General features: G+C 72.4%; 93 protein-coding genes and 5 pseudogenes (2 of these 98 running past the window's edge). 51 read left to right on the top strand and 47 right to left on the bottom strand.

Annotated elements, in window-relative coordinates; genetic code table 11:
* The 5 genes from BLV72_RS52080 to BLV72_RS27025 all read right to left on the bottom strand — a co-directional run.
* Positions 1-137, bottom strand: the 5' end (the start) of a protein-coding gene (locus BLV72_RS52080) for a glycoside hydrolase family 6 protein (RefSeq protein WP_425288400.1). 1,516 nt of this gene lie to the left of the window's left edge; 137 of the gene's 1,653 nt are visible here — the first part of the coding sequence; its start codon is at positions 135-137; its stop codon lies off the left edge, out of view.
* 175 nt (positions 138-312) lie between these two features.
* A complete protein-coding gene (locus tag BLV72_RS27040; protein WP_093465447.1) occupies positions 313-1,464 on the bottom strand; it encodes an XdhC family protein in 1,152 nt (383 codons plus the stop codon).
* 81 nt (positions 1,465-1,545) lie between these two features.
* Positions 1,546-3,942, bottom strand: coding sequence for a xanthine dehydrogenase subunit D (pucD, locus tag BLV72_RS27035; RefSeq protein ID WP_093465445.1), 2,397 nt, complete (start codon positions 3,940-3,942; stop codon positions 1,546-1,548).
* Between the two features lie 2 nt (positions 3,943-3,944).
* Positions 3,945-4,586, bottom strand: a complete 642-nt coding sequence (locus BLV72_RS27030; protein ID WP_093465443.1) for a (2Fe-2S)-binding protein — start codon at positions 4,584-4,586, stop codon at positions 3,945-3,947.
* Positions 4,577-5,467 (bottom strand): FAD binding domain-containing protein, encoded by an 891-nt coding sequence (locus tag BLV72_RS27025; protein WP_093465442.1) that lies wholly within the window; start codon positions 5,465-5,467, stop codon positions 4,577-4,579. The genes BLV72_RS27030 and BLV72_RS27025 overlap by 10 nt, the downstream gene beginning before the upstream one ends.
* Before the next feature lie 234 nt (positions 5,468-5,701).
* On the opposite strand from BLV72_RS27025, the gene BLV72_RS27020 reads away from it, so the two are divergent.
* Both BLV72_RS27020 and BLV72_RS27015 read left to right on the top strand, forming a co-directional pair.
* Complete coding sequence (locus tag BLV72_RS27020; RefSeq protein WP_093465440.1) at positions 5,702-7,462, top strand: PucR family transcriptional regulator ligand-binding domain-containing protein; 1,761 nt, start codon at positions 5,702-5,704, stop codon at positions 7,460-7,462.
* Positions 7,463-7,605: 143 nt separating this feature from the next.
* A complete protein-coding gene (locus BLV72_RS27015) occupies positions 7,606-8,487 on the top strand; it encodes a hypothetical protein (protein WP_093465439.1) in 882 nt (293 codons plus the stop codon).
* Positions 8,488-8,590: 103 nt separating this feature from the next.
* Here BLV72_RS27015 and BLV72_RS27010 read toward each other — a convergent pair whose 3' ends face one another.
* Complete coding sequence (locus BLV72_RS27010) at positions 8,591-9,253, bottom strand: GntR family transcriptional regulator (protein ID WP_244321441.1); 663 nt, start codon at positions 9,251-9,253, stop codon at positions 8,591-8,593.
* Between the two features lie 372 nt (positions 9,254-9,625).
* On the opposite strand from BLV72_RS27010, the gene BLV72_RS27005 reads away from it, so the two are divergent.
* On the top strand, positions 9,626-10,786 hold the full coding sequence (locus tag BLV72_RS27005) for a DUF2637 domain-containing protein (RefSeq protein ID WP_093465436.1): 1,161 nt from the start codon (positions 9,626-9,628) through the stop codon (positions 10,784-10,786).
* Positions 10,787-10,911: 125 nt separating this feature from the next.
* On the opposite strand, the gene BLV72_RS27000 is transcribed toward BLV72_RS27005, so the two are convergent.
* Positions 10,912-11,328, bottom strand: a complete 417-nt coding sequence (locus BLV72_RS27000) for an ATP-binding protein (protein ID WP_093465434.1) — start codon at positions 11,326-11,328, stop codon at positions 10,912-10,914.
* 250 nt (positions 11,329-11,578) lie between these two features.
* Between BLV72_RS27000 and BLV72_RS26995 the strand changes: the two genes are divergently transcribed.
* The gene (locus BLV72_RS26995) at positions 11,579-14,737 is read left to right on the top strand and encodes an alpha-mannosidase (protein ID WP_093465433.1); all 3,159 of its coding nucleotides are present in this window, start codon (positions 11,579-11,581) and stop codon (positions 14,735-14,737) included.
* Between the two features lie 81 nt (positions 14,738-14,818).
* On the opposite strand, the gene BLV72_RS26990 is transcribed toward BLV72_RS26995, so the two are convergent.
* The 3 genes from BLV72_RS26990 to BLV72_RS26980 form a co-directional block, all read right to left on the bottom strand.
* The gene (locus tag BLV72_RS26990; protein WP_093465431.1) at positions 14,819-16,561 is read right to left on the bottom strand and encodes a pyruvate dehydrogenase; all 1,743 of its coding nucleotides are present in this window, start codon (positions 16,559-16,561) and stop codon (positions 14,819-14,821) included.
* A 90-nt stretch (positions 16,562-16,651) separates the two neighbouring features.
* Positions 16,652-17,926, bottom strand: coding sequence for a protein phosphatase 2C domain-containing protein (locus BLV72_RS26985; RefSeq protein ID WP_425288399.1), 1,275 nt, complete (start codon positions 17,924-17,926; stop codon positions 16,652-16,654).
* A 692-nt stretch (positions 17,927-18,618) separates the two neighbouring features.
* The gene (locus tag BLV72_RS26980) at positions 18,619-20,070 is read right to left on the bottom strand and encodes a dihydrolipoyl dehydrogenase family protein (RefSeq protein ID WP_093465429.1); all 1,452 of its coding nucleotides are present in this window, start codon (positions 20,068-20,070) and stop codon (positions 18,619-18,621) included.
* A gap of 175 nt (positions 20,071-20,245) precedes the next feature.
* On the opposite strand from BLV72_RS26980, the gene BLV72_RS26975 reads away from it, so the two are divergent.
* The gene (locus tag BLV72_RS26975; RefSeq protein ID WP_093465428.1) at positions 20,246-20,644 is read left to right on the top strand and encodes a PPOX class F420-dependent oxidoreductase; all 399 of its coding nucleotides are present in this window, start codon (positions 20,246-20,248) and stop codon (positions 20,642-20,644) included.
* Between the two features lie 12 nt (positions 20,645-20,656).
* On the opposite strand, the gene rsgA is transcribed toward BLV72_RS26975, so the two are convergent.
* From rsgA to BLV72_RS26955, 4 genes are all read right to left on the bottom strand, one after another.
* The gene (gene rsgA, locus BLV72_RS26970; protein WP_093465427.1) at positions 20,657-21,766 is read right to left on the bottom strand and encodes a ribosome small subunit-dependent GTPase A; all 1,110 of its coding nucleotides are present in this window, start codon (positions 21,764-21,766) and stop codon (positions 20,657-20,659) included.
* Positions 21,767-22,028: 262 nt separating this feature from the next.
* A complete protein-coding gene (locus BLV72_RS26965) occupies positions 22,029-23,441 on the bottom strand; it encodes a YihY/virulence factor BrkB family protein (RefSeq protein WP_244320982.1) in 1,413 nt (470 codons plus the stop codon).
* Positions 23,442-23,648: 207 nt separating this feature from the next.
* Complete coding sequence (locus BLV72_RS26960; protein WP_244320980.1) at positions 23,649-24,203, bottom strand: hypothetical protein; 555 nt, start codon at positions 24,201-24,203, stop codon at positions 23,649-23,651.
* A gap of 194 nt (positions 24,204-24,397) precedes the next feature.
* Complete coding sequence (locus BLV72_RS26955) at positions 24,398-25,579, bottom strand: helix-turn-helix domain-containing protein (protein WP_244320978.1); 1,182 nt, start codon at positions 25,577-25,579, stop codon at positions 24,398-24,400.
* A 73-nt stretch (positions 25,580-25,652) separates the two neighbouring features.
* On the opposite strand from BLV72_RS26955, the gene BLV72_RS26950 reads away from it, so the two are divergent.
* From BLV72_RS26950 to BLV72_RS26900, 12 genes and pseudogenes are all read left to right on the top strand, one after another.
* A complete protein-coding gene (locus BLV72_RS26950; protein WP_093465424.1) occupies positions 25,653-26,186 on the top strand; it encodes a GNAT family N-acetyltransferase in 534 nt (177 codons plus the stop codon).
* Positions 26,187-26,278: 92 nt separating this feature from the next.
* A complete protein-coding gene (locus BLV72_RS51555; RefSeq protein ID WP_309471194.1) occupies positions 26,279-26,362 on the top strand; it encodes a putative leader peptide in 84 nt (27 codons plus the stop codon).
* 226 nt (positions 26,363-26,588) lie between these two features.
* Positions 26,589-28,283, top strand: coding sequence for a nitrite/sulfite reductase (locus BLV72_RS26945; protein WP_093465422.1), 1,695 nt, complete (start codon positions 26,589-26,591; stop codon positions 28,281-28,283).
* A complete protein-coding gene (locus tag BLV72_RS26940; protein WP_014055605.1) occupies positions 28,280-28,465 on the top strand; it encodes a hypothetical protein in 186 nt (61 codons plus the stop codon). The genes BLV72_RS26945 and BLV72_RS26940 overlap by 4 nt, the downstream gene beginning before the upstream one ends.
* Complete coding sequence (locus tag BLV72_RS26935) at positions 28,462-29,160, top strand: phosphoadenylyl-sulfate reductase (RefSeq protein WP_093465421.1); 699 nt, start codon at positions 28,462-28,464, stop codon at positions 29,158-29,160. Before BLV72_RS26940 ends, BLV72_RS26935 begins: the two co-directional genes overlap by 4 nt.
* Positions 29,142-29,732 carry an adenylyl-sulfate kinase gene (gene cysC / locus BLV72_RS26930; protein ID WP_208522971.1) on the top strand — a complete coding sequence of 197 codons (591 nt, stop codon included), beginning with the start codon at positions 29,142-29,144 and terminating at the stop codon, positions 29,730-29,732. The genes BLV72_RS26935 and cysC overlap by 19 nt, the downstream gene beginning before the upstream one ends.
* A 130-nt stretch (positions 29,733-29,862) precedes the next feature.
* On the top strand, positions 29,863-30,801 hold the full coding sequence (cysD, locus tag BLV72_RS26925; RefSeq protein ID WP_093465419.1) for a sulfate adenylyltransferase subunit CysD: 939 nt from the start codon (positions 29,863-29,865) through the stop codon (positions 30,799-30,801).
* Positions 30,802-30,803: 2 nt separating this feature from the next.
* Entirely contained in the window at positions 30,804-32,171 is a 1,368-nt protein-coding gene (locus BLV72_RS26920; RefSeq protein ID WP_093465418.1) for a sulfate adenylyltransferase subunit 1, read from the top strand.
* A 297-nt stretch (positions 32,172-32,468) separates the two neighbouring features.
* Positions 32,469-33,530: an ABC transporter substrate-binding protein gene (locus tag BLV72_RS26915; RefSeq protein ID WP_244321440.1), complete on the top strand. Its 1,062-nt coding sequence runs from the start codon at positions 32,469-32,471 to the stop codon at positions 33,528-33,530.
* Between the two features lie 67 nt (positions 33,531-33,597).
* A pseudogene (locus BLV72_RS26910) lies at positions 33,598-34,421 on the top strand (ABC transporter ATP-binding protein).
* Positions 34,408-35,388: an ABC transporter permease gene (locus BLV72_RS26905; protein ID WP_244320977.1), complete on the top strand. Its 981-nt coding sequence runs from the start codon at positions 34,408-34,410 to the stop codon at positions 35,386-35,388. The pseudogene BLV72_RS26910 and the gene BLV72_RS26905 overlap by 14 nt, the downstream one beginning before the upstream one ends.
* A 116-nt stretch (positions 35,389-35,504) precedes the next feature.
* Positions 35,505-36,257, top strand: coding sequence for a sirohydrochlorin chelatase (locus tag BLV72_RS26900; protein WP_093465416.1), 753 nt, complete (start codon positions 35,505-35,507; stop codon positions 36,255-36,257).
* Here BLV72_RS26900 and BLV72_RS26895 read toward each other — a convergent pair.
* From BLV72_RS26895 to BLV72_RS26885, 3 genes are all read right to left on the bottom strand, one after another.
* A complete protein-coding gene (locus BLV72_RS26895; RefSeq protein WP_093465414.1) occupies positions 36,254-36,499 on the bottom strand; it encodes a hypothetical protein in 246 nt (81 codons plus the stop codon). The two genes, BLV72_RS26900 and BLV72_RS26895, sit on opposite strands and share 4 nt — an antisense overlap.
* A gap of 122 nt (positions 36,500-36,621) precedes the next feature.
* The gene (locus tag BLV72_RS26890; protein WP_143059811.1) at positions 36,622-37,011 is read right to left on the bottom strand and encodes an HNH endonuclease family protein; all 390 of its coding nucleotides are present in this window, start codon (positions 37,009-37,011) and stop codon (positions 36,622-36,624) included.
* Between the two features lie 35 nt (positions 37,012-37,046).
* Positions 37,047-38,405 (bottom strand): AAA family ATPase, encoded by a 1,359-nt coding sequence (locus BLV72_RS26885; protein WP_093465411.1) that lies wholly within the window; start codon positions 38,403-38,405, stop codon positions 37,047-37,049.
* Positions 38,406-38,990: 585 nt separating this feature from the next.
* On the opposite strand from BLV72_RS26885, the gene BLV72_RS26875 reads away from it, so the two are divergent.
* From BLV72_RS26875 to BLV72_RS26860, 4 genes are all read left to right on the top strand, one after another.
* Positions 38,991-39,842 carry a helix-turn-helix domain-containing protein gene (locus BLV72_RS26875; protein ID WP_093465410.1) on the top strand — a complete coding sequence of 284 codons (852 nt, stop codon included), beginning with the start codon at positions 38,991-38,993 and terminating at the stop codon, positions 39,840-39,842.
* Between the two features lie 23 nt (positions 39,843-39,865).
* Positions 39,866-40,057 (top strand): DUF397 domain-containing protein, encoded by a 192-nt coding sequence (locus tag BLV72_RS26870; protein WP_342030673.1) that lies wholly within the window; start codon positions 39,866-39,868, stop codon positions 40,055-40,057.
* A 112-nt stretch (positions 40,058-40,169) separates the two neighbouring features.
* Complete coding sequence (locus BLV72_RS26865; RefSeq protein WP_093465408.1) at positions 40,170-41,723, top strand: phosphodiester glycosidase family protein; 1,554 nt, start codon at positions 40,170-40,172, stop codon at positions 41,721-41,723.
* A 159-nt stretch (positions 41,724-41,882) separates the two neighbouring features.
* A complete protein-coding gene (locus tag BLV72_RS26860; protein ID WP_244321439.1) occupies positions 41,883-42,470 on the top strand; it encodes a Uma2 family endonuclease in 588 nt (195 codons plus the stop codon).
* Positions 42,471-42,609: 139 nt separating this feature from the next.
* Here BLV72_RS26860 and BLV72_RS26855 read toward each other — a convergent pair whose 3' ends face one another.
* Positions 42,610-43,830, bottom strand: a complete 1,221-nt coding sequence (locus tag BLV72_RS26855; RefSeq protein WP_093465405.1) for a S8 family peptidase — start codon at positions 43,828-43,830, stop codon at positions 42,610-42,612.
* 384 nt (positions 43,831-44,214) lie between these two features.
* On the opposite strand from BLV72_RS26855, the gene BLV72_RS26850 reads away from it, so the two are divergent.
* On the top strand, positions 44,215-46,494 hold the full coding sequence (locus tag BLV72_RS26850) for an MMPL family transporter (RefSeq protein WP_093465404.1): 2,280 nt from the start codon (positions 44,215-44,217) through the stop codon (positions 46,492-46,494).
* A gap of 604 nt (positions 46,495-47,098) precedes the next feature.
* Positions 47,099-47,992, top strand: a complete 894-nt coding sequence (gene erm / locus BLV72_RS26840) for an ErmE/ErmH/ErmO/ErmR family 23S rRNA (adenine(2058)-N(6))-methyltransferase (protein ID WP_093465401.1) — start codon at positions 47,099-47,101, stop codon at positions 47,990-47,992.
* On the opposite strand, the gene BLV72_RS26835 is transcribed toward erm, so the two are convergent.
* From BLV72_RS26835 to BLV72_RS26820, 4 genes and pseudogenes are all read right to left on the bottom strand, one after another.
* Positions 47,896-48,906, bottom strand: coding sequence for a CDP-alcohol phosphatidyltransferase family protein (locus tag BLV72_RS26835; RefSeq protein ID WP_093465399.1), 1,011 nt, complete (start codon positions 48,904-48,906; stop codon positions 47,896-47,898). The two genes, erm and BLV72_RS26835, sit on opposite strands and share 97 nt — an antisense overlap.
* 283 nt (positions 48,907-49,189) lie before the next feature.
* A pseudogene (locus BLV72_RS26830) lies at positions 49,190-50,493 on the bottom strand (ABC transporter substrate-binding protein).
* A complete protein-coding gene (locus BLV72_RS26825) occupies positions 50,493-51,344 on the bottom strand; it encodes a carbohydrate ABC transporter permease (RefSeq protein WP_093465398.1) in 852 nt (283 codons plus the stop codon). The pseudogene BLV72_RS26830 and the gene BLV72_RS26825 overlap by 1 nt, the downstream one beginning before the upstream one ends.
* Complete coding sequence (locus BLV72_RS26820; RefSeq protein ID WP_093465396.1) at positions 51,341-52,285, bottom strand: carbohydrate ABC transporter permease; 945 nt, start codon at positions 52,283-52,285, stop codon at positions 51,341-51,343. The genes BLV72_RS26825 and BLV72_RS26820 overlap by 4 nt, the downstream gene beginning before the upstream one ends.
* 154 nt (positions 52,286-52,439) lie before the next feature.
* Here BLV72_RS26820 and BLV72_RS26815 point away from each other — a divergent pair, with 154 nt between their 5' ends.
* Positions 52,440-53,354 carry a phosphotransferase enzyme family protein gene (locus BLV72_RS26815; protein ID WP_093465395.1) on the top strand — a complete coding sequence of 305 codons (915 nt, stop codon included), beginning with the start codon at positions 52,440-52,442 and terminating at the stop codon, positions 53,352-53,354.
* Between the two features lie 543 nt (positions 53,355-53,897).
* Here BLV72_RS26815 and BLV72_RS26810 read toward each other — a convergent pair.
* Together BLV72_RS26810 and BLV72_RS26805 are read right to left on the bottom strand one after the other, a co-directional pair.
* The gene (locus tag BLV72_RS26810; protein ID WP_244320976.1) at positions 53,898-54,500 is read right to left on the bottom strand and encodes a TIGR03086 family metal-binding protein; all 603 of its coding nucleotides are present in this window, start codon (positions 54,498-54,500) and stop codon (positions 53,898-53,900) included.
* Positions 54,501-54,636: 136 nt separating this feature from the next.
* Positions 54,637-55,359, bottom strand: a complete 723-nt coding sequence (locus BLV72_RS26805; protein WP_093465393.1) for a 3'-5' exonuclease — start codon at positions 55,357-55,359, stop codon at positions 54,637-54,639.
* Between the two features lie 198 nt (positions 55,360-55,557).
* Here BLV72_RS26805 and BLV72_RS26800 point away from each other — a divergent pair, with 198 nt between their 5' ends.
* On the top strand, positions 55,558-56,265 hold the full coding sequence (locus BLV72_RS26800; RefSeq protein WP_093465392.1) for a FadR/GntR family transcriptional regulator: 708 nt from the start codon (positions 55,558-55,560) through the stop codon (positions 56,263-56,265).
* Positions 56,262-57,088 (top strand): annotated as a pseudogene (locus BLV72_RS26795) (ABC transporter ATP-binding protein). Before BLV72_RS26800 ends, BLV72_RS26795 begins: the two are co-directional and overlap by 4 nt.
* 6 nt (positions 57,089-57,094) lie before the next feature.
* Here BLV72_RS26795 and BLV72_RS26790 read toward each other — a convergent pair.
* The 3 genes from BLV72_RS26790 to BLV72_RS26780 form a co-directional block, all read right to left on the bottom strand.
* A complete protein-coding gene (locus BLV72_RS26790) occupies positions 57,095-58,342 on the bottom strand; it encodes an SAV2148 family HEPN domain-containing protein (RefSeq protein ID WP_093465390.1) in 1,248 nt (415 codons plus the stop codon).
* A gap of 89 nt (positions 58,343-58,431) precedes the next feature.
* Positions 58,432-59,763: a copper amine oxidase gene (locus BLV72_RS26785; protein ID WP_093465389.1), complete on the bottom strand. Its 1,332-nt coding sequence runs from the start codon at positions 59,761-59,763 to the stop codon at positions 58,432-58,434.
* Between the two features lie 65 nt (positions 59,764-59,828).
* Complete coding sequence (locus BLV72_RS26780; protein WP_208905737.1) at positions 59,829-60,623, bottom strand: Tat pathway signal sequence domain protein; 795 nt, start codon at positions 60,621-60,623, stop codon at positions 59,829-59,831.
* Positions 60,624-60,864: 241 nt separating this feature from the next.
* Here BLV72_RS26780 and glgX point away from each other — a divergent pair, with 241 nt between their 5' ends.
* Positions 60,865-63,009, top strand: coding sequence for a glycogen debranching protein GlgX (glgX, locus tag BLV72_RS26775; RefSeq protein ID WP_093465387.1), 2,145 nt, complete (start codon positions 60,865-60,867; stop codon positions 63,007-63,009).
* A 14-nt stretch (positions 63,010-63,023) separates the two neighbouring features.
* On the opposite strand, the gene BLV72_RS26770 is transcribed toward glgX, so the two are convergent.
* The 3 genes from BLV72_RS26770 to BLV72_RS26760 are packed head-to-tail and all read right to left on the bottom strand — an operon-like array spanning position 63,024 to position 65,313.
* The gene (locus BLV72_RS26770) at positions 63,024-63,974 is read right to left on the bottom strand and encodes a phosphatase PAP2 family protein (protein ID WP_093465386.1); all 951 of its coding nucleotides are present in this window, start codon (positions 63,972-63,974) and stop codon (positions 63,024-63,026) included.
* 41 nt (positions 63,975-64,015) lie between these two features.
* Complete coding sequence (locus BLV72_RS26765; RefSeq protein WP_093465384.1) at positions 64,016-64,975, bottom strand: hypothetical protein; 960 nt, start codon at positions 64,973-64,975, stop codon at positions 64,016-64,018.
* Positions 64,972-65,313 carry a PadR family transcriptional regulator gene (locus BLV72_RS26760; protein ID WP_020867824.1) on the bottom strand — a complete coding sequence of 114 codons (342 nt, stop codon included), beginning with the start codon at positions 65,311-65,313 and terminating at the stop codon, positions 64,972-64,974. Before BLV72_RS26760 ends, BLV72_RS26765 begins: the two co-directional genes overlap by 4 nt.
* 201 nt (positions 65,314-65,514) lie before the next feature.
* Here BLV72_RS26760 and treY point away from each other — a divergent pair, with 201 nt between their 5' ends.
* The 4 genes from treY to treZ all read left to right on the top strand — a co-directional run bounded on the left by treY (position 65,515) and on the right by treZ (position 72,332).
* Positions 65,515-67,971, top strand: coding sequence for a malto-oligosyltrehalose synthase (treY, locus tag BLV72_RS26755; protein WP_093465383.1), 2,457 nt, complete (start codon positions 65,515-65,517; stop codon positions 67,969-67,971).
* A 190-nt stretch (positions 67,972-68,161) separates the two neighbouring features.
* Complete coding sequence (locus BLV72_RS26750) at positions 68,162-69,271, top strand: lytic polysaccharide monooxygenase (RefSeq protein ID WP_093465381.1); 1,110 nt, start codon at positions 68,162-68,164, stop codon at positions 69,269-69,271.
* Between the two features lie 312 nt (positions 69,272-69,583).
* The gene (locus BLV72_RS26745) at positions 69,584-70,492 is read left to right on the top strand and encodes a GNAT family N-acetyltransferase (protein ID WP_093465380.1); all 909 of its coding nucleotides are present in this window, start codon (positions 69,584-69,586) and stop codon (positions 70,490-70,492) included.
* 79 nt (positions 70,493-70,571) lie between these two features.
* Entirely contained in the window at positions 70,572-72,332 is a 1,761-nt protein-coding gene (treZ, locus tag BLV72_RS26740; RefSeq protein ID WP_093465378.1) for a malto-oligosyltrehalose trehalohydrolase, read from the top strand.
* Between the two features lie 29 nt (positions 72,333-72,361).
* On the opposite strand, the gene msrB is transcribed toward treZ, so the two are convergent.
* From msrB to BLV72_RS26720, 4 genes are all read right to left on the bottom strand, one after another.
* Positions 72,362-72,769, bottom strand: coding sequence for a peptide-methionine (R)-S-oxide reductase MsrB (msrB, locus tag BLV72_RS26735; RefSeq protein ID WP_059141743.1), 408 nt, complete (start codon positions 72,767-72,769; stop codon positions 72,362-72,364).
* A gap of 14 nt (positions 72,770-72,783) precedes the next feature.
* Entirely contained in the window at positions 72,784-74,205 is a 1,422-nt protein-coding gene (murC, locus tag BLV72_RS26730; RefSeq protein ID WP_093465377.1) for a UDP-N-acetylmuramate--L-alanine ligase, read from the bottom strand.
* A 98-nt stretch (positions 74,206-74,303) separates the two neighbouring features.
* On the bottom strand, positions 74,304-74,780 hold the full coding sequence (locus BLV72_RS26725) for an indole-3-glycerol phosphate synthase (RefSeq protein WP_093465375.1): 477 nt from the start codon (positions 74,778-74,780) through the stop codon (positions 74,304-74,306).
* A gap of 75 nt (positions 74,781-74,855) precedes the next feature.
* The gene (locus BLV72_RS26720; protein ID WP_093465373.1) at positions 74,856-75,710 is read right to left on the bottom strand and encodes a pyrimidine reductase family protein; all 855 of its coding nucleotides are present in this window, start codon (positions 75,708-75,710) and stop codon (positions 74,856-74,858) included.
* A gap of 67 nt (positions 75,711-75,777) precedes the next feature.
* On the opposite strand from BLV72_RS26720, the gene zapE reads away from it, so the two are divergent.
* Positions 75,778-76,896, top strand: coding sequence for a cell division protein ZapE (zapE, locus tag BLV72_RS26715; RefSeq protein ID WP_425288398.1), 1,119 nt, complete (start codon positions 75,778-75,780; stop codon positions 76,894-76,896).
* A 212-nt stretch (positions 76,897-77,108) separates the two neighbouring features.
* A complete protein-coding gene (locus BLV72_RS26710; RefSeq protein WP_167746408.1) occupies positions 77,109-78,512 on the top strand; it encodes a PhoX family protein in 1,404 nt (467 codons plus the stop codon).
* 331 nt (positions 78,513-78,843) lie between these two features.
* Here BLV72_RS26710 and BLV72_RS26705 read toward each other — a convergent pair whose 3' ends face one another.
* Genes BLV72_RS26705 through BLV72_RS26695 form a run of 3 tightly spaced genes read right to left on the bottom strand, consistent with a single transcriptional unit; the run spans position 78,844 to position 80,826 of the window.
* Positions 78,844-79,068: a hypothetical protein gene (locus BLV72_RS26705; RefSeq protein WP_143059810.1), complete on the bottom strand. Its 225-nt coding sequence runs from the start codon at positions 79,066-79,068 to the stop codon at positions 78,844-78,846.
* Between the two features lie 46 nt (positions 79,069-79,114).
* A complete protein-coding gene (locus BLV72_RS26700) occupies positions 79,115-79,783 on the bottom strand; it encodes an ABC transporter (protein ID WP_093465369.1) in 669 nt (222 codons plus the stop codon).
* Entirely contained in the window at positions 79,780-80,826 is a 1,047-nt protein-coding gene (locus BLV72_RS26695) for an ABC transporter ATP-binding protein (RefSeq protein WP_093470559.1), read from the bottom strand. The genes BLV72_RS26700 and BLV72_RS26695 overlap by 4 nt, the downstream gene beginning before the upstream one ends.
* A 190-nt stretch (positions 80,827-81,016) precedes the next feature.
* On the opposite strand from BLV72_RS26695, the gene BLV72_RS26690 reads away from it, so the two are divergent.
* The gene (locus BLV72_RS26690) at positions 81,017-81,730 is read left to right on the top strand and encodes a peptidyl-tRNA hydrolase (RefSeq protein WP_093470558.1); all 714 of its coding nucleotides are present in this window, start codon (positions 81,017-81,019) and stop codon (positions 81,728-81,730) included.
* A gap of 102 nt (positions 81,731-81,832) precedes the next feature.
* Positions 81,833-82,357 carry a MepB family protein gene (locus BLV72_RS26685; RefSeq protein ID WP_093465367.1) on the top strand — a complete coding sequence of 175 codons (525 nt, stop codon included), beginning with the start codon at positions 81,833-81,835 and terminating at the stop codon, positions 82,355-82,357.
* Between the two features lie 150 nt (positions 82,358-82,507).
* On the opposite strand, the gene BLV72_RS26680 is transcribed toward BLV72_RS26685, so the two are convergent.
* Complete coding sequence (locus BLV72_RS26680) at positions 82,508-83,419, bottom strand: class I SAM-dependent methyltransferase (RefSeq protein WP_093465366.1); 912 nt, start codon at positions 83,417-83,419, stop codon at positions 82,508-82,510.
* A gap of 259 nt (positions 83,420-83,678) precedes the next feature.
* Here BLV72_RS26680 and BLV72_RS26675 point away from each other — a divergent pair, with 259 nt between their 5' ends.
* A complete protein-coding gene (locus BLV72_RS26675; protein WP_093465364.1) occupies positions 83,679-84,731 on the top strand; it encodes an NAD-dependent epimerase/dehydratase family protein in 1,053 nt (350 codons plus the stop codon).
* A gap of 220 nt (positions 84,732-84,951) precedes the next feature.
* Here BLV72_RS26675 and BLV72_RS26670 read toward each other — a convergent pair whose 3' ends face one another.
* Both BLV72_RS26670 and BLV72_RS26665 read right to left on the bottom strand, forming a co-directional pair.
* Positions 84,952-86,064: a sensor histidine kinase gene (locus tag BLV72_RS26670; protein WP_093465363.1), complete on the bottom strand. Its 1,113-nt coding sequence runs from the start codon at positions 86,062-86,064 to the stop codon at positions 84,952-84,954.
* Entirely contained in the window at positions 86,057-86,890 is an 834-nt protein-coding gene (locus tag BLV72_RS26665; RefSeq protein WP_093465361.1) for a response regulator transcription factor, read from the bottom strand. Before BLV72_RS26665 ends, BLV72_RS26670 begins: the two co-directional genes overlap by 8 nt.
* A 116-nt stretch (positions 86,891-87,006) precedes the next feature.
* Here BLV72_RS26665 and BLV72_RS26660 point away from each other — a divergent pair.
* From BLV72_RS26660 to BLV72_RS26645, 4 genes and pseudogenes are all read left to right on the top strand, one after another.
* Positions 87,007-87,728: pseudogene (locus tag BLV72_RS26660) on the top strand (glycosyltransferase family 2 protein).
* A 104-nt stretch (positions 87,729-87,832) separates the two neighbouring features.
* Complete coding sequence (locus BLV72_RS26655) at positions 87,833-88,504, top strand: TIGR04282 family arsenosugar biosynthesis glycosyltransferase (protein ID WP_425288532.1); 672 nt, start codon at positions 87,833-87,835, stop codon at positions 88,502-88,504.
* A complete protein-coding gene (locus tag BLV72_RS26650; RefSeq protein ID WP_208905735.1) occupies positions 88,501-89,289 on the top strand; it encodes a methyltransferase domain-containing protein in 789 nt (262 codons plus the stop codon). Before BLV72_RS26655 ends, BLV72_RS26650 begins: the two co-directional genes overlap by 4 nt.
* Positions 89,290-89,544: 255 nt before the next feature.
* The gene (locus BLV72_RS26645; protein WP_093470555.1) at positions 89,545-91,179 is read left to right on the top strand and encodes a glycosyltransferase 87 family protein; all 1,635 of its coding nucleotides are present in this window, start codon (positions 89,545-89,547) and stop codon (positions 91,177-91,179) included.
* A 483-nt stretch (positions 91,180-91,662) separates the two neighbouring features.
* Here the strand turns inward: BLV72_RS26645 and BLV72_RS26635 are convergent, their stop codons facing one another.
* Positions 91,663-92,955, bottom strand: coding sequence for a molybdopterin-dependent oxidoreductase (locus BLV72_RS26635; RefSeq protein WP_093465359.1), 1,293 nt, complete (start codon positions 92,953-92,955; stop codon positions 91,663-91,665).
* A 153-nt stretch (positions 92,956-93,108) separates the two neighbouring features.
* On the opposite strand from BLV72_RS26635, the gene BLV72_RS26630 reads away from it, so the two are divergent.
* Positions 93,109-94,506, top strand: a complete 1,398-nt coding sequence (locus tag BLV72_RS26630; RefSeq protein WP_093465358.1) for a hypothetical protein — start codon at positions 93,109-93,111, stop codon at positions 94,504-94,506.
* Positions 94,507-94,588: 82 nt separating this feature from the next.
* A complete protein-coding gene (locus BLV72_RS26625; RefSeq protein WP_093465356.1) occupies positions 94,589-95,905 on the top strand; it encodes a polysaccharide deacetylase family protein in 1,317 nt (438 codons plus the stop codon).
* Positions 95,906-95,943: 38 nt separating this feature from the next.
* Here BLV72_RS26625 and BLV72_RS26620 read toward each other — a convergent pair whose 3' ends face one another.
* Complete coding sequence (locus BLV72_RS26620) at positions 95,944-97,923, bottom strand: transglycosylase domain-containing protein (RefSeq protein ID WP_093465355.1); 1,980 nt, start codon at positions 97,921-97,923, stop codon at positions 95,944-95,946.
* Between the two features lie 425 nt (positions 97,924-98,348).
* On the opposite strand from BLV72_RS26620, the pseudogene BLV72_RS52475 reads away from it, so the two are divergent.
* The 5 genes and pseudogenes from BLV72_RS52475 to BLV72_RS26600 all read left to right on the top strand — a co-directional run.
* Positions 98,349-99,097 (top strand): annotated as a pseudogene (locus BLV72_RS52475) (MbnB/TglH/ChrH family RiPP precursor modification enzyme); the annotation flags it as partial.
* Positions 99,098-99,154: 57 nt separating this feature from the next.
* Entirely contained in the window at positions 99,155-99,655 is a 501-nt protein-coding gene (locus BLV72_RS52470) for an SCO6045 C-terminal-like domain-containing protein (protein WP_483153942.1), read from the top strand.
* An 8-nt stretch (positions 99,656-99,663) separates the two neighbouring features.
* The gene (locus tag BLV72_RS26610; RefSeq protein ID WP_244320974.1) at positions 99,664-100,626 is read left to right on the top strand and encodes a TIGR04222 domain-containing membrane protein; all 963 of its coding nucleotides are present in this window, start codon (positions 99,664-99,666) and stop codon (positions 100,624-100,626) included.
* 635 nt (positions 100,627-101,261) lie between these two features.
* Entirely contained in the window at positions 101,262-102,068 is an 807-nt protein-coding gene (locus BLV72_RS26605) for a TIGR04222 domain-containing membrane protein (RefSeq protein WP_093465352.1), read from the top strand.
* Positions 102,069-102,153: 85 nt separating this feature from the next.
* A complete protein-coding gene (locus tag BLV72_RS26600) occupies positions 102,154-104,007 on the top strand; it encodes an alpha/beta hydrolase (RefSeq protein ID WP_093465350.1) in 1,854 nt (617 codons plus the stop codon).
* A gap of 66 nt (positions 104,008-104,073) precedes the next feature.
* Here the strand turns inward: BLV72_RS26600 and hemQ are convergent, their stop codons facing one another.
* The 3 genes from hemQ to BLV72_RS26585 are packed head-to-tail and all read right to left on the bottom strand — an operon-like array spanning position 104,074 to position 108,039.
* Positions 104,074-104,790, bottom strand: a complete 717-nt coding sequence (hemQ, locus tag BLV72_RS26595; protein ID WP_093465349.1) for a hydrogen peroxide-dependent heme synthase — start codon at positions 104,788-104,790, stop codon at positions 104,074-104,076.
* Between the two features lie 4 nt (positions 104,791-104,794).
* Positions 104,795-106,285, bottom strand: coding sequence for a protoporphyrinogen oxidase (hemG, locus tag BLV72_RS26590; RefSeq protein WP_093465347.1), 1,491 nt, complete (start codon positions 106,283-106,285; stop codon positions 104,795-104,797).
* Positions 106,282-108,039 carry an IclR family transcriptional regulator domain-containing protein gene (locus BLV72_RS26585; RefSeq protein WP_167746407.1) on the bottom strand — a complete coding sequence of 586 codons (1,758 nt, stop codon included), beginning with the start codon at positions 108,037-108,039 and terminating at the stop codon, positions 106,282-106,284. Before BLV72_RS26585 ends, hemG begins: the two co-directional genes overlap by 4 nt.
* Positions 108,040-108,119: 80 nt before the next feature.
* Between BLV72_RS26585 and BLV72_RS26580 the strand changes: the two genes are divergently transcribed.
* The 4 genes from BLV72_RS26580 (at position 108,120) to BLV72_RS26565 (ending at position 113,138) form a co-directional block, all read left to right on the top strand.
* Positions 108,120-109,301 (top strand): 4-hydroxybenzoate 3-monooxygenase, encoded by a 1,182-nt coding sequence (locus BLV72_RS26580; protein ID WP_093465344.1) that lies wholly within the window; start codon positions 108,120-108,122, stop codon positions 109,299-109,301.
* 23 nt (positions 109,302-109,324) lie between these two features.
* Positions 109,325-110,137, top strand: coding sequence for an IclR family transcriptional regulator (locus tag BLV72_RS26575; protein WP_093465343.1), 813 nt, complete (start codon positions 109,325-109,327; stop codon positions 110,135-110,137).
* Between the two features lie 108 nt (positions 110,138-110,245).
* The gene (locus BLV72_RS26570; RefSeq protein ID WP_093465341.1) at positions 110,246-111,697 is read left to right on the top strand and encodes an MFS transporter; all 1,452 of its coding nucleotides are present in this window, start codon (positions 110,246-110,248) and stop codon (positions 111,695-111,697) included.
* A gap of 43 nt (positions 111,698-111,740) precedes the next feature.
* Positions 111,741-113,138, top strand: a complete 1,398-nt coding sequence (locus BLV72_RS26565; RefSeq protein ID WP_093465340.1) for an FAD-dependent oxidoreductase — start codon at positions 111,741-111,743, stop codon at positions 113,136-113,138.
* 239 nt (positions 113,139-113,377) lie between these two features.
* Here the strand turns inward: BLV72_RS26565 and BLV72_RS26560 are convergent, their stop codons facing one another.
* Both BLV72_RS26560 and hemE read right to left on the bottom strand, forming a co-directional pair.
* Positions 113,378-114,916, bottom strand: coding sequence for a hypothetical protein (locus tag BLV72_RS26560; RefSeq protein ID WP_244320972.1), 1,539 nt, complete (start codon positions 114,914-114,916; stop codon positions 113,378-113,380).
* 43 nt (positions 114,917-114,959) lie between these two features.
* Positions 114,960-115,343 carry the end of a uroporphyrinogen decarboxylase gene (hemE, locus tag BLV72_RS26555; RefSeq protein ID WP_093465338.1) on the bottom strand. The gene runs 723 nt beyond the window's last position, so the window shows 384 of its 1,107 coding nt (coding positions 724-1,107); its start codon lies beyond the right edge, outside the window; it ends in the stop codon at positions 114,960-114,962.

Below are 115,343 nucleotides of genomic sequence, written 5' to 3'. Positions count from 1 at the left end.
TAGAGGCGGGCGATGCGGGAGGAATCGTCGTCGTCCTCCCGCGCGGCCGCGCTCACCACGGGGCTGATCAGCAGGGGCAGGGTGGCCGCGGCCACGACGGCCGTCGACACGGTGAGAATCTTGCGTCTCTTACGCACGTGCGCACTCCAGGGGGCGGCAGGACCAAGGTCGATTTCTGACTCTCACTCAGAAACCGGCGCCCGGCAAGAGAAGCCTCCGCCAGGTGGCGGAGGGTTTTTCCCGCTCAGGAGTGGCCTTATGTCAGACGATCCTTCTGTGATCTGATCCGATGTCAGGTGAAGTCAGCCGGCGTCAGGCGACCGAGCCGATCCGGTCCGAGGTCGCCCCGGTGTCGTGGTGGATCGGGGTCCGGGCACCCGTCAGCGGCGTTCCGCTGCCGCCCCGACGGTTGGCGACGATCTCGCCGGCGATGGACAGCGCGGTCTCCTCGGGCGTACGGGCGCCGAGGTCGAGGCCGATCGGGGAGCGCAGCAGGGCCAGCTCCGGCTCGCCCACACCGGCCTCGCGCAGCCGCCGCAGCCGGTCCCGGTGGGTGCGTGCGGAGCCCATCGCGCCGACGTACGCCACGGGCAGCCGCAGCGCCCGCTCCAGCAGCGGCACATCGAACTTCGCGTCGTGGGTGAGCACGCACAGCACCGTGCGGGCGTCCACCTCGGTCTTCTCCAGATAGCGGTGCGGCCAGTCGACGACCACCTCGTCGGCGTCCGGGAAGCGCAGCGCGGTCGCGAAGACCGGACGGGCGTCGCAGACCGTGACGTGGTAGTTCAGGAACTTCCCTATCCGCACGAGCGCGCTCGCGAAGTCCACCGCCCCGAAGACGATCATGCGCGGCGGCGGCACGCTGGCCTCGGCGAGCAGCGTGACGGGCTGCCCGCAGCGGCTTCCCTCGGCGCCGATGACCACGGTCGCGGTGCGCCCGGCGTCCAGCAGGGCGCGGGCCTCCGCGGCCGCCGTACGGTCCAGCTCGGGGTGGCCGCCCAGGGTGCCGTCCCAGCCGCCGTCCGGGCGGACGAGCAGGGCGCCGCCCAGCAGCTCGGGCGGGCCGTCCACGATCCGGGCCAGCGCCGTCGTCCGGCCGTCGGCGGCGGCGGACGCGGCGGCTGCGAGGACGGGACGCACCCGGCGGTCGGCCGCCGGGGCCGGGGTGACCAGGACATCGATGACTCCGCCGCAGGTCAGGCCGACCGCGAAGGCGTCCTCGTCGGAGTAGCCGAAGGTCTCCCGTACGGTCTCGCCGGTGCTCAGCGCCTCCTGGCACAGCTCGTACACCGCGCCCTCGACACAGCCGCCGGACACGCTGCCGATCGCGGTGCCCTCGGCGTCCACGGCGAGGGCGGCCCCGGGTTGCCGGGGCGCGCTGCCGCCCACGGAGACCACGGTGGCGACGGCGAAGTCCCGGCCCTCCTCGCACCAGCGGTGCAGCTCGGCGGCGATGTCCAGCATGGTGATCAGCTCCTTGGGCGGCGCATCGATACGCGGCGCATCGGTATCCGGAACAACGCACTCGGCTCCCGATATCTGCCCTCAGGTGCCCGTCAGGTGCTCCGGGCGCACGGGCACGCGCTTCAGGGGCAGGCCCGTGGCCGCGCGGATGGCGGCGACGACGGCCGGGGTCGAGGAGAGCGTGGGCGCCTCGCCGACGCCGCGCAGCCCGTACGGGGCGTGGTCGTCGGCCAGCTCCAGCACGTCCACCGGCATGGCGGGGGTGTCCAGGATGGTGGGGATCAGATAGTCCGTGAAGGACGGGTTGCGCACCCGCGCCCCGTCCGCCGAGACGACGATCTCCTCCATCACGGCGAGCCCGAGCCCCTGCGTCGAACCGCCCTGGATCTGCCCGACCACCGACAGTGGGTTGATCGCCTTGCCCACGTCCTGCGCGGCCGCCAGCTCGACCACCTTGACCAGCCCCAGCTCGGTGTCGACCTCGACGACCGCGCGATGGGCGCAGAAGGAGTACTGCACATGGCCGAAGCCCTGGCCGGTACGGAGATCGAACGGCTCGGTGGGCCGGTGCCGGAACTCCCGCTCCAGATCGATCGCCTCATCGCCCAGGATCCCGGCGAGGTCGCCGATCACCTCGCCACCGTCGGTGACCACCTTGCCGTCCGCCAGCCGCAGCCGGGCGGGCTCCGCCCAGGCGGGGTGGGAGGCGCCGAACCGCTCACGGCCGCGCCGCAGCACCTCCTCGCGGACCGCCTCGCAGGTGTGCTTGACGGCGCCGCCCGTCATATACGTCTGGCGGGAGGCGGAGGTGGAGCCGGCCGAGCCGACCCGGGTGTCGGCGGGGTGGATGGTGACCCGGTCGACGCCCAGCTCGGTGCGGGCGATCTGGGCGTGCACGGTGACCCCGCCCTGGCCGACCTCGGCCATCGCGGTGTGCACCAGGGCGACCGGCTCGCCACCGATCACTTCCAGCCGGATCCGGGCGGTGGAGTAGTCGTCGAAGCCCTCGGAGAAGCCGACGTTCTTGATGCCGACCGCATAGCCCACCCCGCGCACCACGGCCTCGCCGTGGGTGGTGTTGGACAGCCCGCCCGGCAGGGCCCGTACGTCCACGGGGCCGCCCGCCGCCTCCCAGGCACGCTCGGGCGGCATCGGCAGCGCCTTGACCCGGCGCAGCAGCTCGGCGACCGGGGCCGGGGAGTCGACGAGCTGCCCTGTGGGCATGGTGGCGCCCTGGGACATGGCGTTGCGCTGCCGGAACTCCACCGGGTCCAAGCCGAGTTCGGCCGCCACCGCGTCCATCTGCGCCTCGTAGGCGAAGCACGCCTGGACGGCGCCGAAGCCGCGCATCGCACCGCAGGGCGGGTTGTTGGAGTAGAGCGCGATGGCCTCGACGTCGACGTTCTCGACGACGTAGGGGCCGATCGACAGGGAGGCGGCGTTGCCCACGACCGCCGGGGAGGAGGAGGCGTACGCCCCGCCGTCCAGGACGATGCGGCACTGGACGTAGAGCAGCGTGCCGTCGCGGCTCGCGCCGTGTTCGTAGGTGAGCTTGGCGGGGTGGCGGTGGACATGGCCGAAGAAGGATTCGTATCGGTTGTAGACGATCTTGACGGGCTTTCCGGTGCGCAGCGCCAGCAGACAGGCGTGCGCCTGCATGGACAGGTCCTCGCGCGCGCCGAACGCCCCGCCCACCCCCGACAGCGTCAGCCGCACCTTGTCGGCGGGCAGCCCGAGAACCGGGGCGAGCTGATCGCGGTCGACATGCAGCCACTGGGTGGCGATGTAGAGGTCCACGCCGCCGTCCTCGGCGGGCACCGCGAGCCCCGACTCCGGGCCGAGGAACGCCTGGTCCTGCATGCCCACCTCGTAGTCCCGGCGGACCACCACATCGGCGCGGGCCCGGGCGGCGGCGACATCGCCGCGCAGGACGGGCTGGCGGTGCACGATGTTCGGGTGCGGGGCGTGGCCGGCGTGGTGGTCCCGGCGGCCGGGGTGGAGCAGCGGCGCGCCCGGCGCGGTGGCCGTGGCCTCGTCGACGACCAGCGGCAGCTCCTCGTACTCCACCGCGATCCGGGCGGCGGCGCGGCGGGCGGTCTCGGGGTGGTCGGCCGCGACGATCGCGACGGGCTCGCCGTGATAGCGGACCCGGTCCTTCGCGAGCACGGGCTGGTCGCGGATCTCCAGGCCGTAGTGGGTCTCGGCGGGCAGGTCGTCATGGGTCATGACGGCGTACACCCCGGGCAGGGCGAGCGCCGCGGCGGTGTCGATGGACCGGATCGCGGCGTGGGCGTGCGGGCTGCGGAGGGTGAAGCCCCACAGCATGTCCTCGTGCCACAGATCCGAGGAGTACGCGAACTCGCCGGTCACCTTGAGGGTGCCGTCGGGGCGCAGGGTGGACTCGCCGATCGTCCCCCTGGTGGCGCCGGTGGCCTGGGTGAGGGCGGCGGGGGCGCTGGCGGTGCGGTCGGCTGCCATGGTCAGACCGCCTTCCCGGTGCGGGCGGCCGCGAGCCGGACCCCGTCGAGGATCTTTTCGTAGCCGGTGCAGCGGCAGAGGTTGCCGGAGAGCGCCTCGCGGATATCGGCGTCGGAGGGGTCGGGGGTGCGCTCCAGCAGCTCATCGGCGGCCACGAGCAGTCCGGGGGTGCAGAAGCCGCACTGGACGGCGCCGGCGTCGATGAACGCCTGCTGGACGGGGGCCAGCGGGGCAACCTGCCCGGGGCGGGATGGCTCGGGCTCTCCGGGGTGGCCCGTCCCAGGTTCCCCGGAGTGGATGACCTCGTGCTCCGCGGGGCGGACCTCGGGCTCCCCGGTGCGGCCTGCCCCGGGCTCCCCGGGGCGGACGGCCCCCGTCGTATGGGTGGAGCGCTGCCGGGCGTGGTCCGCGAGTCCCTCGACGGTGACCACCTCGCGGCCCTCGGCCTGCCCCGCCGCCACCAGACAGGCGCATACCGGCACCCCTTCGAGGCGGACCGTGCAGGAACCGCATTCGCCCTGCTCACACGCGTTCTTCGAACCGGGAAGCCCCATCCGCTCGCGCAGCACGTACAGCAGGGACTCGCCCTCCCAGACGTCATCGGCCTCGTACGGCCGTCCGTTGACCGTGATGTTCACGCGCACTGTGCGGTCCTCCCGTCTCCCTCGCGATACGCCTCCCAGGTCCAGCCGAGCGTGCGGCGCGCCATGACCCGCACCGCGTGGCGGCGGTAGGCGGCGCTGCCGCGTACGTCGTCGATCGGGCGGCACGCTCCGGCGCACAGCTCGGCGAACCGCCGGGCGGTCGACGGGTCGAGGGGCGCGCCGCTGTCCCAGAAGCCGCCCTCCTCGAGCGCCGCGCCCAGGAACTCCTCGGCCTCATGGGCCCGTACGGGCGTGGGCGCGGCCGATCCGATGCCGGTGCGCACGGTGCGGGTGCGCGGATGGAGCGCGACGGCGAAGGCGCAGACCGCGATCACCATGGCGTTCCGCGTGCCGACCTTGGAGAACTGCTGCGGACCGTCCGCCTTCTGGATGTGCACCGCCCGGATCAGCTCATCGGGTTCCAGGGCATGGCGCTTGACCCCGGTGAAGAACTCCTCGACGGGGATGCGCCGGGTGCCGCGCACCGACGCCGCCTCCACCTCGGCCCCGGCCGCCAGCAGTGCGGGATGCGCGTCCCCGGCGGGCGAGGCGGCGCCGAGGTTGCCGCCGACGGTGCCGCGGTTGCGGATCTGCGGTGAGCCGACGGTGTGCGCGGCGAGCGCCAGCCCCGGCAGCTCGGTCCGCAGCTCCTCGATGATCCGGGTGTACGGGACGCCCGCGCCCAGCCGGATCGTACGGTCGGTGGCCTCCCACTCGGCCAGTTCGGCGACGCGGGTCAGATCGAGCAGATACTCGGGCCGCCGGTGATCGAAGTTGATCTCGACCATCACATCGGTGCCGCCCGCGATGGGCACGGCGGTGGGGTGCTCGGCCTTCGCGGCGAGCGCCTCCTCCCAGCCGGCGGGGCGCAGGAAGTCCATGGGTCTCTCTTCTCGAATCGTCGGCGTCGCCGTCGGCAGGTGGGAGCCCCCTCCCAGAACTCTGCACGCGACTCAACGCCAGTAGACCGAGGTGTGGGCCACCTGGTGCAGTCACCGAAGACATGAAGCAATTGGCTGGCCAGGCGGCGGGTCTTGTAGATTCGAACGAACGGCGGGGGCCGGAAACCTCGCGGTATTCGACCGGCGACACGGAACAAGATCGGCTGGCATCCCATGCGGCTGCGCGCACTGCTGGAGAACGACACCCTGGGCCTGCGCCTGCTCGGTGGCGAGGGCGAGCTGGACCGTACCGTGCGCGGCGTGATGACCACCGATCTGCGCGACCCCAGCCGCTATCTCTCGGGCGGTGAACTCGTGCTGACCGGCCTCGCCTGGCGGCGTGAGCCGGAGGACTCCGAGCGGTTCGTGCGCATCCTCGCGGCGGCCGGGGTGGCGGGGCTGGCGGCGGGCGAGGCGGAGCTGGGCGCCGTGCCCGAGGATCTGATGCTGGCCTGCGGACGGCATCGGCTGCCGCTGTTCTCCGTGGTCGAGGACGTCGCGTTCGCCACCATCACCGAGCATGTGGTGCGCCAGGTCTCCGGTGAGCGGGCCGGGGATCTGGCGGCGGTCGTCGACCGGCACCGCCGGCTGATGACGTCCGGGCCCGCGGGCGGCGGCCCCGAGGTGGCCCTGGACCTGCTCCGCTCGGACCTGGACCTGACCGCGTGGGTGCTCTCCCCCACCGGCCGCCGGATCGCCGGGCCCACCGCCGCCGGAGCGGCCGCGGAGCCGCCCGCGGCGGTCCGCGCCCAGCTGGCGGGCGAGCATCTGGCCGCCCGGCGGAACGGTCGGCGCGGCCCGCACCGGATGACCGCCGCGGACGGCATGACCTACTCCCTCTTCCCCATCCGCAGTGGCGACACGGACGACGAGGAGCGCGAGACCGTGCTGTCCGACTGGCTGCTGGTGGTCGGCGCGGACGCCGACGAATGGCCGGAGGAACGGCTGGATCTGCTCTATGGGGTCACCCAGCTGATCGCGGTCGAGCGCGACCGGCGGAACGCGTCGCGCACCGTGCGGCGCAGGCTCGCCCAGGAGGTGCTGGAACTGGTCCAGACGGGCGCGCCGCCCGCCGAGATCGCGGCCCGGCTGCGGGTGGCCGCACCGGTGCTGCTGCCGGGGCTCGGCACGGCGCCGCACTGGCAGGTGGTGGTGGCCAAGGTGGAGTGGGGCGTCAACGCGGCGGCGGAGCACGGCGTGGAGGGCGGGGTGCGGGACGGCGCCGCGCGAGAGGGCTTTACGCGGGACGGCGGAGCCGTCCTCGGCGCCCGGGTCGCGCAGTCGCTGCTGGAGGAGATCCTGGTCGACCCGGCCGCGCCCGGGCCGGAGCTCTCGGACCGGATCGCCGTGGCCCACACCGGCGACGAGGCGGTGGCGCTCGTCCCCCTCCCGGCGCTCATCGACGGCCCACGGGAGGGCGGCATGGACGACGCCGCGGAGGGGCTGCAGGCCGACGCGCTCCTCGCCGCCGTCCAGGAGCCGCTCTCCCGCGGTCTGGACGGCGACGGCCGGCTGACCCTCGGCGTCAGCGCCGCCGTCCACTCCGCCGACGGGCTGCGCGGCGCCCTGGAGGAGGCCCGGCACGCCCGGCGCGTCGCCGCCGCACGCCCCGGGCGGGTCTGTGCGGCCGGGCATCAGGAGCTGGCCTCGCACGTACTGCTGCTCCCCTTCGTCCCGGACGATGTGCGGCGCGCCTTCACCGCCCGGCTGCTGGACCCGCTGCGCGAGTACGACCGGCGCCACCGGGCCGAGCTGATCCCGACCCTGGAGGCGTTCCTGGACTGCGACGGCTCCTGGACGCGCTGCGCCTCCCGGCTGCATCTGCACGTCAACACGCTGCGCTACCGGATCGGCCGGATCGAGCAGCTGACCGGGCGCGAGCTGTCGCGCCTGGAGGACAAGCTGGACTTCTTCCTCGCGCTGCGCATGAGCTGACACCCGCGCTGCGCATGAGCTGACGCCCGGCGGGGCGTGGCCGAGGCCCGGGGACACGCCCGGGCGCGTGACAACGCGCCATCACTCTTGCCAGGGGTTTGTGAATTGATTCACACCAACCTCTTGGCCGGGCGCGCGCATTCATGCTGAGATTCGCCCACAGCTTCCGGCTCGATGGCGCGCTTGGGGAGGGCAATGTGGCGGACACCGCCATGTCACCACCTGGATCGTCCGATCCTCATTCCGAGGTACAGGCGGGGCGCGGGCTCGACCCGCTTGTGGACGACCCACTCGACACGGCGGTATGGCGGCTGCGTTCGCGCGGCTGCTGGAAGGACGCCGCCGAACTGCTCACCCCGCATGCGGTGGACGACGCCGGCGCCGCGCTCAAGCGCAGCGCCGTCCTGATCGAACGGTGCATGTACACCTCCGCGGGCTGGGACGCGGCCGATGACGCCCTGCGGGCCGCGGAGGCGCTCGCGCTCACCGACACCGAGCGGGGCGCGACCGCGTGCGAACGCGGCTATCTGGCGTACGCGTCCACGCTGGTCGGGGTGCGGGACCGGGCCGACGAGGCGCGGACCGCGCTCGGCCGCGCCGCCGCGCTGCTCTCACCGGGCTCCCCGATCCGGCCGTTGCTGGACTTCCGGCGCGGGCTGATCTCCCAGCACCTCGCCCACAATCCGACCGGCGCCCTGGCCGCCTTCCAGCGCGCCCACGCGGGCGCGGCGGCCCACGGCGACACTCTGCTGCGCTCGTTCACCTGGCGCCATCTGGCCGCCATGGCGGAGGCGGACGGCGATCTGGCCGAAGCGCGCCACGGCTTCGCCGAGTCGCTGCGGATCCGTGAGGAGCTGGGCTATCTGGTCGGCATCGCCCCGGCCCTGGCAGCCCTGGCCGATGTCGAACCCGACCCCGACGAGGCCACCCGCCTGCGCACCGAGGCGGCCCGCCTGGTCCGCCTCCTGGGCGGCGTCCCCGTCTGGCTCGCGGAACAGCTGACCCCCGCGGACACCGCCGACTGACACCCGCAACGCCCGCCCCGGGGCATACGCCCTGGGGCGGGCGGCCCGGCGGAGGCAGGGGCGGGTCCGGGCCGGGGTGTGGGGGCCCGCGCCCCCACAGCCCTCAGACCGTCGGAACGAAGTGGGCGCGGGTGAGGGATTCGACCGTGTCGAGGTCGCGGGCGGCCAGTGCGTCGAGGAGGGCCATGTGCTCCTCCGCGTCGGCGACGAGGTCGGCGGTGCGAGTCACCCGGCCGCAGGCCAGGGGCCACTGGGCGCGGCGGTGCAGGTCGTCGGCGACGATCACGAGCTGCTGATTTCCGGCCAGTCCGAGCACGGTCTGGTGGAAGGTGCGGTCCGACTCCAGGTAGGCGGCCCGGTCGCCCCTCATGGCGGCCGCCGCCGTGGCCTCGGCGAAGGGCCGCAGCCCGGCCCAGCGCTCGGGCGCGATCGCCTCCGCCAGGCTGAGCATCACCGGGACCTCCAGCAGCGCCCGCACCTCGGCGAGCTCGGCCAGATCGCGCTCGCTGCGGCGGGAGACCCGAAAGCCCCGGTTGGGCACCACCTCGACGGCGCCCTCGCCCGCGAGCTGCTGCATGGCCTCCCGTACGGGGGTGGGAGAGACGCCGAAGCGCTCGGCGAGGACCGGGGCGGAGTACACCTCGCCCGGGATCAGCTCACCGCCGGCCAGCGCCTCCCGCAGGGCGTCCAGGATCTGGCCGCGCACCGAGTGGCGGCGCGGAGACCTCCGTGCCGCGGGCACGCCACAGGAGGGCGGCGGCTCCATTGCCACCCGTGCTTCGGACTGCTCCACTCCGGTCCTCCTGACATCCCATCGAACGATATGCGGAGGCCGCGCCCGGGCAAAGCCCGTAAACATCATTTAAGGTGGCAGTAACGTTACGCCTCGTACACGGACAGTACGCCCTCGACAAGCCGATCGATCGGATTACCCGCGATCGGGTTCCGTGAATAGAATCAAGCCGCTTGCACAGCGCAGGTGTTCGGATCGCATCGCGCCTATTCGCGTGCCCCCCCGCCTACTTGGCGGCCTCTTGTCCCAAAACCGCTCGAGGCCCGGCAGGATTCCGCCAGGATGTCGCGCGCGGTAGGCCGCACTGCGGCCGGAACTTCATGGAAGCCAATCAAGGGGCACCGGATGAGACTGACCGACATATCGCTGGTTCTGCCAGTCGTCGTGGCGCTCGCCGGCGTCGTGGGGGCGGCGGTTGTCCTCGCGCGCGGCCGACGGAAGAAGGACGAGAGCGTCATCACCGACTCCTGGGAGCGCAGCGAAGAGCGTCGGCGCCGTAAGGAGGCCATCTACGGGATGGCCGCCTACATTCTGCTGTTCTGCTGCGCCGGGGTGGCCGCGGCGCTCTCCTTCCAGGGCCTGGTGGGCTTCGGCCGGGAGAACCTGGCGCTGACCAACGGCTGGGAGTACCTGGTGCCGTTCGGTCTCGACGGCGCGGCGATGTTCTGCTCGGTACTGGCGGTGCGGGAGGCCAGCCACGGTGACGCGGCGCTCGGCTCGCGCATGCTGGTGTGGCTGTTCGCGGGTGCGGCGGCCTGGTTCAACTGGGTGCACGCGCCGCGCGGCATGGGCCACGCGGGCGCCCCGCAGTTCTTCGCGGGCATGTCGCTCTCGGCGGCGGTCCTCTTCGACCGGGCCCTGAAGCAGACCCGCCGGGCGGCGCTGCGCGAGCAGGGCCTGGTGCCCCGGCCGCTGCCGCAGATCCGCGTCGTGCGCTGGATGCGCGCTCCGCGCGAGACCTTCGCCGCCTGGTCGCTGATGCTGCTCGAGGGCGTGCGGACGCTGGACGAGGCGGTCGAGGAGGTCCGCGAGGACCGGCGCGAGAAGGAGAACAACCGCACCCGCCGGCGCGACCAGGAGAAGCTGGACCGGGCCCGGATCCGGGCGATCAACCGGCAGCACCGGATGTGGGGCCGTCGTGGCGGCCGTCAGGTGGAGGTCACCGCCGCCACCGCGCAGCCCGCACAGCTCAGTTCGGAGCCTGCCATAGGCGACAAGGTGCTGGAGACCGCCGGGGCCCCGGACCAGGGTCAGCTCTCCGCCGCCTCCGCCCGGCCCGCCCTGCGGTCCGCGGGTGGCGCCGAGGCCGGACTCGGCGACCTGGACCGCGACCGGAACAGGGACCGCGACCGGGATTTCAGCTTCGGCTTCGGTGAGAAGGACAAGGACTCCGAGGCCGACCGTCCCCACACCATCGACCTCACGGCCGAGGACGACACGCTCACGATCCCGCGGCTGGACTCCCTCGAGGAGAAGCTGGCGCAGATCGAGCGCGCCTTCGGCTGAGCGGGCGGCCGGGGCGGGGACGCGGGTCCCCGCCCGCCGCTCGGCGGCTCCGTAACCCCACGCGCAACGCGCCACACGTCGCACGTCCCCAACGCGTCGCACGCCCAACGCGCCGCGGAGCGCGGCTACGGAACGCCTTCCGCTTCGAGTTCGAACCACAAGACCTTGCCCACTCCGTGCGTCCGCACGCCCCAGGCGTCCGCGAGCGTATGCACCAGCAGCAGTCCGCGCCCGGATGTGCTGTCCTCCGCGGGCCGGTCGCGCAGCGTCGGGTGCCGGGACACGAAATCCCGCACCTCCACCCGTAATCGTCCGGTGACGCGCGCGCCCGGTCCGTCCCCCAGCGAGGCCGTGATCTGTGCGCCACGGCCGGTGTGCACCAGTGCGTTGGTCACCAGCTCGCTGGTGAGCAGCTCGGCGAGATCGGCCCGGCCGGGCCCGCCCCAGTGCCGCAGCATCTCCCGCAGCTCCGCGCGGACCTGCGCCACCACCGCGAGATCGTCGTGCGCCAATCGTTTGGTCAGGACCGGGCCACGCTCCACCGGAACAGCCTCCGCGGCCTCCGCGGCCTTCGGTCTCGCATCCGGCCGACCGTGCCCGGGCATCCGGCCCGGCCGTACAGGCTGACGCTTCATCCTCCCCCGCCCCGGCCGCCCCGAGGCGGCGGCCAGCGTCGAATGTCGTCGAACGCGCTCACGGAAATGCATGCCCGGGTGTTGCCATCCACACACCGAGGGAAATGCTGGGAGTGATCCGCTGAGTGATCCACCGAGCTCGAGCCGAGGAGCCGTGATGCACGACGACCGACCATTGGTGGAGGGCCGCCTGGACCGCGCGCTGCGCCAGTTCATCAGGCCCGCCCAGTACACGGCCCGGGTGCCGCTGACCCTCTCCGCGTGGCGCACCCCCGGTGAGCCGGTGCCGGTCGCGGAGGCGCTGAGCGGCACCTACGAGCCGTTCACCACCGGCACGGACTGGGGCAGTCCGTGGTCGACCTGGTGGTTCCGGCTGGAGGGCAGCGTGCCCCCGGAGTGGGCGGGGCGGCGGGTGGAGGCCGTGATCGACCCGGGCTTCACCGACGACGCCCCGGGGTTCCAGGCCGAGGGGCTGGTGTACGACGCGGAGGGCGTGCCGATCAAGGGCATCCATCCGCGCAACCGCCACATCCCGGTCGCGGCCCCCGCGGCCGGCGGCGAGCCCGTACGGCTGCTGCTGGAGGCGGCGGCCAACCCGTCCGTGCTGCGCGACGGCTTCATCCCGACCCGGCTCGGCGATGTGCTGACCGCCGGGGACGAGCCGCTGTACCGCTTCGCCTCGGCGGAGCTGGCCGTCCTCGACGAGACCGTCTGGCATCTGATCCTGGACATCGAGGTGCTGTCGGAGCTGATGCGCGAGCTGCCGGCGGACCGGCCGCGCCGCCATGAGATCCTGCGCGCCCTGGAGAACGCGCTGGACGCGCTCGATCTGCACGATGTCCCCGGCACCGCGGCCGCCGCCCGCGCCGAGCTGACCGACGCGCTCGGCCGTCCCGCGCACTCCAGCGCGCACCGGGTTTCGGCGGCCGGGCACGCCCATATCGACTCGGCGTGGCTGTGGCCACTGCGCGAGACGGTGCGCAAGGCGTCCCGCACCTTCGCCAATGTCACCGCGCTCGCGGGCGAGTATCCGGAGCTGGTCTTCGCCTGCTCGCAGGCGCAGCAGTACGCCTGGGTCAAGGAACACCAGCCGCATATCTGGGAGCGGATCAAGAAGGCGGTGGCGGACGGCACCTGGGCGCCGGTGGGCTCGATGTGGGTCGAGTCGGACGCCAATATGCCCGGCGGCGAGGCGCTGGCCCGGCAGATCGTGCACGGCAAGCGGTTCTTCCTGGAGGAGCTGGGGGTGGACACCGAGGAGATCTGGCTGCCGGACTCCTTCGGCTACACGGCCGCCTTCCCGCAGCTCGCCAAGCTGGCGGGGGTGAAGTGGTTCCTCACCCAGAAGCTGTCGTGGAACCAGATCAACAAGATGCCGCACCACACCTTCTGGTGGGAGGGCATCGACGGCACCCGGGTCTTCACCCACTTCCCGCCGGTGGACACCTACAACGCCCAGTTCAGCGCCTCCGAACTCGCCCACGCCGAGCGGAACTTCGCCGACAAGGGGCTGGCGACCCGCTCGCTGGTGCCCTTCGGCTACGGCGACGGCGGTGGCGGCCCGACCCGCGAGATGATGGAGAAGGCGCGGCGGCTCGCCTCCCTGGAGGGCTCGCCGACCGTCGAGATCCAGCCACCTTCGGCGTTCTTCACGGAGGCCGAGCGGGAGTACGGGGCCAAGGCGCCGGTGTGGTCGGGCGAGCTGTATCTGGAGCTGCACCGGGCCACGTACACCACCCAGGCCAAGACCAAGCAGGGCAACCGGCGCAGTGAGCATCTGCTGCGGGAGGCCGAGCTGTGGGCCACGGCCGCCGCGCTGCACGCGCCCGGCTACGCCTATCCGTACGACGACCTGGACCGGATCTGGAAGACGGTGCTGCTGCATCAGTTCCACGACATCCTGCCCGGCTCGTCGATCGCCTGGGTGCACCGCGAGGCGCGGGACAGCTATGAGCGGGCGCGCGCCGAGCTGGAAGGGATCGTCGCGGCGGCGGTGGCGGCGCTGGGCGGCGACGCGCCCGCCGTGCTCAACGCCTCGCCGTACGAGCGCGAGGAGATCGCCGTCCTGGACGCGCGGACGGCGGCCGCCCTGCCGTCCGGGGCCCCGGTCCAGCCGCTGGGCGACGGCCGTACGGCGGTCGCGGTGCGGGTCGCCGGACTGGGCGCGGCGCCCTTGGGCGCAGCCCCGCAGGCGCCAGCCGCCGCCAGCGGCGCGCCCCATGGGGCACCGCCGGTGACCGCGCTGAGCGACGGTCAGTCCATCGTCCTCGACAACGACCGGCTGCGGGTGACCATCGACGCCGAGGGGCTGCTCACCTCGGTGCTGGATCTGGACGCGAGCCGTGAGGTGCTGGCCCCCGGCGCCCGCGGCAACCTCCTCCAGCTCCACCCCGACCACCCCAACCACTGGGACGCCTGGGACATCGACCGGCACTACCGCCGCAGCCACACCGATCTGACCGACGCCGAGTCCGTCGAGCTGATCGAGTCCGGTCCGCTGCGGGCCACGGTCCGGGTCATACGGTCCTTCGGCGCCTCGCGCATCACCCAGGAGCTGACGCTGGCCGCGGGCGACCGGCGCCTGGACATCGCCACGGAGGTGGACTGGCAGGAGTCGGAGAAGGTCCTCAAGGCGGCGTTCCCGCTGGACATCCACGCCCAGGTGTCCACCGCGGAGATCCAGTTCGGCCATGTGGACCGTGCCACCCACACCAACACCAGTTGGGACGCGGCCCGGTTCGAGATCTGCGCGCACCGCTGGCTGCGGGTCGCCGAGCCCGGCTACGGGGCGGCGGTGCTCAACGACTCGACGTACGGCCACGATGTGACCCGTACGGCGCACGACACGGACGAGGGCGAGGTGCTGGGCACCACCGTGCGGCTCACCCTGCTGCGCGCCCCGCACAGCCCCGACCCGGAGACCGACCTGGGCGTCCACCGCTTCCGCTACGCCCTGCTGCCGGGCGCGGGTGTCGCCGAGGCGGTGGCCGAGGGGCTCGCCCTCAACCTGCCGCTGCGCGCCCTGCCCGCCGGACCGGCCGAACGGGCGCCGCTGGTGTCGGTGGACAACCCCGCGATCACGGTCGAGTCGGTCAAGCTCGCCGAGGACCGCAGCGGCGACGTGGTGGTGCGGCTGTACGAGTCCCACGGCGGCCGGGCGGCGGGCACGCTGGTCACCGGCTTCCCGGTGCTCGGGGCGGAGGTGACGGACCTGCTGGAGCGTCCGCTGCACGAGGCGGCCACGGGCCCGGGCGGGCTGACCCTGGCCCTGCGCCCGCACCAGATCCTCACGCTGCGACTGCGGCCGGTGCGGTGAGGGGCTGACGCCGGGGCCGCGGGCCGGGCGGCGGTCAGTGAGCAACTGACCGCCCGCCCGGCCCACGGACTGCGGTTTCGATCAGGGGCGCGGCACGTTGCGGAGGTTCGAGCGGGCCATCTGGACCATCCTGCCGACGCCCCCTTCCAGCACCATCTTGCTGGCCGAGAGCGCGAAGCCGGTCACCATCTCCGCCTTGATCTTGGGCGGGATGGACAGCGCGTTGGGGTCCGTGACGATGTCCAGAAGCGCGGGCCCCTTGTGGCGCAGTGCGGCGCGCAGCGCTGACCGCAGCTGCTTGGGCTTCTCCACCCGCTCGCCGTACGCCCCGGCGGCGCGGGCGATCTGGGCGAAGTCGGGGTTGTGGTAGCCGGTGCCGTGTGCGGGCAGGCCCGAGACCAGCATCTCCAACTCGACCATGCCCAGCGCCGAGTTGTTGAAGAGGATCACCTTCACCGGCAGGTCGTACTGGACGAGGGTGAGGAAGTCGCCCATCAGCATGGTGAATCCGCCGTCGCCGGACATCGAGACCACCTGGCGGCGGCGGTCCAGGAACTGGGCGCCGATCGCCTGCGGCAGCGCGTTGGCCATCGAGCCATGGGTGAACGAGCCGATCACCCGGCGGCGGCCGTTGGGGGACAGATAGCGCGCGGCCCACACATTGCACATCCCGGTGTCCACGGTGAAGATCGCATCGTCGGCGGCCTCCTCGTCCAGCACCGAGGCCACGTACTCCGGGTGGATCGGGATGTGCTTGTCGACCCTGCGGGTGTACGCCTTGACCACGCCCTCCAGCGCGTCGGCGTGCTTCTTCAGCATCCGGTCGAGGAAGCGGCGGTCGGTCTTCGGGCGCACCTTCGGCGTCAGACAGCCCAGCGTCTCGCGGACGTCGCCCCAGACGGCCAGGTCCAGCTTGGAGCGGCGGCCCAGATGCTCGGCGCGGACGTCCACCTGCACGGTCCGCACATCGTCGGGCAGGAAGGCGCCGTACGGGAAGTCGGTGCCCAGCAGGATCAGCAGATCGCATTCGTGGGTGGCCTCGTACGCCGCGCCGTAGCCGAGCAGACCGCTCATGCCGACGTCGTACGGGTTGTCGTACTGGATCCACTCCTTGCCGCGCAGGGCGTGCCCCACCGGCGCCTTCACCAGTTCGGCGAAGGCCATCACCTCATCGTGCGCCCCGGCGCAGCCCCGGCCGCAGAAGAGCGTCACCCGCTGCGCCTCGTTGACCATACGGGCGAGCCGGTCGATCTCCGCGTCGCCCGGGCGCACCGTCGGCCGGGAGGTCACCAGGGCGTGCTCCTCGGCGCGCTCGGGCGCCGGGCGGGCGGCGATGTCGCCGGGGAGGGCGACCACGCTGACCCCGCTGCGGCCGATCGCGTGCTGAACGGCCGTCTGCAGCACACGCGGCATCTGCTGGGGGTTGGAGATCATCTCGCAGTAGTCGCTGCACTCCTGGAACAGCCTCTCGGGATGGGTCTCCTGGAAATAGCTGGTGCCGATCTCGCTGCTGGGGATGTGCGAGGCGAGGGCGATGACCGGGGCCATGGAGCGGTGGGCGTCGTAGAGCCCGTTGAGCAGATGGACATGCCCGGGGCCGCAGGAGCCCGCGCAGGCGGCGAGGGACCCGGTGAGCTGCGCCTCGGCACCGGCGGCGAAGGCGGCGGTCTCCTCGTGCCGCACCTGGATCCAGTCGATCGCGGCGTTGCGGCGGATCGCGTCCACCACGGGGTTGAGGCTGTCGCCGACCACTCCGTACATCCGCCGCACGCCGGCGCGCACCAGGATGTCCACGTACTGCTCCGCCACGGTCTGCTTGGCCATCGCGCGCCCTCATCCCTTTCGTCCCGGGTCGGCGGGATCGGTGACGCTCGTCCGGGTCACCTTTCGTCCATCAACCCATGGACGGCGCGCTTACGCCTCCCAGACGGCGGCCGCCGTACGGTCGTCGGCGTATCCCTTCACCCCGGTCTGGGCGTCGGCGAGGAACGCGGCGAGGCCCGGCGCCTCCGCGGTGTCCCAGCGTTCGGCCAAGCGATCGGCGAGGGCGGCCTCGCCGCGCAGGGGTTCGGCGAGGCCCGCGCTGCACAGCAGAAGCGTGTCGCCCGGTCGGGCGACGGAGGCGCGAAAACGGAAGGGGCCGTGGGCGGGGGCGGGATCGGAGCCGGGCGCCGCGGATGAGGGGTCGGCCTGCGCATACGGCGGTTGAGGCGGTTGAGGTGGTCGAGATGGGTGCCGGGCGGGTGGGCGGCCGCCGCCGTAGCCGAGGACGGGGCCGCCCACGGTGTCCCGCTCGCCCCCGGCCGGTTCCAGGTCCTGCCAGACGCCGTCCCGCAGCCGGAACAGCCCGCCGTCGCCGACGCCGAAGAACACCCGGGTACGGCAGGCCGGGTGCGCCGGGAGCAGCAGACAGCGCACCGACGCGGTGTGGTCGGCGGGAGCGAGGCCGCGTACGGTCGCGCCGGCGCGCAGCCGCCCGTAGGCACGGTCGGTGAGCCGGTGCAGCCCGGAGCTGAGCGCGCCGCGGTTGGCGGTGTGGATGTCCTCCGTCAGGCGGGCCTGATTGCGGCCGACCGCCGCGGCGATCCACTCGCACAGCTCGCGTGCCACCCGGTGCGCCCCCGGGGCCGCGGGCTGCCCGCTCGCCACGGCCACCAGGACGAGGGCGCTGTCCCCGATCCCGAACCGCACCGCGAGCAGCGCGTCGCGCCGCGGCTCGCCTCGATAGCGGGCCGAGCCGCCGCGCAGCGAGGCCGCCCGGAGCGTCAGCGTGCCGTAGCGGGCGCCCTCCAGCACGGTGTCGGGGACCAGGTCCCGGAGTTCCTCGGGGTCGACGACGGGAAGCGTGGTCGGCTCGGCCTCGTACGTGGGCGGCTCGTCGCCGACGTACGACGCCGCGGAGGCCCGCCAGGGCCGGGAGGGGTCGGCGTGCGGGGTGGTGGGCCGGGGCGGAGCGGGCGGCCGGGCGTCACGTGGAGGCGGCGAGGGCGGCGGGACGGAAGCCCCCGCACGCCCGGGCGCGCTCCCCGGACCGGAGCGTCCGGGCGCGTCTCCTGAACCGGTGCGGTCGGCTGCGCCTCCCGGGCCGGAGCGCCCGGGTGCCTTCCCCGGGCCCGCGCGTCCGGGTCCGTCCCCTGAACCCGCGTCACCCTGTGAGGCACCGGCTTCCGCGCGGCCCTGGGAGGGCAATGCGGCGCCGGGGCCCTCGTCGCCCCGCGCGGACCCCGAGCCCGCGCCGCCCCAAGCGGCACCCGAGCCCGTACGTCCCGCCCCACCGGAACCCGCGTTGCCACCCTGCGTTGCGGCGCCGGAACCCGCGCCGCCCTGGGAGGGCGGGGTTGCACCGGAACCCGCATCGCCCCCGCGCGCGGGACCAGGCCCCGCCCCTCCCCGGAAAGGCGATGCGGCACCGGGCCCCTCGTCGGCGGGAGATCGCCACCCCTGCGGGCCACCTCCCGGGTCGGCGTCAGGGCCCGGGGCGGCGTCGCCCGGTTCCCCCGTCCGCGGGCCCCAGGGGGCGCCCGCGGCCGGTCTCTGGGCACCGGCGTCCCCGGCGCCGGCGAGCGTGCGGGAGGCCGAATCGAACCGGTCGTCCACGGAGTCCGAGGCCGCAGCGGGCCCCGCGTCGGCACGCCGTGGGTCGTACAACTCGCCCCACCAGTCGTCCTCATGACGGCGTCGGTCGCCCTGCTGGCTCATCCCCACATTGTCCACAGGGAGGCTCCACGGGAACACCACGCGATGACCGGCACGAGGCCCGCCCAAGACCCGCTCAAGCCCCCGGGACCCGCCCCTGAGGCGGCCGGGCGGAGCCCGAAAAGGGGCGGGAGGCGGGGCGAGGCGCTCAGCCCCGGCCCCACGCCCCCACGCCCCACACCCGCTCAGCCCCGGTACGCCTCCAGGAGCCGCAGCCAGACCTCGCTGATCGTGGGGAACGACGGCACCGCATGCCACAGCCGCTCGATGGGGACCTCGCCCGCCACGGCGATCGTCGCCGAGTGGAGCAGTTCGCTGACCCCGGGCCCCACGAAGGTGACGCCGATCGGATGACCCCGGTCCAGGTCGACGACCATACGGGCCTGGCCGCGGTAGCCGTCCGCGTACAGCACCGCGCCCTCGACCTGGCCCATGTCGATGTCGACGACGCGGATGCTGCGGCCCTCGGCCTCGGCCTGCTCCGCGGTCAGCCCGACCGCGGCGACCTCCGGGTCGGTGAAGACGACCTGCGGTACGGCCGCCTCGTCCGCGGTGGTCGCGTATGCGCCCCAGCGGTCCGTGTCCAGCCGCGCGACACCCCGCGCGCGTGCCCCGATGGCCGCGCCCGCGATCCGCGCCTGGTATTTGCCCTGGTGGGTGAGGAGCGCCCGGTGGTTGACGTCGCCCACCCCGTACAGCCAGCCGCCCGGCACGTCCCGCACCCGGCAGGTCTCGTCGACCGTCAGCCAGCCACCCGATTCGAGGCCCACCGTCTCCAGGCCCAGGTCATCGGTGTGCGGGGTGCGCCCGGTGGCGAAAAGCACCTCGTCCGCCTCGAGCCGTTCCCCGCTCTCCAGGGTCACCGTGACCGGTCCGTCCGCCCCGCCCGGCCGGGCGAGACTCTTCACCGACGTACCGGTGCGGACCTCGGCCCCGGCCTCCCTCAGCGTCTCGGTCACCAGCTCGCCCGCGAACGGTTCGATCCGCTCCAGCAGCCCGGAGCCGCGCACCAGCATGGTGACGCGCGAGCCGAGGCCGTTCCAGGCCGTGGCCATCTCGCAGGCCACCACCCCGCCGCCCACGATGATCAGCCGCTCCGGCACCGAGGAGGAGCTGGTGGCCTCCCGGCTGGTCCAGGGGTGGACGTCGGCGATCCCGGGCAGGTCGGGCAGCGAGGCCCGGGTTCCGGTGCAGACGGCCACGGCGTGCCGGGCGGTGAGGATCCGCTCGTCGCCGCCGGATCCGTCCGGCGACGTCACCGCGACCCGCTGCGGCCCGACCAGCCGGCCGTGGCCGCGCACCAAGTCGATGCCGGCCGACTCCAGCCAGGGGAGCGCACCGTCGTCCTTCCAGTCGCCGACCTGCTTGTCGCGGTGGGCGAAGACATCGGTCGCCGACAGCGCTCCGCCGACCGATTGCCGCAGCCCCGGCACCTGCCGTGCCTCGGCCCGGGCGAGCACCGGGCGCAGCAGCGCCTTACTGGGGACGCAGGCCCAGTACGAACACTCACCGCCGACCAGCTCACGCTCCACGATCGCCGTGGAGAGCCCGGCCGCGCGGGTCCGGTCGGCCACGTTCTCGCCGACCGGGCCCGCGCCCAGCACGATGACGTCGTACTCGTCCCTGGCCTGGTTCATCGCAACTCGCTCTCTCGTTCCGTATCACCGTCTCAGGGTCATCGTGGCGTCGAGTTCCCGTGCGCAGCCACCCGAATCGGTGTTTCGGTCGAGCGCTCTTCGCGCAGGTGGTGCCGGTCCGGCCTCTCCTGCGCACCGGTCGCGGGTGCGCGCCAGTGCGCGCGAGAGTGATCACATGACTGTTTTCACGGAACCCGAGACCGGCTACCTCAGATCGCAGCGGATCGGCCGGCTGGCCACCGTGGACGCGGACGGCCAGCCGCAGGCGAACCCGGTGGCGTTCTTCCTCAACGAGGACGGCACGCTCGACATCGGCGGCTTGGCCATGGGCAGGACGAAGAAGTGGCGCAACACCGGGACGCATCCGAAGGTGGCGCTGGTCGTCGACAGCCTGGTGAGCGAGCGGCCGTGGATGGTGTGCGGGGTGGAGATCCGCGGGGAGGCGGAGCGGCGCATCGGACCGCATGACCTCGGCGCCCATTTGAGCGACGAGGTCATCCGGATCCATCCGCGCTGGGTGTACAGCTGGGGCCTGGAGGACGTGCCCGGTGCCACGAGCCGGGTCGTGAGCTGACCCCACGGACCGCTACGGCTTGCGCATCGGTCCGCGCTTGCGCTCCATCATGTGGCGGCCGAGCGCCTGCCGCTGCTTCCAGTCGCGCCGCATCTCGGCTCGCAGCCGCGCGTCCGTACGGGCCGCGAGCCGCTCGTTCTCCCGCAGCAGCTTGCGGTAGCTCTCCAGCCGCCGCTCCGGCAGCGAGCCGTCGTCGATCGCGGCGAGCACCGCGCACCCCGGCTCGACCTGGTGGGCGCAGTCGGGGAAGCGGCACCGCGCGGCGAGCTCCTCGATCTCGGCGAACGCCTGGGCGACACCGCCCTCGGCGTCCCACATCCCCACCCCGCGCAGCCCCGGGGTGTCGATCAGCACCCCGCCCGAGGGCAGCGGCAGCAGATCGCGGGTGGTCGTGGTGTGCCGCCCCTTGCCGTCGCTGTCGCGGATCGCGCGGACGTCCTGGACGGCCGCGCCCACCAGCGCGTTCGCCAGCGTGGACTTGCCCGCGCCGGACTGGCCGAGCAGCACCGAGGTGCCGGGGGCGAGCAGGGCGCCGAGCTCCTCCAGCCCCTCCCCCGTCGCGGAGCTGACCGGCAGCACCCGCACACCGGGAGCCGCCATCTCGGTGTCGGACACCAGGTGGCCCAGGGTGTCGGGATCGGGCACCAGATCGGCCTTGGTGAGGACGAGCAGCGGCTGGGCGCCGCTCTCCCAGGCCAGCGCGGTGAACCGCTCCACCCGGCCCAGGTCGAGCTCGGCGGCGAGGGAGATGGCGATGACGGCGTAGTCGGCGTTGGCCGCCAGCACCTGGCCGTCCGAGCGCTTCGACGAGGTGGACCGTACGAGGGCGGTACGGCGCGGCAGCAGCGTGCGGACGTAAGCCGGATCGCCCTCGGCGTCCACGGCGGCCCAGTCGCCGGTGCACACGATCCGCATCGGATCGCGCGGCGTCACCAGCTCGGTGTCCGCCCGTACGGTGCCCAGGGGCGTGACGAGATCACACAGGCCACGGTCGACGCGGAGCACCCGCCCGGGCATCAGGTCCTGCGCGGCGTACGGGGCGAACGTGTCCGCCCAGCCGTCGTCCCAGCCATAGGCGGTGAGGACGTGCGAAGACGCGGAACCAGAGGAAGTGTTGAACACGGAGGAAACCCTTCGAAGGGCGGCCTCCGAAGAGGTGTCAGCCGGAGGCCGCAGGGGTGGAAACGAGGAACTCCTGAACGCGAGCAGCGCTCGCCACCGTGACCGTCATCAATGTCCTCACCTCCTGCTTTCCTCAACTCGTAGCACCACGGGCCAACACGGAACGGGAGAACCGTAGCCCAGCCCCGCGCGAGGGCGCCATCCATTTTCCGGCGGCCATTTTCCGGCGGGGTGGGCGCGTCCTTCCGGCGGGGTGGGCGCGTCAGCGCACCGGGTGGTCGTCGTCCGCCGCGGTGTCGTCCATGGCCGCCGTGTCCTTGGCGCCGGTGTCCTTGGGAGCGGTGCTGTCCGGGGCGCCGCCCGCGCCGTCCGCCGCGGACCGTACGTCCGGACGCCTCGGCCCCTGCCGGGGCGGTCGGGGCTCCCCGGACGCCTTCCCGGAAGACTGACTCGCGGGCTTCGCGGGCGACGCCTCCGAGGACTTCCCGGCGGGCTTCTCCGACGGCTTCCCGGCGGGCTTCTCCGACGGCTTCCCGGCGGCCTTCTCCGACGGCTTCCCGGCGGCCTTCTCCGCCGCCTCGCGCTTGGTGTGCAGCCGGGAGCGTATGTCCGCGTGCGGCAGGAACTGGGCCCAGCGCTCGGGGAACTCCGACGGCGGGGTGATCTCCGCCGCGCCGTCGTCCGCCGTGCGCTGGTCCTTCGCCCGCAGCCGGGCCGCCTCCTCCCGGGCACGGGCGGCGCGCTCGGCACGCCCGGCGGCCGTGGCCACCGAGGGCCAGACCCGGTCGATCGCGGCGTTGACCGCCGCGCCGACCAGCACCGCGAAGGCGGACACCCCGATCCACAGCAGCACCGCGACGGGCGCGGCCAGCGAGCCGTAGATCGTCGGGCCCTCGACCGTATGGACCAGGTAGATCCGCAGCAGAAAGCTGCCCAGCACCCACATCGCGAGGGCCACCAGCGCCCCGGGGATGTCCTCCCGCCACGGCGAGCGCACCGGCACGGACACGTGGTAGAGCGTGGTGAGGAAGGCGATGGACAGCACCATCACCACGGGCCAGTACAGGACCCGTACGGGCTCCCCGCTGGACGGCAGCAGGTCCACCACCGCCTCAGGACCGATCACCAGCAGCGGCAGCGCCACCGCCCCGACCAGGAGCGCCACCAGATAGAGCAGGAACGACAGCAGCCGGGTCCTGACGATCCCGCGCCGCCCCTCCAGCCCGTACATAATGGTGATGGTGTCCACGAACACGTTCACCGCGCGGGAGCCGGACCACAGGGCGATGGCGAAGCCCAGCGAGATCACATCCGGGCGGCCGCCCTTGATGACATCGTCCAGCAGCGGCCGGGCGATCTCCTTGACACCCCGGTCTGACAGCACGGTCGCGGAGGCGTCGAGGATGTTGTGCCGGATGGTGGCCACCGTGTCGGTGCTGGTCCACGCGTCGAAATAGCCGAGCAGCCCGATCAGACCGAGCAGCAGCGGCGGCAGCGACAGCAGGGTGAAGAAGGCCGCTTCGGCGGCGAGCCCGGTGACCCGGTACTCCATGCAGGAATCGACGGTGTCCTTCAGCAGCAGCCAGGCCATCCTGCGCTTGGACACATTGCGATACAGGGCGCGGGCCTTGCGGAGCCGGCCGGACGGCTTCGGTGTTTCTTCTGCTGGCTGCACCTTCTCACCGTATCGGGCCTGTTCACCACCGCTCATCCGGTGACCAGGCCGAACCGCCCCCAAAGGCGTCGGCGGAGGGGATGCCGCGCCGACTCGGCACCACCCTCCGCCCGCCGGGCCCACTGTCCGTGCCGGATACAGCCATGCGCAAAGGTTGCGCCGCGTTGCAGCCGTCCGGACGGCCGGTGGGAGCGTGGCGGCCGCGGGTCAGCAGCCTCCGCAGTTGTAGTAGGTCACGTCCCAGTGGTTGCTCTCGCGCGCGTAGACGTTGCCCGAGCCGGACTTGTACTGCTGGGCGCCGTCACCGGGGCGCGGGCCGATGTTGGTGAAGGTGCCGGTGATGTAGTTGCTGAGGCAGCTGGTGGGGCTGAAGTCCAGCTTGTAGCCGTTCCAGTGGCTGTACGTACCGGAGGCGTGCCCGGTCTCCGTGCCGCCGGTGATGGTCAGCGCGCAGCCGGTGGCCCCCTTCAGGGTGATGGCACCCTGCACGGTGGTCAGGTTGATCTGCTCGAACGAGGTGCAGGTCGGGTTGTTGCGGTCCGAGCAGCCCCCGCTGGAGGTCCAGGAGATCCCGGCGCCGCGCAGCCGGTTCGCCGCGTCGGAGTGGCTGAGCTTGGTCACCGCGGCGGCGGAGGGGGCGTCGGCGGCCACGGGGGCGCTGGGGGCGGCCACCGCGCTCTGGGCGGTGAGAACGCCGGTGGTGGCGAGGACCGCGCCGCCGAGCAGGGCGCCGAGTCTGATCCGGGTGCTGGTCACAGCCATGGTCGTCTTCGTCTCCTTCATCTGCGGATCCGTGGGCCGTCTGGGACGGCGGCAGCACGATCCCAGCCCTCCGGGTCGGGCGGGCGGCCCACCGGGGAAATCGGGACAGCGGGATCGAAAACCGTCCTCGACCTGCGGAGACGGCGGGCGCTGGGATGGCCGATGGGATGCCCGGGCGGTGCGCCCGGCGGCGATCAGCTCCCCTTGGTCTCCTTGGCGCCCTGGTCGCCCTTCGATCCGGCGCGATAGGCGCGGTCGCAGGCTTTCCAGGCGCTGAAGTCATGGGTGAGCGCCCACAGCCGGTGGGCCGCCCGGATGTTCCAGTCCGGGTCCAGCGCCTGCTCCCGGGTGCCGCCCAGTTTGCGCAGCGTGCCGTCGTAGAGCTGGAAGACACCCCAGTTCCGGGTGGCGTTGGCGTTGGGCAGGGTGTAGAGGGGATCGAGGTACGAGGCGCAGTCCGCGATGCCGACCGCGCGCTCGGGGTCCTCGGTGAAGACCTCGCGGATGCGCCGGGTGACCCGCTCCGGCGTCCAGGTGTCGAGCGGCTTCCCCTCGTTCTCGTAGAGCGCCCGCTTCGTCCGCTCGTCCACCGATCCGTTCGCCGTCAGCCCACTGCGCAGCTGGAACACCACGACGCGCATCTGGGTGGCCGGTCCGAAGGCCCCGTCTATGTCGAGCTCGCCGCCCGCGCGGGCGAGCAGCGACTGGAGCTCATGCACACACGCGTCCGACTGCCCCATGCTCACCACGACGGGACAGCGGGAGGACAGCAGCAGCCGGCCGTCGGAGGCCCCGGCCGAGCCGTCCGGGGACGTCAGCGCCTTCCCCACTAACAGCGCGACCGCCACTCCGGCGGAGACCACGGCCAGGGCGAGCACGGCGATCAGTGGTCGACGGCGCCACGGCGGCGGGGCGGACGCGGGTTCCGGGGCCGGGTCCGAGGCAGAGGGCAGGGGCCCCGGTTCCGCTTCCGCTTCCGCTTCCGCTTCCGGCTCACGCTCCCCCGCCTCCGTCTCGCCATCCGGCCCGGCCTCCGTCTCGTCCGGTGAGACGGGCGGGACGGCAGACGTGGCGGGCCCCGTGCGAGCAGCGGATACGGCGGCCGGGGCGCGGGAGACGTCCCGCTTGCGCTCGGCGTCGGCCAGGACCCAGCGCCGGTGCAGCTCCAGCAGCTCCTCGGTGCCGGCCCCGCACACCTTGCCGAAGCGCGCGATCACCTCGTAGTCGCCGGGCACGCTCGTCCCCGAGCAGTAGCGGTGCAGCGCCGAGCCGCTCACCCCGCTGCGGGTCGCCAGCGCCGCGTAGCTGCGGTTCGTCCTGCTCTTGAGCTCGCGCAGCAGCTCGGCGAACTCCTCCACATCCCCGGTTCCGGACACCCCGTCCCGCCCTCCCCCGCTTGAGCGATACCCGTCAAGGCGAGTCAACGGCGTCCATGGTTATCTGTCCACCATGAGCATCACCGTGACCACCTGGCACCTGGAGCAGACCGCTCCCGCGGATCTCAGCCCGGCGGAGGAGCCGCCCGCCACGGCGGGGGTGCGGATCGCCCGGGCCGAGGTGCCGAGCCCCGAGTTCAGCCACTTCCTCTTCACCTCGGTGGGCTCGGACGTGTCGTGGACCGACCGGCTGGTGTGGTCGCGCGAGGCGTGGGAGGAGCACCTGCACCGGCCCGGTGTGGAGACGTGGGTGGCGTACGAGCGCGGGACCCCGGCCGGCTACATCGAGCTGGAGGGCCAGGACGAGGGCGTGGTGGAGATCGTGTACTTCGGTCTGCTGCCCGCCTTCCGGGGCCGCCGTATCGGCGGGCACCTGCTGACCTGGGGGACCTCCCGCGCCTGGGACATGGCCGAGCGCTGGCCGGATCGCGTGCCGACCAAGCGGGTGTGGCTGCACACCTGCAGCAAGGACGGACCGTACGCCCTGGACAACTACCGCCGCCGGGGCTTCCGTGTCTTCGACGTCAAGACCGCGGACGAGGAGTGACCAACACCACAGCGTCTTGCGATGCGAGACATATTCGTCCGCATAGTGGATAAAGGTGGACTCGCCAGAGACCACCATGCGACGCTTCCATCATGTCTCGAGCTGGAATTGCCTTGGTGAGTCGACGCCACGTCGACCTCGGCCGCATGTCCAGCGCCATCTGTCCGGCGGGCTGACCCGCACCTCGACAGGGCTCTGAAGCCCCGGGCAGCACCACAGCATCCCCCGCACCCCTCGCCGCCCCCGACGACGTGGGCGAGCGCGCACGCCTCGACACCTCCCCGCCGCATCTCGCACCGGCCACCGCCGTACTCCCTGCCCGCCTGCGCACACGCAGGTCAGACGGTGCGCGCCGACGTACCACCCGCCGCACCAGAGTCGCTCAGAAGGACACACACCGCCATGGCTGCCACCCCGGAACGCGCAAGCGCTACGCCCCGCCGCAAGGCCGGACGCCACCGCGGCGAAGGCCAGTGGGCCGCGGGGCACTTCACCCCCCTCAACGGCAATGAGCAGACCAAGAAGGACGACGACGGTCTCAATGTGCGGACACGCATTGAGACGATCTACGCCCATCGGGGATTCGACTCCATCGACGGCGCGGATCTGCGCGGCCGGATGCGCTGGTGGGGTCTGTACACCCAGCGCAAGCCCGGGATCGACGGCGGCAAGACCGCGATCCTGGAGCCGGAGGAGCTGGACGACGAGCACTTCATGATGCGCGTCCGGATCGACGGCGGCCGGCTGACCAGCGAGCAACTCCGGGTCGTCGGCGAGATCTCGGAGGAGTTCGCGCGCGGCACCGCGGACATCACCGACCGGCAGAACGTCCAGTACCACTGGATCCGGATCGAGGACGTGCCCGAGATCTGGAAGCGCCTGGAGGCCGTCGGGCTGTCCACCACCGAGGCGTGCGGCGACACCCCGCGCGTGATCGTCGGCTCCCCGGTCGCCGGGATCGCCGAGGACGAGATCATCGACGGCACCTCCGCCATCGACGAGATCCACCGGCGCTACATCGGCAGCAAGGAGTTCTCCAACCTGCCGCGCAAGTTCAAGACGGCGATCTCCGGGTCCCCGGTGCTCGATGTGGTGCACGAGATCAACGACGTCGCGTTCGTCGGGGTGCGCCACCCCGAGCACGGCCCCGGTTTCGACCTGTGGGTCGGCGGCGGTCTCTCCACCAACCCCAAGATCGGCATCCGGCTCGGCGCCTGGGTGCCGCTGGAGGACGTCCCCGAGGTCTGGGCCGGGGTCACCTCGATCTTCCGTGACTACGGCTACCGCCGGCTGCGCACCCGCGCCCGGCTGAAGTTCCTGGTCGCCGACTGGGGCCCGGAGAAGTTCCGCCAGGTCCTGGAGGACGAGTACCTCAAGCGCCCGCTGTCCGACGGCCCGGCGCCCGAGGAGCCCGTCCAGCGGTGGCGGGACCACATCGGCGTCCACCGCCAGCAGGACGGCCGCTACTACGTGGGCTTCGCGCCGCGCGTCGGCCGGGTGGACGGGGCGACCCTCACCAAGATCGCCGACCTGGCCGAGGCGCATGGCTCCGGGCGGCTGACCACCACCGTCGAGCAGAAGATGATCGTGCTCGATGTGACCGAGGACCAGGTGGAGTCGCTGGTCGCCGGGCTGGAGGCGCTGGACCTCCAGGTCAAGCCGTCCCCGTTCCGCCGCGGCACGATGGCCTGCACCGGGATCGAGTTCTGCAAGCTGGCGATCGTCGAGACCAAGCAGCGCGGCTCCTCGCTCATCGACGAGCTGGAGCGCCGGCTGCCCGAGTTCGACGAGCCGATCACCATCAACCTCAACGGCTGCCCGAACGCCTGTGCCCGTATCCAGGTCGCGGACATCGGTCTCAAGGGCCAGCTCGTCATGGACGACAACGGCGAGCAGGTCGAGGGCTACCAGGTGCACCTGGGCGGCGCCCTGGGCCTGGAGCCGGGCTTCGGCCGCAAGGTGCGCGGGCTGAAGGTCACCGCCGCCGCGCTCCCCGACTATGTGGAGCGGCTGCTGCACCGCTTCCAGGAGGAGCGCGAGGACGGCGAGCGCTTCGCCACCTGGGCGGCACGGGCCAGTGAGGAGTCTCTCAAATGAGTGAGCGTGCCGCGCCGTTCTACTGCCCGTACTGCGGGGACGAGGACCTGCGTCCCTCCGAGGAGGGGCACGGCGCGTGGGAATGCGCGTCCTGCAATCGAGCGTTCCGCCTGTCGTTCCTCGGGCTGTTGGCCAAGGGCCTGCGGCGCGACCCGATCGATGAAGGGGACACGGCGATATGACCCGGCTTGCGCACACCGACCTCGAGGGGCTCGCCGAGAAGGCGGGCCAGGACCTCGAGGACGCCCCCGCGCTGGAGATCCTGCGCTGGGCGGCGGACACCTTCGGATCGCGTTTCTGCGTCACCTCCTCGATGGAGGACGCGGTGGTGGCGCATCTCGCCTCCCGCGCCTTCCCCGGTGTCGATGTGGTCTTCCTCGACACCGGCTACCACTTCCCCGAGACCATCGGCACCCGTGACGCGGTGGCCGCGGTGATGGATGTCAACGTCATCACCCTGACGCCCCGTCAGACGGTCGCCGAGCAGGACGCCGAGTACGGTGCCCGGCTGCATGACCGCGACCCCGACCTGTGCTGCGCCCTGCGCAAGGTCCAGCCCCTTGAGGAGGGGTTGCGGGAGTATGACGCCTGGGCCACGGGATTGCGTCGGGACGAATCGCCAACACGCGCCCACACCCCGGTCGTTGGCTGGGACGCGCGTCGCCGTAAGGTGAAGATCTCCCCGATCGCCCGCTGGACCCAAGCGGATGTCGACGCCTACATCGCCGAGCACGGTGTGCTGACCAACCCCCTGCTGATGGACGGCTATCCGTCGGTAGGCTGCGCGCCCTGCACCCGCCGGGTTCTGGAGGGCGAGGACATTCGGTCCGGCCGCTGGGCGGGGAGCAATAAAACCGAATGCGGGCTGCACGGCTGATGGCTGTCGACCAGGAGAACGAGATGAGCGCCCCCACGACCACCGGTGCCACGGTGTGGCTGACCGGTCTGCCGAGCGCGGGAAAGACCACGATCGCCTATGCGCTGGCCGAGCGGCTGCGCGGCGAGGGCCGCCGGGTGGAGGTGCTCGACGGTGACGAGATCCGCGAGTTCCTCTCCTCGGGGCTCGGTTTCTCCCGCGAGGACCGGCACACCAACGTCCAGCGCATCGGCTTCGTCGCCGAGCTGCTCGCCTCCCATGGCGTCACGGTGCTGGTGCCGGTCATCGCGCCGTACGTGGACAGCCGCGAGGCGGTGCGCAAGCGCCACCAGCGCGAGGGCACCCCGTATCTGGAGGTGCATGTCGCCACGTCCGTCGAGGTGTGCTCGGAGCGGGATGTGAAGGGGCTGTACGCGAAGCAGGCCGCGGGGGAGATTTCGGGGCTGACCGGTGTGGACGACCCCTACGAGGCCCCTGCCGACCCGGATCTGCGCATCGAAACCCACAGGAACAGCGTGCAGGAGTCGGCGGCCGAGGTGCGGTTGCTGTTGAGTGAACGGGGACTGCTGTGAGCCACGCACGCGCGGCCATCGCATCGCGGGCCACGACGCTCCCCGCACCCGGGGGCCGGGCCCACGGCGAGGAATCCGCCGATATGACGGGAAGCTACTACCGCAGCCGAGCGAACGAAAGGGGCGCGGCATGACGACCGTGACGGCGATCAACGCGGAAGAGGGCGCGGGCCTGTACGCGCTCGCGCACTTGGACGCGTTGGAGTCCGAGGCGGTGCACATCTTCCGTGAGGTGGCAGGCGAGTTCGAGCGGCCGGTGATCCTGTTCTCCGGTGGCAAGGACTCCATCGTCATGCTCCATCTCGCGCTCAAGGCCTTCGCCCCGGCGGCGGTCCCGTTCTCGCTGCTCCACGTGGACACCGGGCACAACTTCCCCGAGGTCATCGACTACCGGGACAACACGGTCGCCCGGCACGGCCTGCGGCTGCATGTGGCCTCGGTCCAGGAGTTCATCGACGACGGCCGGCTGCGCGAGCGCCCGGACGGCACCCGCAATCCGCTGCAGACCGTCCCGCTGCTGGACGCCATCGACAAGAACCGCTTCGACGCGGTCTTCGGCGGTGGCCGCCGGGACGAGGAGAAGGCCCGCGCCAAGGAGCGGGTGTTCTCCCTCCGGGACGAGTTCGGCGGCTGGGACCCGCGGCGGCAGCGCCCGGAGCTGTGGCAGCTCTACAACGGCCGCCACTCCCCCGGTGAGCATGTCCGGGTCTTCCCGCTCTCCAACTGGACCGAGCTGGACGTGTGGCAGTACATCGCCCGCGAGAAGATCGACCTGCCGCAGATCTACTACGCACATGAGCGCGAGGTCTTCCGGCGCGGTGGCATGTGGCTGGCGCCCGGTGAGTGGGGCGGTCCGAAGGACGACGAGACCGTGGAGCGGCGCATGGTGCGCTACCGCACCGTGGGCGACATGTCCTGCACCGGTGCCGTCGAGTCGGACGCGGTGACCATTGAGCAGGTCATCGATGAGATAGCCGCCTCCCGGCTGACCGAGCGGGGTGCGACCCGCGCCGACGACAAGCTGTCGGAGGCCGCGATGGAGGACCGCAAGCGCGAGGGGTACTTCTAACGATGACGAGCAATCTGACCTCCGAGGAGCAGGCCGCGGCGGCCGCCGTGGAGCGGTCCGCGGCCACCTCGCAACTGCGGTTCGCCACCGCGGGCTCGGTGGACGACGGCAAGTCCACCCTGGTCGGGCGGCTGCTGCACGACTCCAAGTCGGTGCTGGCCGATCAGCTGGAGGCCGTGGAGCACGCCTCGCGCAGCCGTGGCCAGGAGGCGCCGGACCTGGCGCTGCTGACGGACGGGCTGCGGGCGGAGCGGGAGCAGGGCATCACCATTGATGTCGCCTACCGCTACTTCGCCACTCCCAAGCGGCGGTTCATCCTCGCCGACACCCCCGGCCATGTGCAGTACACCCGCAACATGGTCACCGGCGCCTCCACCGCCGAGCTCGCGGTCGTCCTGGTGGACGCGCGCAACGGCGTGGTGGAGCAGACCCGGCGGCATGCCGCGGTCGCCGCCCTGCTGCGGGTCCCGCATGTGGTCCTCGCCGTCAACAAGATGGACCTGGTGGACTACGCGGAGCCGGTCTTCGCGGCCATCGCCGAGGAGTTCACCACCTACGCGGCCTCGCTGGGCGTCCCGGAGATCACCGCCATCCCGATCTCGGCGCTCGCCGGGGACAATGTGGTGACCCCGTCGGCGAACATGGACTGGTACGGCGGCCCGACCGTGCTGGAGCACCTGGAGACCGTGCCGGTGGGCACCGACCCCTCCCAGGACCCGGCGCGTTTCCCGGTGCAGTTCGTGATCCGTCCGCAGACCACCGAGCACCCCGACTACCGCGGCTACGCGGGCCAGATCGCCTCCGGTGTGCTGCGCGTCGGCGACGCCGTCACCGTGCTGCCGTCCGGCCGGACGAGCACCGTCACCGGGATCGACGCGCTGGGCGCGATGGTGGACGTGGCCTGGGCGCCGCAGTCGGTGACCGTCACGCTCGCCGACGACCTGGACATCTCGCGCGGGGATCTGATCGCGCCGAGCGACCACGCCCCGGAGACCACCCAGGACGTCGAGGCCACCGTCTGCCATCTGCACGACCGTCCGCTACGCGTGGGCGACCGGGTGCTGCTCAAACACACCACCCGCACCATGAAGGCGATCATCAAGGACATTCCGTCGCGGCTGACGCTGGCCGATCTGTCGCACCACCCGGCGCCGGGTGAGCTGGCCGCCAATGACATCGGCCGGGTCGTGCTCCGTACGTCCGAGCCGCTGGCGCTGGACGCGTACGAGGACTCGCGGCGCACCGGTTCCTTCCTGCTGATCGACCCGGCCGACGGCACCACGCTCACCGCCGGGATGGCGGGCGACTCCTTCGCGGCGTCGGCCGACGGTGCCGAGGCCGCGCGGGACGACGAGGGATGGGACTTCTGACGATGGCCGGTGAGGTGTTCTCGACGTTCGCCAAGGAGGGCGGCCGCGTGGGCAGCGGGGCGCTCGGCAGCGGTCAGGGCGGGGTCGGACGATGTGCGCGCTGACGCCGCAGTCCGCCTCTGTCCAGCACCGCCGCCGAAAACCGTCTGATCTGCCGGGCGTCCTCTGACGCCGCCCCGGCCCGTCGAGAGGAACACCTCCGTGTCGTCTGCCGAGCCCCTGCTCCCCCCGCGACCAGCGGGGCGCCCCCGCCGCCACACCCGCGTCCTGGCGGCGGCGGCCGTCCTTCCCCTGCTGATGGGCGCGCTGGGCGCCTGCGGCTACGGCTCGCAGAAGAAGGCCGACGACGAGGGGGCCTCGGCCCTTCCCGCGGCCGGCGGTGAGAAGATCGACGGTCTGGACAAGGTGAAGGTCGGCTACTTCGCCAACCTCACCCACGCCACCGCGCTGGTGGGCCTGCGCAAGGGCGGCCAGATCCAGCGGGAGCTGCACGGCACGAAGGTGTCGCCGTTCGTCTTCAACGCCGGCCCGTCCGAGATCGAGGCGCTCAACGCGGGCTCCATCGACATCGGCTGGATCGGCCCGTCGCCGGCCATCAACGGCTATGTGAAATCGCACGGCTCCAACCTCAGGATCATCTCCGGGTCGGTGTCCGGCGGCGTCAAGCTGGTGGTCAACCCGAAGAAGATCAAGACGCTCGACGACGTCAAGGGCAAGAAGATCGCCACCCCGCAACTGGGCAATACCCAGGACGTGGCTTTCCTCAACTGGGCCGCGAGCAAGGGCTGGAAGGTCGACGCCCAGAGCGGCAAGGGCGATGTGTCGGTGGTCCGCAGCGACAACAAGGTCACCCCCGACGCGTACAAGTCCGGTGCCATCGACGGCGCGTGGGTGCCCGAGCCGACCGCGTCCAAGCTGGTCGCCGACGGCGGCAAGGTGCTGCTGGACGAGTCCTCGCTGTGGCCGGACAAGAAGTTCGTGATCACGAATGTGATCGTCCGGCAGGAGTTCCTGGAGGAGCACCCGAAGGTCGTCGAGGCCGTGCTGCGCGGCTCGGTGAAGACCAACGCCTTCATCAAGGCCAACCCCGAGCAGGCGAAGAACGCGGCCAACGCGGCGCTCAAGGAAGAGACCGGCAAGCCGCTGCCCGCCGAGGTGATCGACCCGGCGTGGAAGTCCATCCAGGCCATCGACGACCCCCTGGCCTCGACGCTGAACACCGAGGCGGACCACGCGGTCCAGGCGGGTCTTCTGGAGAAGCCCGACCTCGAGGGCATCTACGACCTGGCCCCGCTGAACAAGGTCCTCAAGGCCGAGGGCAAGCCGACCGTCTCCGACGCGGGTCTCGGCGTCAAGTAGCCGCCCGTCCGTCCCCGTACGCACGGTACGCACGTACGCATGCACCCATCCATCAGGAGGTGACCGGATGTCCCCGGCGCTGACCACCGAGAAGGAAGACCGGGCGGACGCCGCGGCGGCGGGCTCACCCGGCCCCGCCGACACCGCCGGATCCGTATCGATCGCCCACGTCCACAAGTCCTTCGGCCGTCCCGGAGCGGCCCAGCCCGTACTCGAGGACATCAACCTCCAGGTGCGGCCCGGCGAGTTCGTCTGCATTCTGGGCGCTTCCGGCTGCGGTAAGTCGACCCTGCTCAATCTGATCGCCGACCTGGACAAGCCGTCCGCGGGGGGCATCGAGGTCCCCGGCGGCCGGCCGGCCCTGATGTTCCAGGAGCACGCCCTGTTCCCGTGGCTGACCGCGGGAAGAACATCGAGCTGGCGCTGCGGCTGCGCGGGGTGCCGCGCGCCGAGCGCAGGCCGCAGGCCGAGCGGCTGCTGGAGCTGGTGCGGCTCGGCGGCGCCTACGGCAAGCGGGTGCACGAGCTCTCCGGCGGTATGCGGCAGCGCGTGGCGCTGGCCCGCGCGCTGGCGCAGGACTCCAGCGTGCTGCTGATGGACGAGCCGTTCGCCGCGCTCGACGCCATCACCCGCGATGTGCTGCACGAGGAGCTGACCCGGATCTGGAGCGAGACCGGCGTCTCGGTGCTGTTCGTGACCCACAACGTCCGCGAGGCCGTCCGGCTGGCCGAGCGCGTGGTGCTGCTGTCCTCCCGGCCGGGGCGGGTCGTCCGCGAGTGGACGGTGGACATTCCGCAGCCGCGCCGCATCGAGGACTCGGCCGTCGCCGACCTGTCCGTTGAGATCACCGAAGAACTGCGTGGGGAGATCCGCCGCCATGGCCAGCAGTAAGACCACCCGCGGCACCGCGGTCGACGAGGCCGACGGCGGCAGCGGCGGCGGGCAGTCCATAGAGAAGTCCGTGGAGAAGTCCACGGCGAAGACGAATGCGGGCAACGCCCAGGACCTGGCGGGCCTGGAGGCCGGTCTGGACGCCCTGGACACGGTGCAGATCAAGCGCGTCTCACCGGTCGAGGTGCTGGTCCAGAAGGTGCTGCCGCCCATCGTGGCCGTGGCCGTCGTCCTGGCCCTGTGGAAGGTGCTCGTCGTCGCGAAGGTCACCGACGACTACAAGCTGCCCGACCCGGGACTGGTCTGGGACGCGCTGCGCCAGCTCTGGCTGCAGGGCGAGCTCTTCGACATCGTCTGGACCAGCGTCTCGCGCGGTCTGTTCGGCTTCCTCATCGCGCTGGTGATCGCGACCCCGCTGGGGCTGATCGTCGCCCGGGTGAAGTTCATCCGTGCCGCTCTCGGCCCGATCCTGTCCGGGCTGCAGTCGCTGCCCTCGGTCGCCTGGGTGCCGCCCGCGGTGATCTGGCTGGGCCTGAACGACCAGATGATGTACACCGTCATCCTGCTGGGCGCGGTCCCCTCCATCGCCAACGGGCTGGTGGCCGGCATCGACCAGGTGCCTCCGCTCTTCCTGCGGGCCGGACGCACCCTCGGCGCCCGCGGTCTGGTCAGCGCCCGGCACATCCTGCTGCCCGCCGCGCTGCCGGGTTACGTCGCCGGGCTCAAGCAGGGCTGGGCCTTCTCCTGGCGTTCGCTGATGGCCGCCGAGATCATCGCCAAGTCCCCGGACCTGGGCCTGGGGCTCGGCCAGTACCTGGAGAACCAGCGCAACAACTCCGATATGGCGGGGGTGCTCCTCGGCATCCTCATGATCCTCGTCGTCGGCATCGCCATCGAGCTGCTGATCTTCGCCCCGATCGAGCGTCGGGTGCTGCGCAACCGCGGCCTGCTGGCGAGCGCCCGCTGACCGGAAAGCACTGACCGCAGAGCACTGACCGGAAAACCGCCAAACGGAAAACCGCCCGCACGAAAACCCGCCGCACGAAAACCGCCGAACGGAAAGCCACGGAACGGAAAGCCACCATGTCTGCCCCGACCCTGCTGATCATCGCCCACGGCAGCCGCGACCCCCGCCATGCGGCGACCGTCGACGCGCTGCGCGCGCGGGTGCGGTCGCTGCGGCCGGGGCTGCGGGTGGAGGCGGCGTTCCTGGAGTTCAACGCGCCACGCGTACCGCAGGTGCTGGCCCGCCTCGCCGCGGAGGACGCCACCGAGGTGATCGCCCTCCCGCTGCTGCTGACCCGCGCCTTCCACGCGAAGACCGACATCCCGGCGGTGCTGCGCGAGGCCACGGCCCGCCACCCCCGCCTGTCCGTCCGCCAGGCCGAGGTCCTGGGCCCGTCCCCGCTGCTCATGGACGCCCTGGAACGCCGGCTGCACGAGGCGGGGCTGCGCCCCGCCGACCGCCCCTCGACCGGGGTCGTCCTGGCCTCGGCGGGCTCCACCGACCCGGAGGCGATCGCGGTGATCGCTGAAATCGCGCGGGAGTGGCGGCACACCGGATGGTGCGCCGTGCGACCCGCGTTCGCCTCCGCCTCTCTTCCCCGCACCGAGGACGCCGTCCGCGCCCTGCGCGCGGACGGCGTCGCCCGGGTGGCCGTGGCCCCCTATGTCATCGCCCCCGGCCGCCTCCCCGACCGCATCGCCCACGGCGCCGAGGCAGCGGGCGCCGACCTCCTGGCCCCCGTCCTGGGCCCCGCCCCGGAACTGGCCCGCCTGCTGCTGCGCCGCTACGACGAGGCGCACGGGGCGGGCCGGATGCTGCTCAGCGCCTAGGACGGGGCGGTCTTCCAGGACCTGCAGTCCGGCTCGTGCCGCGCGGTCTGCCGCGGAATGAATACGGGCTCGGCCACCGGCTGCCCGTACAACGCGCGCAAGGCGGCAAGGGCGGCCTCGTCTCCGACCACCACGGCCGCCGAGGGCCGGTCCGCGAGGCGCCGTAACTCCTGCAGAACATCCGCGAGGGGCTGACGTCGCAGTCTCAGCATGCGCTTCTGCGCACCCGCCTTGTCGTCCACTGCCAGAAGATCGGCGCAGTTCGCCAGAGTGTCGAGGCACTGGCCTACCGCATCCAGCCTGCCCTTCCGTAATGGACCCCGGTTGAGCTGAAAGACATCGATGGTCGCGCAGCCACGCGGGGTCAGACAGTGGTACTCACCGCTGGAGAGGGACAGCCGGAGATGATGTAAACCGGTTCGTCCGCCGTGGGGTCGATGAGCAGTGGCTCCCCGTCCTCGCCTCTCGGGAAGGTGCCCCCCTTGGCGTGCGAGTTGCAAAAGGAGCACCCGAGGAGGTGGTTGTACCAGTCGAACACCCGGCGAGGGGCGTGGTTCAGCGGCTCGAAGTGGTCGACGGCCGTGCCAAGACTCTCCGAGCAGTACATACAACGCTCGATCCCGCTGGCCATCGCGCGGAGGGCCATGGCTACGCGGTCGCGGGTGCCACTGGCCGCCTTCCAAGCCTTTCGGGCGACAGCTTCTGTGAGGCCAGGGTCAGGTAGGCGATCGTGCGCTCGTGCAAGCAGTTTCACCGTCTGACCGTCGAGCGGTGGCCGTTCTAACCGAATCATTCCTCACGCCCCAGATGGGCGGCCACTTCACTTACCCGCGCCGACAGAGAGCTGTTCAACTGGGCGCTCAGTCGGCGGTACTCGACCAATTCCGCCTCGGTAGCTTGGCCATCCAGCACCCGAAACTCCATGGCCGCCAGCCGTCGCCGGAGCTCGTCCGCCCGCTCGGAGTACGGCGAGTCGACCCCGAAGAGGTCGGAGAGAATCGCGTCATCCCCACTGCCGTACACCACTCGCTGATACAGCTCGTCGTCGACCACCTCGGGCGGCCGTGCCTCCGTGGGGGCGGCCAGCCGGATCAGTCCGCCTGGTTCGGCGGACTGGCAGACGTAGGGACTGTGGGTCGTGACGATGAACTGGATCTCGGGAAAGTGCTGCTTCATCCACTGGCCGATCCGCTTCTGCCAACTGACGTGCAGGTGAGCGTCGACTTCGTCTATGAGTACGACACCCGGCATGGGGATGACGGGGTGTCCGCCACGCTCCTCGATCCGAAGTTCCCCGTAGGCGCCGTGCAGATGGCGCACCAGGTCCACGACGAGTGCGGTCACGGAACGATAGCCGTCACTCATGCCGCGCAGGGCCAGAACGCCGCGCGGTGTCGCCACCCAGAGGCCGTCGGAGTCGACTCCGGTCACCTCGTGATCATCGGGCAGCAAACCGTCCGCGAGCAGCAGCTTCACCGCCTCTACCAATTGCTGTGCGCCGGGGCGTCCCTCAAGACCACGTAGATGCTGTTCGATCAGCCAAGTGACACCTTCGGCCAGGCAGACGTTCTCGTCGAAGAGCGTGGCCAGCCGGTCGACCCGCTCGAATCCGGCGGCGGACCGCAGGGAGCGCCCTCCATCGAGTCGGCGGTACGGGCCGTACCCAAGGCACAGCCACCCCTGCGGAGTCTCCTGCCACGGTCCGGACTCGGCCCTGCGTTGAAGTTCGAAGGCGCTCGTCGTGGACGGGCGCCGCAACCGCACATGGCTCTCGCCCCGCTTGGTCATCCGCTCCCAGACCATGCGGACACTTCCGGTCTCCGGAAACACCTCGTGGGGCAAGTCATCCACGCTGACCCACCGGGCATCCACATGATCCGGCCCGACCACCGACGCCTCGACGACCGCCTTACGCGCCCCTCGCGTCATCCAGTCACCGGCGTCCTTGAGCAACGCATGGGTGACGGCGGGGCCCTGCAGAACCAACGCGAGGGCTTGCAGCACCGTCGACTTGCCCGAGCCGTTCCGCCCGGCCAGCACGGTCCAGCCCGCGTAACTGCCATCCTCACGTCGCGGGAATCGCAACCGGGCCGCCCGGTGACCGTGGAACCCTCGGACGCCGGACAGCTCCAAGTCCGTTACGTACATGCTTGCCTCCTGCTACGGACCGGAGCGGGTAACTCTCCGCAGCCTATCGATTCGGGCAGTCGGCCATGGACCATGACCGGGGCGCTAAGCAGCCTCGGCGTGGTCGAAAGTGGCGTCTCCGGACCGGCTGAGCCACACCAGCCTGCCGTCACGCCGTCCTCACCAGCGCCGTGCGCGAACCATCGAAGGGCGCGCTCCGGCGAGTTGAGAACCATCTGGCCGGTGCCGTCGGCCGTGATCACGTGGACGGGGTCCTCACCGAAGGCGATTCCCCACGCCGCGACACACCCGTCTTTCAGACCAGGGCGCACCTCGCACTCCTGGACAACGGCGAAGATCCTGGGCGCGACGGCGAGGACGAGGTCGCAGAGTTCCTTGCCGAAGATTTCTGGGGAGTTCGGTGTCTCCATCCGGGCCTCCACGGGCGCAGTAGGCCTCGGCTGCCGCTCACCGCCGCGTGATGAGCGCATCACGTAAAGTACGCCACAAAGTTGTGGTCGCCACAACTTTGTGGCAGACGTTGGGGGCCGACAGAGCTACACAACGAACGCCTGTCGGATTGTCGAGAGGTCGGAGGCGACGGGCATGGCGGTGAGAAGTCAACCCACGGCACGCCAAGTGCGGTTGGGCATCGAACTGCGCAAGATGCGTGAAGCGGCGGGCTTGACCGCCCGAGAAGCGGCCGAGCGGGTCGGCACAACTTCGGCCCAGATGAGCCATGTGGAGGCGGGACGCACGGGCGTCAGCGAGCAACGGCTGCGCGGAATGGCGACGCATTACGCCTGCCTCGACGACGCACTGATCAACGAGTTGTCGGCCATGGCCGCGGAACGCGACAAGGGGTGGTGGGAGGAGTACCGGGGAACCCTCGCGCACGCAGCCCTGGATCTCGCCGAACTGGAGCATCGATGTCGCCGTTTGCGCACCTTCCAGGGTGTCTACATCCCTGGGCTTCTCCAGGTGGACAACTACACGCGTGCTCTCATGGCGTACGGGGTTCCCCAGCCGTCACCACGCCAGTTGGAGGCGCTGGTCGCGTTCCGTATGCGACGGCGTGAGGTGCTCGACAGTCCATCCCCTCCCGCATATGAAGCAGTCATTCATGAAGCCGCCCTGCGGACACTCGTCGCCGACCGGGAGGTCGCACGACAACAACTTGCCTTCATGCTGGAACAAGGCGAGCGCCCCGGGGTCACCGTACGCGTTGTCCCGTTCGACGCGGAGGGATTCGGCGGCGCCGGGACGCCCGTGCTCTACGCATACGGCCCTGTACCGAGGCTGGACACCGTACACATCGATGTGCCGCACGGCCCTATCCTGCTGGATGCGGAGTCGCAGCTCGCGCGGTATCGCGTATTTCTCGACAAGGCCCTGGCGTTCTCCTTGTCGGCGGAAAAATCTCAGGACTTCATCCACACCATCATGCGGCAATTGTGAAGGGCATGATCATGGAAAAGCCGATGACATGGCGGAAGTCTTCGTTCTCCGGGCCCGGTGAGACCAACGACTGTGTCGAACTCGCCGCGGCGGGCGGTGAGATACGGATTCGGGAAAGCGACACCCCCGCCGAAACCCTCACCACCACACCGGGCCGACTCAGAACCTTCATACGCGCCGTCAAGGCGGGGGCGCTGGACCACCTCGGGCAGTAGCCACGAGGGGCGGTGCGGCCGTCGGCCCTTCCCCCGGCCGTTCACCGTACGTTCCGCAGACCGCCCTGCATGCGTGTCGGCCCGGCCCCCGGGCGGCGCTGGACTTCCGGGCATGCGCAACGAAGAGAGCACCGTCCGCCGGAGCCTGGGCACTCGGATGGGGGCCGCGCTGGGGGCCGCCGTGGTACTGGCGGCCATCCATCCCCCGGCGCAGGCGGCGTCGGATACCGCATCCTGGACGACGGAGGCGGTGGCCCCGGGGGTACGGGTGCGGGCCGGGGTTCTTCAGGACGCGGACGCCAAGCCGGTCTGGACCGTCACGGTGCAGGCGCCCGGCTCCGCGCCACTGGGCGAGCGGTCCTGGGCGGACGCCACGGCGGGGCGGCTGCGCGACGCCGGGTTCGAGCCGCGGGTCGAGCGCGTGGTGTGGCCCGCCTACGCGGATACGCCGCACGGCACCATGGGATGGCGGGTGCGGGTGGGCTCGTACGCGGCCTCCGACGAGGCGCAGGGCACGCGCGAGAAGGTCGCCACGGCCGGGTTCACGGCGGTGGCGGAGTGGACCGGCTACGACGCGCAGCAGCCCGCCGACCGGGAGAGCGTCCATGTGGCGGTGATCGACCCGGGCCAATTCACCGGCACCGTGGCGGCCACCCATGACAGCAGCGTGGCGGACCGCGAGACGACCTCTTCGGTCGCCGCGAAACGCCACTCCCTGATCGCCGTCAACGGTGGCTTCTTCGTCACCTCCGACGCCGACGGCGTCCAGGGCACGATGGCCGGAATCGCCGCTTACGACGGCGAGTTGGAGTCGATGGGCGCCGGTTCGCGGGCCGCGCTGATCCTCGCGGACGGCGGCCGGCAGGCCCGTATCGCCGACCTGACCAGCACGGTCACGGCGCGGGCGGGGTCGTCCACGTATGCGGTGCAGGGCATCAACCGGGTGCCCGGCAAGGTGCGCAACTGCGGCCGCCCCGGGGCCACTCCGACCGAGCTGCCCCGGCAGGATCTGACCTGCTCCGAGGCCGACGACCTGGTGAAGTTCACCCCGAGGTTCCGCGCCGAGCTGCCCACCGGGCCCGGCACCCAGGCCGTGCTCGACGCCGACGGCCGGGTGGTCGCCACCGGCCCGCGCGGCGGCACGGTCCCGGCCGGGGGCTCCGTGCTCCAGGGCATCGGCGCCGCGTCCGAGTGGCTGACGGCCCACGCCCGGCGGGGCGAGCGGATCGCGCTGGAGGAGGTCGTCCGGGACACCTCCGGCCGCCGGGTCCGGCTCGACTCCGACGACAGCATCGTCAGCGCCGCCCCCACCCTGGTGAAGGACGGCCGTATCGCCGTTGACGCCGCCACCGAGGGCACCCTCGACCCGAAGAACCTCTCCTTCGGCTACGCCTGGTCCAACGTGCGGCAGCCCCGCACGATGGCCGGGCTCGACAAGAAGGGGCGGCTGATCCTGGCCACGGTGGACGGCCGGCAGCCGGGTGTGAGCGAGGGCTTCACCCTGGAGGAGGCCGCCCGCTTCATGCGCTCCCAGGGCGCCGTCCAGGCCCTCAACCTGGACGGCGGCGGCTCCACCGCCATGGCGGTCGACGGCAAGCTCGCCAACATCACCTCCGACGCGACGGGCGAACGCGCGGTGGGCGACACGGTCCAGGTGCGGTCATAGCGGACCGTTCGCCATCGCTCAGTGTTCGACTCACTCCTGTGGGTGATCCTCGCGGATTCTGGCCGCCGCCTCACGGCTCGGACTGGAAGTGTCGGCGGTCGTCAGAGCTGCGTGCCATGCTGGAGCCGAGGAACACACGAGGAGGCGGTGGTGACGATCATGAGCGTCGCTGAGACGCGAATCGACGATCACGAAGGCCCCTGGACGGTCGAGGACGTTCTTGCACTCCCGGAGCATCCGGCACGAGCCCGCTTCGAACTCGTGGACGGTGTCCTCATGATGTCCCCTGCTCCCGACTGGGACCACCAGACCGTGTCTTCCGCATTGCACAGCCAGATCAAGGTCGCCCTGGCCCGGTCCGGTGCGCCGTTCCGCTCTGGCGAGGCAGTGAACGTCACGGGGGAATCCAGACTGTTCATCCCCGACCTCGCGGTCGTCGACCGCGCCGCCGTCCCACGCGGCACGCTGGCCGCCCCTCTCGACGCCGCCGTGCTTCTGGGGGAAATCGTCTCGCCGTTCAACCGAGCGGCCGACCGCATCCTCAAGCCCGCCCTCTACGCCCATGCGAAGGTGCCCGCCTATTGGCGGGTCGAGATGAAGCCAGATCTGTGCGTGGTGGTGCACGAACTGGAGGGGGACACCTACCGCGAGGCTGCCACCATCACGGGCAAGGCTTCCGTCGATGTCGCCGGAGAATTCACCGTCGACCTGGATCTCGACGCCGTGCGCCGCGAGTTGGAAGGCTGACACCAGGATCCCGGCGCCTCGGCCACCGAGCCAGCACACGAACCGCGTCCAGCACGCCCAAGGGCGCAACCGGCTGACCGGCTGCGCCCCTGGAGCTGATCACTTCACCTGCATGAGCCTTGCTGGGCCTTGCTCGGGCTTACTCGACGACCTTCAGCAGCTTGTTCGGCGTGCCGTCGCCCGGGTTGGAGATCTTGTCGGCGGTCGCGCCGTCCGTCAGCGCCTTCGCCACGTCGGCCGGCTTGGCGTCCTGGTGGCCGCTGAGGTAGACGGCGGCGGCGCCCACGACGTGCGGGGTGGCCATCGACGTACCGGAGATGGTGTTGGTCGCGTCGTCGTCGGTGTTCCAGTCGGAGGTGATGTCCGAGCCGGGGGCGAAGATGTCGACGACCGAGCCGTAGTTGGAGAAGTCGGACTGCTCGTCCTGGTCGGTGCTGGAGGCGACCGTGATCGCGTCCTTCACCCGGGCGGGCGAGCTCTGGCTGGCGTCGGAGGACTCGTTGCCCGCCGCGACGGCGAAGGTGACACCGGAGTCGATGGCCTTCTGCACGGCGGCGTCGAGGGCCTCGTCGGGGGTGCCGCCCAGGCTCATGTTGGCGACGGACGGGCCCTCGTGGTTCTCGGTGACCCAGTCGATGCCCGCGACGACCTGCTCGGTGGTGCCCGAGCCCTGGTCGTCCAGCACGCGCACCGCCACGACCTTGGCCTTCTTGGCGACGCCGTGCTCGGCTCCGGCGATGGTGCCGGCCACGTGGGTGCCGTGCCCGTTGCCGTCGTCGGCGCTGTCATCGTTGTCGATCGCGTCGAAGCCGGACGTGGCCCGGCCCTCGAAGTCCTTGTGGCTGGTGCGGACACCGGTGTCGATGACGTAGGCGGTGACGCCCTCACCCGCGCTGTCCGGGTAGTTGTACGCCTTGTCGCCCTCGGTGTCCTCCTGGTCGATCCGGTCCAGGCCCCACGACGGCGGGTTCTCCTGGGTGCCCTTGACCGTGTAGCGGTGGTTCTGGACCACCTTGGCGACCGACGGGTCGGCGGCCAGCCGCTTGGCCTCGGTGTCGCTCAGCCCGCTGGCCGAGAAGCCGTTGATGGCGGAGTCGTAGGAGCGGCTCAGCTTGCCACCGTACTGCTGGGCGAGGTCCTTGCCCTCGGCGGCGGCCTTGACGGTCTTGCCGCCCTTGAGCATGACGATGTAGCTGCCGTCCACGGCACTCTTCGACTGGGTGCCGTAGACGGTGCCCTCGGCGGGCTTCGCGGTGGTGGCCCCGGCCGGAACGGCCACGAAGACACCGGCGGTGACGGCGGTGGCGGCGGCTACGGCGAGGCCGAGTCGACGCGCGTTGCGCTGCTTGTGAACTGCCATGACGAGGGTTCCTCCTCGTGCGGTTGTGGGGGGTAAATCGCACCGGGATCGCGGTTCGGAGCCCGTAAGTGCGAAAGATCCGGAGTGTGTTGGGGCCACTCCGGTTCTCACACGACCCTGACTGATGAGTACGGGTCAATTCAAGATCCCCGACGAGGTGTGACATAGGCAACGTTCTCGCGCCCGCCGCGCTTTCGGTCACCAGGTCAACGCCCTTTAGGTGTAAGGGGCTTGGATCGGGAAGGTAGGGCTGTCCCCCCTTCTTCGGATGGAGGGAACCACCGGAGGGTTCACCGGTCAGCAGGATGGGTCGGTCCGCCGCCGCGGCCTAGCGTCATCCATGAGTGGCGGGGACGTTCCGCCACCAGGGCATAAGGGGATGTCGTGGCGGACACAGGCCGCTTGGAGAGGCCGCGCGGGATAGCCGCTCGCGCGGGCAGTTGGAGCGCCCGTCACCGGTGGGCGGCGGTCGGGGGTTGGGTGCTGCTGGTCATCCTCGCCCTGGCCGTCGGCTCGATGACCGGCCGGGTGGACGTGTCGGACAGCGAGCAGGTTCCCGGCGAGTCCGGGCGCGTCTCTACGATTCTCGACGAGGCGGGCATTGACGCCGCAGCCGGGGAAACCGTGCTGATCCAGGCGAAGGGCGGCGGACTCACCGCGAACGACCCGGCCTTCCACAAGGCGGTCGACGCGGTGATCACCGGCGTACGCGACACCGGCCAGGTGACCGCCCTCCGGTCCCCGTACGACACCAAGACCATCTCCGCCGACCGGCGCTCCGCGCTGGTGCAGTTCGAGATGCGTGGCGATCCGGAGAAGGCGTCCGAGCACATCCAGCCGGTCCTGGACGCGGTGGGCAAGGCCCAGGACAGCCACCAGGACCTGCGGATCGAGGAGTTCGGCGACGCCAGCGGCCAGAAGGCGTTCGACGACGCGTTCGGCGACGACTTCACCCAGGCCGAGTTCTCCGCGCTGCCGGTGGCCCTGGGCATTCTGCTGATCGTCTTCGGTGCGCTGGTGGCCGCGCTGCTGCCGGTCGTGCTCGCGATGACGGCGTTCCTGGCCACCACCGGTCTGGTGGCGGTGGTCAGCCACTGGGTGCATATGAGCGACACCGCCAACTCCGTGATGCTGCTGGTGGGGCTGGCCGTCGGCGTCGACTACTGCCTGTTCTACCTGCGCCGGGAGCGTGAGGAGCGCGCCGCCGGACGGGATGCGCAGACCGCGCTGCGGATCGCGGCGGCCACCTCCGGCCGCGCCGTCCTGGTCTCGGGTGTCACGGTGATCGTGGCGATGGCGGGCATGCTCTTCACCGGGATCGCGGAGTTCAAGGCGATGGGGCTCGCCACCTTGATGGTGGTGGCGGTGGCGATGGTCGGCTCGGTGACGGTACTGCCCGCGCTGCTCTCGCTGCTCGGTGAGCGGGTGGAGAAGGGCCGGTTGCCGTTCCTGGCCCGCGCCAAGCGGCGCGGCGGCGGCGAGAGCCGGGTCTGGCGCACCGTCCTCGGCCCGGTGCTGCGCCGCCCCAAGCTGTCGCTGGCCCTCGCCAGTGGCGCCCTGATCGCACTGGCCGTCCCCGCCGTGGGGATGAACACCGCGAACCTCACCATGGATCAGGAGTTCGGCGACCGGCTGCCGGTCGTGACCGCGTACAACCACATCGACGAGGCGTTCCCGGGCGGGTCCGACCCGGCCAAGGTGGTGGTGAAGGCGGACGACATCGACGCGGCGCCGGTGCGCGACGCCCTCGCCCGGTTCCGTACCGAGGCCGTGGCGAAGGGCGCCTCCAAGGGCCCGGTCGAGGTGACCGTCCACCGCGAGCAGAACGTGGCCGTGGTGGAGGTCCCGCTGATCGGCGGCTCGGACGAGGGCAAGGCCGAGCGGAGCCTGAACGTGCTGCGGGACGAGGTGCGCCCGGCGACGCTCGGCACGGTGGACGGGGTGGACGCCCCCATCGGCGGTTCGACCGCCTCCTCCAAGGACTTCAACGACAAGCTCGGCTCGGCCGTCCCCCCGGTCTTCGCCTTCGTGGTGGTCTTCGCCTTCCTGCTGATGCTGATGTCCTTCCGGTCGCTCACCATCGCCGTGACCTCCATCGTGCTCAACCTGCTGTCGGTGGGCGCCGCGTACGGCATCCTCACCGCGGTCTTCCAGCACGGCTGGGGTGCGGGGCTGGTCGGTGCGGAGGGCGTGGGCGCGATCGTGTCGTGGCTGCCGCTGTTCCTCTTCGTGATCCTGTTCGGGCTGAGCATGGACTACCACGTCTTCGTGGTCTCCCGGATCCGCGAGGCGCGCCTGGCCGGGCGGAACACCAAGGACGCGGTGGTGCACGGTGTGGTGACCACGGCGGGCGTGGTCACCAGCGCCGCCGTCATCATGGTCGCGGTCTTCTCCATCTTCGGAACGCTGTCGATGCAGTCCATGAAGCAGATGGGTGTGGGCCTCGCGGCCGCGGTCCTCATCGACGCCACCGTCATCCGGGGAGTGCTCCTCCCGGCCGTGATGCTGCTGCTCGGCGAGCGCAACTGGTACCTGCCGAAGTGGCTGCGGTGGCTCCCGGACCTCGCCCACGACGAGCCCGCCCCGGCCGAGCGGCTCACCGCCCTGGTGGGTGCCCCCGCGAGGCCGGACGCGGACGACCGGCCCCGGCACGCCAGGGTCTGACCGCTCCGGGCGCCCGCGGCGCCTGAGCACCCGCACAACCGCCAACCGGTCACATGGTCTTCGGACCGTGTGGCCGGTTCGGCGTCTTGAGGCGTCGCGGGTGGAAAAAGGCGTTGCGGCCGGCCGTACCCGGTCCCTACGGTGCGGGGATACGGCGGAGAACCGCATACGCGTCGTTTCGCGTACGCGCGCACGGAAGGAGCACACCGATGGGCGGCAGTCCCGGCATCGGCGTGTTCACCCGCGTCAACACCCGCGGCTGTGCCGGGGTGGCGTGTGCGCGCTTCTCTCCTTCGCTTACCCGCCGCCCGCGGCGCGGCCCCGGTGCCCTGGCCGGCCCGGACGCGCCCGGTGTGTTCCAAGAGTCTGTGAGCGGCCCGAGCCGCTGACTCGCCCGGTTTCCGATCGTCTCTCGCGGTGAGCCGATTCCTCGCAGTGAGCTGACTCCTCGCCGTGGAGCTGACTCCTCGCCGTGAGCTGATCCCCTACCCCCACGCGCCCTCGGCCAGGGCCCCCGCCAGTCCAGGAATCACTCGTTCCGGGACGGGCGGCAGGGCCCGTTCCGCGCTGCTGCCGCCCGCCCGGCTCCGAAAGGACCGTGGCCGTGGCCCGCAATCGACACCACCCCCCTACCCCACGCCGTACCGAACGCGACCGCGCCAGGCGCGCGTACGGGCAGAACTTCCTCATCGACCCGGGCGCCGTCGCCCGCGTCGTACGCGCCGCCCGCCCCGGGCCCGGCGATCTCCTGGTGGAGGTCGGCGCGGGCAAGGGGGTGCTCACCGAGGCGCTGGCGCCGCGCTGCCGTGAGCTGATCAGCTATGAGATCGACCGGCATCTGATCCCGCGGCTGCGGGAGCGGCTCGCCCGGTATCCGCGGGTCCGGGTGGTCCACCAGGACTTCCTGGACGCGGCGCCGCCGCGCGAGCCGTTCGCCCTGGTCGGCAACGTGCCCTACGCCCGTACCGCCGAGATCGTGGCCTGGGCGCTGCGGGCGGCACCCCAACTGACCTCCGCGACGCTGCTCACCCAGGCGGAGTACGCCCGTAAGCGCACCGGGGACTACGGCCGCTGGTCCCTGCTGACCGTACGGTCCTGGCCGGAGGTCGAGTGGCGGCTGTGCGGGCGGGTGGCGCGTGCCGCCTTCCGGCCGGTGCCCGCGGTCGACGGCGCGATCCTGCGGCTGACCCGGCGGCCGCGCCCGCTGCTCACCGACCCGGCGGCCCGGTCCGCCTACGCGGACCTGGTCGAGCTGGGCTTCACCGGCCTCGGCGGCTCGCTCCACGCGTCACTGCGCCGGATCTGCCCCGCCCGCGCCCTCGACCGGGCGTTCCGGACGGCCGGGCTGGAGCGGGACGTGGTGGTGGCGTATGTGACGCCGGAGCAGTGGCTGGTCCTGGCTCAGGAGCTGACCGAGGTGGTGGCTCGAAGGGGTTCCGCCGTTTCGAAGGAGTTGATGGTGCGGGTGAAGTCCCGGGTGGACAGCAGCAATTTGTAGATGATGGCCAGCTCGAAGACGAGCAGCAGCGCACCCGATATGACAGTCGTCGCCACCACCGCGTCGACGGCCGGGCCGATGATGAACACACCCATCTGGAACTCGATGCCACTGATGAGATGAGCGCGGATGCGGTGGCGCAGCAGGAAGTTCCGGCTCCGGACCCACCACGGGAAGCGGCGCCGGAACTCCTGGTGCAGATCGACGACGGCGGGGCGGCGCGGGGCCTCCGTGGCGTCCAGGGGTGCCGTGTCAGCCGCCGTGGTCTCCAGGAGCGCCACCGGCTCCAACGGAGCCACCGTGTCGCGGTCGGTCTCCAGATCGGCCTCGGGGTTCTCCCGCAGCAGGTCCTCCATGAAGGCCAGCTCGGCCTGATTCTCGGCCTTGCGAGCCGCCCGCATCCGGGCCTTGATCTGCTTGCGCATCCCATGCCGGATCTTGAAGATCTCCAGCGAGTCGATGTAGCGCAACGAGTCCAGGGACGCGACGGCCAGCGCCAGCCACAGATACAGGACGTCGTCGGTGCGCGCGTACTGGCCGCCCATCAGGGCGACCGAGCAGACCAGCACCCGGATCCGGTCGAAGACGAAGTCCAGCCAGGCCCCGAAGACCGAGCCGGTGCCGGTCAGCCGGGCCAGCTTGCCGTCCATGCAATCGAAGATGAAGCTCACGTGGTAGAGCGCGGCCCCGAGTAGCAGCCATCTCCAGTCGCCCTGAGCGAAGCACGCGGCGGAGCCGAGGCCCACCAGAAACGCACCCCAGGTGAGCTGGTTGGGGGTGGCCCGGGTGTGCCTGGCGATCCAGCGGACCAGCGGTGTGGCCACCGGGTCCACGAGCATGACGGTCCACCACGCGTCTCGCTTCTTCTCGGTGATCCGGCGGACCTCGGCGAGCGGCGGTATGTCTCGGGGCATGAGCGATCTTCCTGGCGTTAGAAAGGAGTTCATCTGAAGCTAAGAAACTGTTCAGATAAGAGACAAGGCCAGACAAGGACAACCTTTGCCGAGGGGTAACGGTCTGCTGGGGGGACCGGGTCCATGGCACGGCCAGGTGCGCCGGACGGCGAGGCCGTCACGGCGACCGGCCGGCGCCTGTCGATTCCCAACTACGGCAAGAATGCCGCCGGTTGGGAGCGGGGGTCCCCTACTGGTGACCGGTCCTGCCACCGGGAGCAGGGCCTACCGCCGGTGGCGGCTCCTACCGCTGGTAGCGGGCGAGCACCAGATTGCCGTCCTCGACCAGCCGCTCCCGTAGCTCCCCCATCCCGATCGCCCCGCTGTAGTACTCCTGCAGCGCCGGCGTGGCCACCTTGTCCTTCCACTCCGGATAGCCGCGCACGGACTGGGCGGGCGCCGGGCGCAGCCGTCCGGCCAGGGCGGCGCCGGTGGCCCAGCCGTGCCGGCGGGTGCGCAGGGCGGGGTCCCGCAGCGCGGTCAGGCCCGTGGGGAGCATCCAGTCACCCCGGGCGAGCCGCACCATATGCGGTGGGCGCAGGAAGAAGTCGATGAAGTGGGCCGCCTCCTTCTGGTACGGGCTGTCGGCGGCGATGGACAGCGTCTGGGGGCTGACCCCCTGCCGCTGGTCGCCGCCGGGTCCGGCCGGGGACGGCAGTACGGTCCAGGCGAAGCCCTTGGGCGCCTGCTGCACGATCTGCTGGCGGTAGGAGAAGCCGAGGGGCACCATCGCGTACTTGCCGCCGAAGAAGCCGGGGAGGGTGTCGGAGCCGCCCATGCCGAGGGTGGTCCGCGCGGCGCTGCGGTCGCCGCCCAACTGGTCGTGGATGACGCGGGGCACCCGCTGGTCGGCCGCGTCGAACCGGACGGTGACCTTGCCGTCCGCGCCCCGGTGGAAGACCTTGCCGCCGGTGGACAGGGAGAGGTTGAGGGTCGCGGAGACGGGCTCCTTGAGCGGCCAGGCCACGCCGTACGTCCCGTCGCGGGTCAGCTCCTTTGCGGCATCCTCGAACTCCCCCAGCTCCAGGGTCGTTCGGAGGTGGGGATCCGCACCCGGGACCGCTCCAGCAGGGCGCGGTTGGCGATGAGCACGCGCGGCTCCTGGAGGAACGGCACACCGTGGACGGCACCGCCGAAGGTGGCGGTCTGCCAGGTCTGGGGCGGAATCTCGTTTTTGAGCCGCGGGGGAAGCAGGTCGGTGAGATCGGCGAGATAGCCGCCGTAGGCGAAGTCGGCGAGATCGTCGGTGGCGTCGTGGATGATGTCGGGCGCCTCGCCGCCCTCGAAGGAGGTGAGCAACTGATCGTGGACGCTGTCCCAGCTGCCCTGGACGTAGTCGACCCGGATGTCGGGATGGGCCGCGTTCCATTCGGCCACCAGCTGCTTGTTGGCCTCGATGGATTCCTGCTGCCAGGCCAGGGACTGGAAGCGGAGGGTGATCCGGCCGTCGGATGCCCGCCGCCGTCCGGGCGCGCAGGCGGAGAGCAGGGTCCCGGTGGCGGACAGCGTCCCGGCGGCGGACGCGGCCAGCAGCGTGCGGCGGCGCATCAGTGCTTCACCGCCCCGGCCAGGGTGCCGCTGGTGATCCGGCGCTGGATGACCGCGAACAGCATGAGCGAGGGCAGCGTCGCCAGCAGTGAGGCGGCGGCGAGCGGGCCGAGGTCGGCGACGCCCTCGGTGCCGATGAAGTGCGTGAGGATGACCGGCATCGTCTGTTTCCGCGGGGACTTGAGCAGGACGAGGGCGAAGAAGAACTCGTTCCAGGCGGTGATGAAGGCGAAGAGGGCGGTGGCCACGATGCCGGGGGCCAGCAGCGGCATGGTCACCGAGATCAGCGTCCGCAGTCTGCTCGCGCCGTCCACGGCCGCGGCCTCCTCCAGCTCGCGCGGTACGGCCCGGGCGTACCCGGCCAGCATCCACAGGGCGAACGGCAGGGACCACACCACGTACACCATGATCAGCCCGGAGAGGGAGTCGATCAGGCGGACCTCCTTGAGCACCAGGAACAGCGGGATGATCACCAGGACGAAGGGGAACGCCTGGCTGACCACGATCCAGCCGGTGGCCGCCCGGGACAGCGGGGAGCGGTGGTGCCGGGCCATCACATAGGCCATCGGGGTGGCGATGACGACGGTGATGGCCGCGGCGGCGAGGGAGGCGATCAGGCTGTTCCCGGCGGATCGCAGCAGCGGCTGCTCGTCGAACGCCTGGCGGAAGTTGTCGAGGGTGGGATGGTCGGGGATCCAGCCGGGGTGGAGGCTCGCCAGCTCACGCGGCGGTTTGAACGCGGTGGAGACCAGCCACAGCAGCGGGAAGGCGAGGAAGACCAGATAGCCGAGGAGGGCGAGGTACTGGCCGGTGCGGGCCGCGCGGCGCCGGGCGGTGAGGCGGGTGCTCATGCGTCGTCGTCTCCCTTCAGCCGGGCGACGAGATGGACGGCCAGCAGGATGGAGACCACCGCCACCAGCACACAGCCCATGGCCGCCGCATAGCCGAACTGGCCGTAGCGGAACGCTTCTTCATAGGCGAAGAGCATCGGCAGCCGGGTGCGGCCGCCGGGCCCGCCGCCCGTCAGGACGTAGACCAGCGCGAAGGAGTTGACGTTCCAGATGAAGCTGAGCGCGCTGATGGCGAGGGCGATGGGCCTGATGGCGGGCCAGGTGACGGCGCGAAAGCGGCGCCAGGCGCCGGCGCCGTCCATGGCCGCGGCCTCGTGCAGTTCGCGCGGCACATTGGAGAGTCCGGCCAGCAGGGTGACCGTGACCTGCGGAAGGCGTGCCCAGATGCCGACCACGACGACGGCGGGCAGGGCGGTGGACAGGCTGCCGAGCCAGTCGCGGTGGGTGCCGAGCGTCTCGTTGAGCAGCCCCGCGTCGGGGTGGTAGACCAGCCGCCACATGATGCCGACCACGACCTCGGGCATCGCCCAGGGAACGATCGCGAGCGCCCGCGACAGCCAGCGGAACCGCAGGTTCTGATTGAGCAGCAGCGCGAGCCCGAGCGCGAGCAGGAACTGCGGTACGGAGACGGCGACCGCCCACACCAGGCCGATCCGGAAGGACTCCCAGAAGAGGGTGTCGCGCAGCAGGTCCTGGAAGTTGAGCAGCCCGATCCACTGGGTGGGGTCGGTGCGGCCCGCCTGGGAGTCGGTGAAGGCGAGCGCGATGCCGTAGAGCAGCGGGCCGACGCTGAGCAGGAGGATCGGGATCAGCGCGGGCAGCACCAGGAACCACGCCCGGTGGCCGCTCCCCGCGCGGCCCGGGCCCTTGCCGGGTGCGGTGGACGGGGGTGGGGCGGAGCCCTGGTCCGAGCGCGCCGAGGCGGCGGTCACGGGTATCACGGCAGGGCCTCCTTCGGACGCGGTGGAGGGCGGTCCGGTGGGAGAGCCCACGTCATCGTGCGGAGGGCGGGCGGTGCAGTCAAGCGGTTCACCTGCGGTAGCCGATGCGAGACTTGGGCGCCGACGAGGAGCAACCGAGGAGAAGGGTACGGCGGTGGCGGATGTCGCGTTCACGGAGGATCGGGCGAGGGCCGTGCTCTCGGCCGCGCTGCCGCCTTACCGGGACGGTACGGCGGAGGCCCGGCTGCTGGCCCTCGGGGAGAACGCCGTCTTCGCCGTCGACAGCCTCTCCCTGGTGGTCCGGATCAGCCGCGATCTGGAGGTGTGGGACCGGGCCGCCCGGGAGCTGCGGATCGCCGACTGGCTCGCCCGCGAGGGACTGCCCGCGGTACGTCCCGACCGGCGCTTCGGCTCCGAGCAGCCGCTTCCGTTCGCCAATCACCTCGTCACGTACTGGCAGCGGCTTCCCGATCCGGTACGCCCCGCCGGGCCGCGCGACCTCGCGGAGCTGCTGCGGATGGTGCACGCGCTGCCCGACCCGCCCGCCGATCCGGCACCGCTCCCGCTGCCGCGCCGCGATCTGCTGGGCGGGATCGAGCGCTGGCTGCGGCTGGCCGGGGACGCGATCGACCCGGCGGACGCGGCGTATCTGCGCGCCCGCCGGGACGACTTCGCGGCCGCCGTCGAGGAGCTGACTCCGCGGCTCGCCCCCGGTCCGATCCACGGCGACGCGCTGCCGCGCAATGTGCACATCGGCCCGGACGGCCCGGTGCTGGTGGATCTGGAGACCTTCTCGCACGATCTGCGCGAGCACGATCTGGTGGTGATGGCCCTGTCCCGGGACCGCTATGGGCTCGGGGCGGAGGCGTACGACGCGTTCGTGGCGGAGTACGGCTGGGACGTCCGGGAGTGGCCCGGCTGCGCGGTGCTGCGCGGCGCGCGGGAGACGGCGAGCTGCGCCTGGGTCGCCCAGCACGCCCCGGGCAACCCGGCGGCGCGCGCCGAGTTCACCCGCCGCATCGCCTCCCTGCGGGAGGACGACCCGACGGTGCGCTGGCACACGTTCTGAACGAACGGCTCCGGTTCAGGCGCCACCCTGCGCCGCACCACGCGGCACGCACCACGCACCACGCCGACTTCCCCGCCGCGCGGCCCGCGCCTACGGGTGTCCGGCGGACCACGCGGCGGAGCCGCATATCGATGCTTCCCCCTCCCCACCCCTTCCCGTTACCAGGGGCTCCGCCCCTGGACCCCGGGATCTGGGGCAGAGCCCCGGTTTCGGGGTCTGGGGCACAGCCCCAGCCCAGGGCGCGAGGCAGAGCCCGGTGCGGGGCCAGGGGCGCAGCCCCAGCCCAGGGCGCGAGGCAGAGCCCGATGCGGGGCCAGGGGCGCAGCCCCGGTGCGGGGCCAAGGGCACAGCACCAGCCCAAGGCGCGAGGCAGAGCCCGATGCGGGGTCTGGGGCGCAGCCCCAGTTTCGGGAAGGGGCGGGGAGGGGAGCAGCCCGCCGCAGGCGGCACGACCCACCGGCCCCCCCGGGCCCGGGATGAACGGGTTGGGCCCGGGGCCGCCAACCGGGCCGCGGCCCGACGGACTCGCCGTGCGGCGTTCCCTCAGGCCCGCCACCCCGGGTCGCGGCCACTCAAGGCGACCGCGCGGTCCAGCGGCGGGGCGTCGTCCGGGACGGAGACCATGGGGCCGAACGCGCCGTCCGGGCGCTGCTCGTCCGGAAACGCCGACAGCCATCCGATGACGGCCTCGGCGCTGCGGGCATCGCAGTCGTAGGGCTGGCCGGTGGCGCGGGCGAGATCCCAGCCGTGGATCAGGAGCTCGTCCAGCGCCACGACGCCCATCATCTGGGCGGGCATGGTGACGCCCCCGGCCACCGTGGTGCCCTGCCAGGCGGACGGCTCGCGCCAGGCCTCGGTCAGCGCGTCGAGCCGACGCGGCAGCTCCTGCCGCCACCCGGGGTCAAGACGGTCCGCCGACCCCTCCCCGGGGGCGGGGTCGTCCGGGCCCGCCGTGGCCGTGGTCTTCTCGGCGGCGTGGCGCATGCCGATGGCGAGCCCCATGAAGTGGTCGAGCAGATCTCCAACGGAGTAGGTGCCACATGGTGTGGGTGCGTTGAGCTGCTCGTCCGAGACGCCGCTGAGCAGCGCCGTCACCCGGTGGACGGTGGGTGCGAAGTCGATCATGGTGGTCTGGTCGTCGGTCACGGTCGGTCTCTCCTCATCGAGTCCGTGGTGCCCCTCAGTGCCTCTCACCCATACGGACCGGCCGGCGGCCGGAAACTCATCGGTGCGACGGCCTCCGCTCTCCGCTCCCTACGCTCCGCTCTCCGCCGGGCGGGCCCTACCCCATCACCGCGCCGGCCTCCCGCAGGGGCCAGCCGGCGTCCACGACCGCGTCGGGGGTGCCTTTGCGGCGCAGCCACGACTGGAAGTCGGCCGCCCAGCCCGCGTACCACCCCACCTGCTTGCGGTGGAGGTCCCACAGCTCGAGCCCGGCGACCTCGCGGTGGCGCTCGGCGAGCGCGCAGGCGACCCGCACCGCCGCCAGCGCGTCCGCACCGGCGTCATGGGCGCGGTCGTGCACCACCCCGTACTCCCCGCAGACGGCCTCCAGCGTGCGCTTGCCCTTGCGATAGCGGTCGACGGCGCGATCTATCGTGTACGGATCCACCACGGGCCCGGTCTCCGCGCCCTCCAGCCGCTCGCTCAGCGGGCGCAGCCCGTGCCGCCCCAACTCGGCGGCGAGCAGGCTGAGATCGAACGCCGCGTTGTACGCCACCACCGGGGCGCCGGCGCGCCAGTGGGTCACCAGCACCTCGGCGACCTCCTCGACCACCTCACGCGCGGACCGGCCCTCCGCCGCCGCCCGCTCATTGGTGATCCCGTGCACCGCCACGGCGCCGTCGGGGATGGGCACTTGAGGGTCGGCCAGCCACTCGCGCCGCCCTATGGGCTCCCCGTCCCTCACCTCGACCACGGCCGCCGTCACGATCCGCGACGTCCGCGGCTCGGTGCCCGTCGTCTCCAGATCGAATCCGATCAGCAGCCCCCGATGCCAGCCCATGACCGCCCCTCCCTTTGTCGTACTTCCCCCAGGTGTGCACCACCTTCCCACGCACCACTGACAACGACCGGTGAAGGATCTTCAGGGCTTCCGGCCCGGCGAGCCACAACCCGGCGACCACGGCAAGTCCTCAGACGTCTGAGGACTCTGTGTTAGAGTCCCGCCGTCTCGGAAGATCGTTCAGGAAGGCGCGGCGCGGTGGCGGAGACGGCACGGTTGCGGCACGGGCCCGTGGTGCCGCGGGTCGAGAGCGCTCTGCGCGCGATGCTTGCGGAGGGTCGATGGCGGTCCGGCGAGCGGCTGCCCAATGAGGTGGCGCTCGCCGCCGAACTGGGCGTGGGCCGCTCCTCGGTGCGGGAGGCCGTGCGGCTGCTGGCCCATGACGGGCTGGTGGAGGTGCGCCATGGCTCGGGCACCTACGCCGCCGATCCCCCGGCCCCCGCCGGGGAGGGCGATATGCGGCGGCTGCTGCGCCGGGCCCGGCTGCGGGAGGTGTACGAGGTGCGCCGCGCCCTCGAAGTGGAGGCCGCCCGGCTGGCCGCCGGGCGCCTGCGGCCGGAGGACATCGGGCGGCTGCGGGGCCATCTCGCGCTGCGCCAGGAGCGGACCGGAGGCGATCCGGCCGCCTTCGTGGACGCCGATCTCGCCTTCCACCGGGCCGTGGTGGAGCTGTCCGGGAACGCCGTGCTGCTCGGCCTGTTCACCTCCGTCCTGCCGGTGCTGCGCGCCGCGCTGGTGGAGATGGTCAGCTACGAGACGGCACTGCCCGATGTGTCGTGCGCCCACGCCGAGCTGCTGGACGGGCTGGCGCGCGGGGACGCCGACACCGCGATCGCGGCCACGGTCTCCCATCTCGAGGCCGTCATGGAACTCTTCGACAGCGAAAAGGAGGTGGCGGCCCCGTGACCGCCCCGGCCGTCCCCGTACTCAGGCTGCGCGATGTGGATGTGGTGCGCGACGGCACCCCGCTGCTGCGCTCGATCTCGCTCACCGTCCACCAGGGGAGCACTGGGCGCTGCTCGGATCCAACGGCGCGGGCAAGTCCACTCTGCTGAGCCTCGCGGGCGCGCTGGTGCACCCGACGCACGGCACGGTGGAGGTCCTCGGCCGCACGCTGGGGCGGGTGGATCTGCGGGAGCTGCGGTCGTTCGTGGGCCATGTCGATCCCCGGCATCCGCTGCGCTCCCCGCTGCGGGTGCGGGACGTGGTGCTCACCGGGCTGACCAACACCGTGGAGCCGGTCCCCCGCCGCCACTCCACCCCCGAGCAGCGGGAGCGGGCCGACCGGCTGCTGACCACCCTCGGCATGGGCGGGAAGCTGGACGCGCGCTGGCCGACCCTGTCGCAGGGCCAGCGCGGCCGGGTGCTGATCGCCCGGGCGCTGATGCCCCTCCCCCGGCTGCTGCTGCTCGACGAACCGGCCACCGGGCTGGACCTGGCCGCCCGTGAGCAGCTGCTGGAGAGCCTGGACACCCTGCGCCGGGAACACTCCGAACTGGCCACCGTCCTGGTGACCCACCACCTGGAGGAGCTGCCCGCCAGCACCACCCACGCGATGCTGCTGCGGGAGGGCGAGTGCCTGAGCGCGGGGGAGGTCGACGCGGTGCTGACCACCGACGCCATCAGCAAGTGCTTCGACCACCCGGTGCACATCAGCCGCACCGACGGCCGCTGGGCCGCCCGGGCGCTACGGCCGCCGTACCGGGGCGCGGACCATCCGGTTCACTAACAGCGGTCAGGACACCGGCCGGGAGTCCGCCCAGACGCTCTCGAACTCCTCGCGGTAGGTCCCGAAGAGCCCGCCCTCGCCCTCTTGCGACCCGCCCTCGCGGACGACGTCGCTGCCCCGTCCACCGCCGCGCAGCACCAGGACCGGGGCCTCCATGCCCCGGGCCTTGCGCAGATACGGCTGGACGACCGCGAGGCCGTCCGCGCCGTCGCCGTTGACCAGGTAGGCGGTGAAGCGGGGGGTCTCGTCGAAGACATGGATCTCGAACGCGTCCGGGTCCCGCAGCCGGGCGCGCACCCGCCGCATATGGAGGATGTTCATCTCCACCGAGCGGCTCATCTCGCCCTTCTTCAGACCGAGTTCGCGCTCCCGCCGCCGTACCGCGCTGCTCGCCGGGTTGAGGAAGAGCAACCGGGCCCGGCAGCCGGATTCGGCCAGCCGGACCAGCCGGCGGCCCGAGTAGTTCTGCACCAGGAGGTTGAGCCCGATACCGACGGCGTCGAGCCGGCGGGCGTTGCCGAAGAGGTCCTCGGCGGGAAGCTGGCGCTGCAGCCGCACCCGGTCGGGATGGACGCCCACGACATCGGCGTAGCGGTCGCCGACGAGGTCCTCGACGGCGTCGATGGGCAGCCGGTCGGCGGAGGGGGAGCCGGTACCGCTGCCGAGGATCTCCAGCAGCCGGGCGGAGGCGCGCTCGGCCTGGGCGAGGACGGTCACGGACAGGGCGCGGTTGCGGGAGACCACATTGCGGGCGACCTCCAGCTCGTCCAGGGCCAGCTCGACCTCGCGGCGGTCGTCGAGGTACGGCTCGAAGCACGGCCAGTGCTGGACGAGGAGCTCCCGGAGCTGCGGCAGGGTCAGGAAGCTGACGACATTGTCGTCGGCGGGGTCGAGCAGATAGCCCTTGCGCCGGCTCACCTCACGGACCGCGACCGCCCGCTGCACCCACTCCTGCCCGGCGGGGCCGGCGGCGGCGATGACCCAGTCCTCGCCGTGGACCGGTTCGTAGATGGGCCGCAGTACGGCGTTGACGACCGCGCGCAGCCGCTGTTCCACGAGGTTGAGCCAGATATAGGCCCGCCCGGCCCGGCGTGCGCGTGTGCGCACCTCGCTCCAGGCGTCGGCGCCCCAGTCCAGTTCCGCTCCGATCTCCATCGGCCGCACCAGGGACACTGCGCCGGGAGGTGCGTCGGTGGAGCCGTCACCCCCGGGACCTCCGTCACCGGGGGGCAGCTCCAGCCCGCCCGAGCTCACCTGTGCACCGCCTTCCGCCCCCGACCAACGATCACCGCAGACTACTGCGCTGGCGGGGGCGGTGCGACACTCAGGTCCTGCCTATCGGGTCAACGTTCCTCTTCTGTATGGCCGTTGTGTCCGGACAGTGCAGGAGGCGTGAGGGGATTCATAGCGGTGACGTCGCGCGGGGAGAGCTGGAAGCCCTGCCAGTGCAGCGGCATGGGCTCCTGGTCCTCATCCCGGGCGATGTGATGGAACCCGATGTTGACCCATACGATCGGGTGTTTGAGGGTCTGGCCATTGACCCACTTGTCGACGCTCTTGCCCGCCCCGGCGCCGCAGTTGCGCAGATTGTTGCTGGCGAACTGCTCACACTTCTTGTACTCGGTGAAGTAGACGTCGTGCTTGGTGAAACTACGGCCCTGGTACTTGGTGGTGTGGCCGGGGACGATCTCGTAGCTGCGTGGATGGCCGTCCTTGTTCTTGCCCGCCGAGCTGACCACGCGCCACCATCGGGCCGGCGCCGCGTCGCCCGCCAGCTCCTTGGTGACCTTGGTGCGGGTGGTCTTGGTCTTCGGGATCTGCCCCGAGGTCGCGGTGGTCTTGGAGTCGTACTGCTCGACCTTGCTCTTGGGCGAGCCGTCGAGCCCGAAGTTCAGCCGCCAGAAGACGTTGTGGGCGTGGCTGGTGGCGTAGTCCTTGGCGCCCTTGCCGATGGGCCAGCCGCGGCCGTCGCCCGCGTCGTAGTCCATCGGGGAGAGCGTGCCGGTGGCGCCGACCTGCATGGTCATGGTGCCGTCACCGGCGAACCGCCACTCGGTGATGTACTCGTACCAGCCGACCTGATTGACGGTGTAGACCAGCAGGTCCTTGCCCTGAAGCTGGTAGACCTTGTTGTCCTCGCCGGCTCCGAAGCCCCCCGTGCCCATGCGGTAGGCGTGGCCGCGGGCCCGGGTGGTGGCACACAGGCCCTTCACATTCGGATGCTCGGGGTCCCAGGCGTCGGGCACCCGCACGGTCTTGATGGTGCCGCCGGGGCATTCGGCCGGGTCGAGCTGCTGCAGCCCCTGGGCGAAGCCCTGCCCGGTGAGGTCGTCGTACTCATTGCTGCCGTCGTCGTACGGCACATGGATCTGGCCCAGCTTGGCCGAGGTCAGCACCTTGATCGGGGCGCTCTCGCCCTTGGGCTGGTACGAGACCTTGTCGAGCACCAGCCCGGCGTTGCTCTCGTAGTGCCAGCACATCCGCCAGGTGGTGCCGCCGTCGAGCTTCTGCTCGATTCTGTACGGGGTGCTGCAATCCGCCGCGGCCGGACTCTGCGGGGCCGCCTGGGCGGTGCCGACCGGCCCGGCGGCGACCGCCACGGTGCCGAGCAGCGCCGAGGCGCCAATGGCCGCCGCGACCCGGGCACGGGCGCGGCGGAGCCTGCTTTCAGGCATGGAAAGACTCCTGTGATGAAGGTGAGGCGTAGGGGTGTGCGCTGCGCCGGTGCCTGGCACCCGGCTCAACCGAGCTTGGCCACCTTGCGGGCGCTCAGGTCGATCACCATCTGCCGGGTGTCGATCCACTGGCCGTTCACCACCCGGGTGAACAGCCGTACGCAGCGGTGCGCGCCGCAGTCCCCGACCGAGGCCGGACCGGGGTTGCCCTCGCCCGCGCGGTAGACGAAGCCGGTGACGGTCAGCTGGTCCGGGCGGGTCAGCGCCTTGCCGGTGGCGTCCTTGAAGTCCTTCTTCAGCCCCTCGCCCAGCTTGTCATCCATCAGCAGCCGCGCGGCCTCCATCACCTCGTCGCGGTTGGGCGGCGGCTGGACACCGTGCTGGGTGTCGGTGCCGGTGACCTTGCCGCTGCCGAGGTCGACCGTCTTGGTGACGTAGGTGTCGTCCTTGTAGTCGTAGTACGTCACCTCGGCGCGGCGCGGCGCGTCGGCGGCCCCCACCTCGTCGGGGCCGAGCTCCGCGAGGTCGGTGGAGAGCCGCTCGGGGCCCTTGGCACCCTTGACGTCCTCGCTGCTCAGCCGGAAGCCGCCGCCGCCCGTGAGGGTCTGGGCGCGCTTCATCTCATCGTCGGTCAGTGGATCGCGGCCGGTGCCGGTGCGGCCCTGCTCGGGCGCGTCCTCCACCACACCGGGGAGCTGCCGGGCCGCCTGGCCCTGCTCCGCCGCCGAGCCCTGGGGTCCCCCACCCGAGCCCTCTTTGCCGGAGGCGCTCCCCGGGAGCGTCACCCCGATCATGACCGCCGTGGCGGTGGCGGCCACGGCGGCGCCGGCCACCACCTTGCCCAGGTGGCGGTGCATCATCTTGCGCACATCCTCCCCCAATCCCCCCTGTCATCACATCGGACCGCATAGCGGGATACGCGTACGCGGAGGTCACCCGGTAGGACGAACCGATATGGCCGTAGGTTGCCTCCCTTTTGAGGAAGTTCTGTTGAAAGGGCGGATGGGTCCGGCCAGTTGGGAAAGGATGCAGGGTCGGTCAGGTTCCGTCCAATGCCTGGGGTGTTCGCGGCCCCCGGAGAAGAAGTGGAAGAGTCGACGTATGCAGGTCTGGCCGGGGCAGGCTTACCCCCTTGGCGCCACGTACGACGGCGCCGGAACCAACTTCGCGGTGTTCTCCGAGGCCGCCGTCCGCATCGAGCTGTGCCTCCTGCACGACGACGGCTCGGAGACGGCGGTCGAGCTGCGGGAGTCCGACGCGTTCGTACGCCACGCCTATCTGCCGGGGATCATGCCGGGGCAGCGCTACGGCTTCCGGGCCCACGGCCCGTACGAGCCGGAGTCCGGCCACCGCTGCAATTCCGCCAAGCTGCTGCTGGATCCGTACGCCAAGGCGATCAGCGGGCGGATCGGCTGGGGCGAGGAGGTCTACGGCTACCACTTCGGGCGGCCCGACAAGCGCAATGACCTCGACTCCGCCCCGCACACCATGGCGTCGGTCGTGGTCAATCCCTACTTCGACTGGGGGGACGACCGCCCGCCGCGCACCGACTACCACCGCACCGTCATCTACGAGGCCCACGTCAAGGGGCTGACCATGCGCCATCCCCGGCTGCCGGAGGAGCTGCGCGGGACGTACGCGGCGCTCGCCCATCCGGCGATCATCGAACATCTGACGGAGCTGGGCGTCACCACGCTGGAACTGATGCCCGTGCACCAGTTCGTCCACGACCACCGGCTGGCCGACGCGGGGCTTGCCAACTACTGGGGCTACAACACCATCGGCTTCTTCGCCCCGCACAACGCCTACGCCTCCTGGGGCGACCGGGGCCAGCAGGTGCTGGAGTTCAAATCGGCCGTCCGGGCGCTGCACCAGGCGGGCATCGAGGTCATCCTGGACGTGGTCTACAACCACACGGCCGAGGGCAACCACCTGGGCCCCACGCTCTCCTTCCGGGGCCTGGACAACGCCTCGTACTACCGGCTGACCGAGGACCGCCGGTACTACATGGACACCACCGGCACCGGGAACTCCCTGCTGATGCGCTCCCCGCACGTACTGCAGCTGATCATGGACTCGCTGCGCTACTGGGTGACCGAGATGCATGTGGACGGCTTCCGCTTCGATCTGGCGGCGACGCTGGCCCGGCAGTTCCACGAGGTGGACCGGCTGTCCTCGTTCTTCGACCTGGTCCAGCAGGATCCGGTGGTGAGCCAGGTGAAGCTGATCGCCGAGCCCTGGGACGTCGGCGAGGGGGGTTATCAGGTCGGCAACTTCCCGCCCCTGTGGACCGAATGGAACGGCAAGTTCCGGGACACCGTGCGGGATCTGTGGCGCGGTGAGCCGAGGACGCTGGCCGAGTTCGCCTCCCGGCTGACCGGCTCCTCCGACCTCTACCAGGGCGACGGGCGGCGCCCGCTGGCCTCGGTCAACTTCGTCACCTGCCATGACGGCTTCACCCTGCGCGACCTGGTGAGCTACGACGAGAAGCACAACGAGGCCAACGGCGAGTCCAACCAGGACGGCGAGAGCTACAACCGGTCCTGGAACTGCGGGGTCGAGGGCGAGACCGACGATCCGGCGGTGCGGACGCTGCGCGAGCGCCAGATGCGCAACTTCGTCGCGACCCTGATGCTCTCCCAGGGCGTGCCGATGCTCAGCCACGGCGACGAGTTCGGGCGCACCCAGGGCGGCAACAACAACGCGTACTGCCAGGACAACGAGGTGTCCTGGGTGCGCTGGCCCGATCACACCAAGGCGCAGGACGGCGAATGGGAGGACCGCTCGGCCCTGGAGCTGCTGCGCTTCGCCCGCTCATTGGTGTGGCTGCGCCGCGACCATCCGGTCTTCCGGCGCCGCCGCTTCTTCCACGGACGGCCGGTGGAGGGCACCCATGACGAGCTGTCGGACATCGCCTGGTTCACCCATGAGGGCGAGGAGATGATCCCGCGCGACTGGCAGGCGGCGCATGCCAAGTCCCTCGCGGTCTTCCTCAACGGCAGCGCGATCTCCGAACCGGGGGTGCGCGGTGAGCGGATCACCGACGACTCGTTTCTGCTGCTGTTCAACGCGCACCATGAGCCGCTGGACTTCGTCGTGCCCATCGACCACGGCAAGCAGTGGCAGGTCATCGTGGACACGGCGGTGCCGGAGGGCGTGGAGCCGGGCAGCGGGGCGAAGGTGGCGGCGGGCGATGTGCTGACCCTGGTGGACCGCAGCCTGATGGTGCTGCAGCGGCCGGCCTAGAGGCTGGTGTCTGCTTATAGGTCCGGGGCCCGCCTGGGCCGCGGGGCGCGGCCGGCGGTCTGCGCGAGCCGCGAGGGCAGTATCACCGCGGCGTACCAGACCAGGGCCACGCACACGAACCCCGTCGCCCCGGAGGTCAGTGACCGTGTGAGGGAGTCGTCCCGTGCGCCGCAGACGAGGGCGAGGGCCGCCGACAGAGCCAGGACGACGGCGGGCAGCGCACGGGGGATCGGCATGACATCTGGTGCGGCGGCGCGCGGCAGCAGCGGCACCAGCCAGGTCGCGAGGGCGGAGCAGGTGCAGGCGATCAGGGTGGCCCCGAGCACGTCGCTGGGCCGGTGGCCGCCCATGGTGGCGGAGACGGAGGCGGTGCAGGCGAGCCACAGCACACCGATCGCGGCGACGTAGGGGCGGATGCGGGGGGCGACGACGAAGACGGCGGCGAGGGTCAGCGCGGCGGGGACGGTCGCGTGCCCGCTGGGGAAGCCCTGGAAGACGAGATTCTCGGGGGCGTTCACCAGGTCGGGGCGGGGCAGGACCTTGTGGAGCACCTCGCCGCCCCCGGCGGTGAGAACGACGATCGCGAGCGCCGCGCACCCCCGCCACCAGTACCGTCCCACCAGGGCGAGGACCACGAGGACGGCCAGACCCACCATCAGAGTGGGCTCGGCGCTCTGTCCCATCGGCGGCATAGGCGTCGAGTCCAACTCCGATCCCGACAAGGGGTAGAACCACGCATCCAGCGAGCCGGCCTCCGAACTGTTGAAGATCCCGTTCTCGGCCCGCTGTCCGACCGGGGTGTGGACGGCGAACAGGTACATCGCCAGGAGTCCAAGGGCGTACAGCAGAGGCGGCATCCACGGCCGTTTTGTACTCGAAGGGCCGGATACGGCGCGGACTTCAGGGGTCTGGCCGGAGGTGTCCGGGCGGTGTGCGGGCAGGATCGAGCTGTCGTGTTGAGTCATCGCTTTCCTTCTTCGTGTGCCTCGTGCCCGGTGCTGGTCCGCTATCCGGCGAGCGAATGGTCCTGCCTGCGCTGAGCGGCGATCGCCAGAGCCGGAAGAGGTGCGACCAGGAGGACGAGGACCACCAGCGCCGGCAGGGAATTCATGAACCCGTCCGGCCGGGCGACGATCGCCTGCGTACGGATGAACGCGACGGCCGCGACGGGAATCAGCCACCGGCGGTCGCCGGTGGCGCCCGTCGCCGCCCACGCGGCGATCAACGCGGCGACTTCGAAGGTGAACAGGCCGCGCTGGAAGGCCGGACTGACAGCGGTCAGCTGGAGGCTCCCGGCCACGAACATGGCGAGCACCACGGGCACCAGCCAGCGGAACGAGTGACGCCGCAGCCGGCCAGTACGACAGACCGCCAGCACGGCGCACGCGATGCACAGTGTCACCGACAGCGCCAGGTCATGGGCCGTGATCGGGGAGCCCAGCCCGTAATAGCCCAGCCCGTACTTGCCTTCGTGGCCGAAGAGGGTGGAACTGCGGAAAGTGGCACCGGCGTAGACCATCGCCGCCGCGGCCGGCAGCGCGATCCACGCCTTGCCGCGCCCCAGGGCGACCAGGCAGACCAGCGGCAGCAGCCCGTAGGGCAGCAGCCGCGTCTTCGTACCGGGCCCTTCCGCCCACGGGTACCAGCCGGAGAAGTGGAACGCGATGGCCTGCTGGCCGGGATCGATGTGCAGGGTCCAGTGCCATACGTCCTGGAGGTACGGCACGAGTGCCAACACAGCGAGGGCGAGGGCCGCCAGATGAACGCCGTCCAGCCACCACGGCCGTGCCGTGTCGTCCACGACGGCACGGGCGCGGGCCCCCAACCCGCCGCGCACCAACGGCACGATCTCCCGTGGCGGAGGCCAGGCGCGGCCGGGATACGCCTCGGCCAGACAGGCCAGCAACTCGTCTCCCTGCCGGGAACGGTAGGACGCGGGGTAGGCCGCGAGCAGGAGACGGTTCATGCCTCCGCCACCCCACGATTCCGTGAGCGTCCGATGACGAAAGCCGCCGCCTGCTGCATCCGCAGCGCCTCCTGGCCGAGCAACTCGGTGCCGTCCTCTGTCAGCCGGTAGTACCGCCGCGCCCGCCCGTCCACCATCTCCTCGTGGTCGGCGGCCACCAGACCGGCCCGTTCCATCCGCTCCAGCGCGCCGTAGAGCGTGCCGACGGCGATCCGGAGCCGCCCGTCAGTGGCCGTCTCTGCGGCCTTGATGATGCCGTAGCCGTGCAACGGCCCGTCCATGAGCGCGGCGAGGATGAAGAACTGCGGCTCTGTCAGAGACGGATTCTTTCGCGTCATGCATCGAGAATATATCGAGGCTCGATATATATCCGCAAGAGGTGCCGGGCGGCCCGGGCGTCGCCCGCACTCGAGCAGCCGCTTCCCACTCCTCCAACGACCCCATCGTCCCGTTGACGCCTTCACCCCGAAGGGTCATCGAAGCCCTCAAGTAGATGTCCTTTTTGTGGTGGGGCGCGCCGGGTGGGTACGTACGTTCATATGACGGCTGACCCCGGCACACCCACCGCCACCTATCGCCTCCAGCTCCAGCCCGCCTTCCCCTTCGCGGCGGCGGAGCGAGCGGTGCCGTATCTGGCCTCGCTCGGCGTCTCCCATCTGCATCTGTCCCCCGTGCTGGAGGCGGTGCCCGGCTCCAGCCACGGCTATGACGTGGTGGACCACTCCGCCGTCCGGGCCGAACTGGGCGGCGAGGAGGGGCTGCGCGCACTCGCCCGTACGGCGCGGGCGCACGGCCTCGGGCTGATCGTCGACATCGTGCCGAACCATATGGCCGCCCCCGCCCCCGAGCGGCTCAACGCCCCGCTGTGGGAGGTGCTGCGGGAGGGCCCGGAGTCGCCGTACGCGCGCTGGTTCGACATCGACTGGCGGGCCCACGGCGGCAAGGTGCTGCTGCCGGTGCTCGGCGGTCCGCTCGGCGAGGAGTGGAACCGGCTGCGGGTCGAGAACGGGACGCTGCGCTACTACGACCACACGTTCCCGCTGCGCCCCGGCACCGAGGGGCTGCCGCTCGGCGAGCTGCTGGACGCCCAGTGGTACCGGCTCGGCTGGTGGCGGCTGGCCCGCACCGAGCTCAACTACCGGCGGTTCTTCACCATCTCCGAGCTGATCGCGGTGCGGGTGGAGGACCCGGAGGTGTTCGCGGCGACCCATGCCACGCTGCTGGAGCTGGTGCGGGACGGGGTCGTGGAGGGGCTGCGGATCGACCATCCGGACGGGCTCGCCGACCCGGAGGGGTATCTGCGGCGGCTGGACGGGGCGGTGCGGGCGGCGACGGGCGAGGCGAGCGACGGGGAAGGGGGACGCGGCCGGTGGACGGTGGTCGAGAAGATCCTCGCCCGGGACGAGCGGCTGCCCGCCACCTGGCCGATCGCCGGGACCACCGGCTATGACGCGCTGCACCACATCGACGGGCTCTTCGTCGACCCGGACGGGCTGGCGAAGCTGACCGCCCGCTATCGCGCCTTCGCCGCTCCCCCGGCCGACCTCGGCGGCGACTGGCCCGCCACGGTCCGCCGCGCCGCCCGTGAGGTGGTCACCCACGAACTGGCCGCCGAGGTGGCACGGCTGACGCGCACCGCCTCCCGGATCTGCGCGGCCGACCCCCGGCTGCGCGACCACGCGCCCTGGGCGCTGCGCACCGCGATCCGCGAGCTGCTGGTGCGGCTGCCCGTCTACCGCCCGTACGCCTCGGTGGGCGGCCCGCCCGCGACGGACGCCGACGCGGTGATGCTGCGCTCGGCGGCGGCGGACGCCCGGGAGGCGTTCACGGTGGAGCAGGAGGCCCGGGTGGTGGGGGTCGTCCGGGACGCGGCGCTGGGCAGGCTCGGGGACGGCCCGGACCATCGCGACTTCTGCGCCCGCTTCGCCCAGACGGCGGCCGCGCTGCGCGCCAAGTCGGTGGAGGACACCGCCTTCTACCGCTACACCCCGCTGCTGTCGGCCGCCGAGGTGGGCGGCGATCCGGGACGGCCGGCCGTGGCCCCCGAGGAGTTCCACGCCTTCGCCGCCCGGCTGCTGCGCGACTGGCCCGCCACCGGCACGGTGCTCTCCACGCATGACACCAAGCGCAGCGCGGACGCCCGGGCCCGGCTCGCGGCGCTCACCGAATGCCCGGGCTGGTGGGCGCGGATGGTGGAGGAGCTGACCCGCTCGGTCCCCGCCCCGGATCCGCAACTGGCCTGGACGGCGTGGCAGACCGCGCTCGCGCTGGGTCACGGGGACGCCGCACGGCTGGTCCCCGCCGTGCTCAAGGGGGTGCGCGAGGCGGGGCTGCGGACGACCTGGACGGAGCAGAACGCGGCGTACGAGGAGGAGGTGACCGCCTTCCTGGAGGCCGGGCCGTGCGCGGCCGACCCGTCGGTATGGGCCGCGATCGGCGCCGAACTCGACGGACCGGCGCGAGCCAACGCGCTCGGCGCCGCCCTGCTGCAGCTCACCATGCCGGGCGTCCCGGACCTCTATATGGGCACCGAACACCTCTATACGGCCCTGGTCGACCCGGACAACCGCCGCCCGCCCGAGTTCGGCGGCGGGCCGGAGGCCCGAGGGGTCTCCGCCGAGAAGCTGCTGCTGACCAGGGCCGCGCTGCGGCTGCGCCGGGAGCGTCCGCGGTGGTTCGGCCCGGGAAGCGGCTATGCGCCGCTGACCGCCGAGGGGCCTTCGGCGGCGCACTGCGTGGCCTTCGTACGGGCGGACGCCGGGAACGAGGACGGAGGCGGGGGCGGCGTCGGGGGCGGCGTCGGGGGCGGCGGGGCGGTCACCGTGGTCACCCGGCTCTCGCGGCGGCTGGCGGAGGCGGGCGGCTGGGGCGCCACCCGGCTGCTGCTGCCGGCGGGCCGCTGGCGGGATCTGCTGACCGGGCGGACGGCCGAGGGATCCGAAGCGCTGGATGAGCTGCTGTCCGGGCTTCCGGTGGCGCTGCTGGTCCGTAGCTGACGGTCCCCGGGGCGCCCGGGCGCGGCGGGTCGCCGCCGCCGCCCTTCCTGGCGCCCCACCAGAAAGCCTGCGGCGTTCATGTCCTGAAGCATTTACAGGTGGCCGAGTGCGCGCTACGTTCACCAAGCAATTGGGAGCGCTCCCACACCGACGGTTCCTGACCCGTTCACGTCGAAGGGAAACACGCGCAATGCCTCGACGATTACTGGCTCTCGTCACGTCCGCACGCCCGCCGGGCCCCTCCCGTGCGCGCAGGTCCGCAACTCTGGTCCTGCTCTCGGTCCTGCCCGCCCTGGGCCTCGTCTTCTTCTCCTCGGGCGGCGCTTCCGCACACGGCGCGCCGATGGCACCGGGCAGCCGCACCTACCTCTGCTGGAAGTACAGCCTGTCCTCGACCGGTGAGGTCAAGCCGACCAACCCGGCGTGCAAGGCCGCGTACGACAAGAGCGGTGCGACGCCCTTCTACAACTGGTTCGCGGTGCTCCGCTCGGACGGCGCGGGCCGCACCAAGGGGTTCATCCCGGACGGCAAGCTGTGCAGCGGCGCGGCCACCGTCTATGACTTCTCCGGGTTCGACGTTGGCAGCAAGGACTGGCCGGTGACCCATCTGACGGCCGGTAAGTCCATGCAGTTCTCGTACAACGCATGGGCCGCGCACCCGGGGTCGTTCCGCAGCTATGTCACCAAGGCCCCGATCGACCCGACCAAGCCGCTCACCTGGAACGACCTGGAGGACCAGCCGTTCAACACGGTGACGAACCCGCCGCTGTCGGGTCAGGTCGGCACGGTCGACGGGAAGTACACCTGGACGGCCGATCTGCCCTCCGGCAAGAGCGGGCGCCACGTCATCTACACCGTGTGGACGCGCTCGGACAGCCAGGAGACCTTCTACAGCTGCTCCGACGTCGTCTTCGACGGCGGCAACGGCGAGGTGACGGTCCCCGGCAGCAGTGCCGGGGGCAGCGACCCCACGGACCCGCCGGGCAACCCGCCGACGGCCTCCTGCTCCGCCGCCCAGAAGGTGACCAGCACCTGGAACGGCGGCTATCAGGCCGAAGTGACGGTCACCAACTCCGGTGCCACACCCATCTCCTCGTGGATGGTCGACTGGACGGTGCCGTCCGGGCAGCGGATCGACAGCGTCTGGAACGGCAAGCTGTCCGCCACCGGTTCGTCGGCCTCGGTCACCAATGCCGACTGGAACGGTTCACTGGCCGCCGGGGTGTCGACGACCTTCGGCTATACGGCCGGTGGCGGCTCCCCGGACACGGCGGCCGCGCCGATCTGCATGGTGCACTAGTCTGCCTCTCACACCAGTCCACGCAGGTGCTCCGACCCGCTCGTGAATCTGTCAGGTGCACCTCATCCCATGCCGGTCTGCCGCCCCCTTCCCCCTCGCGGGCGGCAGGCCGGCCCCCCGGGAAAATGGCGTGGACACCGCGACTTCGGCGGCATAGAGTGCGGGCACGCCCTGAACCGAGGAAGGAGGCGAGAGCAATGGACATCACGACGTATCCGCGCTCCCGCCCCCTGTCCGCCGGGCGTATTCGCGTCTGATCGCCATCGATCAGGCATCCGACCGGGAGCGCGTCACTTTCCTGGAAGGAACCCCATGACCGATCTGGTCATCCGTCCCCTCACCGAGGACGACGCCCATCTGTTCCACACCCTGCGGGTCCCCGCGCTCGTCGGCCGGGGCTGCCTCGGCCACACCTACGCCACCGTCGGCCAGGGCGGCGAATACCGCCCCGAGTGGACCTGGGTGGCGCTGCGCGAGGAGCGGGTCGTGGCCCGCGCCGCGTGGTGGGCCGGGCCCGAGGACACCGCGCCCATCGCCCTGGACTGGTTCGACTTCGCCGACGGCGAGGCCGACGCCGCCGCCGAACTGCTGCGCACCGCACCGCTGCGCACCGAGTACAGCCTGCTGACCCCGCCCGGCTGGCGCGATCAGCCCGAGCTGCGGGCCGCCGCCCAGGCCCGTATCGACGCCGCCGTGGCGGGCGGGCTCGTCCCCCTGATCGAGCGTTACCGCTATGAGTGGACGCCGGAGTGCGGACTGCCCGAGCGCCCGGGGCGGCTGGAGTTCCGGCCGGAGCCCGATGACGCGGCGATCGAGGACGCGCTGCGCCGCATCATGCCGGGCACCCTCGACGCGCACGACCGGCGCGCCATCGCCCGGGGAGGTGTCGATGCCGCGGTGCGGGAGCTCATGGACATCCTCGCCTGGTTCCCGTCGCCGCGCGAGTGGTGGCGGCTGGCCTATACGCCCGAAGGGGAGCTGGTCGGCATCCAGGTGCCCGCGCGCAATCCGGGCGGGCCCTGCGTGGGTTACATAGGCGTCGTCGCCGAACAGCGCGGCCACGGCTACGCGTACGACCTGCTCGTGGAGTGCACCCACGATCTGGTGGAGCAGGGCGCCACGAAGATCGCGGCGGCGACGGACCAGCCCAACCTCCCCATGGCCGCGCACTTCGCCAGGGCGGGGTATCCCGTCACCCAGGAGCGCATCGACCTCATCTGACCGGTGTCGCCCTGCTGCGCCGCCGGCGCCGCGTCCCGCAGCATGGTCGGGGACCGTCGGTCGAGGTGAGGAGACGCCAGTGCTGTTCGAGGTGTGGGCGCCGCACGCCGGGCGGGTCGGGCTCCATGTGGACGGGCGTGACCGCCCCATGGAGCCCGACCCGGGCCGCGAGGGGTGGTGGCGGGCCGAGGCCGAGGCCGGGCACGGGACGCGGTACGGCTTCGCGCTGGACGACGGCCCGCCGCTCCCCGATCCGCGCTCCCGCCGCCAGCCGGACGGCCCCGAGGGGCTGAGCGCGGTGGTCGACCACTCCCGCTTCCGCTGGGAGCGGGAGTGGTTCGGGCGGCCGCTGCCGGGCGCGGTCCTCTACGAGCTGCACATCGGCACCTTCACCCATGAGGGCACCTTCGAGGCGGCGGCCGAACGGCTGCCGCACCTGGCCGCGTTGGGCGTCACGCATGTGGAGCTGATGCCCGTCTGCCCGTTCCCCGGGACCCATGGCTGGGGGTACGACGGCGTGGCGCCCTGGGCGGTGCACGAGCCGTACGGCGGGCCGGAGGGGCTGGCGCGGTTCGTGGACGCCGCGCACGGGCACGGCCTCGGGGTGGTCCTCGACGTGGTCCACAACCATCTGGGCCCCTCCGGCAACCACCTCCCGGCCTTCGGCCCGTACTTCACCGAAACCCACCACACCCCCTGGGGCGCGGCGGTCAACCTCGACGCGCCCGGCTCCGACGAGGTGCGGGCGTACTTCACCGGCAGCGCGCTCGCCTGGCTGCGCGACTTCCGCCTGGACGGGCTGCGGCTGGACGCGGTGCACGCGCTGCGCGACAACCGGGCCCGGCACTTCCTGGCCGAGCTGTCGGCCGCCGTGGACGCGCTGGCCGCCCGCACCGGCCGCCCGCTGTTCCTGATCGGCGAATCGGATCTCAACGATCCGCGCACCACCACTCCGCGCGAGGCGGGCGGCCACGGGCTGCACGCACAGTGGAACGACGACTTCCATCACGCCCTGCACACCTTTCTCACCGGTGAGCGGCAGGGCTACTACGCCGACTTCGCCGCCGAGGGGCCCGGGGCCCTGGTCAAGACGCTGATGGGCGGCTTCTTCCACGACGGCACCCATTCGACGTTCCGGGGCCGCCGCCACGGCACGCCGCTGACCCCGCACACCACCCCCGCGCACCGGCTGCTCGGCTACGCCCAGACGCATGACCAGGTCGGCAACCGGGCGGTCGGCGACCGGCTCTCCGCGAGGCTCTCCCCCGGGCTGCTGGCCTGCGCCGCGGCCGTGGTGCTGTGCGCGCCCTTCACCCCCATGCTCTTCATGGGCGAGGAGTGGGGCGCCCGCACGCCCTGGCAGTACTTCACCGACCACCAGGATCCGGAGCTGGCCGAGGCGGTGCGGTCCGGCCGCCGCCGGGAGTTCGCCGCCCACGGCTGGGCGGAGGGGGACATTCCCGACCCCCAGGACCCGGCGACCCGGCTGCGGTCCTGCCTCGACTGGCGGGAGGCGGAGCGGGAGCCGCACCGGGCGCTGCTCGACTGGTACCGCCGGCTGATCGCGCTGCGCCGCGCCGAACCGGCGCTGACCGACCCCACCTGGGCGTATACGGGTCTGTCCACCGGTTCGGACGGCTGCTTCAGCTTTCAGCGCGGCCCGCTGCGGGTTCTGCTCAACCCGGGCGACCGGCCGGTCGAGACCTGGCTGGGGCCCCGGACCGGCGAGGTCACCGAGGTGGTCGCCGCCTGGCGGCGGATCGAGCTCCCGGGCCCGGACGGCATGCTGAGACTGCCGCCCGAGACCGCCGCCGTGCTGCGGCTGGGGCCGAGGCCCTGAGGCTCAGTCCTCCTCGGGGGCCCTGAGGCTCAACCTTCCTCGGGGGTCAGCCGCAGCGAGATGGAGTTGATGCAGTAGCGCTGGTCGGTCGGGGTGGGGTAGCCCTCGCCGGAGAAGACATGGCCGAGGTGGGAGCCGCAGCGGGTGCACCGCACCTCGGTGCGGGCCATGCCGTGCGAGCGGTCCTCCAGCAGCTCGACGGCCGAGCTGTCCGCCGGGTCGTAGAACGACGGCCAGCCGCAGTGGCTCTCGAACTTCGTCTCCGAGCGGAAGAGCTCCGCCCCGCACGCCCGGCAGGAGTAGACGCCGACCGTCTTGGTATCGGTGTACTCACCGGTGAAGGCACGCTCGGTGCCGGCTTCCCGCAGGACGTGGTACTCCTGCGGGGTCAGCTCGGCGCGCCACTGCTCCTCCGGCTTGTCGATGTCGTACGCCATGGGGACGGACCTCCTCAGTTCTCCGGGCTCTGCAGACGGGCGAGAATCTCCGGACCGAGATCGGTCACATCGCCCGCGCCCATGGTGAGAACAAGGTCACCGGGCTTGGCCATTCCGGCGATCAGCTCGGGCACCGCGTTCCGGTCGTGTTCGGCGGTCACATCCGCCCCGTGGCGGGCCGCGGCGTCGATGACCAGAGCGCTGGTGATGCCGGGGACCGGGTCCTCGCGGGCGGGGTAGATGTCCAGGACCACGGAGGCGTCGGCGAGCGCGAGCGCCTCGCCCATCTCGGTGCCCAGCTCCTGGGTGCGGCTGAACAGATGCGGCTGGAAGACCACCAGCACCCGGCCCTCCCCGGCGCCGCCGCGGATCGCCTCGAGGTCCGCGGCGATCTCGGTGGGGTGGTGGGCGTAGGAGTCGATCACCTGCACCCCGGCCTCGGTGCCCTTGAGCTGCAGCCGCCGCTTGACGCCCGTGTACGAGGCGAGGGCGGGGGCCAGCTCGTGGGCCGGGACGCCGAGGGCGGCGCCCGCGGTGAGGGCGGCGACGGCGTTGAGCGCGTAGTGGCGGCCGGGGACGGAGACGGTGAAGGTGATCTCCGCGCCGCCCAGGGCCTCCGCGAGCCGGACGGTGACCTCGCTGGTCAGCCCGTGCGGCTCGATGGCCAGGACCGTCACGTCGGCGCCCTCGTCCTCGCCGTAGGTGAGCACGCGAGGCCCCTCGCCCCCGCTGACCCGGGCGGTCAGCTCACGGGCGCCGGACTGGTCGGCGGAGATCACCAGCGCGCCGCCGGGCCGGATCCGGCCGACGAAGGTCTCGAACGATGCGTAGATCTCGTCCATCGAGGCGTAGTTGGCGTGGTGGTCGAGCTCCACATTGAGGACGATCGCCACCTCGGGCGCGTACTTGTGGAAGCTGCGGTCGCTCTCGTCGGCCTCGGCGACGAAGATCTCGCCGTCGCCGTGGCGGGCGCTGGAACCGGGGACGTCCAGATCCCCGCCGATGACATACGACGGGTCCAGGCCCAGGGTGCGCAGCGAGACGGCCAGCATCGAGGTGGTGGTCGTCTTGCCGTGGGTGCCCGCGACCGCGATCGGCCGGGAGCCGTCCATCAGCGCGGCGAGCGCGTCGGAGCGGTGCACCACCGGGATGCCGCGCTCCCGCGCCGTGACCAGTTCGAGGTTGTCGGCGCGGATGGCGCTGGAGACGACGACGCTGGTGGCGTCGGCGGCGATGTTCCCGGCGGCGTGGCCGATGTGCACCGTCGCGCCGAGCTCGCGCAGCGCCCCGACGATCGGCGAGTCCTTGGTGTCGCTGCCCGAGACCCGTGCGCCGCGCATGGCGAGGACCTTCGCCACGCCCGACATCCCGGCGCCGCCGATGCCGATGAAGTGCGGTCGATCCAGCGCGTCGGAGGCGGTGCCGGCCGGTGCCATGTACGGGTCTCCCCTGGTTCTCGGTGAGTGCTGTCGGCCCGATTCTCGCACCCCCGGCGGCCCGCCCCGCCGATGGCCGCGGGGACCCGCGCCGCGGCTCAGCCGCCGGCCGTGGTCTGGTCCTCGTCCACCGCGTGCGAGAAGAGCTTCAGCACCGGGACCCCCACCTTGTGGCGCGCCCGCGAGGCCCAGTCCCGGTGGAAGAACTCCTCCACGAAGTGCGGGGCGGTGAGCACGATCACCTCATCGGCCCGGGTCTCCTCCACGACGCCGCGCAGCACCTCCAGCGGACGGCGCTGGACGACATGGCCGCGGGCCTGGCTGCCGGCCGCCTGGAGCGCCGCCACCGAGTGGGTCAGCGCCTGCTCGGCGGGCTCCAGGGCCTCCCTGCCCTCCGGCTCGTCCCCCTCCTGGGTGGCCTGCTCCAGCTCGCCGAGGGCGATGTCGTCGATCGCGCGCAGCAGCCGGTCCTTGCTGCCCCGGGGCTGCATCAGGACGACGAAGGAGACCGGGTCGTCGCCGTGCAAGGTGGTGACGAATTCCACGTCGGCGGGGGTCAGGGGCTTCTCAATCATCAATACGCTCGTGAACACGGCGGATGCCCTTCTCCTTCGCGATCCTTTTCGCGGGTTTACGGACGTTTTTATAAGTTATTGGTAAATCCGACGGTAGCGGGTGAAAAGAAACCCGGCTTCCTCCAGGACGGAATCGAGAGTGAACTGTTCCGGTTCCCCCAGTTCGACTCCGTCCATGATCCGCTTCGCGTCGCCCGCGGTGACCAGGGGGGCCACCGCCAGACACAGCTCGTCCAGCACCCCGGCCGCCGCGAACTGCGCCAGCAGCGTGGGGCCGCCCTCGGTGAGCAGCCGGGTGTGGCCGAACTCGGCGAGCGCGGTCACGACCGCCGCCGCGTCGACCCGCCCGGACGGCCCCGCCCCGGCGAAGACCACTTCGGCCCCCGCCGCACGGGCCCGCTCGATCCGCTCCGCCGCTGCCGCCGCGCCCGTGATCACGATCGTCGGGACCAGCGGCTCGGTGAACAGCGGCGTCGAGAAGTCCAGGTCCAGGCTGGCACTCACCACGGCGATCGCGGGCGCGGGCGCCTGGCCGAGCGCCGCCCGCCGCTCGGCGAACGCCTCACGGGCGCGCGCCGGGCGGTAGCCCTCGAGGCGTACGGTTTCCGCGCCCACCACCACGGCGTCGGCGAGCCCGCGCAGCACCCCGAAGATCCGCATATCGGCGTCGGAGGACAGGGGCTTGGACCGGCCGTCGTGATGGGCCGCCCCGTCCAGCGAGGACACCATGTTGGCCCGCAGGAAGGCGCCCGAGGGGCCGTGCGGCGGCTCCGGATACGCGTAGGCGTCGGCCAGTTCGTCGAGGCCCCATTCACGGTCTTCGGATGCGCGGTCCTCGGGTGCACGCGCTCCGGTTTCACGCTCTCCGGCGGACGGTTCGGCGGAGCTGTCGGCAGACGTTCGGACAGGCACGGGGAACAGGCGTCGCATAGGCCGCAGTGTGACATGCCTCCCTCTCGGACAGTGCTCGGGTGAAGAGCGACTACCCTGGATATCCGTGTCTGCACCAACCACCGCATCCGGCTCGGCAGGCCGCATAGCCGCCGAAGCCCCCGTCGCCCTCACCGCTCGTGCGCCGCAGGTTCCCGCGGAGCGCCTGGTCGCCGAGATGGTGCCGCCTCCCCGCTTCGCCACCGTGAGCTTCGACAACTACATCACCGACCCCGGCCGGCCCAGCCAGGCCGAGGCGGTCGAGGCGCTGCGAGGGTTCGCCGGACGGCTCGGCGGCGGGGCGGGCGCGAAGGGCGGCCGCCGCAGGCACTGGTTCCGCCGGGAGGCCAAGCCCGCGGCGAGCGGCGGTCCGCGCGGGATGTACCTCGACGGCGGCTACGGCGTCGGCAAGACCCATCTGCTGGCCTCCCTGTGGCACGCCACCCCGGCCGCCCCCGAGCTGAAGGCGTTCGGCACCTTCGTGGAGCTGACCAACCTGGTCGGCGCGCTCGGCTTCCAGCAGACCGTGAAGACCCTGAGCGGCCACCGGCTGCTGTGCATCGACGAGTTCGAGCTGGACGACCCGGGCGACACCGTCCTGGTCTCCACACTGCTGGGCAAGCTGGTCGAGGCGGGCGTGGCGCTCGCCGCGACGTCCAACACGCTGCCGGGCAAGCTGGGCGAGGGCCGGTTCGCCGCGGCCGACTTCCTGCGCGAGATCCAGGGGCTGTCCGCCCACTTCCGTACGCTGCGCATCGACGGCGAGGACTACCGCCACCGCGGTCTGCCGGCGGCCCCGGCCCCGCACTCCGACGAGACGGTCACCCGGGCGGCGCGCCACATACCCGGCGCCTCCCTGGACGACTTCCCCGCCCTGCTGGACCATCTGTCCCGGGTGCATCCGAGCCGCTACGGCGCGATGTGCGACGGCATCCAGGCCGTCTGCCTGACCGGGGTCGGCCCGATACCCGACCAGTCGACCGCGCTGCGGCTGGTGGTGCTGGCCGACCGGCTCTACGACCGCGAGGTGCCGGTGCTGGCCTCCGGGGTGCCGTTCGACCAGCTCTTCAGCGAGGAGATGCTGAACGGGGGCTACCGGAAGAAGTACTTCCGGGCGATATCCCGGCTCACGGCCCTGGCCCGGGACGCGAAGGGGCTGGCCGACGCCGCGTCGTCGGGACGTTGAGCGCGGGTGGGGGCGCGCGTCGCCTATCGACCCGCGGCGCATCGCCTATCGACCCGCGGCGCATCGCTGATCGAGCCGCGTACCGCTGATCGGTTGGTTGCGGCGCACCGCTGATCGACCCACGCACCGCTGATCGGATGGTTCACCGCGCCCCCGCACCCGTGATACACACGTGCGGTCATCTTCTCTGTCCGCCAGCAGGGAGTTACCGCATGTCAGCGACACGACGTCAGCTTCTCGGCCGCACCGGTGCGCTGGGGGCGTCCATCGCCTCGATCGCCTTCACCGGCAGCGTCTCCGAACTCTTCGCCGGGACGGCCGCGGCCGCCGAACCGGATCCCCAGCCACTCGGCCAAGGCGGCTACGGCCCCCTGGTCCCCGACCCCGATGGACTGCTCGACCTGCCCGAGGGATTCCGCTACCGGGTGCTCTCGCGCGAGGGCGACGAGCTCCGCTCCGGCGAGGGCAAGGTCCCCAGCCACTGCGACGGCATGGCCGCCTTCCCGGGCCGCAGCGGCGGCCGCCACGGCCGTACGCATCTGGTCCGCAACCATGAGAACCGTAATGACGCCGCGATCCGCGTCCCCGCGGTGAACGGCCTCACCTACGACCCCATGGGCCTGGGCGGCTGCACCGCCCTGGAGCTCGACTCCGGCAACCGCGTGCTGTCCGAGCGGGTGGCCATCGCGGGCACCGCGGTCAACTGCGCGGGCGGGCCCACGCCCTGGCACACCTGGCTGACCTGTGAGGAAACCGAGGACCGGGCCGGTACCAACGGCTACACCAAGGACCACGGCTTCATCTTCGAGGTCGACCCGTACGATCCGCGCCGCACCGGCGCCGTACCACTCACCGCCATGGGCCGCTTCCAGCACGAGGCCATCGCGGTCGATCCGCGCAACGGCGTCGTCTACGAGACCGAGGACGCCTTCGAGAAGCCCTTCGGGCTCTTCTACCGCTTCCGGCCGAAGAAGCCGCTCGGCGGCATCGGCTCACTACGGGCGGGCGGGGAGCTGCAGGCACTGCGAGTGCCGGGGGTGCCCGATCTGTCCACCATCCAGGAGCCCGGCACGACCTTCGACCACGTCGAGTGGGTGGATGTCCCCGACCCGCTCGCCCGCCAAACCCCCATCCGCTTCCAGGACTTCGGTCCCGGCGGCATCACCCACGCCCAAAAGCTGGAGGGGTGTTACTGGGGCGGCTCGTCGGTCTACTTCGTCTCCAGCTTCGCCAAGAGCGCGGACGGCTCGGCGGCCGATCACTTCGGCCAGATCTGGCGCTACGACCCCGACCGGCGGCGCCTCACGCTGGTGATCGTCTTCGGCCCCGAGACGGATGTGCAACTGCCCGGTGAGTCCCCCGACAACATCACGCTCGCGCCCAGCGGCGGCCTGATGGTCTGCGAGGACGGCAACGGCGCCCAGCACGTCTTCGGGGTGACCCGGCGCGGCGAGGTCTATCCGATGGCCCGGGGCGCACAGAACATTGGCACAGCGGAGGAGCCCGAGTGGGGTGAGTTCGCGGGCGTCACCTTCGCGCCGGACCGCCGCACGATGTACGTGAACTGCTACACCCCGGGCACGACGTTCGCCGTGACCGGGCCCTGGCGCCACTAGCGCCGTTCCGCGGCACTGGGCTTGGCCCTGTCCGGCGGCTTCGCCGGGCAGGGCCTACGGGGGGTGGTCCGGAGGGTCTTTCCCCTCCCCGCCCCTTCCCGATACCAAGAGCTCCGCCCCTGGACCCCGAGGTCCGGGCCAGGGCCCTGCCACACGGCGAAACCACACATCGACGACGCGCGAAGGGACAAGGCCGCCTGCTCCCCGCCCGCCCATGACCATTCCCAGGGGCGCCGCCCCTGGGCTCCGGGGTCCGGGGCAGAGCCCCGGTCGGGGAAGGGGCGGGGTGGGGAGCAGCCGGCCGCCGGCGCCACGATCCGCCGGGCACCTCCTAGCCGGAGCAGGCGGTGCGCTGGGCCTCCTGCCACTCGCAGACGGGGCACAGCGTCGCTCCGGGGCGCGTGGCGGGGTGCTCGGTGGGCTCGCCGCACAGCACGCAGTCCGCGTACGGCGGGCCCTTGAGGAGGTCCTTACGGTCGTCATCGACCCGTCGGTCGTCCACGACTTGTCGGTCGTCCACGACTTGTCGGTTGTCCACGACTTGTCGATCGTTCATGGCCCCTCGATCGTCCATGACCCCTCGGTCGTCCATGACCCGAACCTTACGACCGGCGGGAGCTGAGCGCGCAGGCCAGCGCGGTCGCCCCGGCGGCGGCCGCGGCGGTCAGGGCCAGGGGCAGCAGGGGCATCGTCACGGTGCCCCTGAGCGAGCCGTCGACCAGACCCGACACGGCGGCGTTCGCGGGCGAGGCACCGGCCACCGAGACCAGCAGCGCGGCGAGCAGGGTGACCGGGATCGCCCAGCCGGGGCGGCGCAGCAGCGGCCGGTTGCACAGCGCGCCGACGGCCGTGCCGAGCAGGGCACACGCGACCGCGGCGAGCAGCCCGGCGACGGTCGCCTCCGGCACGGGGACCTCGTGCTGGTGGTCCGCGCTGTGCGGATCGCTGACCGCCGCGACGAGCAGCGTCCCGGGGGTGCCGAGCAGCAGCGCCGCGCCCAGCGCGGTCACCACGGCGGCGAGATGCACCCGGGCCGGTCCGACCGCCGCCGCGGCGCAGTCGCGCGCCGCGGCGGGCTCCTGGGTGACGCACACCCGCACCAGCCAGGCGGCGATGGGCAGCAGCGCGGCCGCGGCGTAGCCGAGCGAGTCGAGGATCGGCTGCCCGGACTGCACCCCGATCCCCAGGAACGCGCCGTAGAGCAGCAGCGGCGGCAGCCAGCGATGCGAACGGGCCAGCAGGGCCGCCTGATAGCGCAGCAGCGCGGTCATGCCTTCTCCTTCGGCGCCTCGGTGGGTTCCTGGGGCTCTTCGGCGGGCTCGTGGGCGACGCCAACGGTCGTCACCGCGCGAATGTGCCACGGCGGGTCAGCGGTCAGGAGGGTACGGAGCAGGGCGTCGGAGTGGGCCGCGCCGACCGTCAGCCGTACGACCGGACCCGCCGGATCGGCGGGCGCCTCACCACTCCCGCTCCCGTGCGCGGCGGGGCCGTACTCGCGCACCGCCCCGTCCGGGAGCCCGGCGGGCAACTCGGCCCCGGGCGCTCCCTCGGCCTCCACCCGGACCCATGCGGCGGCCGGGGCCGTGGGCTGCCCCGGCCGCGTCCCGGCGGGGGACGGCCGCTCCCCGGCCGAGGCCGACGGGCCGGGCACGGCGGGGGCGGGGGCGCGCCCGCCCGCCGTCCCCGGCGCCTCGCGGGTGTCCGTGTCCACCGGCACCAGCCGGGTCTCGGTGACGCGCAGGACCCGGTCCGGGGCCCCGGCGAGGCGGCGTGGGTCGTGATCGACGAAGACGACCGCGCCGCCGTCGGCCACGCGCTCGGCGACCGCCGTGTCCAGCACCCCGCGCGCGGCCTGGTCGAGGCCGGTCCACGCCTCGTCCAGGACCAGCAGCCCGGGGGCGGCCAGCAGCGCCTGCGCCACGGCGATCTTCTGGCTGGTGCCCTTGGACAGCTCGGCGAGCGGGGTGCCGGCGTATCCGTCCGCCCCGAACCGCTCCAGCCACTCCCCCGCCCCGCGCGCCGCCGCTTTGCGGGACAGCCCGTGGATCCGGCCCAGGTGGGTGAGGTAGCCGAGGGCGGAGAACGGCAGCTCGGCCGGGAACCGCTCGGGGACGTAGGCGGTGGCCGGGCGGCCGGTGATCCGGCCCGTGCTGGGGGCGTCGATCCCGGCGAGCAGCCGCAGCAGCGTGGACTTGCCGCTGCCGTTGCGCCCCTCGACGCGGGTCAGCGAACCCGGCGGCACCTCGAGATCGACACCGCGCAGCACCCAGGGCCCGCCCAGGCCGTAGCGGCGACCGACTCCTCGCAGTCTCATGCTGGTTGAGCATAGGCGCGGCGGCCGGGCCCGGCGGGCGGCGCCGCGTTCCTGGCACACTGGGCGCGTGACCAGCACCGACGCCGGCGCCGAAGTCAACAGCGAGACCGGCACCGAGACCAGCACCCGGGCAACCGCTCACCAGGGCACCGCATCCGGCGCCAGCAGCAGCCCCTTCCGGCACTCCGAGATCGACCGGGACGCCGCGCCGCAGTTCGTCCTGCCCCTGGTGGTCCGGATCGAGAAGGCCGCGCCCCCGGCGCGCACGGACGCCCTGGAGACGGCGGCGCGCGCGGTGCTGGTGCTGCTGTCGGACGAGCGGGCGACGGCCGCGGACGGCGAGTGGGCCCAGGCCGTACGGGACTGGCAGGACGCCCGGATCCGCAAGGTCGTCCGGCGGGCGCGCGGCGCGGAGTGGCGGCGCGCGGCCGAGCTGCCGGGCATCACGGTCACGGGCCGGGCGCCCGCCGCGACCGCTGCCGAGGACGGACCGCCGCCGGCCGCCGAGGTGCGGGTGTTCCCGCCGGTGCCGCTGGACGGCTGGCCCAAGGAGCTGGCCAAGCTCCAGGTCTCCGGCACCGACCTGGACGACCCCGAGCCGCCGCCCGCCCCCGACCTCACCGGTCCGGTGCTGTGGCTGAGCCCTCAGGTGGAGATGTCCGCGGGCAAGGCGATGGCCCAGGCCGGGCATGGCGCGCAGTTGGCCTGGTGGGAGCTGGACGACGCGGCGCGGGCGGCCTGGCGCGAGGCCGGGTTCCCGCTGGCGGTGCGTACGGCGTCGGCCGAGCGGTGGGACGAGCTCACCACGAGCGGGCTGCCGGTGGTGCGCGACGCGGGGTTCACCGAGATCGCGCCGGGGTCCTGCACGGTGGTGGCGGACCACCCGGCACTGCGGCGGCCGTAAGGCCGTCGCGCGGAGCCGGGGCTTCTTCGACTGCCCGGGGCCGTCTTTTGAGCCACCACGGTCACCGGCGGTGTGCGGTGGACGTGATGGCAGGATGAGGGAATGGTGACGCATCAGCCGTGGGCGGAGCTCCACCGTGATCTCTTGGCGGCGCGGACGTCGGTGTATGACCCGGTCGGTTTTGCCTGCTCACAGCCGGTGCCCGAGCCGGAGAGCGCCGAGTACGCGGCTCACGGGTTCACGCTCGACGGGCGCTCGGTCAGGTTCCGTGTGGCCAAGACCACCCCGACGAAGGTCGGCCAGTTCGTCACCGTCTGGCAGCGGTCCGCGGAAGGGCCGATCCGGCCCTTCGACGCCGACGACGGGGTAGACCTCGTCGTCATCAGCAGCCGCGACAGCGGCCACTTCGGACAGTTCGTGTTCCCGGGCGAGGTGCTGTGCGAGCGCGGGATCATGTCCCGGAACGGCTCCGCCGGGAAGCGTGGGTTCCGCGTCTACCCGCCGTGGGTGACCACGGCCAATCGCCAGGCGCGCAGCACTCAGGCGTGGCAGGTGAACTACTTCCTGCACCTCGGCGAGGACGGGCCTGTCGACCTGGCGTGCGCCCGCGCCCTCTACCACGCATAGATCCGGGCACAGGTCCACCACGCAGAGGTCCACGCACAGGTCCACCACGCACAGGTCCGCGCTTCGGCCCCGGTCGGGCAGCCGGAGCCACCCGGCGCCGCGGCGGCCGTAAGGCCGTCCACCGCGCCGGGGCTCATTCCGCGCCCGGGGCTATCGCTTGCGGCGGCGGATCGCGCGGGTGACGACCGGCGGGAGCACGTCGGCGGCGAGCCGCCGGACCGCGGTGGGACGGCGCGCCGCGACGGCGGACGCCGGTGCGGTGGACGCGGAGCGCGGCTCGGGGGCGGGGTCGCGCGGGTCATCGGCGTAGCGGGAGGTGGGCGGGGTCGGGTTCGCGGGCTTCCCCGAGAACCGCAGCACCCTGCTGCCCGCGATCTCCTGCACGCTGGTGTGCATCCCCTTGCGCCACTCCTCGTCCGCGAGCAGCTCGTCCTGGATCGGCTCCGGGTCGCCCCAGGTGCCGTAGAGCTTCTGCGTGGTCAGGCAGATGGGCCGCAGGCCGCGGGTGAACACCGCCTCCCAGGTCGCGGCGGCCACCCCGGGGGTGTGCTCGGAGCGGAAGTCGTCGAGGACGACGAGACCGCCGGGCACCAGCGTGTTGTGCGCGGTGCCGATGTCGCCCGCCACATGCTCGTACAGGTGCGAGGCGTCCACGTGGATGAAGCGGCAGGTGTCGGCGCCGACGTGGTCGGGCACGACGGAGGTCGGGCCCTGGATGACATCCGGGAGCTCGTCCCAGAAGGCCAGGTAGTTCTGCTCGAATGCGGTGCGGGTCAACGTGGAGTACGACTTGCGTGCCTCCGCCGCGTTCTTCTCGTCCGGCGCATCCGCGTCGAAGAGATCACAGACCGTGAACCGCTCGTTCGCCCGCAGATACGCGGCGGTGAAGATGGCGCTCTTGCCCATGTAGGCGCCCATCTCCATCAGGTCCCCGTGCTGTCCGAGGCGCTCCTGGCGGGTCAGAAAGCGGTCGAACAGTACTTGGTCAAGGCTGGGGAACCAGCCCTTGACGTCATTGAGGCTGCGGGGACGCTGGGCCGCGGGGGCGGTGGTGACCGTCATGTGGCTCTCTGTTCGTCGATGGCGGCGGTCCGGAGAGACGTGTCCGGTGATCGTTGTCCGGGAGCCCCTGGGGGAAGGATCCTCGGGGACGGGGTCCCGGGGGACGCGAGTGGGCGCCACGGTCGCAGTGAAAGGCAACGCGGGGCCGTCTCTCCTGTGGCCATTCTGTGACCACGCCTCCTCCGGAAGGTCTTACGGAGCGGTGACGGAACGGCGCGGGGGCGGGCCCCGGCGCCCGCTCGGGCCTAGCGTCGTCCCCATGCGTGTACTGGTCACCGGAGGTGCGGGCTTCATCGGCTCGCATATCGTCACCGCCCTTATCGATCACGGCCATGAGCCGGTCGTCCTCGATGCCCTGCTCCCGGCCGCTCATCCGACGCCGCCCACGGTGGACGGGGAGTGGATCCACGCCGATGTGCGGGACCGGGAGGCGGTGGTCGCGGCGCTGCGCGGCGTGGACGCCGTATGCCATCAGGCGGCGATGGTCGGTCTCGGCAAGGACTTCGCGGACGCCCCGGCCTATGTGGGCTGCAACGACCTGGGCACCGCGGTGCTGCTGGCGGCGATGGCGGAGTGCGGGGTGCGCCAACTGGTGCTGGCCGGGTCGATGGTCGTCTACGGGGAGGGGCGCTACGACTGCCCCCGCCACGGCCGGGTCCGTCCCGGTCCGCGCGCCGAGGCGGATCTCGCGGCGGGCCGCTTCGACCCCCGCTGCCCCGAGTGCGGCACATCGCTGCGGCCCGGCAAGGTGGAGGAGGACGCACCGGTCGATCCACGCAATGTGTACGCGACCACGAAGCTGGCCCAGGAACATCTGGCGGCGGCCTGGGCCCGGTCGGTGGGCGGCCGCGCGGTGTCGCTGCGCTACCACAATGTGTACGGGCCGGGGATGCCGCGCGACACCCCCTATGCGGGGGTGGCCTCCTTCTTCCGCTCCGCCCTGGCGCGCGGCGAGGCGCCCACGGTCTTCGAGGACGGCGGCCAGCGCCGGGACTTCGTCCATGTCCGGGACGTGGCCGCGGCCAATGTCGCCGCCCTGGAGGCGGCGCCGCAGGTGGTGGCCCCGTCCACGCTGACCGCCTACAACACCGGCAGCGACGACCCCCATACGGTGGGCGAGATGGCCGCGGCCCTGGCCACGGCGTTCGGCGGCCCGGCGCCCGTGGTGACGGGCGGCTACCGGCTGGGCGACGTACGGCATATCACCGCGTCGTCGCGCCGGATCCGCGAGGCGCTGGGCTGGCGCGCGGCGATCTCCTTCACGGAGGGCATGACCGCGTTCGCCCGCGCCCCACAACGCGCGGGGGTCTGAGGCGGAGGGGTCCGAGGCCGAGGGGTCCGAGGCCGAGGGGGCGAGGCTGCGGGGGCTGGGTCGGTCAGGGCGTGCGGGGGCGGGGCCGGCCGGGGCGTGAAGGGGCCGGGGCTGAGGTGACGGCGGCCCGAGGGGAGCAGCCGCCCGCCTGTGTGACGGCAGTCCAAGCGGTCTCAGGGGCCGAGTCGCTCAGGTGATGGCGGCCCGAGGGGAGGGCCGCTTAAGTGGCGGCGGCGGGGAGGCGGACCTCGAAGCGGCAGCCGCCGTCGACATTGCGGACCGCCGCCTGGCCGTCGTGGGCCTCGACGATGCCCCGGACGATGGCGAGGCCCAGACCGGCGCCCGCCGGGGGTGTGCGGGCGTTGGTGCCGCGCCAGCCGGTATCGAAGACGCGCGGAAGGTCCTCCTCCGGGATCCCGCCGCAGCCATCGGTGACCGACAGCACGACCGTGTCCGCCTCCCGCTCGGCGGTCACCGCGACCGTGCCGTCCGCCGGGGTGCGGCGGACGGCGTTGACGAGGAGGTTTCCGAGCACACGGGTCATCTCCTTGCCGTCGACCTCCACCGGGACCGGGTCCACACGATCGCCGATCAGCTGGACGCCCAGCTCGCGGGCGAGCGGATCCACCCCGGCGAGCGCGTCGCCGATCAGGTCGTAGACGGAGATCCGGGTGGGGCTGAGGGAGAGCGCCCCGGCGTGGATGCGGGAGAGCTCGAAGAGGTCGCCGACCATCGTGTTCAGCCGCTCCACCTCGGTGCGGATCCGGCGGAGGTAGCGATCGGGGTCGGGGGCCACCCCGTCCTCCAGCGCCTCGGACATCGCGCGCAGCCCCGCCAGCGGGGTGCGCAGATCGTGGGATATCCAGGCGACCAGCTCCCGGCGGGAGGACTCCAGGGCGCGCTCGCGCTCGCGGGAGGCGGCCAGCTTGGCACTGGTGGCGGCCAGTTCACGGCCGAGCGCGGCGAGCTCGGCGGTGGCCTGGCCGTCGGGGGCGGCGAAGCTCCCGCCGTCCCCGAAGGAGCGGGCGGCGAGGGCCAGCGCGTTGCTGCGCGCCACCACCCAGCGGCCCAGCAGCAGCGCGGTGGCCAGGGACACCACGGCGGCCATGGCGCACACGGTCGTGACCACCGTCAGGTCGTGCGGGGACAGGAACATCGCCCAGGCGACGGCCAGCGTCCCGGTGAGCATCGCCGTGACCGCGACGGCGGCGACGACGGTGAGGGACACCGCGACCGAACGGCCGCGCACCAGCCGCAGCGCCAGCGCGCCCAGCAGACCGGCCGCCGCCGCGCCGAGAAAGGCGAACGCCGCCATGAGGAGCACATCACGCATCGGAGCCCGCTCCCCGCCCGTCGCCGTCCCGTCCCTCGGACCGCCGTGCCTCGGCCCGTAGCCCCTCGTCCCGTGGCCCGTCGGCAGGTGGCCCGTCGTCGGCCTGGGGCGGGGCGTCGAAGCGATAGCCGATGCCCCAGACGGTCTGGATGAGCCGGGGCGCGGCGGGATCGTCCTCGACCTTTCCGCGCAACCGCCGCACATGGACGGTGACGGTGGACAGATCCCCGAAGTCCCAGCCCCACACCTCGCGCATCAGCTCCTCGCGGGTGAAGGCCACCCCCGGGTGGCGCAGCAGAAAGGCCAGCAGGTCGAACTCGCGCACCGTCAAAGCGAGTTCCCTGCCGTCCCGGGTGGCGCGCCGGGCCAGGGGGTCGAGGGTGATCCCGGCGCGGTGTGCCACACCGCCCGGGGCGGGGGCGGACGAGCCGGGGACCTGCGGACCGGTGCGGCCGCGGCGCAGTACCGACTCCACGCGCAGCACCAGCTCCCGTGGGCTGAACGGCTTGGTGACGTAGTCGTCCGCGCCGATCTCCAGGCCGAGGATCCGGTCCTCCTCGTCGCCGCGCGCAGTGAGCATGATGACCGGCACCGGGCCCTGGTCCCGGAGCGCGCGGCAGACCTCCAGCCCGTCCATACCGGGCAGCATCAGGTCGAGGACGACCAGGTCCGGCCAGCGGGCGGCGGCGCGGGCGAGCGCCCCGGGGCCATCGGCGGCCTGGTCCACGGCGAATCCGGCCCGGCCGAGGTACCCGGCGACGACCTCGGCCACGGTCGGATCGTCGTCCACGACGAGCACGCGGGTGGGAGACGGGGTCTGCTGCATGCCCCACAGCGTGACACCAGGTCCGGCGCCAGGGTGCGGCCGGGAGGCCGCGGACCGGGCGACGTCCGTGTTTCGTAAGAACCTGAAGCCCGAAATGTCGCTTTCTCCTTCGTAGTGTGGTGCGGGTGACAAACTCGACCACCCCCTGTGCGGACGTCGTCCTGCCGTGTCTGGACGAAGCCGCCGCCCTGCCCTGGGTGCTGGCCCGCATCCCGGCCGGCTGGCGCGCCATCGTCGTCGACAACGGATCCACGGACGGCTCGGCCACGATCGCCCGCGCCCACGGCGCCACCGTCGTGCACGAACCGCGCCGTGGCTTCGGCGCCGCCTGCCATGCCGGGCTGCTCGCCGCCGAGGCCGACATCGTCTGCTTCTGCGACTGCGACGCCTCGCTCGACCCCGGCCTGCTGACCGCCTTCGTGCGGACCGTCGCGGAAGGCGGCGCCGACCTCGTGCTGGGCCGGCGGCGTCCCCAGGAGCGGGGGCCTGGCCCATGCACGCCCGGCTCGGCAATATCGCGCTGACTCGCATGCTGCGGCGGCGCACCGGCCTCACGCTGGGCGACCTCGGCCCGCTGCGGGCCGCGCGGCGCGAACCGCTGCTCGACCTCGGCCTCACCGACCGCCGCAGCGGCTACCCGCTGCAGATGGTCGTACGGGCCGCGGACGCGGGATGGCGGATCGAGGAACGCGAGGTGCCGTACCGGCCGCGCACCGGGAAGTCGAAGGTCACCGGCACCTGGCGGGGCACCTGGCACGCGGTGCGCGATATGCGCGCCGTGCTGCGCCAGCCGCCGGTGGCCCACGACCTGGCCGCCTCATCGAGGGCCGCGCGGTGAGCGCCGCGCCACGCGAGGATGCGAACCCGGCGGAGGTCCCCTCGGCTTCCGCCCGCCCCGGCTCCGGACCCGATGGCGCCGACGGGCCGGTCCCCGGTGCGGATATCCGTGCGGACACCGGCTCCCGGCCCACCCACGAGGACGGGACGACGCTGCTCGTCATCGCCAAGGAACCGGTGCCCGGGCGGGTGAAGACCAGGCTCACTCCCCCGTACACCCCCGCCGAGGCCGCCTCGCTCGCCGAGGCGTGCCTCGCCGACACGCTGCACGCCGCGCTCGCCATGCCCGCCCGCCGCAGGGTGCTGGTGCTCGACGGGCGCCCCGGGCCGTGGCTGCCGCCGGGATTCGAGGTGGTGCCGCAGGGCGACGGCGGTCTGGACGAACGGCTCGCCGCGGCCTTCGCCGCCTGCCGGGGCGCCGCCCTGCTGATCGGCATGGACACCCCCCAGGTCACCCCCGCGCTCCTCGCCCCCGCGCTGAACCCGAACGGCTGGCACGACTGCGACGCCTGGTTCGGCCCGGCCGCCGACGGCGGCTTCTGGGCCTTGGGCCTCGCGCAACCGGATCCCGGGCTGCTGCGGGGCGTGCCGATGTCCACCGCCACCACCGGTGCCGCACAGCGGCGCCGGCTGACGGACGCGGGGCTGCGGGTGCGCGACCTGCCGATGCTGCGCGACGTGGACACGGCGGAGGACGCCGCACGCGTGGCGGCCGACGCCCCGGGCGGGCGGTTCGCCCGGACCCTTGCCCGGCTGTCCCGGACCACCGCCCGATGAGCACGGCCGAGACAGTACGAGACGGAGCCGTACACGACGGATCGGTGCGCGACGGAGCCGTACACGACGGACCGGTGCGCGACGGACCGGTGCGCGAGCGGACTCCCGCTCGCCGCGCGGCCGCCGCCTGGCACGCCGACCCCTATGTCCGGGCGCTGAACGCGGGCCGAGGTCCGCTGTTCCTGCGCCGAGCCGACGGCTGGATGCTGCCCTTGGACGTCGAACGCTGGTGTGCGGACGCCGACGCGGCCGATCGGACCGTGCTGCGGCGCTGCCAGGGCCCGGCCCTCGACATCGGCTGCGGACCCGGTCGGCTGGTGGCCGCACTGGCCCTGCGCGGCCGCCCCTGCCTGGGCATCGACGTCAGCCAGGCCGCGGTCGCCCGAACGGTCCGTGCGGGCGGGCCCGCGCTGTGCCGCTCGGTCTTCGAACCGCTGCCCGGCGAGGGGCGCTGGGGCACGGCACTGCTGATCGACGGCAACATCGGCATCGGCGGCGATCCGCAGGCGCTCCTCGCGCGCGTCGCTCAACTCATAGCCCCCGACGGGCTGCTGCTGGTGGAGGCCGCGGCGGCCGATGTGGACGAGCGGGTGCGGGTGCGGGTGGACGACGGCCGGGGCGACATGGGAACGGCCTTCCCCTGGGCCCGGGTCGGCGTCCCGGCACTGCTGCACCACGCGCGCGCGGTGGGCTGGAACCCGGTCGAGCAGTGGACCGCGCGGGACCGGAGCTTTGTGTCGCTGCGCCGCACACCGCCCCTGCCCCGGTCCGCCACGGAGCGCTGAGCCGTGCCGGCATCGCCGCGCGGCCTGCTGCGGCCCGGCCGACTCGCGCGATGGACCGGCCGGGTGCCTGATCGGCACTCCGCTCCGGGCCCTCGCCCACCGGCCCGCGACCGCCTCGCACCACCGTCCGGCAGCACGGACGAGCCCCGCCCGGCAGAGCGCCCCACCCGGGCCGCGCGGGGGCGGACCGCCCACCCGTGGATATCCCCGCTCGCGCCGGCCACACTGCTCGGCTCGCTGGTCGCCGTCCTCGCCCTGACCTTCCGCAGAGACGACTTCCACACCGCCCCGGGCACGCTCTCCCGCTGGTACGCCCTCGCCTGGGTGCTGTTCGCCGCGGCGGCGTGGACAGTCCGCCGCCTGGGCGCCCGCCAGGCCGCCGTCTTCGTGCTCGCAGGCAGCGCCGCGGTCGCCGCCACGGGCCTGCTCGGGCCGCCGCGCACGAGCACCGACGCCTACCGCTACGCTTGGGACGGACGTGTGCAGGCCGCGGGCATATCCCCCTATGACCACGCGCCCGAGGACCCCGCGCTCGCTCCGCTGCGCGACCGCTGGCTCTTCCCGACGGACTCCGCCTGCCACGGCCCCGACCGCGCCCCCGTCCGCCCCGCACCCGAACCTCCCGCGCCCGGCGCCCACCCACGCACCGATCCGGCGCCCGACCACGCGCCCAACGCCCCCAGCAACACGCGCGAGGCCCCCGACCACACGCGCGGCACCTCCGGCCCAGCCGAGTCGCAGTGCACCCGCCTCAACCGCCCCGCGGTCCATACGATCTATCCTCCCGTCGCAGAGGGCTATTTCCTGCTTGTACACCGCTCGGCGCCGTCAGGTTCCACTCTCCTCCCCCTGCAGACCGGCGGCGCGCTGCTGTCCGTCGCCACCACCGCCGTGCTGCTCGCCGCGGCACGCCGCCGCCCCGATCCCCGCCTCGCGACCGCCCGCGCGGCGCTGTGGGCCTGGTGCCCGGCCGTGCCGGTGGAGGCGGTGAACAACGCCCATGTCGACGCGCTGGGTGTGCTGTTGACCGTCGCGGGCCTGGTCGCCGTCCCCCGCCGCCGCGCCCTGGGCGGCGTGCTGCTCGGCGCGGCGATCGCCGCCAAGCTGCTGCCCGCCGTGACCCTGCCGGGTGCGCTCTCCGGCATCCTCGCCACGAACCCCAAGACCCCCAAGGCCCCTGAAAACGCCGGGAGTCCCGCCTCGCCAAGCGCCCGGCTCCGCCGCGCCGCGGCAGCGGCGGTGCGCCCCGCCTCCGCAATCGTGCTGCCCGCCGCGGCCGTCGTCGCGCTCGGCTACCTTCCGTACGTCCTGCTCTCGCGCTCCTCCGTGCTCGGCTATCTCACCGGCTATGTGGCCGAGGAGGGGTACGAGACGGGCTCCACCGCCGCGGACGACAAGAACCGCTACGCGCTGCTGCGCCTGCTCCACCCCGCCCCGGAGAGCTGGGCCCTGCCGGTGGTCGCCGCCGTCCTGCTCGTGGTCGTCGCGTGGGTGCTGCTGCGCGGCGATCCCGGGCGGCCCTGGCGCGGCGCGCTGGTGGTGACCGGGACCGCGTTCCTGCTGATGACGCCCGGCTATCCCTGGTACGCGCTGCTGGTGGTGGCGCTGGTGGCCCTCGACGGGCGCTGGGAGTGGCTCGGCCTGCCGCTCGCGGGAGTTGCCCAGTATGTGACGGCCCGTGCGGTCGACGAAGGCGCGTGGGTCGGGACGCTGGGGTACGCGGTCGCCGGCGCGGCGGTCATGGCCGGCTGGGCCGTGCGGGCCCTGCGGGCGGCTTCCGCTCCCCCGCCGCCGGGGCCCCACGCCGAGGCCCCGGGCGACGCCGCCACACCCGGATCGCCACCCGGATCGCCAGCCACACGGCCGAGGCGGCGAAGAGTCCCGCGGTGATCAGCAGCCAGCGCGGCCAGAAGACGTCGGCGCTCAGCCCGGTCGCGTTCTCGTAGCGGCGCTCCCGCCGACCGAGGATCAGCGGGAACCACACCAGCAAAAGCAGCCCGGAGAGGAAGACGGGCACCCGCACATGGTTGATCCAGCGGGCCGCGGCCGGGAGCACGGCGCCCACGGCACGGTCGGCGAGCGCGTACAGCGGCAGCAGCACCAGGTCATGGAGGATGGCGGCGCCGACGATCCACAACAGGATCCCGAACCAGTCGCCGCTCAGCAGCTTGAGCCCGGCGTAGCCGGTCAGCGCGAACGAGCACAGCAGCAGCACCAGCCGCAGCGGTGATTCCGGCTCCAGCCGCCGCGGCCCGAAACGGCGCAGCGCGGCCCGCGGCCCGAAACGGCGCAGCGCGGCCTTCATACGGTCCCCTCGAAGCCCGCTCATACGGCCTCCCCGAGCCCCCCTCATGCGGCCTCCCCCAAGCCCCTTCACGCGGTCTCCTCGAAGTTTCCGAAGGTCAGCCGGCCGACCCACTTGGTGTTGTGCACACCCGGGGCCCCGGGCACGATCACCCGCGCCGGATAGCCGTGATCCGGCGACAGATCCGCGCCGTTGACCTTCAGGGCCAGCAGCGAGCGGGGGTCGCGCACCTGGACGTCGCTCAGCACGACGCGGCGGAAGGAGCCGTGCCGCTGCACCGACTCCACCAGGACCCTCGGTGGCCGGTCGGCATGCCCCACCAGCGCGGCGAGGTCGGCCAGCCGCACCCCGTCCCACCGCTGGTCGGAGGTGGACCACCCCTCCACACAGGCGATGGGCAGCGCCGCGCCGTGTCGCGGCAGCCGCAGCAGCGCCTCCCGGGTGAGGACGGTCTCGCGGCCCGTCGCGCCGCGCACCGTCAGCCGCCAGTCGGGGCCGATGTCGCGGGCGCGGAGGCCGACGGCCATGGTGGTCTTGTTGATCTGGAAGCCGTTGGGCCCCGACCCCGGGTTGCGGCCGTGCGGCGCGAGTACGGCGGTCTCGCGCAGCGCGCCGCCGATGCTCTGACCGGCCGTCACCACCAGCAGCGCGAACGAGCCGGTGCCGACCATGGCGAGCGCGCCCCGCCGCGACATGGTGGGCGCGGCCGGTTGCGGGCTGACCAGGCCGGTCTCGTCCGGCGGCTCCGGCTTGGTGTCGTGGGCGCGGGTGCGCAGCTCGGCCCGCAGCTCGCGGCTGCGCAGCGCCCGCACCATGGCCGGGAACCGCAGCGCCACATGGACCACGAGGGCGGCCATGAAGATCCACGCCCCGTAGAAGTGCAGCGGGTAGAAGGACCCGGGGAAGATGTAGTCCAGCTGGACGTTGAGCACCCCGGTCGCGAATTCGAACAGCCCGCCGCCGACCAGCGCCAGCAGCGAGAGCCGCTCCAGCCCGTGCCCCACCGACCGCACCGGCGGCCAGGTGAACAGCTTGGGGATCACCGACCACAGCTTGGCCAGCAGCACCGGGACGAGCACGATCCCGAGGGTGACGTGCACGCCCTGGTTGACGCGGTAGAGCCAGGAGGGGTTGGTCGGCCAGGTGAAGAGGTAGAAGCCGAGCAGCCCCTTGTCCGGGGTCTGGTCGTTGACCGGGGACAGGCCGGGGTTGTAGGCGGCGTACGACAGCAGTCCGGTCACGAAGAGCACCGGCAGGCCGAAGAGCAGGATCACGCCGAAGACAGACGTCAGCCAGGGGCCGCGCAGAGGACTGCGCCACAGCGCGCGGCCGTCACGGTGGGTACGGGGAGGGTGGCTCATGGCATGACGGTAGGGCGGCCGCGCCGCGTTCCGGGGCCTTGAGCCCATGACGAAACGGTGACGTCAGCCGCCCCGGCCGCGAGGATCTGACGGTCCGGTGACGTCGCGCGGGGCGGCGGCCCGGACGCGGGTTTCACGACGTAGCGTGACGTCGTGAAACTCCCTCTCCAGAGCGGCATCGACACCGGGGCCGTCGAGAACGAGAAGCGGACCGGCCGCCGCCGGGATGTGCTCGCCGCCGCTGCCGCCGCCGTGCTCTTCGCCGTCGCCGCCGTCGTCGGCACCCTGATCCAGCGGGCCGATCACTCGCTGTACGTCGACTGGGCGCCGCTGTACGCCGACTGGCTGCCCCATGTGGGCCCCGGCACGCCCGCCGCCCTGGCCGTCGCCGCGGCGGTCGTCGTCCACGCTCCCCGGCTCGCGGTGCGGCTGCCGTGGCGCGGGCTGCTGGGGGCCGTCTGGGCGGCGTCCATGGCCTGGATCTGGTCACTGGCGCTGGTCGACGGGTGGCAGCGGGGGGTGGCGGAGCGGCTGACCGCGCGCCACGAATATCTGCGCGGTGTCGACCGGTTCCACGACATCGGCGCGGCCCTGCGCGGCTTCACCGGCCATATCCTGCTCACCCAGCCCGACCACTGGCCCGCCCATATCGCGGGCCATCCGCCGGGCGCCGTGCTCACCTTCGTGGGCCTGGACCGGCTGGGCCTGGACGGCGGGGCCTGGGCGGGGGCCTTCTGCATCACGGTGGGCGGCTCGGCGGCGGTCGCGATCCTGGTCACGCTGCGCGCCCTGGGGCAGGAGCGGGCCGCGCGCGCTGCCGCCCCGTTCCTGGTCCTGGCGCCCGGGGCGGTCTGGGTGGGCGCCTCGGCCGACGGCTATTTCGCGGCCGTCGCGGCCTGGGGGCTCGCGCTGCTGGCGCTCGCGGCGACGCGTACGGTCCGGGCGCCCGGGGCGGTCGCGTTCGGCTCCGGGCTGCTGCTGGGGCTGACGGCCTATCTCTCGTACGGGCTGACGCTGCTGGCGCTGCCCGCCGTCGCCGTGCTCCTGCTCGCCCGTACCGCGCGGCCGCTGCCCTTCGCGCTGATGGGGGCGGCGGTGGTGGCCGGTGCGTTCACGCTGACCGGTTTCCAGTGGTGGGAGGGGTACTCCCTGCTGGTCGAGCGCTACTACCAGGGCGTGGCCTCGGACCGCCCGTACGCGTACTGGGTCTGGGCCAACCTGGCCGTCGCGACGGTGGTCGCCGGTCCGGCCGGTGTCGCGGGCGTGCGGCGCATGCTGTCGGCGGCGCCGGACACCGTAAGGCGGCTGCGGCCGGGCGGCCCGGGCGCCCCGGACGGGCTCGTGGTGCTGACCTTCGCCGTGCTGCTGGCGCTCGCCGTGGCCGATCTGTCCGGAATGAGCAAGGCCGAGACGGAGCGGATCTGGCTTCCCTTCCTGGTCTGGCTGCTGCCCACCGCCGCACTGCTGCCCGCTGTTGATCGTCGCCGCTGGCTTGTGGCCCAGGCGTGTCTCGGACTGCTCGTCAACCACCTGCTTTTGACCGGTTGGTGAGGAGACCGATGTGAAGGGCACGTGATACTTCTGTGATACTGAGGGGGACGTACATCTGTACTGTTGCCAGGGGGCGGGACCCGTGAAGGCGCTGAAGATCGTGCAAGCGTTGAAGGCTTTAAACGCGAAGAACGCCTATGGCGTGGCCGCGCCCATAGGCGCGCTCACGGCCGTGGCCGTCGTGGTGGCGCTGCTGATAGCCCTCACCTCGCCGGGGGACGCGGGCGGCGCACAGGACGGGGATCTCCCCGCCGCCGCGGCGTCTCCCAAGTCGGACCGGGTCCCCAGGGAGCCCAAGAAGAAGGACAAGTACGCCCATTGGGACGGCAAGGTCAAGGTGCTCGGGGACGGCTCCACGTCCTACACCGGACCGCAGCCGCATCAGCTCAAGCCTGAGAAGCTCAAACCGGGTGAGAAGCCCCCGCAGTTCGTGGTCTTCTCCTGGGACGGCGCGCTGGAGAACGACGACCATCTCTTCTCCCGCTTCCGCCAGGTCGCCAAGGAGAGCGACGCCACGATGACGTTCTTCCTGAGCGGCATGTATCTGCTGCCCAAGACGAAGAGCGACCTCTATCGCCCGCCCCAGCACAAGCCGGGCTCGGCCGCCATATCCTTCCCGACCGACGAGCACATCAGGGAGACCCTGGAGCAGCTGAGCGGGGCCTGGCAGGACGGCAATGAGATCGGCTCCCACTTCAACGGCCACTTCTGCGGCGCCAAGGGCGGGCAGGACTGGTCCACCCAGGAGTGGAAGAGCGAAACGGAGCAGGCCATCTCCTTTGTGAAGCACTGGAAGACCAACACCGGCTTCACCGACATCAAACCGCTGCCGTTCGACTACGACGTGGAGCTGGCGGGCGGACGCGCGCCGTGCCTGGAGGGCCAGAAGACGCTGATTCCGGCCATCAAGTCCCTCGGCTGGCGCTATGACGCCAGCTCCCCGGGCGACTTCCAGCTCTGGCCGTCCAAGATCGACGGGATCTGGAACTTCCCGCTGCAGCTGGTGCCGTACCCGGAGAGCGAGAAGCAGGTCCTCTCGATGGACTTCAACTTCCTCTTCAACCAGTCCGGTGACAGCACCGAGGGCGATCCGGCGAAGTACACGGAGTGGGAGCGGCTGACCCGCGAGGGCTATCTGAACGGCTTCGAGCGGGCCTACAACGGCAGCCGGGCGCCGCTGTTCATCGGCAACCACTTCGAGACCTGGAACGGCGGCATCTATATGCAGGCCATCGAGGACGTGATGCGGAGCGTCTGCCGCCGCGACGGGGTGCGGTGCGTGTCGTTCAAGCAGCTCGCCGACTGGCTGGACGCCCAGGACCCGAAGGTCCTGGCGAAGCTGCGGATGCTGGACCCGGCGGAATCGCCGGACTGGTCCACGTACACCAAGACCAAGTAGTCGGGACGGCAGTCCTGTTGCCGGGCTTCCCCCGGGACCTATTCCGCCGCCCGGTCCGTCATATAGCTCTTCCAGATGTCCAAGGGGTAGGTGCCGCCCGAGATGTCGGTGGCTTTCCCGCCCATCCCCTTGAGCGGCATCAGCTCCTGCGACTTGGGGTCCACCCGGGACAGCGAGACCGCCGTCGACAGCTTCTTGGTGTAGCCGACGAACCAGGCGGAGTTGCCGTCCTGCGCCGTGCCCGCCTTACCGGCCACCTCACCACCGGCCGCGGCGGCCCCGCGCGCCGCGCCCTCCGGGCTCTGGACGGAGCCCCGCAGCGCATCGTCCACCTCCGCCGCGACCGCCGGGCTGAAGGCCCGCCTGGCGCTGTCCTTGCGCAGCTCGAGCCGCTGCCCGCCGTGGGTGAGCCCGCTCACCGAGTACGGCGCGTGGTGCGTGCCCTCGGCGGCGAACGTCCCGTAGGCGCTGGCCATACGGATCGAGCTGGGCGTCGCGGTGCCGAGCGAGAACGCGGGCACCCGCGCGCCGAAGCTGCTGGGCAGCATCCCCGCGTCGATGGATGCCTGCCGGACCCGGTCCAGGCCGACGTCCATGCCCAACTGGATCATCGGGGTATTGATGGACCGCACGATCGCCTGGCGCAGGGAGACCTGCCCATAGGAGGCGTCACCGTCGTTGCCGGCCCGCACGATCTTGCCGCTGCGGTCCCAGTACGGCCCCTCGGGCGTATGCACCGCGATCTTGTTGTCGCCGTCGTAGAGCGTCGAGGGGGTCACGGGCGTCCGCTCCCCGTTGCGCTTCAGCAGAACGCCGTCGCGCAGCGCGGCCGCGTAGACGAAGGGGGTGAAGGAGGTGCCGGCCGGGACGTTGGAGGCGTTCGCGTCGTTGAATCCCTGCTCCAGATAACCGGGGCCGCCGTACAGCGCGCGTATCGCGCCGCCGGGGGCCACCGAGGCGGCGCCGATCCGCACATGGCGGTCCTCGGGGCGATGCTCGGGATCGAGGGTGTCCCGGGTCTTCTTCACCGCCTTGGCCAGCGCCTGGACCTTCGGCTTCTCGAAGGTGGTGTGAATCTGATAGCCGCCCAGGTCGAAATCGGCGTCGGATATCTCGGTATGGGAGCTCACATACGCCTTGGCCGTCTCCACCAGATAGCCGACCTGACCGGTGAGCCCGGCCGACTTGGGCGGCGCCTTGGGCTCGGGGAACGACGTATAGCGGGCCCGCTCGGACCGGGAGAGCTTTCCGATGTCGACCATCCGGTCCAGCACCCACTTCCAGCGGTCGACGGCCCGCTTGTGGTTCTTGGCGCTGAGCGTGGGATCGAATGTCCCGGCACCCTTGAGCAGCGAGGCGAGCAACGCGCCTTCGCTCGCGTTGAGTTCCGAGACGTCCTTGCCGTAGTACGCGTACGCCGCCCGCTGAATGCCGTAACTGCCGCGCCCGAACCAGCTCGTGTTCAGATAGCGCTGAAGGATCTCCCGCTTGCTCATCCGGTCGTCCAGCTTGATGGCCATGAACATCTCGGTGAGCTTGCGGGAAAAGGTCTGGCGCTGATTCAGATAGGCATTCTTCACATACTGCTGGGTGATGGTGGAGCCGCCCTGGGTCTCACCGCCCGTCACCATCCGCGTCACGGCGCGCATCAGACCGCTTGGGGACACTCCGCTGTCGGAGTAGAAGCTGGCGTTCTCGGCGGCGAGCACCGCCCACTGGACATCCTGCGGCACCTTGTCCAGCGGCACCTCCTGCCGGTTGACCGGACCGGTGCGGGCCATCTCGCTGCCGTCGGCCCAGTAGTAGACGTTGTCCTGCTGGGTGGCGAAGTCGTTCAGGTTCTTGGGTATGTCGGTCTGCAGATACAGATAGCTCAGCAGACCGGTCAGACTGCCGAGGCAGAAGACGAAGAGGAGGGTGATCTGACGCCACGACGGCAGCCATCGCCCCACACCACGCCGCCCCGCCCGGGGGTAGTCCAGCCGGACCCGCGCCGCCGCCCAGCGGCGCAGCCGCATCCCCCGGCTCCCCGAGGACGGCTTTCGGCGGTGCTTGCGGTGCTTCCCCATGGCGTTGTCGCTGCTGCCCAGCACGTGTTTTCCCCCACGCTCGCTCCGCGCGCGGGCGCGGCACAAAGGTGTGATCTTCCATCCCCCCGGACCAGACGATCCTATTTTCCCCTCTGAACGTCTGTCGCCACAGGGCCCCAATTTTTTGTAACAGTGACCATATTCAGCGACACCACCCACCCGATGACCTTTCGCACCGCCCGGACCACCCCTGCCGACGGCCCCGCGTACGCCCCTCCGGCGTGCTGCCGCGAAGCTCAAATGAAGCTCTGAACCACGGGCCCGGGGGATTCGTCCTCCTTCTACGGGGTCATCACCTCGGCACGCGAGAACAACACCGCGGGGGACGCGGTACGGAACGAGGAGGGGGAGCCATGGTGCGCCTCGGTACCGGAATCGGCTGGCGACCGGAGATCGCCGACGACATCGCACGACTGCCCGGCATCGACTGGGTCGAGGTGGTGGCGGAGAACATCTGCCCCGACCATGTGCCGGACGCGCTCCGGCGGCTGCGCGAGCGCGGGACCACGGTGGTCCCGCACGGGGTGTCGCTCGGCCTCGGGGAGCCGAGCGGCCCGACCCCGGCCGCCTCAAGGCGCTGGCCGAGCGGGCCGAGGCGCTGGGCTCACCGCTGGTCACCGAGCACATCGCGTTCGTCAGGGCCGGGGGCCCGCTGACCGCGTCACCGGCCATCGAGGCCGGGCATCTGCTGCCGGTGCCGCGGACCCGTGACGCGCTGGACGTGCTGTGCGAGAACGTGCGCATCGCACAGGACGCGCTGCCGGTGCCGCTCGCGGTGGAGAACATCGCGGCGCTGATCTCCTGGCCCGGCGAGGAGATGACCGAGGGTCAGTTCCTGGCCGAGCTCGTGGAGCGCACGGGGGTGCGGCTGCTCATCGACGTGGCCAATCTGCACACCAACCACGTCAACCGGGGCGAGGACCCGGCCAAGGCGCTGGACGAGCTGCCCACGTCGGCGATCGCCTACGTCCATGTGGCGGGCGGGGTGGAGAAGGACGGGGTGTGGCACGACAGCCACGCCCATCCGGTGACCCAGCCGGTGCTCGACGTCCTCGCCGAACTGTGCGCCCGTACGGCACCGCCCGGCGTACTGCTGGAGCGCGACGAGGACTTCCCGGCGGCCGGGGAGCTGGCGGGCGAGCTGGACGCGATCCGCGCGGTGACGGCGGCGGGGGTCGTGGAAGGGGCCGTCGCTCCGGCGACGACCTCCGCCGCGCCTGGCGCCCCCGTGCCGGACGCCGTCCGGGAGCGGCTGGCGCTCGCCCAGACCTCGCTGCTGTCCGCGCTGGTCGGGGGCACCCCGCCGCCCGAAGGCTTCGACCGGCGGCGGCTGCGGGTGCAGAGCGCGGCGCTGACGGCCAAGCGGGCGTCCGTGGTCGCCAAGGTGGCCCCGGAGCTGCCGGAGATCCTGGGCACCGGCTACCGCCCGGCCTTCGCGCGGTACGCCGACGGCCGCCCGATGACCGGCGGCTACCGCCGCGACGCGCTGGCGTTCGCCGAGCAGCTGCTGGCGGACGGCCGGCCCGAGGACCCGGCCGCCCGGCGCCGCCTGACGCTGTGGTGGCAGGAGCGGTCCGGGCCCGCGCCCCTGGCGTCCCATCCGGCGGCACGGCTGGCCCGCCGGGTCCGGCTCGCGCTGAGCGGGCGGCGAGCGGCATGAGCGCGGCGGTGATCCTTATCTACGCAGCTGTCGCCCTGTCGTCGGTGGTCCTCATCACCGGCACGGTCCGGGCCCGGCGCGGGGAGGCCGTGGGGCCGGTGGACGCCCGGGCGTATGACCTGCTGGAGGCCGCCTTCCTGGCGGGCGGGCCGGGCCGGACGGCGGACACCGTGATCAGCGCGATGTACGCGGACGGCCGGCTGGCGATCGGGGATCCCGGCGTGGTCTCGGTACGGCAGCCGATCGCGCGCGGCCCGGTCGAGGAGGACCTGCTGCGGCTGTGCGCCGGTTCCCCGCACGGCGCTTTGAACTGGCTGCGCCGGGAGTTGATGCGCAGTGCCTCGGTGCAGGCGATCGGCGACCGGCTGGCGGGGCGCGGGCTGATGGTGCGGCCGGACGCCCTCCGGTTCTGGCGGCGCGCGGCACGGGCGCAGAACACGCTCTGCGCGGTGGGCGTGTTCCTCGCCATCGTGATGACCATCGGCTCCGTGGCCGACGACGGACTTCCGCTGATCTTCGCAATCGCCCCCGCGCTCTTCACCGGCTTCCTCATCGGCGGAATCTGCGCCGGCGCGGCCAAGCGCCGACTGACCGCCGCCGGGAAGCGGGCGCTGGTGGCGTACCGAAGGGAATCGGGGGTCGGCGAACGGCGGCACACCCTGTCCGTCGGCCATCCCGCGACGATCCCCGTCGCGGTCGTCGTCGCGCTGACCGGGGCGGCCACCCTGACGGACGATCCGCTGCTGCGGAAGCAACTGCTGGACGCGCAGAAGGTGCCGAGCGGTTCGGGCTCGTCGAGCGACTCGGGGTCGTCGGGTACCTCGGACTACGGCGGCGGATCGTGGTGCGGAGGGGGCGGCTCCGGCTGCGGAGGCTCCTCGTGCGGCGGCTCCTCCTGTGGCGGGGGCGGAGGATGCGGCGGCTCCTCGGGGTCGAGCTGCGGCGGGGGCGGAGGATGCGGCGGCGGCTGAGCCGCCGTACGACGGGGCTGGGTTGCTGCCAGGAGTCCCGGAAGGTCTGGGAGGCCGCCGCGCACCACCAACCACCGGCGGGCGCCAAAGGTGTTGGCGGCAGCCGCGGCCCGGTGAAACTGCCCACCCCCAGTGCCGATGACGCACTACCACCAGCGGGCGCCGGGTGCGGGCGGGTCGGCCGTAGCTCTGCCGGGCCGATCCGCAGCCCGGTAGATCGCTCGGCACCCGCTGCCGATGACAATCCCGCACGCCACCAGCGGGCGCCGGGTGCGGGCGGCCAGGCCGAGCCGCCGCCCGATGAAACGCCCCCGTGCCGATGACGATCCCGCGCGCCACGACCAGCGGGCGCCGAGTATGGGCGACCGGCCCGAGCCGTAGCCCCGTGAAACCGCCCAGCACCCAACTGCCGATCCCGATCAGCCAAGCGTCCTCGCCGATCCGCAGCGGCCCGGGCACCACCTCCCGCGCCGGGGCCGCGGGGGACGCGGGGGACGCGGGCGATCGGTCGCCGCCCTCGGGCAGGCCGCGCGACCGGCCGCAGCCCTCGATCAAGGCGAGCCGCACCCCCGGGCGAGTCGTTCATATCGTGAAAACAATGGCGCGACGGCGGTCGGGTCCAGTAGAACTCGGCCATGTTGTGGGTCCTTTTCCTGCTCGTCGCGTGGGGCGCGGCGGTTGTCAGCTGCACACGTCTGTGCCTGGCGGCAGTCGCCGCCGCCCAGCCGCTGGACCCCGATCCGGCGGCGGACGCGAAGGGTCTGAGCCTGTACGAGGCGGCGTTCCTGTCGGGCGGTCCGCGGCGGGTGGGCGATCTGGTCCTCGTCACGATGTACCGCGAGCGTCGGCTGCTGCTGGCCCACACCGGCTGGGTCACCGTCGTGGTCGCGGACGGGCGGGACGAGCTGGAGCGGTCCGTGATCACCGCGATAGGGCCGGAGGGCCAGTCCCCGGTGCGGCCGGTGCGGGCCGCGCTCGCCACCGCCGCCGCGGTGCGGGCGCTGGGCGACCGGCTGGTGGCGGCGGGGCTCGCGGTGCCCGCCTCGGCGCGTACGAATGTGGCGGTCGCGGTGCGGCACGTACGCGCGGCCTGCGCGCTGGTGCTGGCGACGGCGGCCGCCGCGCTGCTGCTGGTGCCGCCCGCGGCGGGGCGCGGTCCGGTGGCCTCGTGGTTCATGCTGCCGCTGCTGCTGACGGTGAGCTGTCTGCTGATCGCCCGGGTCGAGGCGCATCCGTACTCGCGATGGGCCTCCCCCGCCGGGCAGCTGCTGCTGGGCCGGATCGACGTGCCCCCGCGGCGGACCCTCGCCCAGCGCTCGGTCGGCGGCCCGGACGGCGATGACGACGAGGGCGAGGTGCTCACCGCGCTCGCGGTGCACGGCACCGCCGCCCTCCCCGACCGGGCGCTGCGCGCGGCGCTGAAGGGGCATTGGGGTCATTGACCCCGACACCGCGGCCCGGTGCTTTACATGGTCATCCGCCGCGCCAAATATCCCTTTCATCGCGCGATGCACGAAGGGATGGCCAGTGAGAGCAGCAGCGCTGTACGGCATCCTCGGCCCGCTGTCCCTGTCACTGTCGATGAGCGCGCTGCTCGCCACGCCCGCCACCGGCCGCCCGCTCGCCGCGTCCACCGCCCGCGCCGCCACGACGGCCGCCGCGTCCACCCCGTCCGTCACGGCCCCGGCCGGTGCGGCGGGCGCGCCCCTCACGGCCCCGGCCGCCCCCGCCACCCGTTCGGCCTCCGCCGTCCCCGTCGCCCCCGCCTGGAGCTCCTGGTCCGGCTCGCCCGCCACGGCCGCCACGGCCGCCACGGCCGCCGCCCCGCCCGGTGACGCGGCCTCGGCCCGCGGAGTTGCGCTCGCCGCCCGGCGCGCGGCGGAGCGGGGCATCGCCTTCCGCCGCTGCCCGCGCGCCGAGGCGTTGGCCGCCCCCATCACCTGCGGAAAGGTCTCCGTACCGCTCGACTACGCCCGCCCCCGCGGCAAGCACATCAGCCTTACCGTCAGCCGGGTTGGGGCCACCGGCCCCAAGGCCCGGCGTCAGGGCGCGCTGGTCTACAACCCCGGCGGACCGGGCGCCTCGGGTATGGCGTTCCCCGAGTACGCGGCCGAGAGGGCCTTCCGCCGGGTGGCCGCCGCCTACGACTTCGTCGGCTACGCCCCACGGGGCGTCGGCCGTTCAGCGCCGCTGTCCTGCCAGCGGCCGTCGGCCTACGCCAAGGCACCGACCAGCTCCCCGCCGCACCCCACCGCCGCCTTCAAACGGCGGCTGGTGGCACGGGCGCGCGCCTATGTGCGGGGCTGTGTACGCCGCGCGGGCCGCGCGCTCGCCCACTACACCACCCTGAACAACGCCCGCGATCTGGAGGTGCTGCGCGCGGCGCTGGGCCAGCGGCGGCTCACCTTCGTGGGCGCCTCTTACGGCACGTACTACGGGGCCGTCTACGCCACGCTCTTCCCGGGGCGGGTGCGCCGGATGGTCTTCGACAGCGTGGTCAACCCGGCCCCCTGGCGGATCTGGTACCGCGACAACCTCGACCAGTCAGTGGCCTTCGAGCGGCGCTGGCGGGACTGGCGCCGCTGGGTCGCCCGGCACCACGCCGTCTACCACCTGGGCACCACCGATGCCCGGGTGCTCGCCTCGTACGAGAAGGCGCGGCGGCGGCTGGGCCACAAACCGGCGGGCGGGGTCGTCGGCACCGCCCAGCTCCAGAGCGCGTTCCTGCGGACCGGCTACAACGACGCCTACTGGGATCCGGCCGCCCGGGCGCTGGCCGCCTATCTGCACGGTGACCCCGAGCCGCTGATCGCGCTCGCCGCGCCCGATCCGGCGCAGGCGGCCGACGACGAGAACGGCAATGCCGTCTACACCGCCGTGGAGTGCAACGACGCGCCCTGGCCGCGCACCTGGGCCACCTGGAACCGCGACAACACCGCCCTCGCCCGCCGCGCGCCCTTCGAGACCTGGGACAACGTGGCGATGAACCTGCCGTGCGCCTTCTGGCCGCTGAAGCCCGGCCGCCCCCTCGACGTGGGGCATTTGGAGGCGGTGGGCCCCCGGACGGGGCGGGTCGCGCTGCCGCCGGTGCTGCTGCTCTCAGCGGAGCGGGACGCGGCCACCCCGTACGCGGGGGCGAAGGAGCTGTGGCACCGGCTGCCCGGCTCCTCGCTGGTGACCGAGTGGAAGGCGGGCACCCACGGGGTGTGGGGCGGGCCGAACGACTGCGTCAACCGCCATGTGGACACGTATCTGCTGACCGGGAGGACGCCGGGCCGGTCCGCCGCCTGCGCCCCGCGCCCGGAGCCCGTGCCGCTTCCGGCCCCGGCCCCGCTGCCCGAGTCGGGCAAGCAGCCGGCCGCGATCCCGGGCACGCCGTAAGAAGCCATAGAAAAAGGCGGGGCCATACGGGACGACCGTAAGGCCGTCCCGACTACCACAAAAGCGTCAGGCCAGACCGGCGACGAGCTCGGAGACCGCCTTGCGCCGCCCGGTGTAGAACGGCACCTCCTCGCGCACATGGCGACGCGCCTCGGAGGCGCGCAGGTGGCGCATCAGGTCGACGATCCGGTGCAGCTCGTCCGCCTCGAAGGCCAGGATCCACTCGTAGTCGCCGAGCGAGAAGGACGCGACCGTGTTGGCGCGCACATCGGGGTAGCCGCGCGCCATCTTGCCGTGGTCCGCGAGCATCCGGCGGCGGTCCTCGTCGGGCAGCAGGTACCAGTCGTAGGACCGGACGAACGGGTACACGCTGACGTAGTCGCGCGGGTTCTCGTCGGCGAGGAACGCCGGGATGTGGGCCTTGTTGAACTCGGCCGGGCGGTGCAGCGCCATGTTGGACCACACCGGCTCCAGGGCGCGCCCCAGCCGGGTGCGGCGGAAGAGGTTGTACGCCTCCTGGAGGGCGTCGGAGGTCTCCGAGTGCCACCAGATCATGATGTCCGCGTCGGCGCGCAGCCCGGACACGTCGTAGGTGCCGCGCACGGTGACGTCCTTGGCGGCGAGCTGGGAGAAGAGCTCCTCGACCTCGTCGGCGTAGCCGGTGCGGTCCTCCGGCAGCACATCGCGCAGCCGGAACACCGACCACAGGGTGTAGCGGATGACCTCGTTGAGGTCCTTGGCCTTCTTACCGGCGTTGGGAGTCTTCTCAGGTGCAGCAGTCATGGCCCTATTCTCGCTCTCCGGCTCCGGAGCCCGGCTCCAGGGTGGCCGTCAGGGCGCCCAGCAGCTCGTCGGCCGCCTTACGGGCGCTGCCGACGCAGGCCGGGATGCCCACCCCGTCGTAGAGCGCGCCGCACACCCCCAGCCCCGGCACCTTGGCGACCTCGGTGCGGATGCGGGCCACCCGGTCGAGATGGCCCACCGGGTACTGCGGCAGTCCGCCGTCCCAGCGGTCCACCCGGCTCGCGACGGGCCGGGCCGTCAGGCCGACGGCCTCGCCGAGATCGGCGAGCGACATCCTTACCAGGTCGGCGTCGTCCCGCTTCAGATCCACCTCGTCGTCAAACCGCCCGATCGAGGTACGCAGCACGAAGAGATCGGGTCCGGCGTCCCGCAGCCAGCCCCATTTGCGGCTGGAGAAGGTCGCCGCCTTGATCGTCCGGCCGTCGACCGGCGGCACCAGGAAGCCGCTCCGTTCGGCGAGGGCGTCCACGCCGGTGAGCGCGTCACGCCGGAAGGCCATGGTGACCAGTGCCATCGAGGCGTAGTCGACGGTGGCCAGCTCGGCGGAGGCGGCCGGGGCCTCGGTGGCCAGCAGCCGGGCGGCGGCGGGCGCGGGGACCGCCAGCACCACGGCGTCGGCCGTCACCACCGGCGGGCCGTCCGTGCCGTCCGTTCCGGCCGTGCCGTCCACGGCGAGGGTCCAGCCGTCGGCGGTGCGCCGCAGCTCCCGTACGGACGCCCCGGTGCGGATCTCGCCGCCCGCGGCCCGTACGGCGTCGGCGACCGCGAGCGGCAGCCGGCCGATCCCGCCGTCGATGCCCATGAACACCGCGCCGTCCTGCCGCCGCGCGGCACGCTCGGCCAGCTCCCGGACGCCCTCGGTCAGCGGGCCGCCGGAGCGGGCCACGTCGAAGAGGGTGGGGACCGAGGCGCGCATCGAGGTGCGGTACACATCGCCCGCGTAGACCCCGCCCAGCAGCGGTTCGACCAGCCGGTCCACGACCTCGCGGCCGAGCCGCGCCGCGAGGTACTCGCCGAGCGCCACGTCCTCGCCGATCGGTGTGGGCGGCAGCTCCCGGTCACGGGCGATCCGGGCCAGCCCCTCCTCCGAGATCACCCCGGACGCGGCCAGCGGCGCCAGATCGCCGGGGACGCCCATCACATGCCCCTTGGGCATCGGGCGGAGCCCGCCACGCGTCCAGAGGGAGGCGGTCGCGGTCGCGGGCGGCTGCAGCCGGTCGCCGAGGCCCACGGCACGCGCCAGCTCGACGCCTTCCGGGCGGCGGGCGAGCATCGATTCGGCCCCGAGGTCGACGGGTGCGCCCTCGATCTCCCCCGCGCGCAGCTTGCCGCCGAGCCGTTCCGACGCCTCCAGGAGCGTCACCCGCGCCCCGCCGTCCAGCAGCCGGTGAGCCGCCGCGAGGCCCGCGATTCCGCCGCCGATGACCACGACATGGCCGGTGGACCCCGTCCCCGGGGTGTTCGCCGCTCTCATGCCCCCACTCTCTCACCCGCCCCCAGGGCGTGATGTGCCGAGGCCGTCGCCAGATCGGCCTCGATCCGGGCGGCGGTGGCGCGCAGCGCCGGGAGGAGTTCGCGGCGGGCGCTCTCGGCGGTGCCGCGGCCGGCGTGGGTCGCCACGTTGAGCGCGGCCACCACGCGTCCGCGCGCGTCCCGTACGGGCACGGCGAGCGACCGCAGCCCCTCCTCCAGCTCCTGATCGACCAGGGCGTGCCGCTCCGCCGCCGCGCGCTCCACGACGCGCGCCAGCTCGGGCACGTCGGTCATGGTGTGCCGGGTGAGCGCCCGGGCCCGCACCCCGGCGAGATGGGCGGCACGGGCGTCGGCGTCCAGGCCCGCCAGCAGCACCCGGCCCATGGAGGTCGCGTAGGCGGGGAAGCGGGTGCCGATGGTGATGTTGACGCTCATGATGCGGACGGTGGGGACGCGCGCGATATAGCGGATGTCGCCGCCGTCGAGGACGGCCAGGGAGGCCGACTCATGGACGGTGCGGACCAGTTCGCGCATATGCGGCTGGGCGATATCGGTGAAGCCGAGCTCGGCGAGGGGGGCGTAGCCGAGCTCCAGCACGCGCGGCAGCGGCCGGAAGGCCCGGCCGTCGGCCTCCACGTACCCCAGCTCGACGAGGGTGAGCAGCGAGCGCCGGGCGGTGGCCCGCGCGAGCCCGGTGGCCTCCGCGACGGCGCTGAGCGTCATTCCTCCGCCCCGGCCGCCGCCCGCCGAGGCGGTCTCGCCCTGGCCCGCGCCCTCCGTCCCGCCCAGCGCCCGCAGGACGGCCAGTCCGCGCGCGAGCGACTGCAGGAACCCCGCCCCCAGCTCCCGCTTGGCCATCCGCGCGGGGTCCTCGCCCAGGGCCGTCGGCGCGCCGCCCGGGGTGCCCCACACGCGCTCGGCGGCGGGGCGTGGCCGCCGGGCCGCCAACGCCGCCTCCATCGCCGGGACCTCCGCACCCAGCGGCCCCAGCACCGCCGCCCGCAGGGAGTCCACGTCATGGCGGCTGGTGTGGCTGACCACGTTGACCGCGCAGGCGATCCGGCCCGAGGCGTCCCGTACCGGAACGGACACCGCCACCAGGCCCGGCTCGATCAGCTGGTCGTCGGCGGCCCAGCCGTCGCGGGCGGCCTCCTTGACGTGGGCCTCGAAGTCGCCGTCGGAGGCGGGCCGGTGGCGTGGCGGGACGGTGGGGAAGGAGGTGTCCAGGGGGTCCTCGGCGCGGCGGGCGCGCCAGGCGGCCCAGCCGGACCCGGACCACTCGGCGGCGAAGAGCGCGCCGGGGGAACAGCGCTCGGCGGGCAGCAGATCGCCGATGCGGAAGGCGAGGGACATGGTGCGGCGGCGGGTCATCTGGACGACGAAGCGCACCCCGTCGCCGTCGGGGACGGCGACCGAGACCGACTCGTCCAGCCCGTCCGCGAGCCGCTGGGCGAACGGGCCGAGCGCGGCGGGCAGTCCGCTCGCGGCCAGATACGCGTTGCCCAGCTCCATCAGCCGGACCGACAGACCGATGTCGCGCCCGTCGAGCGTCACGTACCCGAGCTGTTCGAGGGTGCCCACCACACGGTCGACCACGGACCGGGCGAGCCCCGTGCCGCGGACGAGATCGCCGGGGCGGACCGTCGTCCGCCCCTCGTGCGCGGCCAGCCGGGTCAGCTCGCGCAGCACGGCGAGGCCGCGCTCGAGAGGCCCGACGGGGCCATTGACAGGTGGTGGCACTGGGCTGAGACTCATCACCAGTCGATTATGAACGATGTTTCACTCAGCGAACAAGTGCCGAACCGCTTGGACCACCACAGCGAGGGGACGATGTGATGCGCACGACCGTCGGCATCATCGGCGGCGGGCCCGCCGGGCTGCTGCTCGCCCGTCTGCTGCACCGCGCCGGGATCGACTGCGTGGTGCTGGAGAGCCGGGACCGGGCGTATGCCGAGCGGCGCCAGCGGGCCGGGATCCTGGAGCAGGGCACCGTGGATGTGCTGCGGGAGTGCGGCGCCGGCGGGCGCCTGGACCGCGAGGGGCTGCCCCACCAGGGCATCGAGCTGCGCTTCGAGGGCCGCGGCCACCGCGTGGACTTCCCCTCCGCCACCGGCGGCAAGTCGGTGATGGTCTACGCCCAGACCGAGATCGTCAAGGATCTCATCGCGCTCCAGCTGGAGGAGCCGGGCGGTCCCCCGCTGCTGTTCGAGGCCGAGGCGCTGGCCATCGATAAGCCGGACTCCACCGCGCCCGTCATCCGCTTCCGCCACCAAGGCCGCGAGCAGACCCTCACCTGCGACTACGTGGCGGGCTGCGACGGCTTCCACGGCATCGCCCGGCGCGCGCTCCCCGCCGACCGGGTCCGCACCTTCGAGCACACCTACCCCTACTCCTGGCTCGGTGTGCTGGCCGATGTGGCGCCGTCCTGCGATGAGTTGATCTACGCCCGCCATCGGCGCGGCTTCGCCCTGCACAGCATGCGCTCCCCGCAGGTCTCCCGGCTCTACCTCCAGGTGCCCAACGACACCGATCCGGGCAACTGGTCCCATGAGCAGATCTGGGACGAGCTGTCGGCCCGCTTCGCGCTCGACGGGGACTGGACGCTGGAGCGCGGCCCGATCACCGCCACCTCGCTCACCCCGATGCGCAGCTTCGTCCAGGAGCCGATGCGCCACGGGCGGCTGTTCCTGGCGGGCGACGCGGCGCATATCGTGCCGCCCACCGGCGCCAAGGGGCTCAATCTGGCCGTCACCGACGTGATCACGCTGGCCCGTGCGCTGATCCACCACCAGGAGACCGGCTCCCCCGAGCTGCTGGACGGCTATTCGCGGACCTGTCTGCGCCGGGTGTGGCAGGCCGAGCGGTTCTCGTACTTCATGACGGACACGCTCCACCGCCGCCCGGACGAGAGCCCGTTCGAGGACCGGGTGCGGCTCGCGCGGCTGGAGCGGATCGCCTCCTCCCCCACCGCCTCCGCCGAGCTCGCCGAGAACTACGTCGGCCTCCCGCTGTCATGACGGCTCCGGGCCCGCTCACCCCCATGAGCCCACCGGGCTCCCGCGCCCCCGGCAGCCCGGACGCGGGCCGCTCGGTCGCGGGCCGGATGCTGGCGGTCCTCGACGCGTTCGACGCCTCGCACCGCTCGCTGTCCCTCACCGCCCTCGCCCGGCGCGCCGGGCTGCCGCTGGCCACCGCGCACCGGCTGGTCGCCTCGCTCACCCGCTGGGGCGCCCTGGAGCGCGACGCCACCGGGGCGTACCACATCGGGCTGCGGCTGTGGGAGGTGGCGACGCTCTCACCACGCGGGGTCGGGGTGCGCGAGGCGGCGCTGCCGTTCATGGAGGACCTGTACGAGGCCACCCACGAGAACGTCCAGCTCGCCGTGCGCGACGGCCTGGAAGTGGTCTATGTCGAGCTGATCTCCGGACACTCGGCGGTCCAGGTGCGCACCCGGGTGGGCAGCCGCTGGCCGCTGCACGCGACCGGGGTCGGGCTTGTGCTGCTCGCGTACGGGCCGCCACGGCTGTACGAGCGGGTGTGCGCCCGCCCGCTGCGCCGCTACACCGACCTGACCATCCAGGACCCGCACCGGCTGCGGGCCGCCCTCGCGGAGGTGCGGCGCACCGGGATCGCGGTCAGCGACCGGCAGATCACCATGGACGGGCTGTCCATCGCCGCCCCGGTGCGCGGCCCGCGTGGGGAGGTGGTGGCCTCGCTGTCGGTGGTGGTGCCGGCCGCGGAGGGGCGGGCCCCGGGGCTGGTCCCGGCCGTGCGGGTCGCCGCCCACGGCATCTCCCGTACCCTCGCGGGCGCTCTGGGGCAAGAGCCCGTCGCGGAGGCTTCCGGTCGGTGAAAGACCCCGGAGCGCGCCTTGCCGCGGCTGATATCCGGTCACATTCTGTGTGGCACCTACCGAGCTGCCGAGCCTGAACCGCCCAGGCCCGAAGGGGGACATGGAGACATGCCCGAAGTGACCGCAGAGCCCACCGCGCAGGGGCGGGAGGCGCCCCGGGGCGGCTGGCAGCCGTATCACACCCTGTGGGCCATGCTGCTGGGCGGCTGGCTCTTCTCGTACGCCGACCGCACGATCACCGGCCCGGTCGTCACCTGGCTGATCGAGCACGACCACGCCATGCTGGGCTCCGCCAGCCATCCGCACGCGCTCGGCGGCCTGATCGGCAGCCTCTTCTTCGCGGGCTACATGCTGACCCAGTTCCCCGGCGGCTATCTCGGCGACCGCTTCGGGCATCGCACCATGCTCGCGGTCTCGCTGCTGTGGGCGGGGGTCGCGACCCTCGCCAGCGGCCTGATGACCGGGCTGATCGCCTTCGTCGTGCTGCGGGTGCTGACCGGCCTCGGCGAGGGCGTCTTCTACTCCAACGACCGCTCGCTGATCGCCCAGCGCACCCCGCCCGCCAAGGCCGGCCTCGGCATGGGCGTCGCGATCACCGGACTGGCCATCGGGCTGACGATCGCGACCATCAGCGCGCCGTATCTGATCGACTGGGGCGCGGAGGTGCTCGGCGAGGAGGACGCCTGGCGGATGCCGTTCCTGGTGCTGGGCGGTGCGACGCTGGCGTTCGGCTGGGTCACGGCGGTCTATATGCGCCGCATCGGCGGCCCGCTCAAGGCCACCGGCTCCACCCTGCGGCTGCTGGGCATCTCGGCGGTGCTGTGCGCCGCGGTCATGGCGGTCTATCTGATCGCCGACGGGGCGGGGATGCCGAGCTGGGGCGTGGCCGTCCTGGAGTGCGTGCTGGCGTTCCTGCTCATCGGGGCGATCTTCGCCCGGCGGAGCAGCAAGCTGGGCTCGGTCTCCCGGAACCGCAATGTGCTGCTGCTCAGCTTCGCCTTCATCGCGGTCATGTGGAATCTGTGGTTCTTCAGCTTCTGGTCGGTGTCGATCGTCGCGGACGCCGCCCACAGCTCGTTCCAGAACGCCGCGCTGGTGGCCACCTTCAACGCGGGCGCGGGCATCCTCGGCTTCCCGGCCGGGGGCCGGCTCTCGGACCGGGCGAAGGCCCGGGGCTGGGGGCGGCGGCCGCTGCTGATCACGTTCACCGTGGTCCAGGGCGTGCTGGTGCTGGTGTTCGCCGCCTATCTGCAGGCCAATGAGAAGCCCTCCCTCTGGGTGATGTCCATCCTGCTCTTCGTGACCAGCCTGTTCTTCAACGCGCTCCAGCCGATGGCGCACGCGCTGCTCAACGATGTGGTCGACGGGGCCGAACGCGGCGCGGCCTTCGGCCTGTTCAACCTGGTCGGGGAGATCGGCGCGGTGGTCAGCCCGGCCCTCAGCGGCACCCTCTTCGACCACTACGGAAGCTGGACGCACGCGGTCTACATCGACGGCGCGCTGATGCTCGCCAGCGCGGGGCTGTATGTGCTGATCCGGGAGAACACCTCGCGCGCATAGGTTGGTCCCCAATAGCCGGACATCCAGTGGCGGAGGGGCATACATGGCGGCGGCACGACGCATGGTGGTCATCGGGGGCGACGCGGCGGGCATGTCCGCCGCGTCGCGGGCCCGCAGGCTCAAGAGCCGGAGCGAACTGGAGATCCTCGCCTTCGAGCGCGGCCAGTTCACCTCGTACTCGGCCTGCGGCATCCCCTACTGGGTCGGCGGGGTGGTGGACGGCCCGGACGAGCTGGTCGCCCGCACGCCCGAGACCCACCAGGGCCGCGGGATCGACGTACGGACGCACACCGAGGTCGTCGAGATCGACCTCGCCGGGCAGCGGGTCCTGGCGCGGGACGTCGACCCGCACGGCAAGGGCGACGAGCACTGGCACGGCTTCGACGACCTGGTCATCGCGACCGGCGCCCGGCCGCGCCGCCCCGACATGCCCGGGATCGACGCCCCCGGCGTCCACGGGGTGCAGACCCTGGAGCACGGGCGGGCCCTGCTGGAGACCCTGGAGTCCACCCGAGTCGAGCGCGCGGTCGTGATCGGCGCCGGATACATCGGGGTGGAGATGGCCGAGGCGCTCATCCAGCGCGGCTGCCAGGTCACCGTCCTGGAGCGCGGTGAGCAGCCGATGTCCACGCTCGACCCGGACATGGGGCGGCTGGTGCGCGACGCGATGTCGGGGCTCGGCATCGACACCGTGACCGGCGCGGAGGTCACCGAGGTGGTCACCGGCGAGGACGGCCGGGTGCGGGCCGTGGCCACCAAGGTCAGCGAATACCCCGCCGACCTCGTGATCCTGGGCCTCGGAGTGGCCCCCGAGACCACGCTCGCCAAGGAGGCGGGGCTCCCGGTGGGCCCTTACGGTGGGCTGCTGACCGATCTGGCCATGCGGGTGCGCGGTTACGACAACATCTGGGCGGGCGGCGACTGCGTCGAGGTCCTCGACCTGGTCTCCGGCCGCACCCGGCACATTCCGCTGGGCACCCACGCCAATAAGCACGGGCAGGTCATCGGCGCCAATGTGGGCGGCGACTACGCGACCTTCCCCGGCGTCGTCGGCACGGCGGTCAGCAAGGTCTGCGATCTGGAGATCGCCCGCACCGGGTTGCTGGAGGCCGAAGCGGCCGCCGTGGGGCTGAAGTTCGAGGCGGTCACGATCGAGTCGACCAGCCGGGCCGGGTACTACCCGGACAGCCGCCCGATGACGGTGAAGATGCTCGCCGAGCAGCGCACGGGACGGCTGCTCGGCACCCAGATCGTCGGCCGCGAGGGCGCGGGCAAGCGCGTCGACATCGCGGCAGTCGCACTGACCGCCGGGATGACGGTGGAGCAGATGACAGCCCTGGACCTGGGCTACGCCCCACCGTTCTCCCCGGTGTGGGACCCGGTACTGGTGGCGGCACGCAAGGCAGCGGGGGCCGTGAAAACCAGCCCCTCCGGCGCTTGAGGAGCGGGGTCCGGGACACCGGAGCCAAAACCAGCCCCTCCGGCGCTTGAGGAGCGGGGTCCGGGACACCGGAGCCAAAACCAGCCCCTCCGGCGCTTGAGGAGCGGGGTCCGGGGCGGAGCCCCGGTTACGGGAAGGAGCGGGCAGGGGAAAGCCCGCCGCAGGCGCCCCCGCCCGGGCGGCGGGTCCTGTCCAGCCGCGGTACACGCGACCACGGCCGGCCAGGACCGCTTCGTCGATCAGCCCCCGCCCTCGATAACCCGAAGCGCAAGCCGCACCCGCTGCCCCACATGCCGCGGGCAGCCCCACGCCCCGGGCTCGAAGGGCCGCTCCGGCGTGTCGTACTCCCCGGGCGCGTACAGATGGTTGAGATGGGCGCCGTAAGGGTCCTCGTGAAAGCCGAAGTGACGGCGGTCGACCAACTCGGTCAGCACGTCCCAGGGATGCGCATCCCCATGCGGGCAGGTCTCGCCCGCCGGGGCGCCCGCCGCGGCGGTCCGCACCCCGCCGAGGATCGCCCGCAGATCCCGGTGGACGGCCTCGGGCGGCGGCTCCTCGCCCGAGGTCACCGACCAGCAGGCGACCAGCAGCAGCACCAGCCGCTCGCGCGGATCGGCCGGGCCCGCCGCGAACCGCCGCGCGGCCCACAGCCCGGCGTCCTCCGCGGCCTGTCCGTCCCGGCAGCGGAAGCGCACGGCGTGGGTGAGCCGTTCGACGTCGAGCCGTCCATCCGGACGTACGAGCACCTCGTCCAGATGGGCGGTGTCCCGGAGGCCGAACAGCCGCTCCCGGCCGGTCCTCAGATGGTCCAGCGCCTCGCGGGCGATCGTGGCGAGGAAGGCCGGGCACAGCCACGCCTCCAGCGGCGCTGTCTCCAGCTCCTCCCGGTGCCAGTGGCGGTAGACGCCCCGGCCGCCGGGGCTGAGCAGATGGATGCCCACGGTGGCCTGCTCCGCGGTGTCCCGGCCGACCTCGGGGTGCTCGCCCTCGCCGTGCGCGCAGGACGCATCGCCGAGGCCGGGAAGTACCGCTTCCAGGGCGTCCACCATGGTGTCCAGGACCCGCCGGTCGCGGATCCGGCCGCTGGCGGCGTACCAGCAGGCGGCGTGCAGGACGACCACGAGCCCGGCGCGGTGATAGCCCAGCGGGTTGGCGACCAGGTTCCTGGCGTAGGCGGACAGCTCCTGACCGGGGTCGACGGCCGCGCTCGGGTAGTCCCAGACGATCGAGCGCAGATCCTCGGCGCGGCGCGCGTCGCGGGCCGGGAGCCGGGGCGGGATGCCGCCCACGCTGCCGGGGGCGATGATGTCCACGGCGACCCGCGCGTACCCGGCGATGTCGCGCGGGCACAGCCACTGCTCCTTGGTCGCGTCGTCCTCCCAGTCGGGGTCCTCGTCCTCGGCCAACCCGTTGGTGAGCAGCGGCAGATCGTCCACGAAGTGGTCGATCCGGTCATCCAGATCGCTCTCGTAAGGATGCGTCCGGTGGGCGCAGGGCAGGTCACGCAGCCGCCGGTCGGTGGCGTGGAGGGCCTCCAGGGCCGCCGCCGCGACGTCCTTACGGGAGAACCGGCCGATGTGCGCGGCCATCATGACCAGCCCGAGCGTCCAGGCGTACGCCTCCTCGCCCGCGGGATCGGCCGCCAGCCGCCTGGCACAGTCCAGGACGGCCCGGTCCGCGTCGCCGCCGTAGGTCTCGTGGAGGATGCCGTCCCAGTCGTCGACGAAATGGACACACTCTGGCGAATCTGACAGCGCGGCGGCGGGCATGTCGGTCATGCCCCTCACGACGCCACGGGAGGCACCCGGGTTCCCGCTTGGTTCAGACCTTCACAGAAGGTGCGCGCGATGCGCTCCTTGTGTGCACATACTCCACGAGACGGGTCAGCGCGTCCGGGTCGGTGCTGGGCAGCACGCCGTGGCCGAGGTTGAAGATGTGGCCCTCCAGCCCCTGGGCGGCCTCCAGCACCTCCTCCGCCTTGGCCTCGACGGCCGTACGCGGGGCGAAGAGCACGGCGGGGTCGAGATTGCCCTGGAGCGCCTTGCCGGGGCCGACCCGCCGGGCGGCCTCGTGCAACGGCACCCGCCAGTCGACGCCGACGACATCCGCGCCCGCCTCGCCGAGCAGCCCGAGCAACTCACCGGTGCCCACGCCGAAGTGGATGCGCGGCACTCCGTATCCGGCGACGGCGTCGAAGACCTTCGT

Source organism: Streptomyces melanosporofaciens (genome assembly GCF_900105695.1).
GTDB lineage: Bacteria > Actinomycetota > Actinomycetes > Streptomycetales > Streptomycetaceae > Streptomyces > Streptomyces antimycoticus.
This window is presented reverse-complemented; position numbering and strand designations above follow the sequence as displayed.

Coding starts and splice junctions, on each gene's coding strand:
- BLV72_RS26620 (WP_093465355.1), bottom strand. CDS start 97,923: ATGCGGCTGCGCCGCTGGGCGGCGGCGCGGGTCCGGCTGGACTACCCC.
- BLV72_RS26760 (WP_020867824.1), bottom strand. CDS start 65,313: ATGACGCGAAAGAATCCGTCTCTGACAGAGCCGCAGTTCTTCATCCTC.
- BLV72_RS26765 (WP_093465384.1), bottom strand. CDS start 64,975: ATGAACCGTCTCCTGCTCGCGGCCTACCCCGCGTCCTACCGTTCCCGG.
- BLV72_RS26570 (WP_093465341.1), top strand. CDS start 110,246: ATGCCCGAAGTGACCGCAGAGCCCACCGCGCAGGGGCGGGAGGCGCCC.
- BLV72_RS26915 (WP_244321440.1), top strand. CDS start 32,469: ATGGGCGCGCTGGGCGCCTGCGGCTACGGCTCGCAGAAGAAGGCCGAC.
- BLV72_RS26920 (WP_093465418.1), top strand. CDS start 30,804: ATGACGAGCAATCTGACCTCCGAGGAGCAGGCCGCGGCGGCCGCCGTG.
- treY (WP_093465383.1), top strand. CDS start 65,515: ATGACGGCTGACCCCGGCACACCCACCGCCACCTATCGCCTCCAGCTC.
- BLV72_RS26960 (WP_244320980.1), bottom strand. CDS start 24,203: ATGGCTGTGACCAGCACCCGGATCAGACTCGGCGCCCTGCTCGGCGGC.
- BLV72_RS26885 (WP_093465411.1), bottom strand. CDS start 38,405: ATGTACGTAACGGACTTGGAGCTGTCCGGCGTCCGAGGGTTCCACGGT.
- BLV72_RS26870 (WP_342030673.1), top strand. CDS start 39,866: ATGACATGGCGGAAGTCTTCGTTCTCCGGGCCCGGTGAGACCAACGAC.
- cysC (WP_208522971.1), top strand. CDS start 29,142: ATGCGGGCTGCACGGCTGATGGCTGTCGACCAGGAGAACGAGATGAGC.
- BLV72_RS26855 (WP_093465405.1), bottom strand. CDS start 43,830: ATGGCAGTTCACAAGCAGCGCAACGCGCGTCGACTCGGCCTCGCCGTA.
- BLV72_RS26905 (WP_244320977.1), top strand. CDS start 34,408: ATGGCCAGCAGTAAGACCACCCGCGGCACCGCGGTCGACGAGGCCGAC.
- glgX (WP_093465387.1), top strand. CDS start 60,865: ATGCAGGTCTGGCCGGGGCAGGCTTACCCCCTTGGCGCCACGTACGAC.
- BLV72_RS26720 (WP_093465373.1), bottom strand. CDS start 75,710: ATGCGACGCCTGTTCCCCGTGCCTGTCCGAACGTCTGCCGACAGCTCC.
- BLV72_RS26705 (WP_143059810.1), bottom strand. CDS start 79,068: ATGAACGATCGACAAGTCGTGGACAACCGACAAGTCGTGGACGACCGA.
- BLV72_RS26875 (WP_093465410.1), top strand. CDS start 38,991: ATGGCGGTGAGAAGTCAACCCACGGCACGCCAAGTGCGGTTGGGCATC.
- BLV72_RS26675 (WP_093465364.1), top strand. CDS start 83,679: ATGCGTGTACTGGTCACCGGAGGTGCGGGCTTCATCGGCTCGCATATC.
- BLV72_RS26560 (WP_244320972.1), bottom strand. CDS start 114,916: ATGACCGACATGCCCGCCGCCGCGCTGTCAGATTCGCCAGAGTGTGTC.
- pucD (WP_093465445.1), bottom strand. CDS start 3,942: ATGGCAGCCGACCGCACCGCCAGCGCCCCCGCCGCCCTCACCCAGGCC.
- BLV72_RS27040 (WP_093465447.1), bottom strand. CDS start 1,464: ATGCTGGACATCGCCGCCGAGCTGCACCGCTGGTGCGAGGAGGGCCGG.
- BLV72_RS26940 (WP_014055605.1), top strand. CDS start 28,280: ATGAGTGAGCGTGCCGCGCCGTTCTACTGCCCGTACTGCGGGGACGAG.
- BLV72_RS26700 (WP_093465369.1), bottom strand. CDS start 79,783: ATGACCGCGCTGCTGCGCTATCAGGCGGCCCTGCTGGCCCGTTCGCAT.
- BLV72_RS26865 (WP_093465408.1), top strand. CDS start 40,170: ATGCGCAACGAAGAGAGCACCGTCCGCCGGAGCCTGGGCACTCGGATG.
- murC (WP_093465377.1), bottom strand. CDS start 74,205: ATGGCACCGGCCGGCACCGCCTCCGACGCGCTGGATCGACCGCACTTC.
- BLV72_RS26565 (WP_093465340.1), top strand. CDS start 111,741: ATGGCGGCGGCACGACGCATGGTGGTCATCGGGGGCGACGCGGCGGGC.
- BLV72_RS26975 (WP_093465428.1), top strand. CDS start 20,246: ATGACTGTTTTCACGGAACCCGAGACCGGCTACCTCAGATCGCAGCGG.
- BLV72_RS26665 (WP_093465361.1), bottom strand. CDS start 86,890: ATGCAGCAGACCCCGTCTCCCACCCGCGTGCTCGTCGTGGACGACGAT.
- BLV72_RS26900 (WP_093465416.1), top strand. CDS start 35,505: ATGTCTGCCCCGACCCTGCTGATCATCGCCCACGGCAGCCGCGACCCC.
- BLV72_RS26990 (WP_093465431.1), bottom strand. CDS start 16,561: ATGGCCAAGCAGACCGTGGCGGAGCAGTACGTGGACATCCTGGTGCGC.
- BLV72_RS26580 (WP_093465344.1), top strand. CDS start 108,120: ATGCGCACGACCGTCGGCATCATCGGCGGCGGGCCCGCCGGGCTGCTG.
- BLV72_RS26995 (WP_093465433.1), top strand. CDS start 11,579: ATGCACGACGACCGACCATTGGTGGAGGGCCGCCTGGACCGCGCGCTG.
- BLV72_RS26780 (WP_208905737.1), bottom strand. CDS start 60,623: ATGATGCACCGCCACCTGGGCAAGGTGGTGGCCGGCGCCGCCGTGGCC.
- BLV72_RS26805 (WP_093465393.1), bottom strand. CDS start 55,359: ATGGGCTGGCATCGGGGGCTGCTGATCGGATTCGATCTGGAGACGACG.
- BLV72_RS27005 (WP_093465436.1), top strand. CDS start 9,626: ATGAGACTGACCGACATATCGCTGGTTCTGCCAGTCGTCGTGGCGCTC.
- BLV72_RS26680 (WP_093465366.1), bottom strand. CDS start 83,419: ATGACGGTCACCACCGCCCCCGCGGCCCAGCGTCCCCGCAGCCTCAAT.
- BLV72_RS27025 (WP_093465442.1), bottom strand. CDS start 5,467: ATGGACTTCCTGCGCCCCGCCGGCTGGGAGGAGGCGCTCGCCGCGAAG.
- BLV72_RS26750 (WP_093465381.1), top strand. CDS start 68,162: ATGCCTCGACGATTACTGGCTCTCGTCACGTCCGCACGCCCGCCGGGC.
- BLV72_RS26860 (WP_244321439.1), top strand. CDS start 41,883: ATGAGCGTCGCTGAGACGCGAATCGACGATCACGAAGGCCCCTGGACG.
- BLV72_RS26575 (WP_093465343.1), top strand. CDS start 109,325: ATGAGCCCACCGGGCTCCCGCGCCCCCGGCAGCCCGGACGCGGGCCGC.
- BLV72_RS26585 (WP_167746407.1), bottom strand. CDS start 108,039: ATGAGTCTCAGCCCAGTGCCACCACCTGTCAATGGCCCCGTCGGGCCT.
- hemG (WP_093465347.1), bottom strand. CDS start 106,285: ATGAGAGCGGCGAACACCCCGGGGACGGGGTCCACCGGCCATGTCGTG.
- BLV72_RS26770 (WP_093465386.1), bottom strand. CDS start 63,974: ATGACTCAACACGACAGCTCGATCCTGCCCGCACACCGCCCGGACACC.
- hemQ (WP_093465349.1), bottom strand. CDS start 104,790: ATGACTGCTGCACCTGAGAAGACTCCCAACGCCGGTAAGAAGGCCAAG.
- BLV72_RS26785 (WP_093465389.1), bottom strand. CDS start 59,763: ATGCCTGAAAGCAGGCTCCGCCGCGCCCGTGCCCGGGTCGCGGCGGCC.
- BLV72_RS26670 (WP_093465363.1), bottom strand. CDS start 86,064: ATGCGTGATGTGCTCCTCATGGCGGCGTTCGCCTTTCTCGGCGCGGCG.
- BLV72_RS27010 (WP_244321441.1), bottom strand. CDS start 9,253: ATGGAGCCGCCGCCCTCCTGTGGCGTGCCCGCGGCACGGAGGTCTCCG.
- BLV72_RS26725 (WP_093465375.1), bottom strand. CDS start 74,780: ATGATTGAGAAGCCCCTGACCCCCGCCGACGTGGAATTCGTCACCACC.
- BLV72_RS26685 (WP_093465367.1), top strand. CDS start 81,833: ATGGTGACGCATCAGCCGTGGGCGGAGCTCCACCGTGATCTCTTGGCG.
- BLV72_RS26935 (WP_093465421.1), top strand. CDS start 28,462: ATGACCCGGCTTGCGCACACCGACCTCGAGGGGCTCGCCGAGAAGGCG.
- BLV72_RS26745 (WP_093465380.1), top strand. CDS start 69,584: ATGACCGATCTGGTCATCCGTCCCCTCACCGAGGACGACGCCCATCTG.
- BLV72_RS26950 (WP_093465424.1), top strand. CDS start 25,653: ATGAGCATCACCGTGACCACCTGGCACCTGGAGCAGACCGCTCCCGCG.
- BLV72_RS26650 (WP_208905735.1), top strand. CDS start 88,501: ATGAGCACGGCCGAGACAGTACGAGACGGAGCCGTACACGACGGATCG.
- BLV72_RS26710 (WP_167746408.1), top strand. CDS start 77,109: ATGTCAGCGACACGACGTCAGCTTCTCGGCCGCACCGGTGCGCTGGGG.
- msrB (WP_059141743.1), bottom strand. CDS start 72,769: ATGGCGTACGACATCGACAAGCCGGAGGAGCAGTGGCGCGCCGAGCTG.
- BLV72_RS26980 (WP_093465429.1), bottom strand. CDS start 20,070: ATGAACCAGGCCAGGGACGAGTACGACGTCATCGTGCTGGGCGCGGGC.
- BLV72_RS26825 (WP_093465398.1), bottom strand. CDS start 51,344: ATGAGCACCCGCCTCACCGCCCGGCGCCGCGCGGCCCGCACCGGCCAG.
- cysD (WP_093465419.1), top strand. CDS start 29,863: ATGACGACCGTGACGGCGATCAACGCGGAAGAGGGCGCGGGCCTGTAC.
- BLV72_RS26605 (WP_093465352.1), top strand. CDS start 101,262: ATGTTGTGGGTCCTTTTCCTGCTCGTCGCGTGGGGCGCGGCGGTTGTC.
- BLV72_RS51555 (WP_309471194.1), top strand. CDS start 26,279: ATGTCTCGAGCTGGAATTGCCTTGGTGAGTCGACGCCACGTCGACCTC.
- BLV72_RS27020 (WP_093465440.1), top strand. CDS start 5,702: ATGCGGCTGCGCGCACTGCTGGAGAACGACACCCTGGGCCTGCGCCTG.
- BLV72_RS26945 (WP_093465422.1), top strand. CDS start 26,589: ATGGCTGCCACCCCGGAACGCGCAAGCGCTACGCCCCGCCGCAAGGCC.
- BLV72_RS26835 (WP_093465399.1), bottom strand. CDS start 48,906: ATGCCCCGAGACATACCGCCGCTCGCCGAGGTCCGCCGGATCACCGAG.
- BLV72_RS26695 (WP_093470559.1), bottom strand. CDS start 80,826: ATGAGACTGCGAGGAGTCGGTCGCCGCTACGGCCTGGGCGGGCCCTGG.
- BLV72_RS26635 (WP_093465359.1), bottom strand. CDS start 92,955: ATGAGCCACCCTCCCCGTACCCACCGTGACGGCCGCGCGCTGTGGCGC.
- BLV72_RS27015 (WP_093465439.1), top strand. CDS start 7,606: ATGCTGAGATTCGCCCACAGCTTCCGGCTCGATGGCGCGCTTGGGGAG.